Consider the following 93,634-nt stretch of genomic DNA (forward strand, 5'->3'; position numbering starts at 1 on the left):
CAACAAGAAAGATAAAAGAAACGAAAGGGATAATTCTACATTCAGACCAAGGCTGGCAATATCAAAATAAGAGGTATCAGAAGTTATTAAAAGAAAAAGGCATTATCCAAAGCATGAGCCGAAAAGGCAATTGCTTAGATAATGCCGTAATAGAAAATTTCTTTGGTTTACTAAAAAGCGAATTATTCTATTTAAAAAAATTCAAATCTGTTGAAGATTTTATAAAAGAGTTAAAATCTTATATAAAATATTATAATACAAAACGGATAAAGATAAAACTAAAAGGACTTAGTCCCGTAGAATACAGAACTAAGTCTCAATTAGTAGCTTAATTAATATGTCCAATATTTTGGGTGCATATCAGGATATAAAATATTCGTAAACTGCTTTTTTTATTATTTTTTCTATTATTCATAGTATAATTTTAGATAGAAGATAAATTTTAGCGAGGTGAAAAATAATGGATAGTAAAATAGTAAAAGCGATAAAATTAAAAAATCAACCGATTGCAGTATATAGAACGGATATAAAAGAAGATAATGCACTGCAATTTAAAGAAGGTGTTTGGGGCTGTGTGATAGCTATGTTAAATGCAGCTTCTAAAGGCAAAACAGCGATTTTTTCACAAGCTACAACTGCTTGTATGGGTGGTAGAGCAGGTCTTGGATTAAAGGCATATGATTTAGGATATATAGAATATTTTTTATCTACAGGAGCAAATGATGGCAGAGAAGGAGAATGTTATAAGAAAAATCCTGAACTTGCAAGAAATTTTATTGTGAATGTACCAAAAATAAATTCTAAAAAATATGTAGTTTTCAAGCCATTAGAATTGGTAACAGATGAAAATCAACCAGAAATTATTGTGTTTTTAGTAAATGCTGACCAATTATCAGCACTTACAGTCTTAGCAAATTATGACCAAGATACTCAGGATAATGTGGAGTTAAGATTTGGAGCAGGTTGCGCACAATCCATTTTATTTGCTTTAAAACATTTTGAAGAAAATAGTATAAAGTGTACGATTGGATTGACTGACCCGTCAGCTAGAAAATGTATAGATAAAGATATTTTGTCATTTAGTATGCCATATTATCGCTATTTACAATTAGAAGCACAGGTAGAAGAAAGTTTTTTAACTAAAACTACATGGAAAAATTTATCTAAACGTATATAATGAAAAATAAATAAAATTTAATAAAAAAGCAAAGGATAATATAAACAATAGTATCACTTTGCTTTTTTTAGTTTCTTATTTGATGTTATACCAATATAGTATATAATAGAAGATAAAATTTTAACGTGAGGTGGCAATATGCAGGAAAGACCTAGCATTCAACAATTAGAAAATTTTATTATCTATGGAAAAGTGCGCAATTTTGCAACTGCAGCACATAGAGCAAATATAACTCAATCAGCATTTAGTTTTCAAATGAAAAAATTAGAGGAAATGCTCAATATACAGTTGATAACTCGCTCTAATCGTGGCAGTGATTTAACTAGAGAAGGCGAATTTTTTCTGCAAAAAATCATACCGATAATTGATGAATTAGATGAAGCTATTGATGAATTACAAAAATTTGCAGGAAAAGCAGTATATATTAATATAGGTGCTTTGATGTCTATGGGAGATATTTTAATGAATAGACATATCAGCTATTTTAAACAACATAATGATAATAATATCTGCTTTAATGTATATAATCTAGAAGCAAAATCCATGTTAAAAAAATTAGATAGTGGTCAAATTGATATTGCTTCTACTTTTTTATTGCCTCAAATGCATGTAGATGGCTGTGAAAAGAAATTATTCTGCAAAGATGAGTTTGTTTATTATGCACCATGTTTGGATTTAACGCAAGATAAAATAACAGCTGATATTATACAAAGATATCCATTAGTTACACATTCACCAGATTATTTTATGACAAATGCTTTAGAGGATTATTTCGTCAAATTAAAAATACAGCCACATATTGATGCTAGATTATCTACACCATACGCTATCATTCATTATTGTAAGCATAATAAAGTAGCAACATTGATATCAAAGCGTCTTTTACAGGAAATAGGGATTAAAAATGACTATTATGAGTTATTAGAACCACTTAATTTTTCTTCGTATTTATTGTATAAACATGAAAATCCTAAAATTAAAAGTATGGAGATTTTTGTGGATTATATTTTGGATTTATATCAGCAAAATAGATAAATTTTGATTAATTTTAGATAAAAATAATTGATGACTCTCATTAATATCTTAAGCTATACAAATGTAAAATGCATGTATACAATATGAACTATCCTTTAATTAAGATTTTGGAGATGAGAGCATGAGTAGTTCTTCTAAAGAACGTTTGTGGACAAAGGATTTTCTTTTGGACACTGGTATTAATTTTTTAGTTTATTTGATTTATTATTTATTGATGGTAATAATTGCTGTCATTGCTAAAAATGATTTAAATGCTAGTCTAGCTGAAGCTGGTCTTGCTTCTGGTATCTATATTGTCGGTACTTTGATTGCTAGATTATTGGCAGGACAGCAAATTGAATTATTTGGTAGAAAGAAAATGCTATATACTGGTATGGCTTTATATTTGATAACTACTATTTTTTATTTTTACATACCAAATTTAATGATAATGTATATTATTCGTTTAGCAAATGGTTTTGCCTATGGTGTAGTTTCCACAGCGACAAGTACAATTATTGCTAGCTGTATACCTCTTTCACGTAAAGGTGAAGGCATAAATTATTATGGTTTATCTACAAGTGTAGCTGCCGCTGTTGGCCCATTTATTGGTATGTTCATGATGACACGAACTTCTTTTGCAGCTATCATTGAATTATGTGTAGGTTTAATTGTTTTATGTGTAGTAGGTTGTTTCTTCCTCAATATCAAAGAGCTTGAACTTTCTTCAGATGAAAAAGCTAAACTTCGCAAAATCTCTGTAAATAATTTTGTAGAAAGCAAAGTATCTGTAATTTCCTTCATAGGTTTTTGGGTTGCTTTTTGTTATGCAAGTGTATTGAGCTTTTTAGCAGCTTATGCTCAAGAAATTCATTTAGTAGAAGCAGGTACTTTCTTCTTTGTTGTCTATGCTGTAGTAATCACTATATCTCGTCCAATAACTGGTATTATTTTTGATGCCAAAGGTGAAAATTATGTTATGTATCCTTGTTTTGTTTGCTTAGCTATAGGTTTATTCTTATTAAGTGGTACACAAACTGCATGGATGTTATTATTAGCTGGTGTATTCGTAGGCTTAGGTTATGGTACATTCATGTCTAATGGTCAAGCTGTTTGTATAAAATTGACACCTAATCATCGTGTCGGTGTTGCCATTTCTACTTATTTTGTAGCCTTAGATTTAGGTCTTGGTGTTAGTCCATATATCCTTGGAATATTAAGACCAATGCTAGGCTTTGAAGGTTTATATATGGTAACTGGCGTATTGTCTATTATTTGTTTAATTATGTATTTTGCCATGTATGGTTCAAGAAAACAAAATTATGCAGATAAAGAAGAAATAACAGAAGAATTTCATGCAAATGCTAAAATAGCAATTGATGAAAAATAAAGTAGCTACCCTTCATTTTAATAATTTTATCCATAAAAAAGAGTCAATAAGTTTTTTGCTTATTGACTCTTTTATTTTAGATACCACCGTAAATAATTCCGAGGACAAAAATTATAATTGTTAATGGTACATAGATATATTTAGCTGTAATTCCAAAGTAAGCACCGAGAGGTTTTCTAGCAAGTTCTAATTCTTGGCGGATTTCTTTGTAACCTAAAATATAATAAATAGAAAATGCACCTAAAACAGCTCCAAATGGAACAATATAAATAGTTACAATATCCATCCAAGGTCCGAATTTTGGTTCAGCTTCAATGAATACGCCGATAAATAAAGCAATAATAGAACAAAGTGTAACGGCTGTTTTGCGAGAAAGATTAAATCTTGTTTGCCATGATTCACTTACTGCTTCAAACATATTTAATAGACTTGTAATACCTGCGAAAGCTACAGAAACGAAGAATAATATAGCAAATAATTGACCAAATGGCATTTGGGCAAAAATATTTGGAAGTGTGATAAACATAAGTGTTGGACCTGCATTTGGTGCAATATTGAAAGCAAAAACGGCAGGAATGATAGCAAAAGCAGCAAGTAGAGCAGCTATAGTATTAAAGAAAGTTGTGCGAATGGAAGCTTTAGGAATATCTTCAGTTTTTGGTAAGTATGTACCATAGACAATCATACCTGAACCTGTGATTGATAGAGAAAAGAAAGCTTGTCCCATTGCCATAACCCATGTTTCAATATGTCCTAATTGTTCCCAATTTGGTGTAAATAAAAACTCATATCCTGCACCGGAATTAGGTAAAAAGTATACGCGAATAGCTAAAATTAAAAATAAAATAAAGAATAAAGGCATTAAAATTTTATTTACTTTTTCAATTCCTGATGTAGAACCAAACATTAAAATTAAAGCTGTCATTACAATAACGAGAGTATGCCAAAATACACTGCCGAATTCTCCAGTAACTTCTTGTAAGAATACTTCGTGATGACCAGATAGCATTTCACCAGTGATAGACCACCATAAAGCTCTGAGTACCCAACCAATGATGATTGCATAACCGATAGCTATACCAAGTGAGCCTAAAAGAGGTATCCAGCCGAGGCAATAGCCTAATTTTGATTGTTTGATTTTGCTCCAGCAATGTTCATAAGCACCTAATGTACCTGTTTTAGCACGGCGACCAATGGCAAATTCAGCGGATAAACCAACAAGTCCAAATAAGATAGAAAATAAAATATAAGGGATTAAAAAAGCACCGCCACCATATTCGCCTAAGCGATAAGGAAACATCCAAATTGTCCCCATACCTACAGCTGAACCGATACAAGCGAGGATAAAACCTGTACTACTTTTAAATCCTCCATTTTGATGTATATTATCCATAAAAAAACTCCTTTATAGAATTATTAAGAAAAATCATTTATAATTATAACTTGTGTACATATTATTTGTAAAAACGATAATTTCTATAATATAATTCAGTTTTTTCGATGGATAATAAGGAGCAATAAATATAGCATGGAATTAAGAAATTTAAAGACTTTTTTATACGTAGCAGAACAATGCAGCTTTTCGAAAGCAGCAATTTTATTAAATTATTCACAATCAACTGTTACAGCACAAATTCAAAAATTAGAAGAAGAATTAGATATTTTATTATTTGAACGAATTAATAAAACAGTGCGCTTGACCAATGCAGGTCAAGAATTTTTAAAATACGCTCATGAAATCATCAGAACTAGTGAAGATGCCAAAAAAGCATTGAAAAATTTACCGATAGAAACAGGTGAACTCAGAATAGCTATGGCAGAATCTATTGCTAATACTTTTTTCCCTGAGATATTAGAACGATTTCATCAACTATACCCTAAGATAAAGGTAACTTTATATACAGCTGGTACAGATAGTTTATTTCACAAATTAAGGCATAATGAAGCAGACTTGGTCTATACTTTAGATAAAAGAATTTATTCTTCAGAAATAGTTACTGTGATGGAAAAGAAAGAAGAAGTATTTTTTGTAGCTAGTCCTAAACATAGATTAGCAGGAAGAAATTGCTTAATAGAAGATTTATTAGGCGAAGATTTTTTACTAACAGAAAAAGATATGAGTTATCGTAGACATTTAGAAGAATATTTAGCTTCTAAATCTTTGGAGATAAATCCTTTCTTGGAATTGGGGAATGTAGAGATTTTAAAATCTTTGGTAGAGAAAAATGCAGGCATTTCTTTTTTGCCAGAATTTACGATAAAAAGACAGTTAGAAGAACAGCGATTAGTAAAAATCAATATTCCAGAAGTTTTTAAGGTCTGGCGACAATTAATTTATCATAAACATAAATGGGTTACTGCTTCGATGAAAGTAATGATAGATTTAATTAGAGATTATGAATATGATAAAAAGAATTTTAGCCAAAATAAAAGTCTATAGCAAAAGCTATAGACTTTAAATTTTATTCTTTTAGAACTTGTTTAATTAAAAATTCGCTTTTAGGAAGCCAAAACTGCACAAGTGGGCCAGTTAAAAAAGCAGCTATGACTGTACCTATACCAACAGTACCACCTAAGATATAGCCTAAAATAACAAAAAATAAATCACAAGTCATACGTACCCAACGGAATTGAAATTTTTGTAATTTATCAGTTAAGATAATGGCTATTAAATCATTAGGGCCAGTACCAGCGTTGCTTTTGATGACTATGGACATGCCGATAGATAAGATAACGCATCCTAAAATCATACCTAAAATACGCCATGGCAAAGTGGAATCAGCATTGATAAAATCACCTAAAAGCCATGTGAAAAAATCAATGATTGGGCCACCACAAAAAGCACATAAAATAGTACCAGGTTTTACATATCCTTTAGTAGTTAGAAGCATAACGACCAATAAGATACATAAGACAATGACGTGAAAAGTACCTACAGATAGATTAAATGTTCGAGCAAGTCCTTGAATAAATACAGTGAAGGTATCAGTACCAAGCTTGGATAATAAAAATAAAGAAATCCCCAAATGGGCAATGATTAAACCAAGTAATAAAATACTAAGTGCAATAATCCAGTTTTTTAAACTGCGTTTTGATGTATCACTAGCAAATGTAGACATAGAACCTCTTTTATTTTGTAGATTTATTTTGATGAAATATTATATTTCTTCTGGATAAACTAAATTCCATTCACGGCGTAATTTAGTCATGATATCCATAACATCTTGAGTATAAGTAAATTGTAAAAGATCAGTTTCTTCTTCTAAAATGGCTTTTTCCATATCTTCCATTTCATATTGAAGTGCTTTCTTCGTATCACCTACGATGATTTCTTGTTTTTCGCCTGTAACAGCATCTGTAATTACTGCTTTATTAGCACGAGGAAATTCCATGATTTCAATATAAGCTTTTTCACAGCTAATCATAGCTCGTTTTGGTTGTTTAGAATGAAGTGATAAAGCGATTGTTGCCATCTGATTATCTTCATTCATCAATAAAATAGTAGCTTGTTCATCAACGCCTGTAGGTGTAGGAAGCATTTGACTTAAAATTTTTGTTGGTTTACTTTGCATAAAACTACGTGTGAGACTAAGCGCATATACACCGATATCAAGCAAAGCACCACCAGCTAAATTTTTATTGAAAAATCTATTAGTCATATCATAATCTTTGAAACTACCAAAGTTTACAGTAATCATCTGTACTTTACCAAATTCATTATTATGTATCATTTCCCATAATTGTTTATAAATAGGCATATGCCAAATAGTCATAGCTTCAGCTAAAATTAAATTATTTTCTTGAGCGAGTTTAACACATTCATTTAATTCACGACTATTTAAAGTAATGGACTTTTCTACAAATAAATGTTTGTGATTTTCTAAAGCTTTTTTCATGAATGGATAGTGTGTATTATGTGGAGTTGTCAAATAAATAATATCTACATCAGGGTCAGTGAAGATATCTTGAAAATCATCATAAACTTTTTCGATGCCATATTTTTTAGCAAAATCGATGGCTTTACTATGTGTACGATTGCCAACAGCATATAATTTTTTGCCCATGTTTTGTAGCGCTTGAGCCATTTCATTGGCGATTACACCAGTACCTAGAACAGCCCAATTTAATTGTTTGTTAAAAGACATAAGTATATCCTCCTAAAATATATAATTTATTATTATTATAAAAAAAATAAACTTATAAAGGAATACTTAAATGATAAATAAAAATTTTTAATATAAATAAAAGGCTTAGCTAATCAAAAGAAAAGCTAAGCCTTAAAATTTTATTTATTTGTTGTTTTTAATACATAAACTTTAGAGTCGAAATCACAGCTTGTAGGCATATCACTAGATACCTGACCTGCGCTAGGATCATCAATTACAAGACCGATATTCATGAGTTCATCACCATAATAACAATTGCCATCAATATTTTGTTTATAGCAAAAATCAGGATTTAAGCCTTGGAGATAAATTCTGCTATATGGTAAATTGATACCATTTAATACACGATACCAACCAACAATAGCAGTTTCTTTATCTTCGCTTACTACCATCCAAGCAGTTACATTATTTTCAAAAGGACTGCTCAAACGATAGAATGTGCCAAATTGGAAAACTTCACGATATTCTTTCATGAATTTAATTTGTGCTTTTACTTCTTCTTGTTCAGCTGGAGTTAATTTATTTAAATCAAGTTCATAGCCGAATGTGCCAAAGTAAGCAACATTAGCTCTAGTATGAAGAGGTGTTAAGCGATATACTTGATGGTTAGGAGTAACAGAAACATGACTACCGATGGAGCTGATAGGATAAGCAAAAGATGTACCATATTGGATTTTTAAACGTTCAATAGCATCAGAGTCATCACTTGCCCAGCCTTGTGGAGCATAATATAAAAGACCTGGGTCAAATCTAGCGCCACCACTAGCACAAGATTCAAAGAGAATATGAGGAAATTCAGAAGTTAAGCGTTCATATAAATCATATACACCTAAGATATAACGATGGAATACTTCTCCTTGTCTATCAGCAGGAAGTGCGACAGAATAACATTCTGTAATACTGCGGTTCATATCCCATTTTATATAAGAAACTTTTGCTTCACGTAAGATTTTAGCAAGCATATTGTAAATATAATCTACAACTTCTTTACGTGAATAATCTAATACATATTGATGACGACATTCACAAGAATTTCTATTTGGTACATGTAAAATCCAATCAGGATGATTGCGATAGAGGTCAGAATCCATATTAGTCATTTCTGGTTCAATCCAAAGACCAAATTTCATGCCGAGATTTTCAATTCTTTCTGCAAGACCTTTGATGCCATTTGGTAAGCGGTCAGTATTTGGATACCAATCGCCAAGACCTGCATAATCGGAAGTGCGTTTGCCAAACCAGCCATCATCTAATACGAATAATTCTACGCCACATTCTTTAGCTTTGCTAGCGATAGTTACGAGTTTATCTTCATTGAAATCGAAATAAGTAGCTTCCCAGTTATTGATTAAAATAGGTCTAGCTTTATCTCTCCAATAGCCACGAGCAAGGCGTTTTTGGAATAATTTATGGAAAGATTGACTTAAATTATTTAAGCCGTCATCAGTATAAATCATTACAGCTTCTGGAGTTTGGAAAGATGTATTTGGTTCTAATTTCCAATCAAATGTAGTGGGATTAATACCCATTAAAATGCGTGTAACATCATGAGTATCAACTTCTGCTTGAGCTAAGAAGTTACCGCTATAAATTAAGCTAAAACCAATAGCTTCACCTTTATTTTCATCTGTAGTAGGTCGTTTTAAAATAATAAATGGATTGTGTTCATGGGAAGAATGACCACGAGTGGAATTAATAGCAGTGATGCCCTGTTCTAATTTACGCACTTTTAAATGACGTTCTCTAGACCATGTACCAGAGAATTGAAGCCATTCATAATCGCAATCAGGTAAATCAAGACAAAGGCTCATAGCTGTTGTTAAATGAACATCATCTTTACCCTGATTGTAGATTTTAGCACTGCGAGCGATAATGCCATTTTGAGCAAAAATAGTGTAGAGTAAATCTATTTCAACTAAAGTTACAGGGTCTTGTAAATGAATAGTTAAAGTGAGAGCTTCATCATCATTTTCTGTATAAGTAGCAGGTAAATTTTCAAGTTTTGGTTTGCCTTTGCTGATAGAATGACTTTGATAATGGAAGTCAGAAATTTTACTGCCGTTTGGCTGGCAAATTTCAATAGCAGGCTGACGATAATCAGAAGTACCATAAACAGGATATTCTTGACGAATATGGCTCAAAGATATAATATTATGGAATTCTTCAGAAATATAGGAAGTTGTTGGACGAGCACAAGATTGAATTAAATAGGAAAAATCTGCTTTGTCATGTACTTTTTTACCAAAATATACTTGGCTTAGATGACCATTAGGAAGTACAGTCATAATGTAACTAATTTTATCATTAGTTAAATGAAAAGTACGGCTTTGTTCATTAAATAAAATTTGCATCTTAAAAAACGCTCCTTTATAAATATATGAATTTATGGCTTTTCGTAATTAATATCTATAAATTATTATATATGAGAATTTTATGAAAATAAAGATGGCGTTGTTAAGTAAATCAGTTTAAATGTTAAATAAAAACTATAAGAGCAATACTTATAGTTTTTATTTCATTCTATTTACAGGTTTATTAAAAGATATTTTAGGAGAAAAACTTTTACGATACTGTGAAGGCGTAAAACCTTTTTTTGCTTTAAAGGCTTTAGCAAATACTAAAGGGTCTTGATAGCCACAAGAATTAGAAATAGTTTCAATGGATAGCGTAGTTGTATTTAATAATTGTTCAGCACGAGTTATGCGATAATTAGCTAAATATTCTTGGGGAGAAATATTTAAATGTTTGCGAAATAATAAATAGAGGTAATTTCTAGTGATGCAAACATATTTAGCGATATCAGTGATTTTTAAATTATTAGTGTAGTTATTTTCGATAAATTCAATGGCTTTTTTTACATATAGATTATTGTTGTCATTAGTCGGCAATATAGTTTTTATATCTTTACTTAAGATAGAGAAGAAAGAATATAATAGACTTTCTAGCAAAAATTGATTGCTTGTGGCAAAGTTATTATTTTTTAACATATTATGCACAATTTGTTTTAATTCCTCACTATAATTACATTGAAATGTTAGATGATTGGAACTAAGACCGATATCATTTAGATATTGAATAGCTTTAGTGCCATTAAAGCCAATCCAAAGATATTGCCATGGGTCATCTTTATCAGCTTGATAAAATACTTGCAAATGAGGTTCAACTAAAAACCCTTGACCTTGAGATAATTCATAGCAAGCGTTATTTACATAATATTTTCCTTTGCCTTTAGTTATATAGTGAATGATATAATTATCGCGGATACCAGGGCCAAAGCTGTGATTAGGTTCACATTTAGCTAAGCCACAAAAACATAAGTATAAATCAGAAAAATGGCGTTCTGTTATTTGGAGTACATGAGAATTTTCCATAATAATTAACCTCAAATTTAATTTAGTCTTATAATATTATAATATAATAAAACAAATAAGTAATAAAAGGTGATTTTTATGGAAACAAAATGGTGGCAAAAATCTGTTGTTTATCAAATTTATCCGCGTAGTTTTTGTGATAGCAATAATGATGGCATTGGTGATATCAATGGTATTCGCTCTAAATTGGGTTATTTGGAAAAATTAGGTATAGAAGTGATTTGGTTAAGCCCTGTATATTGTTCACCTAATGATGATAATGGCTATGATATCTCCGATTATTATGATATTTCTCCAGAATTTGGGACATTAGACGAGATGAAAGCTTTATTGAAAGAAGCTAAAGCACATAATATAAAAATAATCATGGATTTAGTGGTAAATCATACTTCAGATGAACATAAATGGTTTATAGAAGCAAAAACAAATAAAAATAGCAAATATCGTGATTATTATATTTGGCGAAAAGGTGAAAAAAATAATCCACCAAATGATTTATTATCTTGTTTTGGTGGTTCGGCATGGGAATATGATGAAGCTTCTCAAGAGTATTATTTGCATTTCTTTAGTAAGAAACAGCCAGATTTAAATTGGGAAAATAAAGATATGCGCAAAGATATTTGGCAGATGATGAATTTTTGGATTGATTTAGGTGTTGGCGGTTTTAGAATGGACGTCATCGATATGATTGGCAAAGTTCCAGATTTAAAAATCAAAGAAAATGGACCTAAATTACATGAATATATTCAAGAAATGCATAGAGAAACTTTGCAAGACAAAGATTTATTGACAGTGGGTGAATGTTGGGGAGCAAATCCGCAGATAGCACAGTTATTTTCCAGTCCAGATAGACATGAATTAAGTATGGTATTTCAATTTGAACATATTATGCTTGACCAAGAAGGCTCGGATAAATGGAACTTGAAAAAGCTTGATTTAATTGAGTTGAAAAAAGTATTTACTAAGTGGCAAAAAGAATTAAATGGCAAAGGTTGGAATAGTTTATTTTGGAATAATCATGATTTACCAAGAATTGTATCTCGTTGGGGTAATGACAAAGAATATCGCGTGCAGTCTGCGAAAATGTTAGCGATATTACTTCATGGTATGCAGGGAACACCATATATTTATCAAGGCGAAGAAATCGGCATGACCAATATTGAGTTTAATGATTTAGCCGATTTTGCCGATATTGAATCTGTGAATGCATATAAAGAAAGAATGGCTAATAATATACCTAAAGAAGAAATATTAAAATCTTTGCGTGCCAAAGCTAGAGATAATGCAAGAACTCCTATGCAGTGGAATAGTGATGTAAATGCTGGTTTTAGCAAGGTTAAACCATGGTATAGGGTAAATCGCAATTATATAGACATAAATGTAGAAAAAGCTTTAGCTGATAAAAATTCAATTTTTTATTGTTATCAAAAATTGATTAAGATGCGTAAAGAAAATCCTATTATGATTTATGGTGAATATGATTTATTATTAGCCGAAGATAAAAATATTTTTGCTTATACAAGAAAATATAAAGATAAAACTTGGCTTATAATATGTAATTTTTATGATAAAGAAGTTGATTTTAACTTAGAAGGCACAGGAAAAATCTTAATCAGTAATTATGAAGATACAATAACAGATTTGACAAAAGGTCATTTAAGACCATATGAAGCTGTAATTTATCAGTGGCAGAAATAATAAAAAAGCATAGTTTAATCGTTTTGATTAGACTATGCTTTCTTTTTGTATATTTTTAAGTTGTTGGTAAGTCAGAGGTACAATGAGCGCATTTAGTGGCTTCGTGAGGAATTTCAGATTTACAAAATGGGCAGATTTTTGTTTTTGGCGGTTCTTTAGGAATAGGAATTAATTTGTTTAGCTGTCTAATTAAACAAAAGACTACAAAAGCTAAAATTAAAAATTGGAGAAAATCTGTTAAAAAGGCACCATAAGCAAAAACAGCACCAGCTTTTTTAGCTGTTTCAAGGTCAGCACCTTTTTCAGCAAGTATGAAAGTCGCCTTACTAAGTGGCAGATACATATTGTTGAAATCAATACCACCAGTAAAAATACTGATTATAGGCATGATTAAATTTTTTACAATGGAATTTACAAGCCCTGTAAAAGCAGTACCAATAATCATACCAACTGCTAAATCAAGCATATTACCTTTAAAAGCAAATTTTTTAAACTCAATAAAGAAATTTTTCATAATAATAAAAACCTTTCTAAGCATAATGTATATAATTATAACCTATAAAGGTGAGTATTGAAAAGAAAAAAAGCATTTTTTAACAAATATTGTGCATTATTTTATCTATAAAATATAAATACAAATAAGTATAATAAATACATATTTTTAAGAATGGTGATGACTTTTTGTGAAAAATAAAGTAATGGAAAATTTTATAGATAATAATTATAATTGTTGTCAAGCTATTGTTTGTGATTATTGTGAAGAATTAGGCTTGTCAGAAGATGTAGCATTTAAATTAACAGAAGGATTTGGTTCTGGCATGGGAGGATTAAGAGATACTTGTGGAGCTGTTACAGGCATGTTTTTTGTAATAAGTCTAGCTAATAGTGCAGGTGATAAACATTTACCATTGAAAAGTAAATTTGATACATATAATAAATTTCAAGAAGTAGCAAAATTATTTAAAGAAAAATGTGGTTCAATATATTGTAGAGATTTGAAAAATATGGAGAAGAATAAAATTTTATCTTGTGAAGATTGTGTACAAGTAGCAGATGAAATTTTAAAGAAACACTATTTTAAATAAAATAATATTTTATTCAATAAAAAAGCTAAGTCCTCAAATAAGGACTTAGCTATATTTTTTATCTTATTCCCATTCAATTGTAGCTGGTGGTTTAGAAGTTATATCATAAACTATTCTGTTTACACCAGGTACTTCGTTTACAATTCTACGAGAAACTGTATCTAATACTTCATATGGAATTCTTGCCCATTCAGAAGTCATAGCATCGCTACTTGTAACAGCACGAAGTGCTACAGTGTGGCAATAAGTACGGCTATCACCCATAACACCTACAGAGCGGATGTTTGGAAGACAAGCGAAATACTGCCAAATTTTTTCGGAAAGACCAGCTTTAGCTACTTCTTCACGGAAGATAGCATCTGCTTCACGAACAACAGCGAGTTTTTCTTCAGTTACTTCGCCGAGAACGCGGATAGCAAGACCAGGACCTGGGAATGGTTGACGCCATACGAGGTCATGAGGAATGCCGAGTTCTTCACCTACTGCACGAACTTCATCTTTGAAGAGTTCACGAAGTGGTTCGATAAGATCGAATTGAATATCTTCAGGAAGACCGCCAACGTTGTGGTGGCTCTTAATTGTTGCAGAAGTTTTTGTACCACTTTCAACAATATCTGGATAGATTGTACCTTGAACAAGGAAATCAATTTTGCCGAGTTTATTAGCTTCAGCTTCAAATACACGAATGAATTCTTCACCAATGATTTTGCGTTTTCTTTCAGGATCAGAAACGCCAGCTAATTTACCTAAGAAACGGTCTTTAGCATCAACACGGATAAGGTTCATATCGAATTGTTTACGGAAGATAGTTTCTACTTGATCGCCTTCGTCTTTACGGAGTAAACCGTGGTCAACGAATACGCAAGTTAATTGTTTGCCTACAGCTTTGTGAACTAAAACAGCAGCAACAGAAGAATCAACACCGCCACTTAAAGCGCATAATACTTTTTTGTCGCCAACGATTTGTTTGATTTCTGCAATTTTGCTTTGAGCAAAAGAACTCATAGTCCAATCGCCTTTTAAGCCACAGATTTTGAATAAGAAGTTTTTCATCATCTGCTGACCAAATGGAGTATGTTCAACTTCTGGGTGGAATTGTACACCATATAATTTACGACTGTCATCGCACATAGCAGCAACAGGAGTATGCTTAGTATGAGCAATAGCTTTGAAACCTTCTGGAACTTTTTCTACATAGTCACGATGGCTCATCCAGCAAATTTCATCAGCATTGATACCATCAAATAAAACGCTAGTAGTATCAAGAGTGATGTCCATTTTACCATATTCGCCAGCTTCAGCATGAGCTACGCTACCACCGAGATTATGAGCTGTGAACTGATGACCATAGCAAATACCAAGTACAGGGATACCAAGTTCAAAGATTTTTGGATCAGCCTGTGGTGTATTGTCAGCGTAAACACTGCTAGGACCACCAGTGAAAATAATAGCTTGTGGATTTTTAGCTTTAATTTTTTCTACTGTATAATCATAAGGAACAATTTCACAGTAAACACCGCATTCTCTAACACGACGTGCAATTAATTGGTTATATTGACCGCCAAAGTCAATAACAAGAACCATTTCATGAATTGTGCTCAATTTTTTACCTCCTAATAATAAAAAACGCTCTCTTTACAAAAATAGTTTACTATACAGTAGTTTTTCTGTAAAGAGAGCTTTTATATTTGTTGCTATTTATTAAGCGAAATTTAATTTAAAATTAAGCTTTACCGTCACAACCAAGAACTTCTTTAATTTTGTGAGAAACGATTGCTTTGATGTTAGTTCTACCGTCAGCAACATATTGACGTGGGTCAAAATGATCAGGATGATCGTTGAAGTGTTTACGAATACCTGCAGTCATTGCAAGACGAAGGTCGGAGTCGATGTTGATTTTGCAAACAGCCATGGAAGCAGCTTTGCGGAGTTGGTCTTCAGGAACACCAACAGCATCTGGCATATGACCGCCATTTTCGTTGATAATTTTAACGAAATCTTGAGGAACGGAAGAAGCACCATGTAAAACGATTGGGAAGTTAGGAAGACGTTTAGCAACTTCTTCAAGAATGTCGAAACGAAGTGGAGGTGGTACTAAAATGCCTTGTTCATTTCTTGTGCATTGGTCAGGAGTGAATTTGTAAGCACCGTGGCTAGTTCCGATAGCAATAGCTAAGGAGTCAACACCTGTTTCTTTAACGAATTCTTCAACTTCGTTAGGATCAGTGTAATGAGCTTCATGAGCAGCTACTTTAACATCATCTTCGATACCAGCTAACTGACCAAGTTCTGCTTCTACTACTACGCCATGAGCGTGAGCATATTCAACAACTTCTTTTGTTTTTTCAATATTTTCTTTGAAGCTGTAGTGGGAACCGTCGAACATAACGGAAGTGAAACCGCCATCAATACAAGATTTGCAAGTTTCGAAATCTGCACCATGGTCGAGGTGTAAAGCGATTGGAAGACCAGTGTCTTCAATAGCAGCCTGTACAAGATGTACAAGGTATTGATGTTTAGCATATTTTCTAGCACCAGCGGAGCACTGAAGAATTAAAGGAGCGTTTAATTCTTTAGCAGCTTCAGTGATACCCTGAACGATTTCCATATTATTTACGTTGAATGCACCAATAGCATAATGGCCTTCATACGCTTTTTTAAACATTTCTTTTGTTGTTACTAATGGCATTAAAAAAACCTCCATAGACAAAATTTAAATTTCAAGACTATTATAGCATAAAATTTGTTTATTTGTATATCAAAATCTGAAAATTATTTAATTCAGACAATTCTTGTAATCTATAAATATTTTTTATAATAAATTATAGTTAAATCCGTTATGATATAATTTTAAAATAAATATAATTTTTATTTAAGTAGGTGAGCATATGAATATTGAAAAATTGTCTATAAAACAGATAAAGGATTTAATGGTTAAAGAGTGTAATGAAGAATTATTGACAGCGATAAAAAATGATGCCCGTAAAGGTGTACAAAGTATATATAAAAGTTATCAACGAGAAATGAAAGAACGTCAGCGAGTGGCTAATTTATATACTTTTGAAAATGAATGTAGAGCTAATGGTTATAAATTAATCGCTGGCGTAGATGAAGTGGGTAGAGGACCGCTCGCTGGGCCTGTAGTAGTAGCTAGTGTTATTTTGCTGGAGAATTTTTTTATTGAAAAAATAAATGATTCCAAGAAATTATCGGAGGCAACACGTGAAAAAATTTATGATATCATCATGGAAAATGCGATAGCTGTAAATAGAGCGATTATCGATGAAAAAACTATAGATAGAGTAAATATTTATCAAGCTGCAATGAATGGTATGTATGAAGCTATTTATGGATTAAACCCTAAACCTGATGCAGTATTAATTGATGCTATGCCTTTAGAAAGTTTGGATATATATCATCAATCAATAATTAAAGGTGATTCAAAATCTGCTTCGATTGCAGCAGCTTCCATTGTCGCTAAAGTGGAAAGAGATAGAATGATGAATGAATTTGATAAGATTTATCCACAATATGGCTTTGCTAAAAATAAAGGGTATGGAACAAGTGAACATTTAGAAGCTTTAAGAAAGTATGGACCATGTGAAATTCATCGAAAATCATTTGAACCAATAAAATCAATGGTGATGCAGAAATAAGGTATTTGTATGAAAAATATGGGCTTATGGGGAGAAAATAAGGCTGTAGAGTTTTTAAAGACAAAAAATTATACAATATTGACGAGAAATTATCATAGTAGATTTGGTGAAATAGATATTATAGCAAGGAAACAAAATACAATTATTTTTGTTGAAGTAAAGACTAGAAAAAATACTGCATTTGGATTTCCTGCGGAATTTGTGGATTATCAAAAACAACAAAAAATTATGAAAACGGCTCAATTATATATAAATGATAATTTTAATGCAGAATTTGATTATAGATTTGATATAATAGAGGTATTTCACTATGATGATAATAAGGTGAATTTTAATCATTTGAAAGGAGCATTTGAGCTTTGAAAACAAAGGGTTTTGAGCGAAAAAGACGTATTATAGTTGGTGTATCAGGGGCAAGTGGTGCGATTTATGCCTATAGATTGATACAAGTCCTTGCTGATAGTGGAATTGAAGTACATTTTGTGGCTTCAAAAGCAGGGCTTGAAGTATTAGAGTATGAATGTGGTTTAACTATGGTTCAATTGACACAAATGGTTCATAAGATTTATGATGTAAATCGAATTGATAGTGCAATAGCAAGTGGTTCTTTTCCTTGTGAATCAATGGTTATTGTACCTTGTTCCATGAAGACTTTAGGGTCTTTAGCAAATGGCATTGCTGGAAACTTACTCACTAGAGCAGCTGATGTAACTTTAAAAGAAGGTCGTAAGCTCGTTTTAGTAACAAGAGAAACACCAGTACATGCTATTCATTTAGAAAATATGTTGAAATTATCACATGCAGGTGCAAGGATAGTGCCAGCATGTCCAGGTTTTTATCATCGACCACAAACTATTGAAGAATTAGTTGATATGTTGGTAGGTAAAATATGTGATACTTTAAATGTAGATAATGATTTATTTGAACGTTGGACAGGACCAAGTGAAGTTTAAATTTTATTTGGGATAATTTATTAATAACAAATTGCATATAAAGGATATTGATAAATCACCCCAAAATATTATGGGGTGATTTTATGTTTGCAAAAACTTATGGGGCAACAACACTAGGTATAGATGGTGTACTCATAGAAGTTGAAGCTGATGTAGCAAATGGATTGCCAAAATTTGAAATAGTAGGTTTAGCAGATGTTGCAGTAAAAGAAGCTAAAGAAAGAGTTCGACCTGCTATTAGAAATACAAATGTCAATTTAGTGCCTAAGAAAGTAACGATAAATTTAGCTCCTGCCGATTTGCGCAAAAATGGTTCATCTTTAGATTTACCGATAGCTATAGCACTTTTGGAAGCATATGGATTTTTACCTAAGGATTGTTGTAGTGATAGTTTATTAGCTGCTGAATTATCTTTAGATGGTCAAGTAAAAACAATAACAGGAATTTTATCTATGGCTATTTTATGTAAAGAGCTTAAGTTTAAAAAATTTTTTGTAGCTAAAGGTAATGAACAAGAGGCTTTGTTGGTAGAAGGTATTGACGTATATGCTATAGCTACATTGTCAGAGCTAATAGATTTTTTACAAGGAAAAATAAAATTAAAACCAGCAAAAAGACAAAAGAGGTTATCTCAAGATATGCAATTCAAAGAAGATTTTGCTGATGTGCAAGGGCAATTTTTAGCGAAAAAAGCTTTGGAAATAGCGGCAGCAGGTGGCCATAATGTATTGATGGTGGGAGCACCAGGAACAGGGAAGACAATGCTTGCCAAGCGTTTAGCAACAATTTTACCACAAATGACATATCAAGAGGCTTTGGAAGTAACTAAGATTTATAGTATAGCTGGATTGTTATCAAGAGATAGTGGATTGGTAACGAAAAGACCTTTTCGCAGTCCACATCATACAATTTCTAGTGCTGGTATCATTGGTGGCGGTACTATACCAAAACCTGGAGAAGTAACTTTAAGTCATAATGGTGTTTTGTTCTTAGATGAATTACCAGAATTTAGCAAAGCTAGTTTAGAAGCATTAAGACAACCATTAGAAGATGGAGAAGTCATGATAACAAGGGTAAATGCTTCTTTAAAATTTCCTTCACGAATGATTTTAGTAGCTTCTATGAACCCCTGCCCTTGTGGTTATAAATATGATAATACACGCAATTGTACTTGTAGTGATTATGAAATAAAACGCTATACAAAGAAAATATCAGGGCCATTGCTCGATAGAATTGATATACAAATTCAAGTGCCACGAGTGGAATATAAAGATTTTGTAACAGATAAAAAAGCAGAGTCTTCAGAGCAGATACGCCAACGCGTTGAACAAGCAAGGCAGATACAATTAAAAAGATTTGCTCAAGCCAAAATAGTTTGTAATGCTCAAATGTCGCATGCTATGATAAAATCATATTGTAAATTAACAGCTAAGGCACAAGATATGTTAAAAATTGTTTTTGAACAGATGAGATTGAGTGCTAGAGCTTACGATAGGATTATTAAAGTGGCACAGACTATAGCGGATTTAGATAATAGTGAATATATAGAAGATAAACATATAGCAGAAGCCGTTCAATATCGTAATAATTTTAATTTACAAGAAAAAATTTAAAATTAAAGTAAAGGAAGCGAAATTATGGTATTTACAGGAAAAACAAAAAATTTAGGAGTAATTGGTTATCCTATAAAACATTCATTATCGCCAGTTATTCAAAATACAGCTATACAAAAAGCAGGTATTGATTATGCATATATTGCTATGCCGATAGCTCCTGAGGATTTAGAAAAAGCAGTAATAGGGTTAAAAGCATTAAATTTTACAGGATTTAATGTAACTATTCCGCATAAAGTAAATATCATGCAGTATTTAGATGAAATAGATGAGATGGCAAAATTAATAGGAGCTGTAAATACTGTACATATAAAAGATGGTAAATTATATGGATATAATACAGATGCTATTGGTTTTATCAATCCATTAGTAAAGGAAGATGTGGAAATAAAAGATAAAACAGCTGTGATTTTAGGAGCTGGTGGAGCTTGTAGAGCAGTTGTTTGTGGCTTGATAAAACAAGAAATAAAAAATATCATCTTAGCCGTTAGAAATCCAGCAAAAGCACAATTATTAGCAAATGATTTTAATGATTTAGTTGATATAAAAGTGTGTGATTGGCATAGTGAAGAATTTAAACAATATTTAGCTCAAGCTGATTTATTAGTAAATACTACTCCTTTAGGAATGGAAGGCAATATCGATAGTAAACCACCTGTTGCTTGGGAAAGTGTAAAAAAATCTGCGTTTGTTTATGATATTGTATATATCCCTGCTGAAACTAAATTTTTACAAGAAGCCAAAGAATATGGGCATAAAATATTAAATGGTGAAAGAATGTTAGCTGAACAAGGAGCAGCAGCACTTCATTTATGGACTGATAAAGATATAAATGTGGATATCATGGTGAAAACGTTACATGATTATTTGAATAAAAATAAATAAAGGTTTGTTTAGACCGCTATGAACATAGATGTATGGGTGAGATTGAGATGAGGCCTGTACATCTATTTTTATTTTAGAAACGAAGATGAAGTAAATGGAAATAGAAAAGGATTTGGAGCAATTATCATTAAAAATAATGAGAAATTTGCAATTACAGGGCAAACATAATATATTGCAAGGTTATCGTAATAAATCACCTGTAGCTGATTTTATAGATTGTTTGTTAGAAAATGCCTATAAATTGCAAGCTAGTGATATTCATTTAGAGCCACAGGAAAAATATTTGCAAATTCGCTATAGAATAGATGGAAAATTGATATTGATTTATAAAGCTTCAAATAAGATCAGTAACTTTTTGATATCATATTTAAAATTGATAAGTAATCTAGATATAGCAGAAAAGCGTTTGCCACAAGATGGAAAATTTATTTTTCCTGCTCAAAATATAGATATCAGGATATCTACTATACCTGTACTTTTTGGCGAAAAAGTGGTTTTGCGACTATTGGGGAATAAAGAAAATCTGTTGAATTTAAATCAAATGGGATTTTCTAAAATGAATTTAAAATATTTTAAAGATATGATAAGTGCTTCAAGTGGTCTTATTGTGATAACAGGCCCTGTAAATTCTGGAAAATCTACTTTACTTTATGCTAGTTTAAATTATTTGAATAGGTTAGATACTAACATTATTACGATTGAAGATCCTGTAGAGTTAAATCTAGATGGTATAAATCAGATGCAAATAAATCAAAAAGCAGGCATGGATTATGCTGTAGCTTTGAAAGCCTCACTTAGACAAGACCCAGATATTGTAATGATAGGAGAAATAAGAGATGAAATGGTAGCTAAGCAAGCGATAACTACGGCATTGACGGGTCATTTAGTATTAACTACTTTGCATACTAAAAATGCTTTGGGTGTGCCAGCTAGATTAATTGATTTAGGAGTCAGTCCTGTGATGCTTAGCATTGCTTTATTAGGTATGACCTCACAGCGATTAGTGAGAAAGATTTGCCCTAAATGTAAAGTTAGTTATAAACCAAGTGAAAATTCTTTAGAAGCATTTTTTTTAGGAAAAGATTTTTATTTAGGTATGGATTTATATAAGGGAAAGGGGTGTAAATATTGTAATTATACAGGTTTTTTAGGTCAAATAGCTCTGCAAGAGATTTTAAGACCTACAGAAAAAATGAGATATTTAATCAGTAGAGATGATGTTGATGTGAATTTAAAACGAGAGGCGAGGTTAACAGATTTTAAATCTTTATTAGATGATGGAAAGATGAAAGTTTTACAGGGCATAACTACAGCTCAGGAAGTATGGAAAACTTTAAATGGAGTATATCAAATAAATGAAGTTCCTAGAAATTTTACAAAAAGCGATAGCGTGTAAGTGGTCAGATATTCATTTAACTACTGACAAAAATATATATTATCGCCAAAATAATAAGTTGAATATTTGGGAAGATGAATTTTTTACAAGAGAAGATTTTAAGGAAGTGATAGAAAATACATTAAATGAAACACAGAAAATGCTATTTAGGCAAAATAAAGTGATAGATTATGCTTATGAATTTAATAATAGAAGGTTTAGGATAAATATCTATATGATTTATAAAGGCTATGGTATGGCTATTAGATTGATAAATGATAATGTAAAGCCTATAGAGAATTTTTATCAGCAAAAAGTCTTGCGAGATATTTTGCATAATGATAATGGTTTAATACTGATTTGTGGTGCTACAGGAACAGGAAAATCAACGACGTTAGCTTCTATGATAGAGTATATAAATCAAAATAAATTTAAGCATATCATAACTTTAGAAGAGCCTATAGAATATGTATTTACTAATAAGAAATCATTAATTCATCAAAGAGAATACCATGTAGATTTTGAAAATTTCAGTGAAGCTATAAAGATGGCAATGCGACAAGACCCAGATGTGATAATGGTAGGAGAAATAAGAGATACAGAAACGATGAAAGCTTGTTTAAATGCTGCTGAAACAGGTCATCTAGTTTTAGGAACATTACATGCTTCTTCGGTGATAGAAGCGATAATACGCATGGAAAGTTTTTTTAATCAAGAACAGATAGAAGCTATTAGTATGCAGATTGCAAGTTCGTTAAACAGTATTATCATTCAAAAATTAATCCCGACGATGGATGAAAATTTAGTTTGTTGTATGGATATTTTATTGGCAAGTACAGCAGTCAAAAATTTAATCAGTAAAAATCAATTATCACAGTTGATTTCGCAGATGCAATTAAATAGACAAAATGGTATGCAGTTTATACAAGATGATATAGAAAAATTAGTTAAAGCTAAATTAATAGATGAAAAAATAGCAAAGAAGTATATAGGTTAAGATGATGACTAAATTTTTTTATATAGCAAGAGATTATCAACAAGGCAATTTAATAAAGGGTTCTTTAGTAGCAAATAATAAATTGGAGGTGATTGATTATTTAAGGCGAGAACAATATTTGATAATAGCTATACACAATAATGATATCTATAGTATAAAAGAATATATAAAAAGCATAGGAAAAGATGAGAAGATTACTAATAAACAAGTGATTTTACTTTGCCAGCAATTGTCAATTATCTTAGAGTCAGGAATAGATATTATAGAGGCTTTAAAAATAGTTAAGAATAATTTACGTGATAAAAATATAAAAAATTTTATAGAAAAAACAATTATAGGCTTAAATGAAGGTGAAAATTTATCTGCTATATGGCAAAAAAATTTTAATTTACCTGCGTATTTAATAAGTTCAATAAATATAGCAGAACATACAGGTCTATTAGCAGAAGCATTGAAAGACACAGGAGTTTTTTTAGCCAAAGAATATGAATTAAAACAAAAATTGAGGCAGATATGTATTTATCCAGTTTTTTTGTTGTGCGTTCTGGCAATAGTAATTATGTTGATGATTTTTTTAGTCATTCCAGCATTTGCAGATATTTTTCAACGTATGCATATTGATTTACCTTATTTAACAGTAACTATTTTATCTATAGGTTTAAATATAAAAGCTCATTTTATAAAATTATGCACATTCTTATTGATGATTTTTATAGCTATTATTTTGGTAGGGCAAAAAGATAAATTAAGATTAATTTTTTTGAAATATATATTAAAATTGCCTGTATTTGGTGATTTCTTGCGAAAGTTTTATTTAGTAAATATAGTTAATCAGCTAATTTTTTTATTGGGAAGTGGTATCAGTATAGATGAAGCTTTAAATATTATGTTAAATAGCAATCACAATATATTAGTACAAGACAATTTAAAAACGGTGCAAAATTTAGTAAAGCAAGGTTTTTCATTAGCTGATGCTTTTGCTAAAGTTTCGTTGAGCGTAAATATTTTACAAGAATTCATAGATATTGGCGAAAAAACAGGTATGTTAAAAGATATATTGTCTTATTTAGTTAGTTTTTGGGAAAAAGAATTAGATAATACAATAAAGATATGCTTGCAACTATTAGAGCCGATATTGATGATAAGCGTGGGCTTTATTGTGGGAGTATTTATTATAGCTATTATTATGCCTTTATTTGATTTGGTAAATAATATTGGTTTATAAATTTTTAGTTATTATGAGAAAGAATGATAAAAATGATGAATAAAATTGAACAATTAAAACTAAGTGAAGATGGTTTTACTTTGATTGAGATGATGATTGTTGTAGCAATTATTGCTATTTTGACAGCAATAGCCCTACCGAAATTTAATGAATCTTTAGCTATGGCAAATACATCTAGAGTACAAGCTGATTTGCAATCTTTAGATACAGCAATAGCAATGTATAAAGTCCAAAATAATAGAGCACCACAGGATATAAGTGATTTAGATGAATATATTGATGTAGAAAATATAAAGGCACCTACTGGAGATGTATATGTAAATGGCGTTTTGACTTCTAATGAAACAGGAGAAAATTATAGTCTAAATTCAGATAAAACAAATGCTACTTTTATGGGAAAAACTAGAATGGAATTTGGTAAAAATACTGGTGAATAATATTCATAAATAGAGATAAATATTAAAGAGATAAGTAATAAAATGGAAGCAAGTTTTATTTATGATTTGATTGTTTGTATGTATTTAGGCAAAATTGCTTGGGTAGATTTTAAGACTTTGAAAATAAAAAATAAGAGTTTATTATATCTAGGATTGATTTTAGCTATTCGATTAATGATTTTTAATATAAATTTAGAAAAAGTAATCTATGCATTATTAATCAATTTAATTATCTTTGGTATGATATATTTTTACCCTAAGCAATTAATGGGTGCAGGAGATTTGAAATTAGCTTTAGTTTTAGCTTTATGGTGTAATTATCCTCAATGTATAGTGGCGATATATGTAAGTTTTATTTTTGGCGGAGTTGTAGCCATTTATTTTTGTTTAAGGAATATAAATAAAGTGAGTAAAAAAGAAAAGATATCTTTTGCACCAATGCTTATCTTAGGAAATATCATAGCTTTTTTTGAAGCTGATGATATTTTAAATTTGTGGCTTAGTTTTATAGGTTAATTGCAAATGTGGTATATAGAATTAATTATAATGACAGGGATTATAGCATTGTTTACACAGAGTGTGATATTTGTTGATTTTGCCAGTGAAGAACAGCAGGTCAATAATGAAGCAATAAATTTAGTCAGTATATTGATGAATGTGCAGGAGCGTTCAAGAAATTATCATTATATGAAAGATAGTGATTTTAGACCACATTGTTATATTTATAGAGATAAATATATATTGAAATTAAATGAAAATACAGTAGAAGAAGTATATTACTTGCCTGATGATATAAATATAGATTTTGATGATAATGCTAATTTTTATGTTTTTCGCCAAAATAGTTTATACAACAGTTGGCCAAATAAAACGATAAAAATTTATAGTGGAAATACAGCAAAATATATTGTGATAAATCGTGTGGGTAGAATACGTATAATAAATTCTTATGAGGACTCATCATGAATATGTGGCAAAATTTAAATAAAGATGAAAATGGATTTTTGCATATAGAATTATTGATTTTGATGGCTATATTGTCTAGTGTAGCAATGATATATATTTGTATGGGAATTTTGAGAAATCAACAGTTAAACAATGGTTATAGAATGACGGCGATATATTTAGCACAAGGATATTTAAATCTCATGGAAGAACAAAAAGCAAATATTATTCCCAATCAAATAGAATGTAATGGTATGAAATATATGATAAAACAAAATGAAATTTTTCAAGATGATATAGATGAAATCAGTATTGAAATAAGCTGGCGCTATCATGATCAAGAAGAGATGGAATATCAAGAAAGAGAAATTAAAAGAGAAGCTATTAAATGAACAACAAGGCTTTATTGTAGGTGATGCATTGATAATTTTGCCGTTAATTTTTAGTTTAATAATTGCTATTTTAGTCATAGTGCAAGCCATTAGCAGTAGTATCTTTAACTATATTGACAATTGGATATTGCAAGAACAGACGAAAAATATTTTGGAGAATATGGCAACAGAAATTACTTATGCTGATGAAATCATAGACCAGATAGATTTTGCACATAAAGAAACATTGATTATTGCGACAAAAAGAAGGGCTACAGCTAATTCTGATGATATGGAAAAATATATCGGTTTTCGCAAAGAAGGAGCGATTATTTATCGTTGTGAAATATCCAAATTGAATAATGATATATATACTATTCGAGCAAAACAGCCGTTAAATAGCGAAAATTATTTTGGTAATGATAATATAAGTTATAGTTGTCGTAAAATTGGCGATGACTTATATCAGTTAGATGTAATTGGTAAAACTTATAGAACTAATCAAGAATTTAAACTTACTACAGTAGTTTTACAGCGAAATGCAAAAATAATGGATAATGTAGAGCCTTAATCGAAGAAATAATTGAAGAAAAATGAGGGTTTAATCATGGACAAAGAAGATGGTATGATAAGTATTTCTATGCTGATTGTTTTGAGTTTAATGGCTGTTTTTTCTTTGTATATTTATAGATTAAGTCTTACAGAAAATGATAGTTTAGAAATATTAAAAATGAATATGCAGACTAAAAATTATACAATAAGTGAGAGTTTAAATTTAATTGATATATATAAATATGATAAAGAAAAATGGCAAGATGATTGCATGAAGGCACAAGGTAAAGATGAATTTGATGAGGCTATTGTAGTAGATGAAAAGACAGTAATGGATAAACAGATGAAAAAATCTGTAAAGATAAAAGCATATTTAATGCAGATATATAATCAAGATATATACAAATTAATTGTAGAAAGTAATTTAGAAGATATTACAAATCAAAATTGTATTTATTTACAAAAGAAAGATGATGATTGCATTGTACAGCGTTGGGAACGTTAAAAGAGAGTTAAAGAAAATAGGAAGAAAATTATATATAAGAGATTTTGCTAAGTTTATATTTGCTTATATAGAAGAAGATAAACTTTCTTTGCTGACAGTGCAGAAAATAACTGATGATAGATGGCAAATCATTCATTTTTATGCGGAAAAAATTCAGAAAAATAATGAAGATATTAATTTTTATCAAGAGATTTTATATAGATTTTATAAGGAACAAGAACGAGAAAATATAAAATATTTAGTGATAAACTTTGCTGAGCAAAAACAGCAGATTTTACATTATAGTTTTCCTCGTATGCCTTTGTCGGAAATAAAAAAAGCCCTGTATTGGGAGTTACAGGAAGATATAAAGTTAAAGGAGTATTATTATACATATACATTAGAAGATGAAAAAGAAAATTATAATTTAAAAGTGAATTTAATTAATAAGAATTTAGTGGATTTATGGCAACAATTGGCAAAAGAGCAAAATCTTAATTTGTATAGTGTATTTTGTCAAAATGATGTAAAAATAGATGTGATAGCAGAAGATGAATATATAAAGAGGTATAGAGTAGAAAAACAAAGTGATATTTTTAATTGTGAGCTACAAATAGATAGAGAATTATTGGCGGAAATAGAAGATTTTGATGTGATAAGTAAAATTTTAGTATGTTTTTTACAGCGACAATATCAAGAATTTTTGCCTAAAAAACAACAGTTGAGTTGTTTAAATTGGCAAAATATATATTTATTGTTGATAACTATTTTATTATCTTGTAGTTGTTGTTTAGGTGGTTATGCAATTACAAAATATTATCAAGCAGAAAGACAGGAACAAAATATAAAAGAAGAAATAGCTTTAGTACAAAATGATATAGATGATATAGAGCAGCTAAAACAACAAGAAGCTTTAATTAAAGATAAACAAAAATTAGTACAGAATTTAGAAGAAAAATCAGTGAATATATATGCTATTTTAATTAATTTAGGTGCAAATACAGTAGATGATGTAGCTTTAACTGATTTGAAGATAAAAGATGGAAAAATTTTTTTGAAAGGACGAGCGAAAAATTATCAAAATATAGCTGTATATAAAGAGAAATTATCGGAAATAAGATTTTTCCAAACGAGTGAAATTGGAGAGATAAAGATTAATACGGAAGATAATTTATTGGATTTTACGATGAAGATAGTGATGAGGTAAAATGAAATATAAAGATTATAAACATTTAATTATTTGCATAAGTATCATTAGTCTATGGATAATGATACTATTTTTTTTAGGAAATATAGTGAGTTCGAAAATAGATATATTCAATACTGAAAAAAATCAACAACAAGAAGAATTAATAGGTTATTATGATTTTATGGCAAAAAATAAAAGTATAGATAGTTATAGAGAAAAGATAAATTTTAATTTAAATTTATTGACAGAAAAAATACCGCAAGAGATAGATGAAGAAAAGTTTTTATTACAATTAAATGATATGGCAAAATATTCATCAGTGAATATCATAGAAATGATGCCTAAAAATAAGAGTACACAAGATAATTTAAAGCAGGAAGAAATAGAACTTGTATTGCAAGGTGATTATTTTGCTATAGTTGATTTTTTACATCAATTGAATTTAAATAGTAGATTGGTAAGTATACAAGATAGCAATATTTTTATACAAAATAATACGATAAATGCGAAATTAACTTTACAAATTTATGCGAATAATTAATAATAGATAAAGATAAATAAAATCTGTTATAATTAAATAGAATATTTTTATATTTAAATTTTATACTTAATATAGATGGGAGTAGTAATCTATATGTTGATACAGCTAGAAGGTCTTATAAAAACTATAGGCATATTAGATGTCTTTGATATTTTAATTGTGGCATTTATTTTATATCGAGTGTATAAAATGTTAGAAAATACACGAGCGATAACCTTGACAAGAGGTTTATTGATATTATTACTTTTAGCGATTATTACTAGTTGGCTTGAATTGCATGTTATAAACTGGTTATTACAAAAGATTGTTACTTTATTATTTGTAGCATTGCCAATTGTATTTCAACCAGAATTGCGACGTGCTTTAGAGCATATAGGTGAAGGTGGATTTTTCAAACGTTCAATGTTGTTGAACTATGAAGAAGCTTGTTCGTTAGTATCAGAATTGGATAAGGCTGTTACAAAATTATCATCTACAAAAACAGGAGCATTGATTGTACTTGAGCGCAATATGGGTTTAAATGATATTTGTGCAAGTGGAATAAAAATTGATGGGATTGTTAGTGCTGAATTTTTACTAAATGTATTTATCCCAAACACTCCACTACACGATGGAGCAGCCATTATACGCGGTAATCGTTTGATTGCAGCAGGTTGTTTATTGCCACTTACTGATGATAGGTCATTGAGCACAGAGCTTGGTACTCGCCATCGTGCAGCTATAGGTTTATCAGAACAATGTGATGCTGTAGTTGTTATTGTCAGTGAAGAGACAGGAACAATTTCTGTGGCTGAAGCTGGTAGAATATATCGTCATTTAGATTCTGAACAGTTAAAACAATATTTGATGCCAATATTTTCACCAAGAAAGACAACCTTAAAAGAAGCTGTCTTGAAATGGAGGCAAAAAAAATGATAAGTTTTTTTAGAAAAAATCTTCCAGAAAAATGTTTAGCACTTATAGTTGCCATAGGTTGCTGGATTTTTGTAATGAATGACCAAAATCCGCAGATTGAAAATACTTATACAGTGCCAATTGGAATAGTTAATGCACCAGAAGGATATCAAATATCCAAAGATGTTGAAGAAGTAAAATTGAAAGTGCGTGCACCACGTTCGCTATTTTCAAATGTAGAAACATCTAGCTTCAGAGCTTATGTAGATTTAAATGGTGTGGAAAATGGAATTCATGATTTACAGATACAGACAGTTTTACCTAGTGGTTTTGAATTGATTTCAGCAGGTCCAACAAAAGTATCTATAAATGTTGATAAAATTGAGCAAAAAGAAGTACCTGTTCGCTTGAATTTATCTGGTATTCCAGGTGATGGCAAAGTGGTAGCAAGTGTAGAACAGTCTTTACAGAATATAACAATTGAAGGCCCTGTTAGCATTTTAAATAAAGTAACAGCGGCAGTAGGTTATATTGGTGTAAATGGAAATAATGAAAACTTTAGTGTAACAGTGCCACTTATTGCAGTTAATGACAAAGATAAAGAAGTGGAAGGCGTTAAGCTATTACCTAAAACAGTAGATGTTTCCATTATTTTGGCTAAAGGTTTAAACAAAAAAATTATCGATATAAAACCGACATTGATGTCTGATTTGCCAATGGGTTATATCTTAAAATCAGTGAAGGTAGAGCCTGAAAAAATAGAAGTTAGTGGTAATCCTGATATTATTGGCAATATGACTTATTTATCCACAGAAAATATATCTTTGGCAAATGTTACAAAATCGACGAAACAAACAGTTAATTTAATTGTGCCAGAAGATATAAATGTTCCTAATCAGGAAGTAACTGTATGGATAGAAATAGAAACAAAAGAAAATAAAACTGATAATAAAACAAATAAATAAAGTTAAAATAAGATGAAGTAGGTTTGTTAAATGATAAGAATTAAAAATTTTAATGTACCATTTAATGACCAATCTCCGATAAATGATTTAGTTGCAAAACGATTGAAGTTACCACCTCAACATATTGATGAGGTGGTAATTGTTCGTAAGGGGATTGATGCTAGAAGGTATAAGGGAGCTCCTATTTATTTTGTGTATATATTAGATGTGAAAGTTAATATTGCAGAAAATAAAGTTTTAGCTAGATTAAAAAAAGACAAGAATGTAGAAATCGTAACTACAAAAAAAGCAGATAAAATTAATTGTCAAAAAAGTAAAACATCTAGACCGATAATAATTGGTTTTGGCCCTGCGGGAATGTTTTCGGCTTTAGTTTTAGCTAAAAATGGATATCGGCCACTTATTTTTGAACGTGGAAGTGATGTGGATACTAGACATCAAGATATTGAAAAATTTTGGCAAGGCGAACAATTAAAAGAAAATTCGAATGTACAATTTGGCGAAGGTGGAGCAGGAACTTTTTCTGATGGCAAATTAACAACTCGTATTAATGATAGTAAAATTACAGATGTGTTAGAAGCTTTTGTAGAAGCTGGAGCACCACCAGAAATAAAATATCTGCATAAACCACATATTGGTACTGATATTTTGCGCATTGTTGTAAAAAATATTCGTGAGAAGATAAAAGCTTTGGGCGGAGAAATTTTCTTTAATTCACAAGTTACAGATTTTATAATAAAAGATGATAAAATCTGTGGGGTTGAAATCAATCATAAAGAAAAATTCACAGCAAGTGATGTATTTTTAGGTATTGGTCATAGTGCAAGAGATACGTATGAATTGTTATATTCCAAGGGAATATCCATGGAAGCGAAACCTTTTGCAATTGGTGTCCGCATAGAACATCCGCAAGATTTAATTGATAAAGCTCAATATGGTGAAGATTATAAAAGTGAATTATTGCCAGTAGCAGATTATTCATTGACTTATAATAATCGTCAAAAAGGTAGAAGTGTATATTCTTTTTGTATGTGCCCAGGTGGTCAAGTAGTAGCTGCTGCTTCAGAACTAGGCAGAGTTGTTGTAAATGGTATGAGTAATTATAAACGTAATTCTGGTATTGCAAATAGTGCATTGCTCGTCAATGTAACACCAGATGATTTTGGTCATAATGTCTTAGATGGCATTGCTTTTCAACGTCATTATGAAGAAATGGCATATATTTGTGGTGGTAAAAATTATCATGCACCAGTGCAAACGGTTGGCGATTTCTTAAAAGATAAAGTAAGTGATGATAATTTTTTAGTAGAACCAACATATAAACCGGGAGTAAAGCTTTGCAATTTACGCGAATGTTTACCAGATTTTACAACGCAGATGTTGGCTGAAGCATTACCTAATTTTGATAAGAAAATTCCAGGTTTTGCAGGTGAACATGTGGTGATGACTGGGGTAGAAATGCGTTCTTCTGCACCATGTAGAATTATCCGCAACAGACAAACATATATGTCTGAAAATATAAAAGGGTTATATCCTATAGGCGAAGGTGCTGGATACGCTGGCGGTATAATGAGTGCTGCCGTTGATGGCGTAAATGCAGCTTATGCTTATATAGAAAATATTATAGAATAATTGAGAGGGGTTTATTTTATGGCTAGAATGTTTGGAACTGACGGTGTTAGAGGTAAGGCAAATGTTGAATTAACACCAGAATTAGCTTATAACTTAGGACGTGCTGCTGCCATTTATTTTACAAAGAAAGATGGCGAAGCTTGCACAATCTATATTGGTAGAGATACTCGCTTATCTGGTCCAATGTATGAAGCAGCTTTATCTGCAGGGATTTGTTCTGCTGGTGGTAATGTAGTGTTAACAGGTGTAATGCCAACTCCAGCTGTAGCTTATTTAGCTCGCAAACATAAAGCTGATGCAGGTATTGTAATTTCTGCTTCTCACAATCCATTCCATGATAATGGTATTAAATTCTTTGGTGGCGATGGTTATAAATTACCAGATGCTGTAGAAGATGAAATCGAAGCATTAGTACATGAAATTGAAAATAATGATAATTTATATCGTCCAACAGATGACAAAATTGGTAATGTAGTTTATCGTCATGATTTATTGGATGAATATGTATCTTTTGTAACTAAAACTACTGATATCGAATTAGAAGGTATGAAAATTGTTTTAGACTGCGCAAATGGTGCATCTTATGAAGCTATGCCAAAAATTTTACGTCGTTTAGGTGCAGATGTAATCGTAATTCACGATAAACCAAACGGTATCAATATCAACGACAATTGCGGTTCAACACATTTAGAATCTTTGATGGAAGCTGTAAAAGAACATAAAGCAGATATTGGTATTGCTCATGATGGTGATGCTGATAGATGTTTATGTATCGATGAAAATGGTGAATTCATCGATGGCGACCATATGATTGCAGCTTGTGCTATTTATATGATGGGCAAAGGCAAATTAAAAGATAATACTGTAGTTACTACAGTTATGGCAAATATCGGTTTCCATAAAGCTATTAAAGAAAATGGCGGACGTACAGAAATCACAGCTGTAGGCGATAGATATGTATTAGAAAATATGCTTGCTAATGGCTATAACTTAGGCGGAGAACAATCTGGTCATATTATCTTTACAGATTTTTCTACTACTGGTGATGGCCCTGTTACAGCACTTCAAGTATTATCTTATTTAAAACGTACAAGACATAAAGCTTCTGCAATTACAAAAATCATGACAAGTTATCCACAGCTTTTAGTAAATGTAAAAGTAGCTACTAAAGATGGTTGGGAAGATAATGAAGCTATAAAAGCTTCTATCGAAGAAGGCAAACAACAATTAGGTGAAAATGGTCGTATTTTAGTACGTCCATCTGGTACAGAACCTTTAATTCGTGTAATGGCTGAAGGCCCTGACCAAAAAGAATTGGAAGAAATCTGCTATAAAATTGCTGATGTAGTAAAAGCTCAGCAAGGATAAATAGAAAAATATATTTATTTTATTTCTATTGACAAAATCATAAGTTATAATTAAAATATGAGCATGCACAAAGATGAAATAATTTTGTGCATGCTTTTTTGATATAGTTCTGTATATAAAGATAATAAAAGGGTTTATATAAACTTTAGCGCTGGCTCTGTTTTATATTTATGAAATAGAGTACGAGGAAGAAGTCGTCGAAAATATCAGCGGATGCTTCTCGGCTTAATCTAGTCGATAGTAGCTGGCAAAACTTTTAAGTGATTAAAAGGACAATACAGCAAAAGATTTATACAGAAAATATATCTTCAAAAATTTAATAATTTAATTTTAGGAGGCATATTTTTATGTGCGGTATTGTAGGTTATGTTGGTGAAAAACAGGCAGCTAATTTTTTAATTGATGGATTAACAAAATTAGAATATAGAGGATATGACTCTGCTGGTATTGCTGTTTTTGATGGTGAAAAAATTAATGTGGCAAAATCTGTTGGTCGTTTAGCTGCATTAAAAGAAAAAATCAAAAATAATACTCCTGAAGGTGTAATGGGTATTGGTCATACTAGATGGGCAACTCATGGTCGTCCATCTGATGTGAATTCTCATCCACATACAGATTGTTCTGGCAAATTCGCTATTGTACACAATGGTATTATCGAAAACTTTATGTCTTTAAAAGAAGAATTAATAGCTAAAGGACATAAATTTGTTTCTGAAACAGATACTGAAGTTGTAGCTCATTTAATCGAAGATGTTTATGAAGGCGATTTTGTAGAAGCTGTAAATAAAGTATTGAATAGAATTGAAGGTTCTTATTCTCTTGCTTTCATGTGCCAAGATTATCCAGATACACTTATTTGTACTAAAAAAGATAATCCACTAGTAATCGGTTTAGGTGAAGGTGAAAACTTTATAGCTTCTGATATTCCTGCTATCATTGCGTATACTCGTCGTACTTATATCATGAATGATGGCGAAATTGCAGTAGTTAAAAAAGATAGCATTTGGGTAACAGATAGAAAAGGTAATCCTATTACTAAAAAAGTATTTGAAGTAAATTGGAATGCTGAAGCTGCTGAAAAAGGCGGATATGAACATTTCATGTTAAAAGAAATTCATGAACAGCCAAAAGCAGTAAGAGATACAATTTCTCCACGTATCAATAAAGAAAATACACAAGTTGTTTTAGATGAATTAAAATGGACTAAAGAGTATGTAGAAAACTTTAATAAAATCTATATTGTAGCTTGTGGTACAGCTTATCATGCTGGTCTTGTAGGTAAATATTACATTGAAAAATTAGCTCGTATACCAGTAGAAATTGATATCGCTTCTGAATTTAGATATCGTGATCCAATCATTGATGAACACACACTTACAATTGTTATCAGTCAGTCTGGTGAAACAAGTGATACACTTGCAGCACTTAAAGAATCCAAACGTCTTGGTGCAAAAACTTTAGCTATTACAAACGTAGTAGGTTCTTCTATCGCTCGTGAAGCTGATCAGGTAATGTACACATGGGCTGGCCCAGAAATCGCTGTAGCTTCTACAAAAGCATATACAACTCAGCTTGTAACAATGTTCTTATTTGCTATGTATGTTTCTGGCTTAAAAGGTACTATTACAACTGAAAGAACTCATGAACTTTTAACACAGCTTCGTTTACTTCCAGATGAAATAAATCGTACTTTAGAAGATGTAGAACCAATCAAAACTTTTGCTAAAAATTATGCATTTAACAATGATGTATTCTACATTGGTCGTTCTCTAGACTATAATGTAGCACTTGAAGGTTCTTTAAAATTAAAAGAAATTTCCTATATTCACGCTGAAGCATATGCAGCTGGTGAATTAAAACATGGAACACTTGCATTGATTGAATCTGGTGTGCCTGTTATTGCTCTTGCAACTCAAAAAAGTGTATATGAAAAAACTTTAAGCAATATTAAAGAAGTAAAAGCTCGTGATGCAGTTATGATTGGTATTGCGGCTGAAGATGATAATGAACTTGAAAAATATGTAGACCATGTAATTAAAGTTCCAGCTACAGATGAATTATTAATTCCACTTTTAACTGTAGTACCTTTACAATTACTTGCTTATTATGCAGCAATTACTCGTGGTTGTGATGTAGATAAACCTCGTAATCTTGCTAAATCTGTAACAGTAGAATAAAAAAGTGTAAAACGGCTGTAGAAATTGCAGCCGTTTTTATTAATTTTGTTTAATAGTAGTTGACAAATAAGAAAAATAATACTATTATCTAGAAAATACTTTTATTACATTTTATTTTGCGTTATACTAGTACTATAAAAAATAAGGAAAGAGGTATTGTCGTGGCATATTATTTTAAAGAAGCATCTCATACTTTTGGGGAATATTTATTAGTTCCAGGTTATTCTTCTGAAAAATGCATTCCTGCAAATGTTTCTCTTGAAACTCCACTTGTAAAATTCAGAAAAGGTGAAGAACCAAAAATAAAGCTTAATGTTCCAATGACTTCCGCTATCATGCAGGCTGTATCTAATGATACAATGGCTATTGCACTTGCAAAAGAAGGCGGTATTTCCTTTATTTACGGTTCTCAAAGTATTGAAGACCAAGCCGCAATGGTTAGTCGTGTAAAAAATTATAAATCTGGTTTTGTAAGTAGTGATTCTAATATTATGCCTTCTACTACTTTAGGCGAAGTATTAGCATTAAAAGCTAAAACTGGACATTCTACAATGGCTGTTACTGAAGATGGTACACCAACAGGAAAATTAGTAGGTATTGTTACTAGCCGTGATTATCGTGTTAGTCGTATGAGCATGGATACAAAAGTTGAAACTTTCATGACTCCATTTAACAAATTAATCTATGCTGATGCAGATACTACTACATTGTCTATGGCAAATGACCTCATTTGGCAACATAAATTAAATATGTTACCTCTTGTTGATAAAAATCAACGTTTACGCTACATGGTATTTAGAAAAGACTATACAGATAACAAAGAACATGCATTAGAACTTACAGATAACAATAAACGTTATTTAGTAGGTGCTGGTATCAACACTCGTGATTATGCAGAACGCGTTCCTGCACTTTTAAAAGCTGGTGCTGATGTACTTTGTATTGACTCTTCTGAAGGTTTTTCTGAATGGCAAAGAATGACATTAAAATATATTCATGAAAACTTCGGTGAAGATGTAAAAGTTGGTGCTGGTAACGTAGTAGATAAAGATGGCTTCCGTTTCTTAGCTGAAGCAGGTGCTGACTTCGTAAAAGTTGGTATCGGTGGTGGTTCTATCTGTATCACTCGTGAAACAAAAGGTATTGGTCGTGGACAGGCTACAGCTTTAATTGATGTAGTTGAAGCTCGTGATGAATATTATAAAGAAACAGGTATTTATATTCCTGTATGTTCTGATGGTGGTATTGTACATGACTATCATATGACTCTTGCATTAGCTATGGGTGCAGATTTCCTCATGCTCGGACGTTATTTCTCCCGCTTTGATGAAAGCCCAACAAATAAAGTTCGTATCAATGGTACTTACTTAAAAGAATATTGGGGCGAAGGTTCTAATCGTGCTCGTAACTGGCAACGTTATGACCTCGGTGGAGATAAAAAATTATCCTTCGAAGAAGGTGTTGATTCCTACGTTCCATATGCAGGACCATTACATGATAACGTTATGTTAACTCTTAGCAAAATGCGTTCTACAATGTGCAACTGTGGTGCATTAAACATCAAAGAATTCCAAGACAAAGCAAAACTTACTTTAGTTTCCGCAACAAGCATTGTTGAAGGCGGTTCTCATGATGTTATTCTTAAAGATAAATTCAGAGGTAATGATTGATTTTAATTAAATTTAAATGATATTATTGCAGTAAATAAAAAAGATTGCATTAGAAAATTTTCTAGTGCAATCTTTTTGTTTTATATATTTGTTTTAACTACAAATATTGATTAATTCTTTTGTGTATTCTTCTTGGGGATTTTTTAGAACTTCTGAGGTTAAGCCTCGTTCAATGATTTTTCCTTGATACATAATCAATATTTTATTACATAATTTTTGGACTAAAGCTAAATCATGAGAGATAAAAATAATGCTTAAATCTAATTCTTGGCGAAGTTTTAATAGTAAATTCAAAATTTCCATTTGCGTTATCGTATCTAAGGCAGATGTTATTTCATCACAGATTAAAACTTGAGGTTTAATAGAAATAGCTCTAGCTATAGCACAACGCTGACATTGACCACCACTTATTTGATGAGGATATTTATTTTTTATCTCCAAGGGTAAAGCTACCTTAGTTAATAAATCATCTAAAATTTGTTTTGCTTGAGCTTTGTTTGTACCAATATTGATGAGTGGCTCAATAATACTATCGCCTAGACGTTGACGCGGATTAAATGATTCTTGAGGTAATTGAAAGACCATTTGTACTTGGCGATAAAATTGTTTTAATTCTTGTTTAGAATATTGATGGATATTTTTATCTTTAAATAATACTTCTCCTGTAGTTGGCGTTTCAAGTCTTATTAAAATATTGGCTAATGTAGATTTGCCACAGCCACTTTCGCCGACAATGGCAAGGCTATCGCCTTTTTGTAGGGTGAAATTTATATCATCTAAAGCTTTAAAATCATGGTCATTTTTTAGATAGTTTTTAGTCAAATTAATGACTTTTAAAATTTCTTGCATGAAAGCACCTCTTTAGGTGTTTATTTTTTTAGTATGATGACGGCTTGTAATAATTTTTTAGTGTAATCTTCTTGGGGGTTGGCTAAAAGAATTTCTGTGGGATTTTGTTCAATTATTTTGCCTTGGTGCATGATGATGATTTTATCTGCTATTTTGGCTAAAACTTTTAAATTGTGAGATACGAATAAAATGCTCGTATTTAATTTTTGTTTCATTAGTAATAATTCTTGTAAAACTTTAGCTTGGGACATGACATCTAAAGCAGAAGTAGGCTCATCAGCAATTAATAATTGAGGTTTTAACATCATTGTCAGAGCGATATTAATGCGTTGGTTCATGCCACCAGATAACATAAAGGGGTAGGCATTTAAAATATTTTTGCCGTCATTTAAACCTATTTTGGTAAAAATATCTAATGCTTGAGAGATGATTTCATCAGCTGTGATTTTTTGATGTGCTGATATGGTTTCAATGAATTGACTTTTTATAGTGCGGACAGGGCAAAAAAATGTTTGCGGGTTTTGCGAAATAAAGGCTATTTCTTTACCATAGATATGAGTTAATTGTTTTGCTTTTAAGTTGTATAAATTTTTATCTTGCCAATGGATTTCACCTTGAATATTAAAATCTTGGGGCAATAGATGTAAAATGCTATTTAATAAAGTACTTTTTCCAGAACCAGAACCGCCAGCAATTCCAATTATTTCAGCAGTATTTAATTTTAGATTGATGTTCTTTAAGATATTTTGTTTATTATGGGAAATAGTTAAATCTTGAATAGTTAATAAGGACATGATTGACCTACCTATTTGTTATTTAAAGTCTAAATCGGCAGTGATTTCATAATAATCACTAGGATGAGCTACAAAATTTATGACCTTGGACTTAGAGACAAAAGACATTTTTAAATGAGAAGCGAAGATAAAGCCATAATCATCTAATAAAATCTGTTGCATCTGTACTGCTAAGTCAGCTCGTTTTCGACTATTGAATTCATTATGCAGTTTTTGAGCTAAGATTTCTAATTTATCGTTATAATACTTACCACGATTTTTGGCTGAATTTTGGAGACAATGTGTAGTGAAGAAATATTCTGGATCGCCAGTCGGTGCAGTTACAAAGGCACTGGCATAGATATCCCAGTTTCCACTAGCTAAAAATTCTTGTTGATTGATAGTATTGTTGATTTTTAAGTCAATGCCGATAGTTTTTAGATTGGCTTGAGCGATTTCTGCAAGCAAGGGCAATTCTTGGCGACCAGGATAAGTCAGCCAGCGAAGTATGAGTTTTTGTCCATTTTTATCAACATAGCCATCACCGTCATTATCTATCCAGCCAGCTTGAGCTAATAGTTCTTTAGCTTCTGTTGGATTGTAATTTACAGTTTGTAATTTGTCGCCACCAAAGGTGAAATTATCTGGGAAAGCACCAATGGCTATAGAGCCATTATCTTGGAGTAGGTTATGCGTAAAACCTTGTTTATCTAAACTCATAGCTATAGCTTTGCGAATATTATAATCTTGAAGTATAGGATTATTATAGTTTATTTGGGCAAAAAAACAGCGAGAAGTAGCTATTGAACTCACATGATAATCAGGATTATTTTGGAATAAATCTAAATTAGCATAAGGAAGCCCTTGGACAGCATCAAATTCTCCAGTTTGTAATGCCATAGTGAGCGTATCGCCATCTATTACTTCAGTTATAATTACTTTATCCATGGCTACATTGCCGTTCCAGTAATTAGGATTTTTTACGAGTTCAATTTGTTTATCTGATACTTTAGTAGCGACAAAGGGGCCAGTGCCAGCTACATTATTATCAGCAGTAATACCATATTGCATATCGATAATGGCACCATAAGGATCGCTGAGATAATTTAAAAGAGCAGGTACTTTTTCTTGTGATTTAATGATGATATCTTGACCATCAGCTGTGATTGAAGCAATTTTTAAATCAAAAGGAGCTCTGTCATGATTTTTGATTAAATCTTCTAGACATTCTTTGACAGCTTGACCATCTAAGGCTCTACCACTAGAAAATTTAATATTATCTTTTAAAGTGATTTTTACAGTATAATCATCTAATTGTTCATAGCTTTTAGCAAGCCATGGTTCAAGTTGCATTTTATCATTAAATTTAAATAAAGTTTCGCCAACACCATAGCGAACTGCTGACCAGCCGGAATAATCATGGTGCGGATTTAGACCAGTATTGCCCATTTCAATACCATAGGCAGTAGTGCCGAAATGAAATACTTTTTCTGTGGAAGAAGTAGTGTTATTGGAAGTACAACCTGTTAAATAAAAATTCATTAAAAATAAACATAATGCTAGGACTTTAGAAAAAGACATGAAAACCTCCTATTTTGTTTTAGGATAATTGTTTAGGATCTAGTTTATCATTGAGTACATCAGCGAATAGATTAAATAGTAATACTGTGAGAAAAATAGCAGCAGCAGGAGCTAAAATCATCCATGGAGCAATTTGTAAAAAAATACGGCCACTGCTCATCATGGCACCCCATTCTGCTGATGGAGGCATAGCACCTAAGCCTAAAAAAGATAGACCAGCAATTTCCATAATCATAGTGCCGATATTTAAAGTGGCCGTAGTGAGTAAAATGGGGAATATATTGGGTAAAATATGTTTGTAGATAATTTTGAAATCACTAGAACCATTGATAATGCTTGCTTTAATGAATAGGGAATTTTTTAAAACTAAAGTTTGACTGCGAGCAAGTAGTGCAAATTTGGGCCAGGAAATCAATGAAAGTGCCAGTATGGCATTGAAAATACTACCGCCTAAAATGCCAACTAAAGCGATAGCAAAGATAATTCCTGGAAAAGCAAGAAAAATATCTGTGATTCGCATTAAAAGATTGTCTAAGTTTTTGCCAAAATAGCCACAGATAACACCGATTAAAGAACCGAAAACACTTGATATAATGACGAGAAATAATGAAGAAAAAATAGTCGTTTGAGCACCGATTAAGATGCGAGAAAAGATATCGCGACCATATTTATCTGTGCCGAGTAAGTGTATAGCATTAGGTGCTTGTAGTGTATTGGCTAAATTTTGTTCATAGGGATCAAACGGTACAATATAAGGTGCTAGGATAGTGATGAATAGTAAAATGCAAATAGCACAAGTTAATAAATAAAATTTAAAATTAGTATTCATATTAAGCTTTCCATTGTTGTTTTATTCTAGGATCTAAATAATGATATAAGATATCTGCAATCAGATTGATAAACATATAGATAAGAGAGAGATAAAATACATATGCTAAAACGATGGGATAATCGCGAAGGTTGATAGCATCAATAGCCAATTTTCCGACACCGTCCCAGCGGAAAATAGTTTCAATGATGGCACTACCACCTAAAAGTGAACCAATAGATAGACAGATAAGCGTTAAAAGTGGAAGTGTAATCATTTTTAAAATACTGTGAATTAAAATTGTAGATAATTTTAAACCACGAGCTTTAGCACAGCGTACATAATCTTGATGAAGTTGCTCAATGACTACAATGCGAATTTGGCGGATATACTTTGCACTCATAGGCAGGGCAAGTGCTATGGAAGGTAAAATAAGACCGATAAAATTATTATCAATTAAAACAGGAATTAATTTTAATTGTACGGAGAAAATATAAATTAAAATTAGAGCCACTACAAATCCAGGTAAGGAATTGCCAATAAAACTAAATAAGCGAATAATATAATCAATTATTTTATTTTGTTTAATCGCTGATAAAATACCAAGTGGCAAAGATATCAATAGAGTCAATAAGATAGAGCTAAGTGTCAGATATAAAGTCTGTGGCAATTTATCAAAAAATAGAGAAGAAACATCTTTTCCGGAAAGATAAGAAGTTCCCATATTGCCAGATAATATGGATAATAGCCAATTTACATATTGAATAAATATCGGCTGGTCTAAGCCTAAATCTTGGCGAATTTGTGTTTTAGTGGCTTCTGAATAAACGACTCCACGATTTAGTTCCATGATATCGACAATATCATTAGTTGAATGTAATAAAATAAAAGTGAATAAAGTAATACCTAATAAAATAGGTATTAAATAGAGTAAACGATGAAGTATATATTTTTTCATGATTGTTCCTATATAAAATATAAATAGAGTAATAGTAAATAATTAATTTATTTTTGTGCGTAGATTAAAAATACAGGAGCAGGATTGTAGAATTTATCTTGATGTTTGTAAATGCGTTGACCGATATTTGTATCAGCAAACACATCTTTGAATTGAAGTTGTTTTAAAATGCGTAAATCCCAATCAGGACGTATTTTTGAAGATATTTCTAAGCTATTTTTGATTAAATCACATTCTTGCATAAGTGTTGGTTTCACTTGGCGGTGAGCATGATTTAAAGGTAGATTTTCTATTTTAGTTTGATAAAATTGCTCATTGCCATAATCGGCATCAAAATTCAATAAAATTCCTTGTGGTTTTAATACGCGATACCATTCACTATAAGCTTTTTGTGGATTGGGCAAAGTCCATGTGAGATTTCTAGAGATGATGACATCAAAAGTATTATCTGCAAAATAAAGATTTTCAGCGTCCATCACTTGAAAATTAATTTTATAATCATGCTGTTGAAGTTTTGTTAAAGATTGTTTAGCTTGTTCAATCATGGAAGCTGTTAAATCAATGCCTTCTACTTCGTGATGATATTGGGCAAGTAGATTGGCAAAAAAGCCAGTGCCTGTGCCTACATCAAGAATTTTGCAAGGTCTTTGCGGTAAATATTTAGTGATTTCAGTGAGCCATAATTCAGACATATAACTATGCAATTCTTCTTGTCGCAATTGAGCAAAATTTTCACTGCGTTTTGTCCAATAATTAATAATTCTATCTTTGATTTTTGTTTCCATAAAAATTCCCCATTTTATATTGATTTAGATTATTTGATTGCTTTAATTAAAAACATTGGCGTAGAAGCATAATTTAATTTTTCTTCATTGCTCCATACTTGTTGCCAGATATTTGAAATAATATTTATCGTAGTAAAAGCGATTTTAGTTAAAATTTCTCTATCCCAATCAGGTCGATGTATACTACTCAAAGGAACTTGTTTAGCGATATTTTCCATGGCATCAATATCGGTGCAAGTATAATGGTCGTCCATGTTAGCTTTGGCAACCATTTTTCTATCTTCTTCATAAGCTTGCCTTTTTTGCTCATCAAATAAATGGTTGTACCAATTAGCATCAAAATTTAATAAAACGCCATCTTTTTTTAAGACGCGATGCCATTCACTATAAGCTTGTTGCGGATTTTCTAAATTCCATGTCAGATTGCGTGTAACGATGACATCAAATTTTTTATCAGGAAAGTTTAAATTTTGAGCGTCCATCTGTTGAAAGTCGATTTGTTCGCTGAATTTACCTGCATTTTGTTTAGCTTCTAAAAGCATTTGTTCAGTATAATCAATGGCTGTGATATCAAAACCTAATTGAGCTAAAATAATAGCAAAAAAGCCTGGCCCAGTGCCTATATCTAAGATTTTTATATTTTTATTAGCTTTAAAGGGAATATATTGTAATAAAGTTTGTTGCCATTTATGTTTTTGTTCACTATGTAATTCGCCTTGATTGACTTGAGAATATCCTTCAGCGCGATTTGTCCAATAAGTTTGTATTTCTTGTAATAATTTTGTCATAATTATCCTCACCATTGTATGATTATGTAAATTAGTATAAAACGATAAATATTCAGCCACAAGCTCTACTAGGGGATATAAATAAGCGAAAAATGAAAAAAGCTATAAAGAAGATTATTCCTTGAAAATACAGGGATAGGAAAGATTTTCTTTATAGCTTAGATTTATTTTTTTAGATGTAATATGGGGAAGGGGCGGTTATCACTATCTACAGGTGAACGTTTAAAAATAGTAAAACCTTGTCGTAGATAAAATTTTAGAGCTTTAGGATTTTGTTCATTTACATCAACATATTTAATTTGATAATCTTGTATGGCTGTGGAAATCATTTTATAGCCGATACCTTGTTGAAAATAATCAGGACTTAAAAATAACATCTCTAATTTATCATCAGCAATTCCAGAAAAACCGATAGGCTCATCATCATCTGTAAATGATACGAGCAAAATCGGAATTTGTTTTAATCCTATAACTACTTGAGGCAAAATATCTTTTATATCTTGAGGAGAAAGAAATAAATGTGTAGCTTCAACTGATTTTTGCCAAATAATTGTCAATTTATTTATGAGTGTTTCATTTCGTAAAGAATAATCTATTTCTTTTAGATACATAATGAAACTCCTTTCGCTAAGGTGATAAATATATTTTAATTTATTATAGATTATATTTGAAGGCTTTCATAAGAATTGATATAATAGAGCATAATATTTTATTTGTAGTTTTAAAGAAAAGGACGAAGAAAATGAGAGAATTTACAAAAATAAAAATTACGCCTAAAGGAGAACGTTCTGTAAAACATGGTCATCCATGGGTTTTTGGCGATGAAGTAATCGACATTGATGGCACTTATGAAAATGGCGATTTAGTTGATGTACTTACAAATAAGGGCAAATACCTTGGTACAGGTTTTATCAATGATAATTCTAAAATTCGCATAAGAATTATTTCCACAAATGCTAATGATAAATTTGATGAAGCATTTTGGGAACGTCGCGTGCGTTATGCTATTGATTATCGCCGTCAAGTAATGGGTGAAGACTTCAACTGCTGTCGTTTGATTTTTGGTGAAGCAGATAGTTTCCCTGGACTTACAATTGACCGTTTTGAAGATGTATTAGTAGCACAAGTTTTATCTTTAGGTATCGAAGTTCGCAAAGATGTTATTTTTAGCAAAGTAATTGAAATTATGCGTGAATATGGCGAAGAAATAAATTGCTTCTATGAACGCAATGATGTTAAAATCCGCAAACTTGAAGGCATGGAAGAATATAAAAGATTTTATAAACATCCATTATTAGATGAAAGTAAGGAACATACAACATTAGTTATCACTGAAAATAATATTAAATATAACGTTGATGTAGAAAACGGACAAAAAACAGGCTTTTTCTTAGACCAAAAATACAATCGTAGAGCCGTAGCTCATTTGGCAAAAGGCAGAAAAGTATTAGATTGCTTTACTCATACAGGAGCATTTGCTTTAAATGCTGCTAGTGGCGGTGCATTATCTGTAACAGCTGTAGATATTTCTCAAGAAGCAGTAGATATGACTACTAAAAATATTGAAATGAATGGACTTGATAATGCTAAAGCGATTAAAGCTGATGTATTTAATTTATTGACAAAACTCATTGAAGAAAAAAATAAAGATTATGATTTTATCATCTTAGATCCACCAGCATTTACAAAATCTCATGCGACTGTAACAAATGCTTATCGTGGATATAAAGATATCAATTTGCGTGCAATGAAATTATTGCCACGTGGCGGATATTTAGCAACTTGTTCTTGCTCTCATTTCATGAAAGAAGATTTATTCTTGAAAATGTTAAATGAAGCAGCAAGTGATGCCAAAGTAACACTTCGTCAGATTGAAGCACGTCAGCAATCTCCTGACCACCCAATTGTATTTGGTATTCCAGAAACTTATTATCTTAAATTCTATTTATTCCAGATTGTATAATTAAAGTAAAAAGAAGATAAATATCAAAAATGAATTGCACCCCAGAAGTTGGATATAAAAACAACTTTTGGGGTGCAGTTTAATATGTCTACTTTTTTATTTAATGTGTTAGATTAGTATATTCAGTATTCCATTTTTCAAATAATGATGTTAGTGTAAAAATTATTTCTGCATCTCTAGCATAAATTTCTTCTAATTTCCAGTTAGAAATAGGTATGTTAGATAATTTTTGAGTAACTTTTATAGTAGAGCTTTTATATATTTTCTTTTTTTTGTTAAAATAATTATCACTGGCTTGTATGTTTAATTTCTTTTCAAACGGAGTTTTATTACCAATATGCTCAATTGTAGTTTTTATCATTTTATCTGATACATCAGAGAAATATGTTTTTTGATAGTTTTTAGGTAAGATATGTTCAATTTCCCATTTATCAGGTAATAAATTGTCCTGTTGTGTATATGCAAGTAATTTTAATAACATACGAACGATATTTCTATGAGGCAATTTTAATCCATTTTTTAAATCTTGAGTAGAGATTTCTTTAAATGTAAAATTTGGAAGAGCAGAATTAACAATGGCAATATTAAGTTTTATTATGTCATTTTTAACGGCATTTACAGTAGGTGTTACAACGTATTTTGTACATAATACAACACAAAGTTTTCTTAAAAAAGCTAGAAAATTACATTCAAAATTTTGTTCATTATGATGTGATAAATAATAGATAATAACAGGATATTTCCAGAATTCATTATTGTAAGAAGATAATATATCTAATATAGTAGTTATTTTTTTATTAAAACTCCATAATTCGTCATCAATGCATTCTTTTCGATTAATTACAACCCATAGATTTAAAATATTATCTAATTGTTGCATTATATTAGGAGTGTATAATCTTTCAAAATTATTTTGTGAATAATATTTTCTTAAACCAGGTGTAGTAGTACTATTATCTTTTTCTAGAGCACGAAGGTAATACATGTAATAATAAAATAATTGTTGAATGCTTTCATTAGCACTTTGTGCACGCTCATCAAGGTCTTGCCAATCTGATATGAATTTTTGTTTTTCTTTTTCATTAAGATGATTATAAATTTTGGCTTTGAAAATATCTGCGTCGGATAAGGGTAAACCTCTGTCATTTAAAGTAGAAAAGATTGTTAATGCCGTATCTTGTGTATCAGCTTGTATTGGTAATACAATAGATCTTTCTAAAATATATAAGATAAAATAATAAATTAACATAGGTTTTTCTAAAGATAAATTGTCAAATAAATCTTGAAAGAGAAGGTAATTTTTAGAGTAATTATCTGAGGCTTTTTTATCTGCAATTCCTGTTTCTAAGATTTTTCTAAGAATTTCGTTACCTTCATTATTCATTACTTTAGATTTTATGAGAATTTTAGAGAAATCAAAATCACCTGTAAATTTATCTTTTTTCCAAATTAGAGGACGAATTTCATTCATGAAATTTTCAGCCTGTTTGGTTTTTGTTGGCATAGAAGACAATTTTGTATATATAGCTCGTAGTAATAAAAATAAAGATGTAATACGTTGTTGACCATCAATAATTTCTTGTTCATCGTTTTCATTTTCAAAAAATACGATAGAGCCAAGAAAATATGTATTTTTTCCATTTTCATCATCTATATTTGTTTCAGTAAATTCAAGTAAATCATCAAATAGAGTTTTTGCTTGTTCATCTGTCCAAGCATAAGGACGTTGATATTCTGGTATTAGAAATAAATGGTTAATACCATCTCGTAAAAAATCTTTGACACTTTTTTTATTAACACTTATAGAAGTAGTTGCCATAAGAGTAACCTTCTTTCAAAAATAATATAATAGTAAAATATAATAATTTTAAAGGTTTAATATACGAATTTCATTGCCATGAGGTAGTAATAGATTATATAAGTCTTCAAATTTTAAAAATACAGTGGCGGTATTTTCCATAGGGTGCATACCTATTGTTTGATTTTGTAATTCACTATCAAATATCATTAAGATATTTTTATCTTTGTTATTTAATATGGCAAGTGGTGTAACGCTACCAGGTTTTACTTCTAGCATTTGTTCCATAGCTTCTTGTTTTGCAAAACTAAGACGTTTGCTAGGAATTTTTTCACTTAATTCTTTAAGATTGATATTTTTATGCACAAATAAAGAAACAAGATAGAAGTTTTTCTTTTTGGCATCACATAAAAATAGATTGCGAATGACCTTTTCACGATTAGGAAGATTGGATTTATCGCCTTCTTCTACAGAAAATATAGGTTCATGTTCATATTTAGTGAAAGGTATTTGTTTATCAGTAAGATATTGTAAGATTTCAGCCTTATTCAAAATAAAATCTCCTTTAATTGAATTTAGATATAAAAAAGCTGTAATAATTGAGTATTTTCTCAAATTATTACAGTTTTTTTTGTCATATCGTGCCAAACTTAAAAGTTTTAGTAGGATATATAGCTTAGAACATAGAAAACATCAAATGTTACGGTTAAATAAAAAGTTATAGAATATCTATAATAAAAATAAATATTCAAAAACAATAAATGTTATGGTTAAAAATATAAATGTACTAAATATTATATCGTGTATATATTCTTTTTACAATATTGTTTAAGTAAATAAAAAAATTACTTGACTATCTATATTTAAAACTCTATAATAAAATTAAATTGAGAATAAAAAGAGGAGATAATATATTAACTTTAATTTGTGAAAAAATACTAGATATAATTATTAACATCAATGTGTATATTAATGTTAATTTCTAGTTTTTGACAATGGTAAGAGAAATAATGTTTAAAATATTTCTCTTACTTAAATTAATATATTATTGATATATTATTGAAATATAAATTATGGAAGGAGAAATTCAATGAAGATCTATCAAATTCGTCTAAAATTATTTCTTTTAGAGGATATAGCTGCAAATAAGATTCAAGAAAAGATAACAGCTTTTATTGATTCGGGTTTTAAAGCTAATGAAAAGTGGTTAAATTTTCATGAACAGAATAGTTACAAAAATTATTGTTATGACCAATTATTTCCATTAGAAAAAGATAAACTTTATAAGAAAGAAAAAATTTATACTTTGACTATACGCACTGTTGATTTGGAATTGGCGAAGTATTTTAAATTGGTATGTGTGGACAACCATACAAAAGAAATCAAGGGACTAGTAGCGGAAATCAGAGTGTTGCCTAAAAAAATTCTTGAAACAGTATATAGTATTACGCCTGTGATTGTTAAAACTGAAGAAGGATATTGGAAGGATGCCATAAAATTTTCGGAATTTGAGCAAAGATTAAAAGTTAATTTAATAAAAAAATGGAATGCTTATCATCAAGAAAAAATTGATGAAGATTTTGATTTGTACACTATGATTGAATTAAAAAATAAAAAGCCAATTGCTATGGAATATAAAAATATAAAGTTATTGGGCGATAAAGTTCAAATACAAGTGGCAGATAATAAGCGTGCTCAGGATTTGTGGTATTTTGCTTTGGGTGTTGGTCTAGGTGAGATGAATGCTCGTGGCTGTGGATTTTTGAATTATCGTTGGTTATAACTTTATTTAAAAGAAAGGAGGAATTTTATGTTTAAAGAATGTTTAGATGTTTTTTCAGAGATGTTGAAGCATGAAGATAATCTTATTTTAAAAAGCTATGTACCTGCTGATGGTTCATATGTAATTGTAAAAAAAGATGGAACTGTGAAAAATGCGGATATAAAGATTGATAAAAAAACAAGAGATTTAAATTGTACAGACGATACTTTATTAAGTGATATTTGTTTTTATGATTATCACAGTAAATTGATTTCTATGAATAAGCCAATGGATAGTAAAAAAGTAATTCATTCTAATAATTATTTAGCATTTGCAGTAAAAAAGGATAGTATTACTACTAAACTGACAGAAGCGATTATTGATAATTATTATGATACTTTAAAAAATCCTTTAGAGAAAAAATACAAGAAATCTAAAGAAGCAAGCAAGATTTATCAAAAATTTGAAGAAGAGCATAGTGTTGTAAATATAGAGTTATTAGAAAAATGCAGAAGTTGGATAAAACAGCATATTTTTTCTATTGATAAATTGATAAATATTGATTTAGGAAAAAAAGAATATCTTAAAATCTTCTTTGAAGTTTTTGAAGCAAATGAAGAAGATAATAAGAAGAATAGAGAGTTATTTATTCAAGAAGATAATAGATATATTTTTCCTAACATCTATAATAGTAATGATTATAATGTAGAAGTTGAGGGAAAAATACAAGGTATTCCAGATAATAACCTAGGAATGAATGCTAAGAAACCATTTTTATCCATAAAAACAAGAAAAAATCCAGCTTCGTATTTATTAGATGGAGATACTGCTTTATTGCAGAAACAGTTTTTTGAATATCTAATGAATTTTGCTTCTAATGGTAAAAATAATGTGTATGTCGATACTGTTAATAATAAGATAGAAGCATATGGTGATAAAGAAGAAAGAAAAAAATTTGCAGGCATAGAAGCAGGATATTATTTGCGTATTCAAAAGGGTAAGGAACTAGAAATTCAAGTCCAAGACAATTTAGTAAATTATCAAGATAAATTACTTTTAAATTTTAATTATCAAGATTTTTTCAAGATGAATATAGAAAATTATCCAGAATATACAAAAGATATAGGTATTCACTCGAAAAGAACTAGCGTAGGAAGATTGATAAATGAAATATTCTTCTCAAAGTATTTATTGACTAATTATTTTACTGATGCAAGTGATATTAGTGTAAAAGACAGTGTTTTAAAAAGAATGATTGTTATGTATCGTAATGTCATCTTTGATTGGATATATAAAGGTATTGATAATAATTTTGAAACAGCAGAAAAACGATTTGCTTTAGATTTGATAAAAAATGCATTAATTAACAATTATACTTTGCGTGCAATGACTCAATTAAATTTACATTGGTCATTTAAAGATTATTTTGCTGAATTGAAACAACAAGGAGGAGAAAAAATGGCAGAAGTAGCTACTGAAATTCGAGAAAGTATAAAAGAAAGGGTTATGTCAAAAGAAAAGGTAAAAATGCCTGTCAATGACAAAGAATATTATTATGCTGTAGGTCAGTTAGCGGCTTATTTCATATCATTAAGTAAAGCAAGTAAGAAATCTCAATCTATGATAAATCCTGTCATTAATATTAGCGATGATAGAGTATTGAAAGAACGATTGATACAGTTATATAAAAAATATAATTATGCGATAGAACATTATAATGTTAGATTTAAAAATTTATTTGCTATGATTTTGGCTTACAAACCAGATGCTCGAACAGATAAACAAACAAAAGACGAAATGATTTTATTTGGCTATATGGATAGTAATAGTATATATACAAAAAAAGAAGAAAATAATTGATTTTAGGAGGATATAAAAATGGAAAATAAAACTATGAATAAAAGAATATATGGCATATTAGGTATTTCTTCAGTCATGGGAAATTGGAATGCAGATTTTTCAGGTTATCCAAAATCTACAACTGATGGTAACATTTTTGGTAGTGATAAAGCATTGAAATATCCAATGAAAAAAATGTGGGAGAATGAAGGCAAAAAAGTAATTTATATCAAATCTTTAAATGAAAAATTAATTCCAAGAACATTGAAGGAACGTTATATAAAAGTTTTTGAAGATGAAGATTTAAAGGATGTTAAAAAAGTTTTGACTAATTTAATGAATGCTGTAGATATAAAGAATTTTGGTGCAACTTTTGCAGAAGCTGGTTGTAATATTGCAATTACTGGCGCAGTACAAATCGGTCAAGGTTTTAATAAATATGATAATTCCACAGCGCAAGAACAGCCAATTTTATCTCCATTTGCAGATTCAACAGATGAAAATGCTAAAAATTCCACTATTGGTACAAAAATTACAAGTAATGAAGCACATTATTTTTATCCATTTGTAATTAATCCACTTGCTTATAAAGAATTAATAGAATTAGGCGTTACAGAAGGTTATACAGAAGAAGATTATCAAAACTTTAAACGCACAGCATTGGTATCTGTTACAGCATTTGCAACAAATTCTAAAGTTGGTTGTGAAAATGAATTCGCTGTATTTGTAGAAACGGAAAGTGATGCTTATTTACCTAATTTATCGGAATATATAACTTTTGCCAAAGATGAAGATAAAAATATCATAGATTTGAAGAATTTGACGGATATATTAAATGATATGAACCAGCAGATTAAATCTATAGAAATTTATTACAATCCATATACTACAGAATTAACAAATGACGATATAAAAGATGTTAAGCATTTTAATATCATAACCTCTAAAGAGGTGTAATAAATGGAAATTTTAAAATTTAAACTCAGTGGAAAGAGTGCTTTTTTTAAAAAGCCAGAAGTAAATACGTATTGTTATTTCACTTATGGCAATATTCATAGAGTAGCACTATTAGGTATTTTAGGGGCTATCTTAGGATATAAAGGCTATAGTCAAATGCAAGATATTTTGTCTAATAAAAAGAAAAAAGGCAAATTAGAGCCATCATATCCAGAATTCTATGAGAAACTAAAAGATTTAAAGATTGCTATTTTGCCATTAAATCCTAAAGGTGTTATTACTAAAAAAATACAGATTTTTAATAACTCTGTTGGATATGCTTCCAAAGAACAGGGTGGAAATCTGATTGTAAAAGAACAATGGCTTGAAAATCCCAAATGGGAAATTTGTATTTTGCTAGATTGTGAAGAAGCTATAAAAATCAAAGAAGCTATACAAAATTATAAATGCGAATTTTATCCATATTTAGGAACAAATGACCATTTTGCAGATATTGAGTATTTAGGCGTAGAAGAAGCTCAAACTGTAATACAAGATGATTATAGAATTGATAGTTTTATGGCGAAAGATAATATAGAGTTTATAGAAAAAAATTCTAGACAATTAAGAAAAATTTTGAGTGAAGATGAAATTGAATCATATAGTCGATTTAAATATGAAGAAGCATTGCCAAAAAGTATCGATGCAGAAGTGAATAATTACAAATTAGAAAGATTTGTATATACAAATGGTTTTGTTAAATTTTTAGATAGTAAACAAGTATATTCAATATCAAATCAAGATAATAAAGAAGCAATAGAAGCTAAAAAAAGAAAAAATATAGTATTTTATTGATTGAAATACTATAAACGATTAATAGAAACAAGAGTTGTTTATTAAATTAAATTTAGGAAGGAGATTGTTTATGGAAGCGGATATCTTAAAAAATTTAGTTAAAAATCTAAATCAATACAAGGCTCATAAAAAATCTAAAGATAATGAAATAATATATGAAACCTTATTAGCACATACTGAATTAACAAATAAGTATTTTTTTAAATTTTGGCAGAGTAAAAATTCAGATGAAATTTTTGACAGATTTTGTGATGTTTTTTGGCAGAAAGAAAATATTGATAATAAGTTAAAAAATAAAGCTAAAGATTTATTAAAAGAAATTATTATGACGATACCTATTTTTCATGATATAGGGAAAGTAAATCCAAATTTTCAATTGATGAAATTAAAAGTCAATGATTTTAAAGAAAATGAAGCATATGTAAATACACATCATTCTTTTTTATCATCAATGTTTTATATGGATTATTGTAGAAAACTTGTTTATGATGAAAAAAATGAAGACGAGATTGTAAATTTATTGGCGGAGTTCATTTTATATAATGGATATATTATAGCTAGACATCATAGCGAATTAGGAAGTTTAACGGAATTTACTAAGCTTATAAATTTAGATGATGATACGTATTTTTCTAAATTAAAACGAATTATAAATAATGAAGATATTTATTCAGTTAAGATAGATTTTATAAAATCTGATATAGAAGATATGTTTAGAAATTTAAACAAAGTAGATAAAGATGCTGAAAAAGTAGGTAAAAGAAGTATTAAACAAGGGGTATATTTATCTATTTATATACGCTGGTTATATTCTTTGCTGGTTGCTAGTGATTATTATGCTACATCAGAATTTATGAATGAGGCGGATTTTAGTGAAAATACTGATTTAAATGATATTGATAAATGGGATAGTGTCTATGAGAATACTGATTTATTAAAGAATATTCGCCAATATCAACAAGAAAGATATCCTATAAGTAATGAAGAATTAAATACAGTAACAGATATTAATATTTTACGTAGTGAGATTTTTTGTGAAGTAGAAGAAAAAATAAAAACTAATGCTGATGAAAATATTTTTTATTTAGAAGCTCCAACAGGTAGTGGTAAAAGTAATACAGCTATTAATGCTAGTTTTAAATTAATGCAACATGATAAGAGATTACAAAAGATATTTTATATTTATCCTTTTAATACTTTAGTTGAACAAAACTTAGAAACTTTAGAGAAGGTTTTTGCTGATAATGAAGACATTAAACAAAATATTGCAGTAATAAATTCAATAACGCCGATAAAAGTATCAGAAAAAGATTTAAATGATAATGAAGAAAAAGATGTTTATCAAAAAGCGTTACTTGATAGACAATTTTTAAATTATCCTATGATTTTATCAACACATGTTAGTTTATTTAATATTATCTTTGGTAATAGACAAAGTGATGTATTGGCTTTTTATCAATTGGCAAATAGTGTAATTGTTCTAGATGAAATTCAAAGTTATAAAAATAAAATTTGGGCTGAAATAATATGTTATTTAAAAGAATTAGCGAAAATGTTTAATATTAAAATCATTATAATGTCTGCTACTTTGCCTGATTTGGATATTTTATCGAGATTTCAAGCACAAGCAGTAGATTTGCTAGAAAACTCGAGTAGATTTTTTGCAGTGGATTGTTTTAAAAATCGTGTAAAGTTAAATTATGATTTATTAAAAATTGATAAAGATGATATATTAGGTGAATTAAAAACGCATTTAAAACAATATCTGAAATCAGATAAGAAAATTTTAATTGAATTTATAAAGAAGAAAACAGCGCATGATTTCTGGGTAGATTTACAAGAGAATGAAGATTTTAAAGATGTGCAAATAGAATATTTATCTGGTGATGATAGCATAGCAGAGAGAAAGAGGATTTTAGATAAAGTTAAAAAAGCTACAGATACTATAATTTTAGTATCTACACAAGTTATCGAAGCTGGTGTAGATATAGATATGGATATCGGTTATAAAAATATATCAAAGTTGGATAGCGAAGAACAATTTTTGGGTAGAATAAATCGTTCCTGCAAAAAAGAAGGTATAGCATATTTTTTTGAAGTTGATGAAGCAAGCGATATATACAAAGATGATGTACGATTGAGTGAAAGTATTGTATTAAAAGATGTAAATATGCAAAAGATTTTAGAATTAAAATTGTTTGATGAGTATTATAAGAAAGTATTAGAAACTACCATGGGAAAATATAGCTATCATTTTGATGAATTTATAAAAGATATTTCTGATTTAAATTATGAAAGTATATCTACTCATATGAAATTGATTGATGATACACAGGATATGGTACAAATTTATTTGGTTAGGACTTTATGTGTTGATGGTGAAGTTTTGGATGGAAAACAAATTTGGGATAGTTATGTAGATTTATGGGAAAATGGCAGAAAAACTATGTCTTATGCCGAGTGGAAAATTGAATTATCTAGAATTATAAGCAAAATGAATAATTTTATCTATCAAGTTAGTAAACATAATCTGCATATAGGAAAATTTTATGAACAAATGGGTAATATTATTTGCTTAGAAGATGGCGATAAATATTTTACAAAAGACAAATTTAATAGAGAGATATTATATATTAAGAATTGAAGCATAAATCTATTTTATTAATAATATAGATTTATTATGTTGGTTAAAATTTTTCTAGAATGTTGTTTAAATTAGAGTATAAAATATAAAATCTTAAAAATAAGGAATTAATAGTAATAAATGTTGTTTTTAAATTTGCTGTTGTAGATACTAGGGTAAATATAACGATTAGATTAACAGTAACAAACGTTGTTTTAAATAAACTTAGCAATGGAAATATATAGATATTTTAAAATAAAAAATGATAATAAATTATTATGAATAAATATATAATCTATTAATAATTTTTATAGACTAAAAGAATTATTTTTGTTATAATATACAAACTATGACTTTGGAGGTATATATTTGACAAAAATAAAAATATTATTGATTACTATTTGTATTATGGTGATGTCTACTATGACTGTCAGTGCAAATGCGTTTGATGATTTGAAAGATGACTTAAAAGATGATCAAGCATTGAAATTAGCAGCGGGATATCTAGTTGCTAATGAGGTGCAACGATTAACGAAAATAAGTGTATTAGAATTATTCTTAGCTTCAACAGCAGTTAATTATATGGACAATAAAGATCTAACAAATGCAGTAGTAAAATCTTTAGTATATCAGATAAAATTTTAAATGATGGCATAAACATAAGGATGTTGTTTTGTATAGAATGATATTCTTATGTTTTTTTATTAGATGAAACCTTAGTAATATGTCTTTATAGTATAATTGAAAAAAACTATAGGATATGATGATATGAAGGATAATTTTAAATTGGAAATGACAACAGTATGGTCTTTTCCTAAAAGAGGCAATTGGGCTACACATTCAGGAATGTATCGTGGAAATTGGTCACCATATGTTCCTCGTAATTTAATATTAAAATTTACAGCAGAACATGATTGGATATTAGATCAATTTATGGGAAGTGGAACAACATTAATTGAAGCTAAATTATTGAATAGAAATATTATTGGTATAGATGTTAATGAGAAGGCATATAAAATAACAGAAAAAAACTTAAATTTTGAGTGTAAAACATCATCACATATTCATATAAGATTATGTAGTGCAGAAAATATATATTTTATAAAAAATAATAGTATAGATTGTATTTGTACACATCCTCCATATGCTAATATCATTAAGTATAGTAAAGATAATCAATATGATATATCATTATTAAGTGTTGAAAAATATTTGTTAGCTATGAAAAATGTAGCAAAAGAATCGTATCGTGTGTTAAAATCTAATCATATTTGTGCTATTATGGTAGGCGATATTAGAAAAGAAGGAATTTTAATTCCTTTAGGTTTTTATGTAATGAATATTTTTAAACAGCAAGGTTTTATTTTAAAAGATATAATAATAAAAGAACAACATAATTGTAAATCTACTTCAAAATGGGTAAATATAAAGCATTCTTTTTATTTATTAGCACATGAATATATTTTTATATTTGAGAAAAAGTAAATTTTTATGGAGATGATGAGTTGATAGATAATAATATATCACCATTTATAAAATGGGCAGGAGGAAAACGCCAATTATTACCTTATATTAAGGAAAAAATGCCTTTGAAATATAAAAATTATATAGAACCATTTATAGGTGGTGGCGCTGTATTGTTTGGTATAACACCAGATAAGGCAATAATTAATGATATAAATAAAGCACTTATAAATGTATATAATCAAATAAAATATAATCCTATTGAGTTAATGGATTTTTTATCAAAAATAGATATTCAAAGTGATGTTGAACCTAAAGAATATTATTATAAAAAAAGAGAAATATTTAATGATAAGATAATGAAATCTGAATATGATATAGAATTAGCTAGCTTATTTATTTATCTAAATAAACATTGTTTTAATGGATTATACCGTGTAAATAGCAAAGGTTTATTTAATGTACCATTTAATAATAGTTTGGCAAAATCTTTTAATGAAGACAATATAAAAGCTGTATCAAGATATTTACAAAAAGTAACTATTTTAGAGGGCGATTTTGAAGTGGCTTGCCAAAATGCACAAGAAGGAGATTTTATTTTTTTAGATAGTCCATATGCCCCATTAAATGATAATTCTTTTGAAGCGTATACTAAAGAAGGTTTTGATATTGAAAGTCATAAAAGATTAGCTAGTTTATTTGATAGGTTAACTAAAAAAGGTTGCTTTTGTATGTTGACTAATCATAATACTGTATTTATTGAGGATTTGTATAAAAATTATTCAAGAGAAGTTATAAAGGTTAGAAGATATATTAATTCTGATGCTAATAATAGAAAAGGCGAAGAAGTAATTATAACAAACTATTAATAAAAGATAATATGGAGTTATTTATGAAAAATAGAGATTTTGATAAATGGTTATCAACCATGAATGATTCAATTGCAACATGGAAATATTATACTGATTTTGAAAAAGTATACAAAAATGCAGAAAAAATAAAAACAGAAATATATATATTAAACAGTTTAATAAATAGTAAAAATATAAGAGAAGATTTTAAAAAATTATTATTAGAATATCCACAAATATTGAAAGTAATACCATTATTAATAGCTAAAAGAACAACAGATGTAATAATCATTAATGATACAGTACAAAAATATTATTACAATTTTAAAAAGATGAATTATAGCATAGATGATTATGCTTTGTTCATGGAAAATACGGGAATATTTGATTTATTGAGTAATCATCTTATAGCCAATTTATATGATTATATCTTGGGTGTAGAAGTAGGTTTAGATACTAATACTAGAAAAAATAGAACAGGGAAAGCAATGGAAACATTGGTGGAAAGTTATATTTTACAAAGTGGTTTTGTTAAAGAAAAGAATTATTTTACGCAGGTAAGTAAAAATCGCTTGAAAGAAGATTTTAATATAGATTTGTCTAATTTAAAGATTGATGAAATATTTAAAAGTAGTAAAAAAGAAAAATCAGAGAAAAAATTTGATTTTGTTGTTAAAACAGAGCAAAAATATTATTTAATTGAGACAAATTTTTATACAACACAAGGTTCTAAATTAAATGAGACGGCAAGAAGTTATAAAGAATTAGCATTAGAATTTAAAGACTTAGATAATATAGATTTTGTTTGGATTACTGATGGTAAAGGTTGGCAAACAACGAAAAAGAATTTACAAGAAACTTTCAATATATTGGATAATATATATAATATAAATGATATGGAAAATGGAATTTTAACAAAACTTTTTAAATAAAAAATGCATTAGAATTTTTTCTAGTGCATTTTTTTATATAATTATATTGTGAGGTGAATTTTATGGAATTTAGAGTATTAAAATATTTTTTAACTGTTGTAAGGGAAGAAAATATAACAAAAGCAGCGAATGTATTACATATTACCCAGCCAACATTGAGTCGACAATTAGCTCAATTAGAAGAAGATATTGGAGTAAAATTATTTAATCGTGGAACTAGAAAGATAAGTTTAACAAATGAAGGAATGTTATTAAGACGTAGGGCAGAAGAAATAATTTCTTTAGTGGACAAAACAGAACAAGAATTAAATGAACAAGATGAAATGTTAGATGGTGTGATTTCTTTGGGATGTGGAGAATTAAGTTCTGTATCTACGCTAGCAGATATATTAGCTGGCTTTAAGAAGAAGCATCCTCTTATTATTTATGATTTATATACAGCAAATGCAGATGATATTAAAGAAAAAATAGATGAAGGATTAATTGATATTGGTTTATTGTTAGAGCCCGTGAATATAGAAAAGTATGAATATATTCGATTGCAGACAAAAGAAGTGTGGGGTGCTGTAATGAGAGCTGATGATGAATTAGCTAAGCAAAAATTTGTTACTGCAGAACAGTTGAGCAAAAGACAAATAATATTAGCACGTAGACCAAAAGCTAAAAATGAATTAGCACATTGGTTTGGTAAGTATTATGATAAACTGAATATTTCATTTACAAGTAATATGAGTACAAATGCAAGTATTATGGTAGAAAAAGGATTGGGAAATGCTTTAATTATTAAAGGCTCATTGCCATTTTTAGATGAAAATAGAATAAAATGCATACCACTATATCCAGCTTTGATAGCTAATAGTGTTTTAGTTTGGAAAAGACATCAGCCATTTAATTTGGCTACAACAAAATTTATAGAGTATATGCAATGCTTTTTAAGCATGAGATGATATTAAAAATAGGTATTAGACATATATTGAATTTTTATTTTATAATGTGAATGTAAGTTGATATAAAAAATATTTGATTTACGTTTACATTATTTTTTTAGGTGATATATATAGTGATAGTAAAATATGAATTTATTATTTATTAAAAAAGGATAAGTGCAAATAAAAGAGATAAGGAGGAAATAAAAATGACAATTGGAGAAATATCACAAGAAATAGGTCTATCAGCAGATACTTTAAGATATTATGAAAAAATAGGATTATTACCTAATGTACCAAGAGATAATAGTGGCAAACGTAATTATGATGAGAATTTTATTAATTGGATAAAATTTATTCAAACATTAAAAAATAGTGGAATGTCTTTAAACGATATTATAGAGTATATAAATTTGGCAAAATGTGGCAATAATACATATCAAGAACGCAAAAATTTATTAATAAAATCTAAGCAAATATTATTAGAAAAAATGTCGAATTTACAATCTATGATAGAGAAAGCAAATTATCAAATTAATAATTATGATAATATTTTAGTACCTAAGACAAATGCTTTAATATTTTAAATAAAAATATTTGAATATTCTTGATTTTTATAGGAATAGAAGAAAGGAAAATAATTATGAAAAAAACAATGATATTAACTTCAATGGCATTGATGTCTTTAGTAGCTGTGGGTTGTGCAAATGAAGAAGTTAAAGATACACAAGATAATCAGCCTGTTGTTTCAACAAATATGGAAGAAGTACAAACAGAAGGCAATGTAAATACGAAAAAACCATTAATAGTTTATTTTTCTTATGGTGAAAATAGTGAATTGCCACAAGATGTAGATGCTTCAGCTAGTGCTAGTATACAAAAATGTAATGATGAAAATACTGGCAATACAGGTATAGTAGCACATATTATTCAAGAGAAAACAAAAGGAGATATGTTTTCTGTTCAGACAGTAAATAAGTATCCATCAACATATAATGAGACTGTTAATCAAGGAAAACGAGAGCATGAAAATAATATTCGTCCTGAACTTGCAAATCATATAGCAAATTTAGATGATTATGATACTATTTTCGTGGGTTATCCAAATTGGTGGTATGATATGCCAATGGCAATGTATAGTTTTTTTGATGAATATGATTTGAGTAATAAGACAATTATTCCGTTTAATACTTCTGGCGGTAACGCTTTTTCTGACACTATAAATACAATTAAAAAATTAGAGCCAAATGCAAATGTAATTGAAGGTATAACAATTAGAGCTGAAGATGTAGAGTCTAGCCAAAATGAAATTGATGAATGGTTAAATGATTTAGGTTATAATATTTGATTTAAATATACATTTATAAGAAAGGACAGATAATAATGAAGAAAAAATTATATATTTTCATAGTGATTATATTGTCCTTTCTTATTTTTGGTACATATAAAATATTCATAGAAAATAAAACAATAGTGGAAAAAGATACTGTTTTAACAATGGATACGCAAATTTCATGGGTAATATATGAAAAACCTTCACTATATCCATTAGATTTAAATGCGAAAATAAAAACGAGAATAAATGAATTAGTAAAATTATTATCAGTTACTGATGAAAATAGTGAAATTTATAAAGTAAATCATCATCAAGAACAAGATATAAAATTAAGTGAAGATACTAAAAATGTAGTTTTATTTGCACTACAGATGGCAGAAAAAACAAACGGAGCTTTAGAGCCGACTATATATCCAGTGCTTAGAGAATGGGGCTTTACTACAGGAAAATACCAAATACCTGATGAAACAAAAATAAGAGATTTATTGAATTATGTAGATTATAGGAAAGTTAGTTTAAAAGAAAATCAAATATATTTGCCAGATGGTATGCAGATTGATTTAGGAGCAGTAGCCAAGGGATATATAGGTGATGAAATCATAAAAATTTTGAAGGCAAATAATATATCGTCTGCTTTAATAAATTTAGGTGGTAATGTTCAATTATTAGGAACAAAACCAAATGGTGATTTATGGAATATTGGACTTAAATCACCTAATAGTCAAGATTATATAGGTATCTTAAGATTAGCGGATTGTGCGGTCGTAACTTCAGGAAATTATGAACGATATTTTATCGGCGAAGATAATAAACGATATTGGCATATTTTAGATGGAAAAACAGCTAAACCAGCAGATAAGCATATTAATTCAGTGATGATTGTGACAAAACAAGGAAAATTAGGTGATGCTTTATCTACAGCATTATTTGTAATGGGAGTAGATGAAGCTATTAATTATTGGAAGCAAAATAAAGATGAAAATGATGCATTTGAGATGATATTGATTACAGATGATAAAAAAATATATATAACTGAGAATTTAGTTGATAGTTTTACTTTGCAAGATAAATATAAAGATTATCATATGGTGGTGGTAACTTTATGAACAATATTAATAAATCAGTAATATGTATTGTTTTGGTGATTATATTTATTGCCGTTTTTATTGGTTTAAGAAATAGTTTTGCCGAAAAAACAAATACAGTGGAGATAATTCAAGATGGAAAGATAATTTATACTTTGGATTTAAATAAGAGTAAAGATGAATTAATACAGGTAGAATTCAAAGGTCATAAAAATATAATTCAAATAAAAGATAAACAGATAAGTATAATTGAAGCTGATTGTCCTGATAAAACATGTGTAAATATGGGAATTTTAAAATCAGCATTTACTCCTATAGTGTGTTTGCCCAACCATTTAGTAATTCAGTATGTAAATGATGATAAAGAAATTGATGCTACGGTAAATTAGGTGATAGTGATGAAGACAAAAAAATTAGTGCAATTATCTTTATTGACTGCGATAGCACTGAGTATATTTATTGTAGAATTACAAATACCAAATCCTTTGCCACTTCCAGGAATTAAACTAGGTTTAGCAAATATAGTAACTTTATATGTAATTTATAGATATAGAGCAAAAGAGGCACTATTGGTGCTGATGGCTAGAATTATTTTAGGTAGTGTATTTAGTGGTAATCTTATGGCTATAATGTATAGTTTAGCTGGCGGAATTTGTTGTTTTATTGTGATGAGTGTACTGCATGGTAAAATAGAAGAAAAATATATTTTTATAGTTAGTATATTAGGAGCTTGTGCACATAATATAGGGCAAATAATTATAGCAATATTTATAACAAAGACTTTAGCAATTATGATGTATTTACCATGGTTATTATTATCAGCAATGATTACAGGTTTATTTATTGGTTTATGTACACAATACTTACTCAAAAGTAGAGCTATATTAATACAAAAATAAAAAATCCTATTGCTTAAAAATTTTAGGCAATAGGATTTTTTGTTTATAATTCTTCTTCGACACGCATGAGGAGGAAGCAAAGGTCAGATAAACGATTTAAATAAATTTTTACATTTTCATTAATAGCTTCTTTTTCAGCTAAAGTTAAAACTTCACGTTCAGCTCTACGCGTAGTAGTACGTGCTAAATCTAAAAATGCTCCAGATTGAGTATTACCAGGCATGATAAAAGCAGTTAATGCTGGTAATTTAGCTTCAAACTCAACGATTTTTTGATCTATATTAGAAATGATTTCATTATTTATATAATATTTATCTGTGATACTAGCTAAATCAGCCATTAATTTTAGATTAGTTTGCTCAAGTTCTAATAAAAGTTGTTTAACTTCTTCTTTTTTAGCAAAAGCTCTAGCAAGACCGAGAGCAGAACTGACTTCATCAACAGTACCATAAGCTTGTACACGTAAAGAATTTTTAGCAACGCGTTCTCCAGTAAATAAAGATGTAGTGCCTTTATCCCCTGTTTTTGTACAAATAGACATATTTTCTCCTTTTATCAATCACCATTATATACGCTAAAGTCGATATCATGGTTAGGTATATAGATTTCTGTTTCACTGAAAAATACATGAACTTCACGTTCTGCATTAGCAGGGCTATCGGAAGCATGAACAGTATTTACAGTTTTGGAAAGTGCAAAATCACTGCGGATTGTGCCAGGTTGTGCTAAATTAGGGTCTGTTTTACCATGGAGTTCACGAACTCTTTCAATAGCATTTTCACCTTCAACTACTAAAGCGACAATTCTATCAGAAGCCATAAAATCCACTAAACGTTGGTAATAAGGTTTACCCACATGTTCAGCATAATGTTTAGAGGCTATACAGTCGTCCATTTCTAGCATTCGCATAGCTACAATATCAAATTTTTCTTTTTCATAACGACTAATAATATCGCCAATATGATAATTTACTACAGCATCAGGTTTGATTAATACCAACGTTCTTTCTCTCATAAAAGACAACTCCTATTTTTATTCTTTGTATCCATCAGCTAAAAGTTTATAATGTAAAGCTGATTCATGAAGTGCTTCGATTTCATCTTCTCTTAAAGCACGAACTACTTTTACTGGTGAGCCAAATAACATAGAATTATTTGGTAATTTTTTATGCTCAGTAACAAGAGAACCTGCACCAATTACACTATTATGACCAATTTCAGCATATCCAAGTAATATAGCGCCCATACCGATTAGAGTATTATCGCCGACTTTACTACAATGGATAACAGCATTATGACCGATAGTAACATAACTGCCAATATGAGTAGGTGCATTGCTCATTACATGAACAGTTACATTATCTTGAATATTTGTATAATCACCAACAACTATAGGTTGCAAATCACCACGAAGTACAGCACCTGGCCAAATATTAGTGTATTCGCCAATAGTAACATCACCGATGATTACTGCACTAGGATGAACATATGCAGTCTTAGCTATTTTAGGTGTATGTGATTTATAAGCTTGAATCATTAAAAAAATCCCCTAACTAAAAATAATTTATAATTATTTTACGACCATTACAGGAACAGGAGAATCTTCAATAACTTTTTGACTTACGCTACCAATGAGAGCTCCTTTGAAGATACCAAGACCACGGCTACCCATGATGATGATATCAGAATTAGTTTCTTGAGCTACACGAATAATAGCTTTTGGACGAGAACCTGTTTCTACATGTTTTGTTGCAGTAATATCTTTTGGAAGTTTTTCCCAGATTCGATCAAAGATGATATCACTAGGAATATGTTCATTGATATGACTAGAAACGTAAACGAATTCAAGAGATGCACCAGCTTTTTCTGCTAAGGAAATTGCCTGGTCAACTGCTTTACAAGCATTATCAGAACCATCTACAGGAACTAGGATTTTATTAATTTTACTCATAAAAAAAACCTCCTTATGATAGGACATAAAGTTTTATTTCATATTTCTTATATTATTAATTTTCGTGATAATTTTTAAAAATCCTTTTTTTGTTTAGAAATAAATTAAATTGAAAAAAGAAAATCTCTTAATATATTAACAAAATATACTAAGAGATTTTTATAATTAGTCTATATCTATTAAGGCTTTTCCTTGATGATACAATCCTGTGCGACAAACTAGGGCATTTTCTACGGAAATATTTAATTTATATTCATTTTTTAATACATCTAAAATTTCATTTGGTTTAGTGGTACCAGTAGATGTGATTTTTATATTTAAAGAAATATTTAAAGTATTATCTTCTAAATTATATTGCATAGCTTTAGGAAGATATTGTTTGATTTCTATTTCTTTGCGTTTTTTTGGTGTTTCACGAACAACGACAATTTCTTTAGTTTGATTAAATTTATTGATAGCTTCTGTTACAGTGTTTAAGTTATCTTGACAAGGTAAAACGATAGAATAGGAAGCTTCATCAACAATGGACATCAAAGCTTTAGCACGCATATCAATTTGTCTAGCTTTTAAAAGTCTCACTCCTGGTGGCAATGCTTTAGATAATTTATCAAATAATTCAGGTTGACAAATATCTTTTTTTAATTCTAAATCCATATATTCAGCATCGCTTGTTACACCTACAGATAAAGCAGAAGCAAAAGAAATTTTCATATGAGGATTGAAACCTTCGGAGTAAGCTGCTGGAAGGTGAGCACGACAAATTGCACGTTGCATTAAAGATGCAAAATCAAGATGGGAAATATATCTTATAGGTTCGCCTTTTGTGATTTCTAAGCGATATTTTATCATTTAATAAAAACCTCCATAAACATAATAGATAATTATTTAATAGTATCCATATCAGTATCAAGTGTAGGGCAAATTCCGCAAGCGTTGCAATTACCATGACGGCAATCTCTTGTTAATTCGCCTTTTGTAGCTTTTTCGTATTCACGCAATAAGAATTTTTTGCTAACACCTGGAGTAGTATGTTCCCAAGGGAGTTTTTCATCAAATTTATATTCACGCATATTATAAAAATATGGGTCAATATTGCATTTAGCAAAAGCGTTCATCCAAACATCATATTTAAATTCTTCGCTCCAACCATCAAATTTTGCTCCATCTAACCATGCTTGATAGATTACTTTGCTAAGGCGTCTATCGCCACGAGAGATAGTACCTTCTAGGATGCTAGTTGTAGCAGTATGATAGTTAAACTGGATAGAGCGGTCAGTGATATGAGATTTTAATAATTGTTGTTTACGTTGGAATTCTTCTAAAGTATTTTGTGGGAACCATTGGAATGGTGTAAATGGTTTTGGTACAAAACAAGATACGCTAACAGTAACGCGGATATCACGGCGTTTAGTGATATAACGATATAATTTAGCAACTTTTGCACCAAGTTCAGCAATGCCGATGATATCTTCATCAGTTTCAGTTGGTAGACCCATCATGAAGTAAAGTTTTACTGTTTTCCAGCCATGACGGAAAGCAGCGCCTGTTGCTTCCATGAGATTTTCTTCAGTTACACCTTTATTGATTACATCGCGCAATCTTTGTGTACCAGCTTCAGGGGCAAAAGTCAAACCACTTTTGCGGACTTGTTGCATTTTATGAGCAAGGTCAATAGAGAAACTATCAATGCGTAGAGATGGTAAAGAGAAAGATACACGTTCGTTTTTATAATCTTCCATGAGGTCATCTACGATTTCACCAAGACAAGTATAATCAGCAGAGCTTAAAGAAGTGAGGCTCATTTCATTATAACCAGTGTTATCGAGCATTTCTTTAGCGATAGTGCGTAAGCGGTCAGTAGTGCGTTCACGTACAGGACGATAAGATATACCAGCTTGACAGAAACGACAACCACGAGTACAACCGCGGAATAATTCGAGCATTACACGGTCATGAACGATATCAATATAAGGTAATACAGGTTTTTTGATAGCGAAAGAGTCGCGGAAATTTTTGATTACACGTTTATTGATTACAGGTTTAGCTTCAGGGCAAAGCGGTAAAATTTCTTTGAAAGTATTATCTTCATTGTAATGAACTTCATATAATGAAGGAACATAGATGCCGTCTAATTTAGCAAGTTCTTTTAAAAATCCTTGTCTGCCACCTACTTTACCTTGTTTTTTCCAAGTGATGAAAGTATCTACGATTTCATTTAAAACTTCTTCGCCTTCACCGATGACAAAGAAATCAAAGAAATCAGCTACAGGTTCAACATTATATACGCAAGGGCCACCACCAACGATAAATGGGTCATTTTCTGTGCGGTCTTTTTGCCAAAGAGGAATGTTGGCTAAGTCTAACATATTTAAAACATTAGTGTAAATCATTTCATATTGAAGTGAGAAGCCAACAAAATCAAATTCTTTGATTGGTGTAAAAGATTCTAAAGCATAAAGTGGTATATTATGTTCACGCATTTTGTCTTCCATATCAAGCCAAGGAGCATAAACACGTTCAGCTACAGTATCTTGTCTTTCATTTAATACTTCATAGAGAATTTTTAAACCAAGATTGGACATACCTACTTCATAAACATCAGGCATGGATAAAGCAAAGTGACAATCAACATCTTCATGATTTTTGTGTACAGCGTTTAATTCGCCACCAGTATAGCGAGCAGGTTTGGTAACAGTTTGTAAAATAGAAGGGTCTAGTTTAATCAATTTAATATCCTTTCTTCATGAAAAAAGCTGCTGTATAGGAAATTTTTATTTTTCATACAGTAGCTTTTAAATATAATATATACCAAATAATAATTAATCTTTTTGTTCAGTAGACTTTTGTTTTTCTTCAGTTTCATCTTTTTCAGGAAGACCAACATGTTGAAGACCATTTTTAGCTACTTGAACTGTATTTAAAATGTTTTGGATATAAACACTCATATGGTCAAATACTTGTTCAGCATATTGAACAGAATCATTGCGCATAGCTTCAGAATGTTTATATGTTTTTTCTAAAATTTCTTTTGCCTTAGCTTCAGCAGCTAAAGTGATTTCATTTTCAGAAGCTTTCTTTTGAGCATATACTTTTGCTTGTTCTATGATATTTTTGGCTTCTATGCGAGCATCTTCGATTATTTTATCTCGATTTGCATTGATTTCTTCAGCTTCTTTTAAAGCAGAAGGCCATTCTTTGCGAATATTACTTATGAGGCGAATGAGTTCTTCTTCGTTTACTAAGCATTTGTTAGTTAAAAGGAAACGAGAAGAACTAGCCACAAGATCTTCTAATTCGTGAAGGGAGTCTAATAAATCCATAGTGATATTACCTCTATAATTTATAATTATTTTGATGTAGGTACTCGTTTAATTTTTTCATGTATAGCAAGTTCTACACAATGAGGAACTAAATGAGTGATATCTCCACCGAACTGAGCTAATTCTCGAATTGCAGATGAAGATACATGATAATATTTATTATCAGTAGTTAAAAAGATATTTTCAATATCTGGAGCCATGTTTTTGATGAGCATAGCGCGTGGAAATTCATAGAGAAAATCGTTGGCATCACGTAAACCGCGAACGATTACATGAGCATTTTTTTGATGAGCATAGTCAGCAAGTAGACCAGCAAAACAATCAACTTTTACATTAGGAATATGAGCAGTAGCTTGTTTTAATAAAGCTACGCGTTCTTCAACAGTAAATAAAGGTTTTTTATTTATATTATTGAAAACACCAACAATTACTTCATCAAACATTTTAGAAGCTCGTTCAAAAATATCAATATGCCCATTAGTTACAGGGTCAAAACTTCCAGGACAGATAGCAATAGTCATACATTAATCCTCACTTTTATTTGATTTTAATTCATAAATACTTATTTGTGTAGTAGAACCATATTTTTGATTACGCAATAAAGTATATTGATGAAAATCTGAAGGCAGTTTATCTTCAATAGCATGTTCCATAATAATTATACCATCTTCAGTTAATAATGGATATTCATGGAGCATTTGCAAAACTTTTAAGCATAAATCTTGATGATATGGCGGGTCACAAAATATTATATCAAATTTTGTTTGTTTTAGATGTAATTTTTTTATGGTAGCAAAGACATCAGCTTTTAAGATAGTAGATTTATCAATAAGTTTTGTATGCGTAGCATTAAATTTAATAGTTGAAATACTATCTAAAGAGCAATCTACCATGATGGCATGATTGGCACCTCGACTGAGTGCTTCTAAGGATAAATTACCGGTTCCTGAAAATAAATCTAAGACATTTTTATCATAGATAAAAGAACCTAATATATTAAATAAAGATTCTTTTATTCTGTCAGCAGTAGGTCGAGTATTTTGCCCTTTAGGGGCTTTTAATTTTGCCCCGCGAGCTGAACCTGTGATTATTCTCATAAATTATCACCTAATAATTTAGCTTTTAATTGTTTATAAGCTTTTGTATAGTATGGGCCATTTTGAGATTCACGATGGTCAAAACCATAAGCACGTCTACTTATAGCTAAGATAGGTGGTGCTTGAATGCGTTTAGCTACTGCCATACCTGTGAATAAATTCCACCAACGTTCTAAGTCGCAGATAAAGTCTTTAGCTGTAGCAAAGTATTTATCTACAAGACCAGCCTTGCAACCAATATGTTCTTCTAAAGTTTTTTCACTGTACCAAAGAAGAATATCTTCTGGAGTAACTTTTTGCCAGCTTTCGACAAAAGCGCGGAATAAATAATCATGATATGGATATTTAATAGGGTCGCCCTTACCAGCATCAACATCTTGTTCACTAGAAAGTTCGGCACTAGGTACAATATCAATAATGCCTTGAGGAATTACTTCACGTTTATATACATGTTCATTTAAATAATGAGCTAATTCATATACTTGATATTTCCATAAATCAGCAAGACCAGCTAAAAATCCAGATTGGTCACCGTATAATGTGGAATAACCGACTGTAGTTTCTGCTTTATTGGCATTACAAGTAAAGCCACCACCAATACTAGCTGCCATACCAGCTAAAATACGAGCTGAACGGTCACGAGCTTGGATATTTTCTTTGACAAAAGAAGATACTTGTACTTTATGAACATCATTAGTAGTTAAATGAGTGATATCAGTATTTTCAAATTGATTTACAGTGAAATCAACAACTTCTTGAATTGGCACGATGGCATAATTACAGCCTAAGTTATGAGCCAATTGACTAGAAAGACCTTTTGTTGTAGCAGAATTGAATTTACTAGGCATATTAATTAAGGTAATATTTTTAGCACCTAAAATATCTGCATAAAGAGCAGAAGCAACAGCAGAGTCAATACCACCAGAAATACCGATGATTACTTTTTGCATACGAATATTTTTGAGGAATTTTTTGATACCATAATGAAGTGCTTGGTAAATATTAGAAATATCATCATTTTGAGGAATTGGAAGTGGAGTATATTCATCATTGCCAAGTAAGTTTATATAATTATTTTGAGCTTTATAAGCAGGGCAAGTTGCAATGATATTTCCATTTTCATCATAAACTGTGCTAGAACCATCAAAAGTATAGATAGTTTTACCATTGTTTTGAATACCAATATTATTTACATATATTAAAGGAATGTTATTATCTTTTGCTTGTTTTGCAAATACGCGATGGCGTTTATTATTTTTGCCAAAAGTATAAGGAGAAGCAGATATATTGATTAACATATCTAATTTATAATTTTGACAAAGAATATCAATTGGAGCAAAAGCATAATCATCACTCCAACCATCTTCACATAAAATACAACCTAAATTTAATTCTTGACCTTTGATATTGACTTTTACAGGAGAAAGAATATCATTTAAATTGAGTTTTAGTTCAGTTGCTAAGCTTTGTAAACTGAAGAAATAACGACTATCATCAAATTCACGATAATTTGGAAATAGAGTTTTGATGACAAATGGATATGGAGATTTTTCAGGTTTGATTAATTTGCCATTATAAGCTGTATATAAAGCATTGTATTTACGAACGCGACCATCAGTATTTTTCTTATCCCAGTCAACAGCAATATTACCAAAAATGATACAAATATCTTGAGAAGCTGCGATAATATCTTCGCCATAGCTTAAACAATCTTTTAAAAATGCTGTTTGTTCCCAAGTATCACCTAAGAGATAACCTGGAATACACATTTCAGGGAAAATTATAATATCTGTATTATTTTGTTTAGCTTCATCAATAGCTTGAAGCATACGCTCTACATTTAGGTCAGGATGACCTGGTTCAACATCAATTTGGCTGAAACAGATTTTTACCATAAAACAACCGCCTTTATTATTAATTAATTATGTTACTACAATAGCACGAATTGTATTGATTTACAAGTAAATGAGCAGATAAATAGAGATATATATAAATAAAAAGCTTGCAATTTAAATTCTTTCTGTGATATAATGTTAGCACTGTGTTTTTTAAAAGTACGACATGATTTTTATTAGATATAATAAATATGTAGTCGTCAAGACAATAGGGCAAGAACAACCCGAATTTAAGCTTGTGGAGATAGTAGGTAACGAATTTGATGAAGCAAGAAGTCAACTATTATAATATGTAAATTATTTCTATTATTATAGAAGGCAGTTCATGACTTAGTAATTATTTTCTATCTTCCATTCCTTAAGGAGGTGTGCTAAATGGCAAATGTTTGCGAAATCTGCGCTAAAGGTGAAAGAGCAGGAATGAATGTAAGCCATTCTCATTTAAAAACTAAACGCACTTGGAAACCAAACATTCAGCGTGTACGTGCTGTAGTTGACGGTGAAGTTAAACGTGTTAATGTTTGCACTAGCTGCATGCGTTCTGGTAAAATCCAGCGTGCTTAATGGTCTTAACGGACATTATAAAAAATAAGCTGCTTAGTATTAAGCAGCTTATTTTTTATTGCTAGGATAAATCAAATATCATGATTAAATTTTAAGGAAAAATAATAGGAGAAAAAAATGGCATTTTCTGAAAAAATTATTGAAACTAGACAAAAAGCTTTAGCTTTATGTAAAGAATATTTTGCTCGTCCTGATGAAATAGCAGAATTTAATACTTTAAAAATTCTTGATGCTATGAGAAAAGTAAAAGTGTCTGAAGCACATTTTAATACAACATCTGGATATGCTTATGATGATATTGGTAGAAATAAAATTGAAGAATTATATGCAGAAGTCTTCAAAGCAGAAGCAGCTTTAGTGCGTACTCAATTTGTATCTGGTACACATGCTTTAGCTACTGTTTTATTTGGTATATTACGCCCTGGTGATCAGTTGATATATATTACAGGAACACCATATGATACTATGCAAACAGTAATTGGTTATGCAACAGATAGCCCAGGTTCATTAAAAGAATTTGGTATTTTATATGATGAAGTGCCATTAAAAGATGGTCGTGTTGATTTTAATGTAGCTAAAGAAAAAATTACTACAAAAACTAAAATGGTAGTTATTCAGCGTTCTTGTGGTTATATGATGCGTCCAAGTTTAAGTGTTGATGAAATTGGTGAAATTTGCAAATTCGTCAAAGAAATCAATCCTAATTGTATTTGTTATGTAGATAATTGCTATGGTGAATTTACAGATACAAAAGAACCTATTGAAGTAGGCGCTGATATCATAGCAGGTTCTTTAATTAAAAATCCAGGTGGCGGTATTGCTCCAACAGGTGGATATATTGTAGGTAGAAAAGATTTAGTAGAACTTGCTTCTTATCGCATGACTTCTCCTGGTATGGGAGCAGAACTTGGTGCTTCTCTTGCAAATAATCGCTTATTGTTCCAAGGATTATTCTTAGCACCACATGTTGTCGCTCAAGCTGTAAAATCTGCGATTTTTGCTGCTGCATTTTTTGATTTATTAGGATTTAAAACATTACCTGCACCAGATACAAAGAGAAATGATATTATTCAGGCTATTGAAATGGGTAGCAAAGAAAAATTAGTTGCTTTTTGTCAGGGAATACAAAAATATTCTCCAGTTGATTCTTATGCAGCTCCAGAACCTTGGGATATGCCAGGATATGAAGATCAAGTTATCATGGCAGCAGGTACTTTTGTACAAGGTGCTTCTATTGAACTCAGTGCAGATGGCCCTATTCGTGAACCATATAATGTATATCTTCAAGGTGCCTTGACTTTTGAACATTCTTTAGTTGCTATTATGGGTGCAGGTCAAGCAGTAGAAGATTTAAATAAATAATTTTAATGGTAAAGTAAAATAAATACAAAAAAAGACACGTTATTTCGTGTCTTTTTTTGTGTGTATATATTATATTGGAGAGCTAAGGAAAAGCTTGTATTTAATATAACATAAATGATAATGATTTTCAATACTAAAATTAAATAAAATATGAAATTTTTTGTTGGATGTTTATAGACAACAAAAAAAGACACGTTGTTTCGTGCCTTTTTTGCTTGTATATATATCATAATTGGAGAGTCAAGGAAAAGCTCATATATAATATAACATAAATGATAATCAATTTCAATATAGAAATAAAAATAAATTTTTTTTAGAATAGCTTTATATAATTAGATAAGTTAAAATAAATAATAGAGAGATTGATAAACGGAATAATAAAAAAGTAAATTTTAATAAAAGAAACATTTTTTAGTAGAAAAATAATCTTATTTATAGTATTATTTTTGAATTGTTAAGAATATGTGAAAATGGTACAAATAATAATTTAAATATGTTAAAATACATCTTGCTGAGATTTACATAACTTTGAAATTTTATAGGAGGAGAAAGATGAGACATATTTCAGAATTAGCAAACACACATATTTGGCGTTACTTGAAAATCTTAATTGGATCGTTGATTGCAGGTTTAGGTTATAGTACGTTTATTATTCCTGCTAAGTTGCTTGCTAGTGGACTCAGTGGTATTGCTGTTATTGTTTACTATATGATTGATTTACCGATTGGTTTACAATTAATAGTATATAATATCCCAATTGTATATTTAGCATATAGAGTTTTTGGTAAATTATATGCGATTGATACGATTATTGGAACAGTAATGTTATCCGTAGCTATTGATGCTACAAGTTTTATTGGAAACTATCATCTGGTAGAAGACCCTATACTTAATTCTGTTTTTGGTGGTGTACTTGTAGGTATAGGTTGTGGTATTGTATTTAGAGCCAACTCTAATGGTGGTGGCTTTGATGTATTGGGTGCTGTTATCAAAAAATATTACTCTCTTGATTTAGGAACAGTAGTATTTGGTTTTAACTTGATTATTATTTTAGTAGGTATAGTATTGTTCAATGTTTCTATTGGTTTATATACTTTAATTAATATGTATATTGTTGGTGAAATCACTAATAAAGTAGTAGCTGGTTTCAATCGCAAAAAATTAGTAATAATCATATCACCATTTTCAGAAATTATTGGTTGGACTATTATTCAACATATTGGACGTGGCGTTACATTTTTAAATGGGGAAGGCGCATATAGTCATAAAAATCAAAAGGTAATTTTTGCAGTGGTGAATTTGACACAGGTAAGCAAGGTAAAACTCATAGTGAATGCTATAGACCCGACAGCTTTTATGATTATTACAGATACGTCAGAAGTTGCTGGACGAGGTTTTACTATAAAGATGCCGGAAAAACATTCGAGCAAGGATTTAACTGAATAAAAAGGTTTATAGGTTTGCCTTTATTAACCTAAATATATATTAGAAGAGGGATAGATATTAGGTGTCCGAAAAATTAAAACTATATGGATTTAATAATTTGACAAAGTCTTTAAGCTTTAATATTTACGATGTTTGCTATGCCAAAACACCAAGGGAACAGCGTGATTATATAAAATATATAGATGAACAATATAATTCAGAGCGTTTGACAAAGATTTTAACAAATGTAGCAGAAATGATAGGAGCTAGAGTGCTTAATGTTTCTAGTCAAGATTATGATCCGCAAGGAGCCAGTGTAACTATTCTCTTGGCAGATGAAAATATGCGTTTGGCAAAAAATGATGAAGTGGAAGATTGCGTGAGTAGTAAGACTGTTTTAGGTCATTTGGATAAAAGTCATATCACTGTGCATACGTATCCAGAATATCATCCAGAAACAAGTATTGCTACATTTAGAGTGGATATAGATGTTTCTACTTGTGGAGAGATTACTCCGCTTAGTACACTTGATTATTTAATTGGAAATTTTGATTCTGATATCATAACGATGGATTATCGTGTACGAGGTTTTACTCGTGATGTCAGTGGTAGAAAGTTATTTATGGACCATAAAATAACATCTATTCAAGATTATATTATGCCAGATACTTTATTGAATTATGATGCAATGGATATAAATGTGTATCAGGCTAATTTATTTCATACAAGAATGTTGATTAAAGAACCAGAATTAAGTAATTACTTATTTAATACTGATATTTATGAAATACCACCAAAAACTAGATTGGAAATAAGCAATCGTTTGCGTCGTGAGATGTTAGAGATTTTTAGTGGTACAAATGTTTTTTGATAAATCTTAAATGATTGATTAAAGAAGGTTGGTGAAATTATTGGATAGACAAGCACAAAAGAAAATGCCTGTTTTGGAAGCTTTAGAAAGATTTAAAAAAATGCGTGTAGTACCTTTTGATGTGCCAGGGCATAAAAGAGGTAGAGGAAATAAAGCTTTATTAAATTTTTTAGGCGAAAAATGTTTATCTGTAGATGTAAATTCAATGAAACCATTAGACAATTTATGTCACCCAGTTTCTGTAATCAAGGAAGCTGAGGAATTAGCAGCAGATGCTTTTGGAGCAGAGCATGCCTTTTTTATGGTAGGTGGAACTACGTCAGCTGTACAAACGATGATTTTAACAGCTTGTAAGCGTGGCGATAAGATTATTTTACCGCGAAATGTCCACCGCAGTGCTATAAATGCGATGATTTTGTGTGGAGCTATTCCAATATATATTAATCCGCAGATGGATAAACAACTTGGTATATCGCTCGGTATGTCAGTTGAGGAAGTAAAAAAAGCTATAAGAGAAAATCCAGATGCTAAAGCAGTTTTAGTAAATAATCCAACATATTATGGTATTTGTTCTAATTTAAAAGAAATTATAAAAGTAGCCCATGAACATAATATGTTAGTTTTGGCTGATGAAGCACATGGAACACATTTTTATTTTAATAAACGATTACCTATAGCAGCTATTCATGCGGGAGCTGATATGGCAGCTGTAAGTATGCATAAATCAGGTGGATCACTTACACAAAGTTCATTTTTGCTCACTGGTAAAAATGTAAAAGCAGGTTATGTTCATCAGATTATAAATTTGACACAAACTACAAGTGGTTCATATTTATTGATGTCTAGCCTTGATATTTCTCGTTCTAATTTAGCCGTACATGGCAGTGAAATCTTTGATTTTGTTATAGATTTAGTAGATTATGCACGACAAGAAATCAATAATATCGGCGATTATTATGCTTATGCAGATGAAAAGATAAATGGCGATAGTGTTTTTGATTTTGATACCACTAAATTAGCCATTTATACATTACCTGTAGGTCTTGCTGGTATTGAAGTATATGATTTATTGCGTGATGAATACGATATTCAAGCAGAATTTGGCGATATCGGCAATCTACTTGCTTATGTATCTGTTGGCGATAGAGCAAAAGATATTGAACGCTTAGTAAGTGCGTTAGCAGAAATTCGCAGAAATTATAAAAAAGACCATAAGGGCATGTTAGAAGCTGAATATATCAGCCCTAAAGTAATGTGTGGACCACAAGATGCCTTTTATAGTGAAAAAGTATCTTTACCATTAGATGAAAGCTGTGGTAAAGTATGCAGTGAATTTGTAATGTGTTATCCACCAGGAATACCGATTTTGGCACCAGGGGAATTAATTACACCAGAGATTTTGGAATATATTCACTATGCTAAAGATAAAGGCTGTTCCATGACAGGCCCTGAAGATATGGAAATAAAACGTTTAAATGTAATTAAGGAGTGATAGATAAATGGATTTATGGTTCAGTGAATTACATACACCGTATGTAAAGTTTTCTATTCAGATTGATAAACAACTTCATTCTGAACAGACTGAGTTTCAGCGTATAGATATTTTTGAGTCTAAAGAATTTGGTCGCATGATGGTATTAGATGGCTATGTAATGCTAACTGAAAAAGATGAATTCATTTATCATGAAATGATAGTGCATGTACCTATGGCAGTACATCCTAATCCGAAGAGAGTACTTATCATTGGCGGTGGCGATGGTGGTACTGCTCGTGAATTATTGCGTTATAAAAATGTAGAGTCAGTGGATTTAGTAGAAATTGATGAGCGTGTTGTGGATATTTCACGTAAATATTTACCACAGACAGCTTGCAGTTTTGATGATGAACGTTTGCATTGTTATTTTGAAGATGGTTTGAAATTCATTCGCCATTGTAATAATGAATATGATTTAATCATCGTTGATTCTACAGACCCATTTGGCCCTGGGGAAGGTTTATTCACTAAGGAATTTTATGGAAATTGCTATAAAGCATTAAAAGAAGATGGCATTATGGTAAATCAGCATGAAAGTCCATTTTATGATGAAGATGCTTTTGCTATGCAACGCGCACATCAACGTATTGTAAAATCTTTCCCTATAAGTAGAGTATATCAAGCGCATATCCCTACTTATCCATCAGGTCATTGGTTATTTGGCTTTGCGTCCAAAAAGTATCACCCAGTTTTAGATTTTGATGCTAAAAGATGGAATGCTTTAGGCTTAAAAACTCGCTATTATAATGCGAACTTACACAATGCATCATTTGCATTACCAAATTATGTGGAGGAATTAATGGAAGATGTTGAAGAAAAACATTGAGACATTTTTAGGTTGTGATAGAGAATATGATGAAGCGAAAATAGTTTTATTTGGCGCACCGTTTGACTCTACAACTTCATATAGACCAGGGACTCGTTTTGCTAGTCGTACTATGAGAGCAGAATCATATGGTCTTGAAACTTTTAGCCCATATCTTGATTTAGATTTAGAAGATGCCTATGTTTTTGATGGCGGAGATTTAGAACTTCCTTTTGGCAGTGTGGAAAATGCACTAAAAGATATTGAAGATTTTACACGTCAGATTGTAAATGATGGTAAAATTCCACTTATGATCGGTGGCGAACATCTAGTTACTTTAGGCAGTGTACGTGCTGTAGCCGAAAAATATGATGATTTGCATATCATTCATTTTGATGCACATGCTGACCTTCGTGATGATTATTTAGGAGCTAAATTATCTCATGCTACAGTGCTTCATCGTGTATGGGATATCGTTGGCGATAATAAAATTTATCAATTCGGTATCAGAAGTGGTGAACGTGCTGAATTCGCTTGGGGCAAAGAGCATGTACAGACTAGACGTTTTGATTTTGTAGGTTTGGAAGATGTTGTAGAAAAATTAAAAGGAAAACCTGTTTATTTTACAGTGGATTTAGATGTATTAGATGCAGCTGTATTCCCTGGAACTGGTACACCAGAAGCAGGTGGAGTATCTTTTGATGAACTTCGTCGTGCAATGAATTTAGTAGCTAATAAATGCAATGTAGTAGGCTGTGATATGGTAGAATTATCTCCACCATATGATCAAAGTGGTATCTCTACAGCTACTGCTTTAAAATTACTACGTGAATATTTATTGGCTTTAGATTATAATATAAATAATAAATAAATTTTTATAAAAGGGGGAATTTGCCAAATGGGTAAAGCTCTAATTATTGGTTGTGGTGGTGTAGCAAGTGTTACTATCCATAAATGTTGTCAAAATAGTGATGTATTCGAAGAAATCTGTATTGCTAGCCGTACAAAAAGCAAATGCGATGCTTTAAAAGAAAAATTAAGCGGTGGCAAAACAAAAATTACTACAGCTCAAGTAGACGCTGATGATGTAAATCAACTTATTAACTTAATCAATGAATTCAAACCAGATGTAGTAATCAACTTAGCTCTTCCATATCAAGATTTAACAATTATGGACGCTTGTCTTGCTACTAAAGTTCATTATGTGGATACTGCAAATTATGAACCATTAGATACTGCTAAATTTGAATATAAATGGCAGTGGGCTTATCGTGAACGCTTTGAAAAAGCTGGAATTACTGCACTTTTAGGCAGTGGTTTTGACCCAGGTGTAACAGGCGTATTCTCTGCTTATGCAATGAAACATCATTTTGATGAAATTAACTATATTGATATCTTGGATTGTAATGCAGGTGATCATGGTTATCCATTTGCTACAAACTTCAATCCTGAAATCAATATCCGTGAAGTTTCTGCTAATGGTAGCTACTGGGAAGATGGTAAATGGGTAGAAACTAAACCTATGGAAATAAAACGCGTGTACAATTTCCCAGAAATTGGCGAAAAAGACATGTATTTACTTCACCATGAAGAACTTGAATCTTTAGGCTTAAATATCAAAGGTATTAAACGTATTCGTTTCTTCATGACTTTTGGTCAGTCTTATTTAACTCATTTAAAATGTTTAGAAAATGTAGGCATGACTTCTATCGAACCTATCGAATTTGAAGGTCATAAAATCGTGCCACTTCAATTCTTAAAAGCTGTACTTCCAGATCCAGCTAGCCTTGGCCCTCGTACAGTAGGTAAAACAAATATCGGCTGTATCTTCCAAGGTAAAAAAGATGGTAAAGATAAAACATATTATTTATACAATGTTTGCGACCATCAAGAATGCTACAAAGAAGTTGGCTCTCAAGCAATCTCTTATACAACTGGCGTTCCAGCAATGATTGGTGCAATGCTCATCATGAACGGCACATGGAAAAAACCAGGTGTATATAATATTGAAGAATTTGATCCAGATCCATTTATGGACGCTCTTAATAAATGGGGTCTTCCATGGAAAGAAAGCTTCAATCCTGATTTAGTAGAATAAAATATATTTTTAATAAAAATAAGACAGTATGCCGTTGGTGTACTGTCTTATTTAAATAAATTGAGATTTTGATTTAGAATATTATAGTATTTAATTAAAAATAATTTTAAGGAAGTGATTTAGTGAAATTAGAAGAAAAGTTACAAAATGTGGCAACTCCTAGTTATGTTATGGACGAGAAAAAACTTCGTGAAAATCTTGAAGTTTTAAAAATGGTACAAGATAGAACAGGTTGTCATATTTTACTTGCACAAAAAGCTTTTTCCATGTTTTATTTTTATCCTATGATTGGCAAATATCTAAAAGGTGCTACAGCAAGTGGTATTTTTGAAGCTAAATTAGCTCATGAATTTATGAAGGATAAGGAAAATCATATATTTTCTCCAGCATATAAAGAAAAAGATTTTGCTGAAATCGTGGAGATTTGCGACCATATAATTTTTAATTCTTTTAATCAATGGGAAAAATATAAAGATATAGCTTTAGCCAAAGGCAAAGAATGTGGTATTCGCATTAATCCAGAATGTTCTACACAAGAAGGACATGCTATTTATGACCCATGTGCTAAAGGTTCTCGCTTAGGTGTTACACTTGATAATTTTGAACCAGAAAAGTTAGAAGGATTGAAAGGGCTTCATTTCCATACACTTTGCGAACAAAATTCTGATGATTTAAAAACTACATTAGATGCTATTGAAGCAAAATTTGGCAAATATCTATATGATTTAAAATGGCTCAATTTTGGTGGTGGTCATCATATTACTCGTGAAGATTATGATATTGAACTTTTAATAAATTGCATTAATCATATGAAAGAAAAATATGATTTAGAAATTTATTTAGAACCTGGTGAAGCTGTGGCATTAAATGCAGGTTATTTAGTCAGTGAAGTCTTAGAGCTTATTCACAATGACATAGATATTGCAATTTTAGATACTTCTGCTGCTTGTCATATGCCTGATGTATTGGAAATGCCATATAGACCAAATGTAATTAATTCAGGAAAACCAAATGAAAAAGCATATACTTACCGTTTTGGTGGCCCTACTTGTCTTGCAGGTGATATCATAGGGGAATATTCTTTTGATAAACCTTTAAAAGTTGGCGATAAAATTATCTTCTGCGATATGGCTATTTATTCCATGGTAAAAAATAATACCTTCAATGGTATGCCACTTCCAGATATTGCTGTTTTACATGAAGATGATACTATTGAAGTAGTAAAATCTTTTGGTTATGAAGATTTTAAAATGAGATTGTCTTAAATTATTAATCATAAATTTAGTTATATCTTATAATATTTAATGAAATAAAGATTATTTAGGTTGATTTATTTAGCTTAAATAATCTTTATTTTGTTTGATTTATAGTTTGATATGGCAGTTAATTTAGCAACAATATTTTATAAACATGGCTTTTGCGGTATAATATCTTTATATTATTTGAATAAGGGAGGGTTATTATGTCGAAAAAAACACAGGCTACATTGGTTTTAGTCATCATGTTTTTGGGATTTATTGCTACATATAAATTAGATTCTTTTTGGGGCTTGTTGCTAAATCATGGATTTTTGGCTGCTTTAATCGGTGGTCTAGCCGATTGGTTTGCAGTTACAGCTCTATTTAGAAAACCACTGGGCTTTATCTCTTATCGTACGGAGATATTACCTCGTAATCGTGAACGCATCATGGATGAGTTAGTAAAATTTATCGGTAGAGATTTATTAAATCCAGAATACATCATTAATAATATTAAAAATTATAATATGGCAATGATGGTAGTAGAGTATGCTCAAAGAGGTGGCAAGGAAAAAGCCAAAGTAGCATTAAAAGAATTAGTTATGCAGGTGATTAATTCACTTGATACGAAAAAAGTAGGTTATTCATTGGCAAGTGCCTTGAAGAGTCGTCGTAAGAATTTTAATATAGCAAGGATTATCATTCAATTTTTACTAGATTTTATCAAGACACCAGCAGGGGATAAATGTATAGACCATATCATAAAAATGGTTAGAGCTACAGTGCCTGAATTGTTGGCAAAGGATTTCATGCATAAACTAATTGACGATAATGTAAGCATTATCAAAGAAAAATATGTAAAAGATAGTCAAAAACGTAGTTTTATGTTTGAAATGATGGATTTATCTAGTGAAAATTTGACGCAAAAGTTAAATAAAAAATTAGATGAATATACGAATTTATTACTGGATTATGACAGTAAAGAACGTGAGCATTTAAAAACTTTACTTGCAGAAAAAATAGAAATTCTAGGCAGTAGAAATGGCTATAAGCAAAAAGTTGCTCAATTAGAACATTACTTTTTCGTGAAGAAATTTGATTTTAGCGATAATTTAGTGTCTTTAATTGATAATTTCTGTCAAAATAGCGAAAATAGAGAACAATTATGGAAGCAGATTGAAGATTATCTAGATAATCTTATTGCTAAATTAGCTGTAGATGATGAAATGCAGGCTAAATTAAATAAGTTTTTCATTAATACAATAACGAAGATAATTCAAAATAATTCACAATGGGGCTTAGATTATATTAAAGATGAATTGATGAAGTATTCACAGCAAGAATTTGTCGATTTAGTAGAAAAACGTGTTGGTGATGACCTTCAAATGATACGTATAAACGGTTCTGTAGTTGGTGCTATTGCTGGTATGGGATTATATGTAATATCCTTTGTTGTGGAAAGGATGTGCGGATAATGGATAGATTTAATAGAGCAGATAAAACATTATGTGTATTATTTGTTTGTTTTTTAGTAATTTTAGCTTTAAGAACTTTATATCCACAATATATTATTTTCGAATTGTTATTATTTTGCAGTGAAGCGAGTTTAGTTGGTGGGATTGCGGACTGGTTTGCAGTTACAGCTTTATTTAAAAAGCCACTAGGATTTCCTTTTCATACAGCTATATTGCCAAGACGTAGAGATGCCTTTATAAATTCTTGCGTGAGAATGTTGCAGACAGAATTTTTATCTAAGCGCAAAATTTATAGACGTATATGCAATGCTGATTTATTATCATGGGGCTTAAATTGGGCTAAAAATCCTGATAATAAAAAATATATATTAAATGAAGTTATGCAGTTTTTAGTGAAAAAAATCGCTGAAATAGATACTGCTAAAGTAGCACAAAAAAACAGTGAAAAAATAGCTCAGCTTATTTTAAAAGAGTCTATGGGTGATTTATCACATAATTTAATGGGCATATTGCTCAAAAGTGAAAATAGTCAGCTCGCTGTAGATAAAGGTATAAATTTCTTGAAAGGATATTTTTCAGGAAGAGAAGGAAAAGCTAGAATAGATGCTTTTCTTGAAAATTATCAAAAGCAGTATGAAAGCGGTCTAGGCGGTCTGATGTTATCTTTGGCTTTAGCGACAAATACTTTAGACCCAGATGAATTGTCTTTAATAATTCATGAACGTATTTTAGATTTATTAGATGATGTCAGCGATAAAGATGGCGAATTATATGCAAATCTCATAAATTTATATGAAGAAGCTTTGATGAATATTCGCGATGATGAAAATTGGGTTGATAGCTTGAATACTTTGCGTGATAGTTTTGTGGAAATGGGTATTGTGGAAAAAATTCTACAAAATTCTTTGCGCAATTTTTGTGAATATCTATTAGCTAATAATAATAGAGAGAATAAGCTTTATCAGACAATAGAACAGATTTTAAGTGAAGAAATAGATAGATGTATTGAAAAATTAAATACAAATAATGAATTTAAATCAAAAATAAATCGTTTTGTATTAGATGTTGTTCATCGTAGTGCTTTAAAAGGTGAAGATGTAATCTTAGAATTAGCACGTAAATTTTTAGAAGGATTAACAGATAAGCAATTAAATGAGTTAGTGTACGATAAAGTCGAAACAGATATGATATGGATACGTTTAAACGGCTCTATCGTTGGCGGTATCATAGGCTTTTTTGCTTTTTGGTTATTGCAATTAGTGAACAATTAGGAGGAATTAATTTTGCAACAGGCAGAAATTCCCAAGAGTATTAATAATTGGCTATTGATGTTAAGTCCTTATCAAGTTTTAGTTGTTTCGTTTTTGGGCTTAATATTAGTAGGTGCATTTTTATTGATGTTACCTATAGCATCTAATGATGGTAGCAGTCTATCATTTATAGATGCTTTATTTACTGCAACATCAGCTGTATGTGTTACGGGTTTAATTGTGGTAGATACTGGTCAATATTTTTCTATATTTGGGCAATTAGTAATTATTATGTTGATTCAAATTGGCGGTTTTGGTGTAATGACAATGACGACAGTATTTGCCTTGATTTTGGGAAAGCGTATTCAGCTTAGAAGTAGGTTAATAGCTCAAGAATCATTGAATAGGTTGACTGTTGGGGGCGTTGTAAAATTAATTAAATTATTGGTAAAGACCACTTTATGTATTGAATTTTTAGGTGGCGTACTACTATCTTTTCGTCTATATCCTGATTATGGATTGCATGGGGTATATATGGCGTTTTGGCATTCTATATCGGCGTTTTGTAATGCTGGTTTTGATATTTTTGGTGGTACTAATATTTTTAAATATAATACAGATCCACTATTTTGTATTGTCATCGCTTTGTTAATTATTTTAGGCGGTATTGGCTATGGTGTAACAGTAGAACTTTACCAAAAACATAATTGGAAGATGTTTTCTTTGCATACTAAAGTTGTTTTATTGACAACTTTGATTTTATTAGTAATTGGTACGATAGTATTGTTCTTTTTAGAATATAATAATGAAAATACGATTGGTAATTGGGATTGGTGGCATAAGTTAATAGGGACGTTTTTTTTATCTACAACTTCACGTACAGCAGGATATACTTTGATGGATACAGGAGCATTACATGAAGCCTCATTGTTTTTTATCATCATTTTGATGTTCTTAGGGGCATCTCCTGGTTCTACTGGTGGTGGGATAAAAACTACAACTTTTGCGATAATTTTTGCGACAGTTACTTCTATTATTCGTGGTAATGAAGAAGTTACATTGTTTAAAAGACGTATCGAACATGATTTAATTGTAAAGTCTTTAGCTATTTTTTATATAGCAGCAGCTTTAGTAGTTTTAGGAACAATGTTTTTATGTTTAACAGAAGATTTTCCATTTATAAAAATACTATTTGAAGTTACATCAGCATTGGCTACTGTAGGTTTATCCACAGGGATTACTTCTAGTTTGACTATTTATGGTAAGTCCATATTAATTTTAATAATGTTTATTGGTCGTTTAGGAGTACTTACATTTTTGATGGCTATTGCTATGCGTAATCGAAAAAAAGTTAAAATAGGATATCCTTCAGAGCGTATTGGGGTAGGTTGATTAATAAGTTTTAGGTTTAAATAAAATGATGAAATATATTAGAAAATTAAATCCATACCAGATTGTTTTATGTAGTTATGGGATAATAATATTGACTGGTACTATGTTGTTGATGTTGCCGATTACAGTGGTAGATATCGAGCCTTTGAGCTTTGTTGATGCATTATTTATGTCAGCATCAGCAGTATGTGTATCAGGTGTTTCCATATTTAGTTTAGGTGATAATTTTTCTGTATTTGGGCAAATAATAATTATTATTTTGGTGCAAATTGGAGCTTTAGGAATTATGACTATCACTACTATTTTAGCAGTGGTGATGGGTAAACGCATTCAACTTCGAGATAGATTATTAATTCAAGAGTCATTGCAAAGATGGTCAGTGGCAGGAGTGGTGCGACTTGTAATCAGTATTGTGAAAATGACTGTTGCTTTTGAATTTATCGGTGGAGTTGTTTTAACAATTATTTTTTGTCAAGATTATAGTGTAGGCACAGCTATTTATTTTGGTTTTTGGCATTCGATATCAGCTTTTTGTAATGCAGGTTTTGATATTTTAGGTGGAAGCAATTTTGCAAATTATATTTTTCACCCATTTTTTAATCTGATATTATTGATAGAAGTTGTTTGTGGCGGATTGGGTTTTGCTGTTTTATTAGATATCTATCAAAAGCGCAAATGGCAAAAATTGAGTATTAATAGTAAGCTTGTACTTGTTACTACTGGTTTTTTAATTCTTATCGGCAGTGTATTTATTTTTATTTTGGAATATGGAAATCAAAATACTTTAGGCGATTTAGGTTTATTTGATAAAGTGATGGTAAGTACATTCATGGCTTCGATGGCTAGAACATCAGGATTTTCAATGCTTGATATTGGTTCATTGACAGAACCTAGTTTATTGTTGATTATGTTTTTGATGTTTATTGGCGGTTCTCCAGCTTCAACAGGTGGCGGTATTAAAACTACTACTATAGCTGTTATCTTTGCAGCTATTTGGTCGCTCATTCGCGGTCGTGAAGATGTTGTTATCTTTGAGCGTACTGTACCACCGATTGTCATTTTCCGTGCGATGAGTATTTTCTTTGTCAGTGCGATTGTCGTATTTTTGATGTCAATGTTTTTATGTTTGACAGAAGATATTGCTTTGTCTAAAATCTTATTTGAGTCTGTATCTATGTTCGCTACTGTAGGTCTTCCTACAGGTACGATAAATGAAATGGACGCTTCTAGTAGAATTGTAATTATTTTTGTAATGTTGATGGGACGAATTGGTATTATTTCTTTTGCGATGGCACTTGTTATTCGCAAGAAGAAAAATAAAATTCGCTATCCTGAAGATAAATTTATTATTGGTTAAGGAGAATTTTTGCATGGGTCTTAGTGTTAAAATACCAGGTTCTTGTGGCGAGTTAGTACAAGGCATGATTGATGATATACCTTTTTTAGTTACTTGTCCTATTTCAATGTATACCAAGGCGAGTATAACAAAATATTTTTCTTATTTACCATATAAAGCTCGTTTGGCACGCAATAAAACGCTTGATTATCTGGGCACTAAATCTTATGCAAAATTTTGTTTGACTACAGAATTGTTGACAGGAAAGGGCATGGCTTCAAGTAGTGCAGATATTGCAAGTATTTGTCAACTGACAGCTCTTTCTTGTAAACGGATATTATCTCAAGATGAAATATCAAAGATAGCAACAAGCATTGAGCCAACTGATGGTATTTTTTGTAAAGGCATTGTCAGATATAATCATTTAAATGGTCAAGTTTTAGAGCATTTAGGTTTAGCGCCAAAGATTAAGATATTGATGTTTGATTGCGGTGGCAAGGTCGATACTTTATCTTTTAATCGTCGCAAGGATTTAAAACGATTGTATCAAGAAAATGAAAATACAATTAAAGAAGCTTTAGATTATTTGCGTTTAGGCTTTAAAGAGAAAAATAATAAATATATTGGCAAAGCTTGCGTTATGAGTGCATATGCAAATCAGAAAATATTATATAAAAAGCAATTAGAAGATATCATGATAATATCCGAAGATTATCAGGCAATAGGTGTAAATGTTGCTCACAGTGGCACTGTTATTGGTGTATTATTTGATGATAATTGTGAGGAAAGTTTAATTGAAGAATGTAAACAAAAAATATTAAGTGAATGTTTTGATTTACATTATTTAAATTTAGTAAAAATGATTTCTGGTGGAATTATCATAGAAAGAGAGTAAATTATGCAAAAGTTTGAGCATGGCGGAGATTTAAAAAAAATAATGGCACAAGAAAATTTAGATAAAATTATAGATTTCAGTGCCAATATAAATCCATATGGATTATCTAAAAATATAAAAAAAGCGATTGTTGACCATATTGATGATATAATTCATTATCCAGAGCCAGATGCAAGAGAGCTTTGTGGTAAAATCGCCGAAAATTATGGTATCAGTGCAGATAAAATTATCGTAGGTAATGGCGCAGTAGAATTATTATATATACTTTGCCATATATTAAAGCCCAAAAATGCGTTGATTGTATCTCCAGGTTTTAGTGAATATGAAAGAGCAGCCAAAGCTTCTGGAGCGAATATAAATTATGTAATGTTATCTGAAAAACAGGAATTTAATTCTCCTATGCGAGACTTAATTGTGAATATAAAAGGCAACGATATTTTATTTATCGGCAATCCTAATAATCCTACAGGTACATTATTTACTGTAGAAGATATGGAACTTTTGATTGAACATGCTGAAAATAATGGCTGTTTTGTAGTTGTTGATGAGTCTTTTATGGATTTTATCAAAACAAGTGAAGCTTTTTCCGTACTTCCTTTAGTGGAAAAATATCATAATTTATTTGTATTGCATTCTTTGACTAAATTTTATGCATTACCAGGACTTCGCTTAGGTTTTGCAGCTACAGACCATGAAGTTTTAGACCCACTTTATCAGGCGAAAGACCCATGGAATGTGAATGCTTTAGCACAGATTGCAGGTATGGTAGCTTTAGAGGATAAAGTATATCAGCGTCGCAGTAGAACATATACAAGAACAGAGATAAATTATCTTTATGAAGAACTAGAAACTTTTGATAAGTTGAAAGTATATGAGCCAACTGTTAATTTTATTTTAGTGAATATAGAAAAAACAAATATGACAGCTAATGAGTTAAAAGCAAAATTATTAGAATATGGTATAGCTATTCGCAATTGTGAAAATTATCCAGGATTAAATGAGTATTTCGTGCGTTTTGCGGTGCGAACTCGTGAAGAAAATGATGAATTAATTGATGCTTTAACAGAGATTTTAGCTTAAAAAAAGTGTCTACTAAATTATATTTTGCTGTGAAGATAAAATATAATAAGTAGACACTTTCTTTATTTTGTAGCATAAAGCGAATTTGCCTGGCGTGTTTTGATATTTAAATGTTGATAGAGATATTGATAAGCACTATGGATTTCTTGTGGTATATCTACATGAGCGATAAAGTCTTTACCTTGAGGGCCATAACCGTTGATATTATCTGTAAGACGAGGAATTTCTCCCATGAGTAGCTCAATATATTTATCAATATTCCACATTTGCCAGATATTATTTTGTTCTAAACATAATTTATCATTTTGAACAGTGAAATGAACTTTATATGTGGCATAATTGATTAAAGTAGTATCACAAGGACAATATTTTCGAAAACCTGCATCCATGCGATTTTGCATAGTAGCATCTTGCATAAAAATAATAGATTTTGGTTTTAAATCTAGATTTTTTAAAAGCTCTAAAGTATTAGTGATATTATTACCGCAGTTGGTAGATTTAGTTTCTAGTAAACAATCTGTGATATTGTATTTATTTTTTAAATAAAGAGCAAAAATTTCTGCTTCAGATTTAGTGGAAATATCTATATCGGCTAAAGCTGATTGCATTTTTTGGCGGAGTACTTCTGTAGTATGACCAGCACCGCCGACTAAAAGATAATTTTTAGCTATATTTTGTTGATGAGCTTTAGCAAATACATCAGCACCTTCAGGAATAGAGCCACCGAATAAAATCAACAAATCGGCTTGATTTATTTTGTATTTTGCTTGCAATTTATTGGGAGATAGTGCAGTTAAATCTCTTTTAGCTAAAAAATCAATGAGAATATTTAAATTTTTGGCGATAAGTGTATTCATAAAATAACATTCCTTTAATAAGTAATATCTTCGTCAGGTTGTTGACCGTCGTGAGCTTGCCAAACACATTCTGTCATTTTGAAATCAGTAAATGTAGCTTTAAATGAAGAATTTTCTGGGCTACAAGCATAAATGCCAAATTGGATATCACCAGAAGCTTCCCAAAGATGACATATGCGCATTTGATTATAATTTATGCCATCAAGAGAATATTCTATGCGAAAATCGTCTTTTCGGCGACTCAATCTATACCAAATGGATTTTATAGAACTATCGATAACAGTTGTTGCCCAATCAGAATATCCTTTATTAGTAACAACACTACCCAAATGTTGAATATCTTCATTTTCATATTCAACGGAAGCTTTGAGCCAGTTTTCGCTATCTAAATATAAGACGATGCCACATTGGTCAAATCGAACTTTGCTATCAAAATCTGTCTTAACAGTAAATGAAAAGAATTCTTCATTTGTACTCATTTGTAGCACAGGAGCATTATCATTTCTGAAGTGATAATATGTTCTTTGCCATAAATCAGTATGAGGTGAAGTTATGATTTCGATTTTATCTTTAGTTATACTAAATGATAAAGGTTTACGAGTCCAATGTAGCTTATCTACATCAAAAAACATAGTAACATCTCCTTTATTTTGGTGTATATATATTATTTTAATTTTATATATGTATCTTGTGAAGGCAAAAAAAACCGATAGGGAGAGAAACCTATCGGAGAGCAAAAACTTATATAACTTTATTGAGTTATGTATATAGTATAATCTGATTAGATTAAAATATGATTAAAGTACAGATTAAAAATAGATTAAATTTAAATTAAAATAAATATTATAATAAATAGATAATATCTTATAAGTATATTATTTTGATAGGAATTTTAGAAATGAGAAAAAAGAATAACTCTTGACATTGAGATACTGCTTTATTATAATGAAGACATCATAAAGATATATGTAAAAGTAATGCGAAAGACATGATTGAAGAATTATATGTTTACAGAGAGAGAAGTCGAGGCTGGAAACTTCTTAAGCATACTCTTTGATTACCACTTTCAAACTGCAAAGCTGAACTATAAATTTAGATTTATTTATTAAGTTTTGCCGGAGAAATTCCGTTATCATTTTTGAGTTGGTCATATTTTATGGCAAACAGGGTGGAACCGCGAACTACAAGCCTCGTCCCTAGTTTTGGGATGGAGGCTTTTTATTTTTTTAGGAGGTTAATAAAATGGCAAATATCACATTAAAAGATGGTGCTGTTCGTGAAGTAGCTGAAGGCACTACTGTTCTTGATTTTGTAAAATCCTTTAGTAATTCTTTAGCAAAAAAAGCTTTAGCTTGTAAAATTGATGGAGAAACTAAAGATTTAATGACTGTTATAGATGGAGATCATCAAGTAGAAATTTTAACTTTTGAAGATGAAGATGGTCGTTGGGCACTTCGTCATAGTGCTTCTCATATTTTAGCTCAAGCTGTAAAACGTCTTTATGGCGATAAAAATGTAAAACTTGCAATTGGTCCTGCAATTGACAATGGTTTTTACTATGATTTTGATATGGATCATCAGCTTAGCACTGAAGATTTAGCAAAAATCGAAAAAGAAATGAAAAAAATTGTTAAAGAAAATTTAGCAATTGTACGTAAAGAAGTTACTCGTCAGGAAGCACTTGATTTCTTCAATGCTGAAGGCGAAAGCTATAAAGTAGAATTAATCAATGATTTACCAGAAGATGCAATGATCACTATGTATAGCCAAGGTGAATTCACTGATCTTTGTGCAGGTCCACACGTAGTATCTACAGGTAAAGTAAAAGCTATTAAATTACAATCTGTTGCTGGTGCTTATTGGCGTGGTAGCGAAAAAAATAAAATGCTTCAACGTGTATATGGTACAGCATTTGAAAAACAAGCTGATTTAGATGCTTACTTAAAAATGCTTGAAGAAGCTGCTAAACGTGATCACCGCAAACTCGGTAAAGAACTCGATTTATTCAGCTTACATGAAGAAGGTCCAGGCTTCCCATTCTTCCATCCAAATGGTATGGTAATCAGAAATGAACTCATCAATTATTGGCGTGAAGTTCATCGTCAATTTGGTTATCAGGAAATCAAAACTCCAATGATTATGAACCGTAAACTTTGGGAAACTTCTGGTCACTGGGATCATTATAAAGAAAATATGTACTTCACAAAAATTGATGATGAAGATTATGCAATTAAACCAATGAACTGCCCAGGTGGTATGCTTGTTTATTTAACACAGCAACACAGCTATCGTGATTTACCACTTCGCCTTGGTGAACTTGGTCTTGTACATCGTCATGAATTATCTGGTGCATTACATGGTTTAATGCGTGTACGTAACTTCACTCAAGATGATGCTCATATCTTTATGTTACCTAGCCAAATTGAAGATGAAATCCAAAGAGTTATTGACTTATTTGATAAAGTTTATAGCACATTTGGTTTAACTTATCATGCAGAACTCAGCACACGTCCTGAAGACTCTATGGGTTCTGATGAAGTTTGGGAAACTGCAACTAATGCACTTAGAAATGCACTTGAATATCGTGGTCTTAAATACGTTATCAACGAAGGCGATGGCGCTTTCTATGGTCCAAAAATCGACTTCCATTTAACTGACTCTATCGGTCGTACTTGGCAGTGTGGTACAATTCAGCTTGATATGTTAATGCCTGAAAAATTCGATCTCACTTATATCGGTGAAGATGGTCAGAAACATCGTCCAGTAATGATTCACCGTGTAGTATACGGAAGTATCGAACGTTTCATTGGTATCTTGATTGAAAACTATGCTGGTGCATTTCCAGTATGGCTCGCTCCTGTACAGGTTAAAATCTTACCTATCAGCGATAAATATGTTGATTATGCTTATGAAATCAAACGCAAAATGTTTGACCTCGGCATTCGTGTAGAAGTTGATGACCGCAATGAAAAAATCGGTTACAAAATCCGTGAAGCTCAAGTTAAAAAAGTTCCATACAGCATTATCGTAGGTGAATCCGAATTAGAAAATAAAAATATTTCTGTTCGTAAACGTCGTGAAAAAGATACTGTTACTATGGATACTGATACATTCATCAATAATCTTCTTGAAGAAATCAAAACAAAAGCTCAGTAATCAATAAAAATAAAAGCTCTTAATAGTTTTTGATATGCACCCAAAATATTGGACATATTAATTAAGCTACTAATTGAGACTTAGTTCTGTATTCTATGGGACTAAGTCCTTTTAGTTTTATCTTTATCCGTTTTGTATTATAATATTTTATATAAGATTTTAACTCTTTTATAAAATCTTCAACAGATTTGAATTTTTTTAAATAGAATAATTCGCTTTTTAGTAAACCAAAGAAATTTTCTATTACGGCATTATCTAAGCAATTGCCTTTTCGGCTCATGCTTTGGATAATGCCTTTTTCTTTTAATAACTTCTGATACCTCTTATTTTGATATTGCCAGCCTTGGTCTGAATGTAGAATTATCCCTTTCGTTTCTTTTATCTTTCTTGTTG

At 30.4% G+C, this 93,634-nt stretch carries 90 protein-coding genes, 1 pseudogene and 1 other annotated feature; of the genes and pseudogenes, 61 read left to right on the forward strand and 30 right to left on the reverse strand.

All coding sequences use genetic code 11. The features are described from left to right. The 4 genes from F553_RS0104160 to F553_RS0104175 form a co-directional block, all read left to right on the forward strand. A partial coding sequence (locus F553_RS0104160) for an IS3 family transposase (protein WP_018999116.1) occupies positions 1 to 332 on the forward strand: 332 nt, incomplete at its 5' end. Between the two features lie 128 nt (positions 333 to 460). Beyond that, entirely contained in the window at positions 461 to 1,177 is a 717-nt protein-coding gene (locus F553_RS0104165) for a DUF169 domain-containing protein (RefSeq protein WP_018999117.1), read from the forward strand. Positions 1,178 to 1,315: 138 nt separating this feature from the next. Continuing rightward, positions 1,316 to 2,212: a LysR family transcriptional regulator gene (locus F553_RS0104170; protein ID WP_018999118.1), complete on the forward strand. Its 897-nt coding sequence runs from the start codon at positions 1,316 to 1,318 to the stop codon at positions 2,210 to 2,212. Between the two features lie 121 nt (positions 2,213 to 2,333). Next, positions 2,334 to 3,581, forward strand: a complete 1,248-nt coding sequence (locus F553_RS0104175; protein ID WP_018999119.1) for an MFS transporter — start codon at positions 2,334 to 2,336, stop codon at positions 3,579 to 3,581. A gap of 76 nt (positions 3,582 to 3,657) precedes the next feature. Here the strand turns inward: F553_RS0104175 and F553_RS0104180 are convergent, their stop codons facing one another. Beyond that, on the reverse strand, positions 3,658 to 4,974 hold the full coding sequence (locus F553_RS0104180; RefSeq protein WP_018999120.1) for a sodium-dependent transporter: 1,317 nt from the start codon (positions 4,972 to 4,974) through the stop codon (positions 3,658 to 3,660). A gap of 135 nt (positions 4,975 to 5,109) precedes the next feature. On the opposite strand from F553_RS0104180, the gene F553_RS0104185 reads away from it, so the two are divergent. Beyond that, complete coding sequence (locus F553_RS0104185) at positions 5,110 to 6,021, forward strand: LysR family transcriptional regulator (RefSeq protein WP_018999121.1); 912 nt, start codon at positions 5,110 to 5,112, stop codon at positions 6,019 to 6,021. A gap of 22 nt (positions 6,022 to 6,043) precedes the next feature. Here the strand turns inward: F553_RS0104185 and F553_RS0104190 are convergent, their stop codons facing one another. The 4 genes from F553_RS0104190 to F553_RS0104205 all read right to left on the reverse strand — a co-directional run bounded on the left by F553_RS0104190 (position 6,044) and on the right by F553_RS0104205 (position 11,118). After that, entirely contained in the window at positions 6,044 to 6,700 is a 657-nt protein-coding gene (locus tag F553_RS0104190; RefSeq protein ID WP_018999122.1) for a YczE/YyaS/YitT family protein, read from the reverse strand. Between the two features lie 39 nt (positions 6,701 to 6,739). Further along, a complete protein-coding gene (locus tag F553_RS0104195; protein ID WP_018999123.1) occupies positions 6,740 to 7,726 on the reverse strand; it encodes a Gfo/Idh/MocA family protein in 987 nt (328 codons plus the stop codon). Positions 7,727 to 7,866: 140 nt separating this feature from the next. Continuing rightward, complete coding sequence (locus F553_RS0104200) at positions 7,867 to 10,098, reverse strand: alpha-galactosidase (protein WP_018999124.1); 2,232 nt, start codon at positions 10,096 to 10,098, stop codon at positions 7,867 to 7,869. 159 nt (positions 10,099 to 10,257) lie between these two features. Beyond that, positions 10,258 to 11,118, reverse strand: a complete 861-nt coding sequence (locus F553_RS0104205) for an AraC family transcriptional regulator (protein WP_008538563.1) — start codon at positions 11,116 to 11,118, stop codon at positions 10,258 to 10,260. Positions 11,119 to 11,196: 78 nt separating this feature from the next. Here F553_RS0104205 and F553_RS0104210 point away from each other — a divergent pair, with 78 nt between their 5' ends. Continuing rightward, on the forward strand, positions 11,197 to 12,816 hold the full coding sequence (locus tag F553_RS0104210) for a glycoside hydrolase family 13 protein (protein ID WP_018999125.1): 1,620 nt from the start codon (positions 11,197 to 11,199) through the stop codon (positions 12,814 to 12,816). A 55-nt stretch (positions 12,817 to 12,871) separates the two neighbouring features. Here the strand turns inward: F553_RS0104210 and mscL are convergent, their stop codons facing one another. Then, positions 12,872 to 13,330: a large conductance mechanosensitive channel protein MscL gene (gene mscL, locus F553_RS0104215; RefSeq protein WP_008538560.1), complete on the reverse strand. Its 459-nt coding sequence runs from the start codon at positions 13,328 to 13,330 to the stop codon at positions 12,872 to 12,874. A 169-nt stretch (positions 13,331 to 13,499) separates the two neighbouring features. Between mscL and F553_RS0104220 the strand changes: the two genes are divergently transcribed. Then, positions 13,500 to 13,901 (forward strand): C-GCAxxG-C-C family protein, encoded by a 402-nt coding sequence (locus tag F553_RS0104220; protein WP_018999126.1) that lies wholly within the window; start codon positions 13,500 to 13,502, stop codon positions 13,899 to 13,901. A gap of 63 nt (positions 13,902 to 13,964) precedes the next feature. Here the strand turns inward: F553_RS0104220 and guaA are convergent, their stop codons facing one another. Next, complete coding sequence (guaA, locus tag F553_RS0104225) at positions 13,965 to 15,485, reverse strand: glutamine-hydrolyzing GMP synthase (RefSeq protein ID WP_033405513.1); 1,521 nt, start codon at positions 15,483 to 15,485, stop codon at positions 13,965 to 13,967. Between the two features lie 139 nt (positions 15,486 to 15,624). After that, complete coding sequence (gene fba, locus F553_RS0104230; protein WP_008538557.1) at positions 15,625 to 16,590, reverse strand: class II fructose-1,6-bisphosphate aldolase; 966 nt, start codon at positions 16,588 to 16,590, stop codon at positions 15,625 to 15,627. A gap of 199 nt (positions 16,591 to 16,789) precedes the next feature. On the opposite strand from fba, the gene F553_RS0104235 reads away from it, so the two are divergent. From F553_RS0104235 to F553_RS0104340, 22 genes are all read left to right on the forward strand, one after another. Continuing rightward, positions 16,790 to 17,557 (forward strand): ribonuclease HII, encoded by a 768-nt coding sequence (locus F553_RS0104235; protein ID WP_018999127.1) that lies wholly within the window; start codon positions 16,790 to 16,792, stop codon positions 17,555 to 17,557. A gap of 9 nt (positions 17,558 to 17,566) precedes the next feature. Next, positions 17,567 to 17,920, forward strand: a complete 354-nt coding sequence (locus F553_RS0104240; RefSeq protein ID WP_018999128.1) for a YraN family protein — start codon at positions 17,567 to 17,569, stop codon at positions 17,918 to 17,920. Continuing rightward, the gene (locus F553_RS0104245; RefSeq protein ID WP_018999129.1) at positions 17,917 to 18,510 is read left to right on the forward strand and encodes a UbiX family flavin prenyltransferase; all 594 of its coding nucleotides are present in this window, start codon (positions 17,917 to 17,919) and stop codon (positions 18,508 to 18,510) included. The genes F553_RS0104240 and F553_RS0104245 overlap by 4 nt, the downstream gene beginning before the upstream one ends. A gap of 83 nt (positions 18,511 to 18,593) precedes the next feature. After that, positions 18,594 to 20,123 carry a YifB family Mg chelatase-like AAA ATPase gene (locus tag F553_RS0104250; protein ID WP_018999130.1) on the forward strand — a complete coding sequence of 510 codons (1,530 nt, stop codon included), beginning with the start codon at positions 18,594 to 18,596 and terminating at the stop codon, positions 20,121 to 20,123. A gap of 24 nt (positions 20,124 to 20,147) precedes the next feature. After that, the gene (locus F553_RS0104255; RefSeq protein WP_018999131.1) at positions 20,148 to 21,008 is read left to right on the forward strand and encodes a shikimate dehydrogenase; all 861 of its coding nucleotides are present in this window, start codon (positions 20,148 to 20,150) and stop codon (positions 21,006 to 21,008) included. A gap of 94 nt (positions 21,009 to 21,102) precedes the next feature. Next, complete coding sequence (locus F553_RS0104260) at positions 21,103 to 22,404, forward strand: GspE/PulE family protein (protein ID WP_018999132.1); 1,302 nt, start codon at positions 21,103 to 21,105, stop codon at positions 22,402 to 22,404. Continuing rightward, complete coding sequence (locus F553_RS0104265; RefSeq protein ID WP_018999133.1) at positions 22,364 to 23,380, forward strand: type IV pilus twitching motility protein PilT; 1,017 nt, start codon at positions 22,364 to 22,366, stop codon at positions 23,378 to 23,380. Before F553_RS0104260 ends, F553_RS0104265 begins: the two co-directional genes overlap by 41 nt. 1 nt (position 23,381) lies before the next feature. Beyond that, positions 23,382 to 24,605 (forward strand): type II secretion system F family protein, encoded by a 1,224-nt coding sequence (locus F553_RS0104270; protein ID WP_018999134.1) that lies wholly within the window; start codon positions 23,382 to 23,384, stop codon positions 24,603 to 24,605. A 32-nt stretch (positions 24,606 to 24,637) separates the two neighbouring features. After that, the gene (locus F553_RS0104275; protein ID WP_033405515.1) at positions 24,638 to 25,042 is read left to right on the forward strand and encodes a prepilin-type N-terminal cleavage/methylation domain-containing protein; all 405 of its coding nucleotides are present in this window, start codon (positions 24,638 to 24,640) and stop codon (positions 25,040 to 25,042) included. A gap of 42 nt (positions 25,043 to 25,084) precedes the next feature. After that, complete coding sequence (locus F553_RS0104280) at positions 25,085 to 25,558, forward strand: prepilin peptidase (RefSeq protein ID WP_018999136.1); 474 nt, start codon at positions 25,085 to 25,087, stop codon at positions 25,556 to 25,558. A 48-nt stretch (positions 25,559 to 25,606) separates the two neighbouring features. Further along, entirely contained in the window at positions 25,607 to 26,008 is a 402-nt protein-coding gene (locus F553_RS0104285) for a hypothetical protein (protein ID WP_224169659.1), read from the forward strand. Then, positions 26,005 to 26,379: a hypothetical protein gene (locus tag F553_RS0104290; protein ID WP_018999138.1), complete on the forward strand. Its 375-nt coding sequence runs from the start codon at positions 26,005 to 26,007 to the stop codon at positions 26,377 to 26,379. Before F553_RS0104285 ends, F553_RS0104290 begins: the two co-directional genes overlap by 4 nt. After that, positions 26,321 to 26,929, forward strand: coding sequence for a hypothetical protein (locus F553_RS0104295; protein WP_018999139.1), 609 nt, complete (start codon positions 26,321 to 26,323; stop codon positions 26,927 to 26,929). Before F553_RS0104290 ends, F553_RS0104295 begins: the two co-directional genes overlap by 59 nt. A gap of 36 nt (positions 26,930 to 26,965) precedes the next feature. Further along, positions 26,966 to 27,415: a hypothetical protein gene (locus tag F553_RS0104300; RefSeq protein ID WP_018999140.1), complete on the forward strand. Its 450-nt coding sequence runs from the start codon at positions 26,966 to 26,968 to the stop codon at positions 27,413 to 27,415. Next, positions 27,384 to 28,601 (forward strand): PilN domain-containing protein, encoded by a 1,218-nt coding sequence (locus tag F553_RS0104305; RefSeq protein ID WP_018999141.1) that lies wholly within the window; start codon positions 27,384 to 27,386, stop codon positions 28,599 to 28,601. Before F553_RS0104300 ends, F553_RS0104305 begins: the two co-directional genes overlap by 32 nt. Positions 28,602 to 28,689: 88 nt before the next feature. Then, positions 28,690 to 29,124, forward strand: a complete 435-nt coding sequence (gene pilO / locus F553_RS0104310; RefSeq protein ID WP_244263932.1) for a type 4a pilus biogenesis protein PilO — start codon at positions 28,690 to 28,692, stop codon at positions 29,122 to 29,124. A gap of 93 nt (positions 29,125 to 29,217) precedes the next feature. Further along, positions 29,218 to 30,039 carry a diadenylate cyclase CdaA gene (gene cdaA / locus F553_RS0104315; protein ID WP_008538539.1) on the forward strand — a complete coding sequence of 274 codons (822 nt, stop codon included), beginning with the start codon at positions 29,218 to 29,220 and terminating at the stop codon, positions 30,037 to 30,039. After that, entirely contained in the window at positions 30,036 to 30,983 is a 948-nt protein-coding gene (locus F553_RS0104320; protein ID WP_018999143.1) for a CdaR family protein, read from the forward strand. The genes cdaA and F553_RS0104320 overlap by 4 nt, the downstream gene beginning before the upstream one ends. A 30-nt stretch (positions 30,984 to 31,013) precedes the next feature. Beyond that, on the forward strand, positions 31,014 to 32,615 hold the full coding sequence (locus tag F553_RS0104325) for an NAD(P)/FAD-dependent oxidoreductase (protein WP_018999144.1): 1,602 nt from the start codon (positions 31,014 to 31,016) through the stop codon (positions 32,613 to 32,615). Positions 32,616 to 32,633: 18 nt separating this feature from the next. Further along, positions 32,634 to 33,983 (forward strand): phosphoglucosamine mutase, encoded by a 1,350-nt coding sequence (gene glmM, locus F553_RS0104330; RefSeq protein ID WP_018999145.1) that lies wholly within the window; start codon positions 32,634 to 32,636, stop codon positions 33,981 to 33,983. Between the two features lie 347 nt (positions 33,984 to 34,330). Next, positions 34,331 to 36,160 carry a glutamine--fructose-6-phosphate transaminase (isomerizing) gene (gene glmS, locus F553_RS0104335; RefSeq protein WP_008538534.1) on the forward strand — a complete coding sequence of 610 codons (1,830 nt, stop codon included), beginning with the start codon at positions 34,331 to 34,333 and terminating at the stop codon, positions 36,158 to 36,160. A 161-nt stretch (positions 36,161 to 36,321) separates the two neighbouring features. Beyond that, the gene (locus F553_RS0104340) at positions 36,322 to 37,830 is read left to right on the forward strand and encodes an IMP dehydrogenase (protein WP_018999146.1); all 1,509 of its coding nucleotides are present in this window, start codon (positions 36,322 to 36,324) and stop codon (positions 37,828 to 37,830) included. 93 nt (positions 37,831 to 37,923) lie between these two features. On the opposite strand, the gene F553_RS0104345 is transcribed toward F553_RS0104340, so the two are convergent. From F553_RS0104345 to F553_RS0104380, 8 genes are all read right to left on the reverse strand, one after another. Further along, positions 37,924 to 38,679, reverse strand: a complete 756-nt coding sequence (locus tag F553_RS0104345) for an ABC transporter ATP-binding protein (protein ID WP_018999147.1) — start codon at positions 38,677 to 38,679, stop codon at positions 37,924 to 37,926. A gap of 20 nt (positions 38,680 to 38,699) precedes the next feature. Continuing rightward, the gene (locus tag F553_RS0104350; RefSeq protein WP_018999148.1) at positions 38,700 to 39,473 is read right to left on the reverse strand and encodes an ATP-binding cassette domain-containing protein; all 774 of its coding nucleotides are present in this window, start codon (positions 39,471 to 39,473) and stop codon (positions 38,700 to 38,702) included. Between the two features lie 18 nt (positions 39,474 to 39,491). After that, positions 39,492 to 41,033 carry an ABC transporter substrate-binding protein gene (locus tag F553_RS0104355; RefSeq protein WP_018999149.1) on the reverse strand — a complete coding sequence of 514 codons (1,542 nt, stop codon included), beginning with the start codon at positions 41,031 to 41,033 and terminating at the stop codon, positions 39,492 to 39,494. Between the two features lie 19 nt (positions 41,034 to 41,052). After that, on the reverse strand, positions 41,053 to 41,862 hold the full coding sequence (gene nikC, locus F553_RS0104360) for a nickel transporter permease (RefSeq protein ID WP_018999150.1): 810 nt from the start codon (positions 41,860 to 41,862) through the stop codon (positions 41,053 to 41,055). A 1-nt stretch (position 41,863) separates the two neighbouring features. Continuing rightward, on the reverse strand, positions 41,864 to 42,799 hold the full coding sequence (locus F553_RS0104365; protein ID WP_018999151.1) for an ABC transporter permease: 936 nt from the start codon (positions 42,797 to 42,799) through the stop codon (positions 41,864 to 41,866). 47 nt (positions 42,800 to 42,846) lie between these two features. Then, positions 42,847 to 43,584, reverse strand: a complete 738-nt coding sequence (locus F553_RS0104370; RefSeq protein ID WP_018999152.1) for a class I SAM-dependent methyltransferase — start codon at positions 43,582 to 43,584, stop codon at positions 42,847 to 42,849. 29 nt (positions 43,585 to 43,613) lie between these two features. Next, a complete protein-coding gene (locus F553_RS0104375) occupies positions 43,614 to 44,372 on the reverse strand; it encodes a class I SAM-dependent methyltransferase (RefSeq protein ID WP_018999153.1) in 759 nt (252 codons plus the stop codon). A 164-nt stretch (positions 44,373 to 44,536) separates the two neighbouring features. Next, the gene (locus F553_RS0104380; RefSeq protein ID WP_018999154.1) at positions 44,537 to 44,983 is read right to left on the reverse strand and encodes a GNAT family N-acetyltransferase; all 447 of its coding nucleotides are present in this window, start codon (positions 44,981 to 44,983) and stop codon (positions 44,537 to 44,539) included. Positions 44,984 to 45,114: 131 nt separating this feature from the next. Between F553_RS0104380 and F553_RS0104385 the strand changes: the two genes are divergently transcribed. After that, positions 45,115 to 46,335 (forward strand): class I SAM-dependent rRNA methyltransferase, encoded by a 1,221-nt coding sequence (locus F553_RS0104385; protein WP_018999155.1) that lies wholly within the window; start codon positions 45,115 to 45,117, stop codon positions 46,333 to 46,335. Between the two features lie 100 nt (positions 46,336 to 46,435). On the opposite strand, the gene F553_RS0104390 is transcribed toward F553_RS0104385, so the two are convergent. Further along, positions 46,436 to 48,154 carry a DUF262 domain-containing protein gene (locus tag F553_RS0104390; protein WP_018999156.1) on the reverse strand — a complete coding sequence of 573 codons (1,719 nt, stop codon included), beginning with the start codon at positions 48,152 to 48,154 and terminating at the stop codon, positions 46,436 to 46,438. A 48-nt stretch (positions 48,155 to 48,202) separates the two neighbouring features. Further along, positions 48,203 to 48,685, reverse strand: coding sequence for a prolyl-tRNA synthetase associated domain-containing protein (locus F553_RS0104395; RefSeq protein ID WP_018999157.1), 483 nt, complete (start codon positions 48,683 to 48,685; stop codon positions 48,203 to 48,205). A 538-nt stretch (positions 48,686 to 49,223) separates the two neighbouring features. On the opposite strand from F553_RS0104395, the gene cas6 reads away from it, so the two are divergent. The 15 genes from cas6 to F553_RS0104470 all read left to right on the forward strand — a co-directional run bounded on the left by cas6 (position 49,224) and on the right by F553_RS0104470 (position 63,641). Then, a complete protein-coding gene (gene cas6, locus F553_RS0104400; protein ID WP_018999158.1) occupies positions 49,224 to 49,916 on the forward strand; it encodes a CRISPR-associated endoribonuclease Cas6 in 693 nt (230 codons plus the stop codon). Positions 49,917 to 49,943: 27 nt separating this feature from the next. Then, positions 49,944 to 51,755, forward strand: a complete 1,812-nt coding sequence (locus F553_RS0104405) for a hypothetical protein (protein WP_018999159.1) — start codon at positions 49,944 to 49,946, stop codon at positions 51,753 to 51,755. 18 nt (positions 51,756 to 51,773) lie between these two features. Further along, positions 51,774 to 52,691: a type I CRISPR-associated protein Cas7 gene (locus F553_RS0104410; protein WP_018999160.1), complete on the forward strand. Its 918-nt coding sequence runs from the start codon at positions 51,774 to 51,776 to the stop codon at positions 52,689 to 52,691. A gap of 3 nt (positions 52,692 to 52,694) precedes the next feature. Further along, complete coding sequence (cas5b, locus tag F553_RS0104415) at positions 52,695 to 53,525, forward strand: type I-B CRISPR-associated protein Cas5b (protein WP_008538511.1); 831 nt, start codon at positions 52,695 to 52,697, stop codon at positions 53,523 to 53,525. Between the two features lie 70 nt (positions 53,526 to 53,595). Then, a complete protein-coding gene (locus F553_RS0104420) occupies positions 53,596 to 56,169 on the forward strand; it encodes a CRISPR-associated helicase/endonuclease Cas3 (RefSeq protein ID WP_018999161.1) in 2,574 nt (857 codons plus the stop codon). Between the two features lie 348 nt (positions 56,170 to 56,517). Beyond that, positions 56,518 to 56,793, forward strand: a complete 276-nt coding sequence (locus tag F553_RS0104425; RefSeq protein WP_018999162.1) for a hypothetical protein — start codon at positions 56,518 to 56,520, stop codon at positions 56,791 to 56,793. Between the two features lie 123 nt (positions 56,794 to 56,916). Further along, positions 56,917 to 57,633 (forward strand): TRM11 family SAM-dependent methyltransferase, encoded by a 717-nt coding sequence (locus F553_RS0104430; RefSeq protein ID WP_026296926.1) that lies wholly within the window; start codon positions 56,917 to 56,919, stop codon positions 57,631 to 57,633. 20 nt (positions 57,634 to 57,653) lie between these two features. Beyond that, the gene (locus tag F553_RS0104435; RefSeq protein ID WP_018999164.1) at positions 57,654 to 58,481 is read left to right on the forward strand and encodes a DNA adenine methylase; all 828 of its coding nucleotides are present in this window, start codon (positions 57,654 to 57,656) and stop codon (positions 58,479 to 58,481) included. 23 nt (positions 58,482 to 58,504) lie between these two features. Beyond that, positions 58,505 to 59,395, forward strand: coding sequence for a type II restriction endonuclease (locus tag F553_RS0104440; protein WP_018999165.1), 891 nt, complete (start codon positions 58,505 to 58,507; stop codon positions 59,393 to 59,395). Positions 59,396 to 59,457: 62 nt separating this feature from the next. Next, the gene (locus F553_RS0104445; RefSeq protein WP_018999166.1) at positions 59,458 to 60,342 is read left to right on the forward strand and encodes a LysR family transcriptional regulator; all 885 of its coding nucleotides are present in this window, start codon (positions 59,458 to 59,460) and stop codon (positions 60,340 to 60,342) included. A 188-nt stretch (positions 60,343 to 60,530) separates the two neighbouring features. Then, the gene (locus F553_RS0104450; RefSeq protein ID WP_008538503.1) at positions 60,531 to 60,908 is read left to right on the forward strand and encodes a MerR family transcriptional regulator; all 378 of its coding nucleotides are present in this window, start codon (positions 60,531 to 60,533) and stop codon (positions 60,906 to 60,908) included. A 56-nt stretch (positions 60,909 to 60,964) separates the two neighbouring features. After that, complete coding sequence (locus tag F553_RS0104455; RefSeq protein ID WP_018999167.1) at positions 60,965 to 61,669, forward strand: flavodoxin; 705 nt, start codon at positions 60,965 to 60,967, stop codon at positions 61,667 to 61,669. A gap of 35 nt (positions 61,670 to 61,704) precedes the next feature. Next, positions 61,705 to 62,763, forward strand: coding sequence for an FAD:protein FMN transferase (locus F553_RS0104460; RefSeq protein WP_018999168.1), 1,059 nt, complete (start codon positions 61,705 to 61,707; stop codon positions 62,761 to 62,763). After that, complete coding sequence (locus F553_RS0104465; RefSeq protein WP_018999169.1) at positions 62,760 to 63,131, forward strand: NusG domain II-containing protein; 372 nt, start codon at positions 62,760 to 62,762, stop codon at positions 63,129 to 63,131. Before F553_RS0104460 ends, F553_RS0104465 begins: the two co-directional genes overlap by 4 nt. Positions 63,132 to 63,140: 9 nt before the next feature. Continuing rightward, complete coding sequence (locus tag F553_RS0104470) at positions 63,141 to 63,641, forward strand: Gx transporter family protein (RefSeq protein WP_018999170.1); 501 nt, start codon at positions 63,141 to 63,143, stop codon at positions 63,639 to 63,641. A gap of 43 nt (positions 63,642 to 63,684) precedes the next feature. On the opposite strand, the gene F553_RS0104475 is transcribed toward F553_RS0104470, so the two are convergent. From F553_RS0104475 to nadE, 9 genes and pseudogenes are all read right to left on the reverse strand, one after another. Continuing rightward, positions 63,685 to 64,182: a cob(I)yrinic acid a,c-diamide adenosyltransferase gene (locus tag F553_RS0104475; protein ID WP_018999171.1), complete on the reverse strand. Its 498-nt coding sequence runs from the start codon at positions 64,180 to 64,182 to the stop codon at positions 63,685 to 63,687. 14 nt (positions 64,183 to 64,196) lie between these two features. Then, positions 64,197 to 64,655, reverse strand: a complete 459-nt coding sequence (gene ndk, locus F553_RS0104480) for a nucleoside-diphosphate kinase (protein WP_008538496.1) — start codon at positions 64,653 to 64,655, stop codon at positions 64,197 to 64,199. Between the two features lie 18 nt (positions 64,656 to 64,673). Next, positions 64,674 to 65,177 carry a gamma carbonic anhydrase family protein gene (locus F553_RS0104485; RefSeq protein WP_008538495.1) on the reverse strand — a complete coding sequence of 168 codons (504 nt, stop codon included), beginning with the start codon at positions 65,175 to 65,177 and terminating at the stop codon, positions 64,674 to 64,676. A 33-nt stretch (positions 65,178 to 65,210) separates the two neighbouring features. Next, positions 65,211 to 65,591: a universal stress protein gene (locus F553_RS0104490; protein ID WP_008538494.1), complete on the reverse strand. Its 381-nt coding sequence runs from the start codon at positions 65,589 to 65,591 to the stop codon at positions 65,211 to 65,213. A 165-nt stretch (positions 65,592 to 65,756) separates the two neighbouring features. After that, positions 65,757 to 68,317: pseudogene (locus F553_RS0104500) on the reverse strand (TIGR03960 family B12-binding radical SAM protein). A 93-nt stretch (positions 68,318 to 68,410) separates the two neighbouring features. Further along, positions 68,411 to 68,911 carry an ATP synthase subunit B family protein gene (locus F553_RS0104505; protein ID WP_008538491.1) on the reverse strand — a complete coding sequence of 167 codons (501 nt, stop codon included), beginning with the start codon at positions 68,909 to 68,911 and terminating at the stop codon, positions 68,411 to 68,413. A gap of 26 nt (positions 68,912 to 68,937) precedes the next feature. Next, entirely contained in the window at positions 68,938 to 69,432 is a 495-nt protein-coding gene (coaD, locus tag F553_RS0104510) for a pantetheine-phosphate adenylyltransferase (protein WP_018999172.1), read from the reverse strand. Positions 69,433 to 69,435: 3 nt separating this feature from the next. Then, a complete protein-coding gene (rsmD, locus tag F553_RS0104515; protein WP_015562663.1) occupies positions 69,436 to 70,008 on the reverse strand; it encodes a 16S rRNA (guanine(966)-N(2))-methyltransferase RsmD in 573 nt (190 codons plus the stop codon). Next, positions 70,005 to 71,903 (reverse strand): NAD(+) synthase, encoded by a 1,899-nt coding sequence (nadE, locus tag F553_RS0104520; RefSeq protein WP_018999173.1) that lies wholly within the window; start codon positions 71,901 to 71,903, stop codon positions 70,005 to 70,007. Before nadE ends, rsmD begins: the two co-directional genes overlap by 4 nt. A 375-nt stretch (positions 71,904 to 72,278) precedes the next feature. On the opposite strand from nadE, the gene rpmB reads away from it, so the two are divergent. From rpmB to cobD, 15 genes are all read left to right on the forward strand, one after another. Beyond that, on the forward strand, positions 72,279 to 72,467 hold the full coding sequence (rpmB, locus tag F553_RS0104525) for a 50S ribosomal protein L28 (RefSeq protein ID WP_008538486.1): 189 nt from the start codon (positions 72,279 to 72,281) through the stop codon (positions 72,465 to 72,467). A 117-nt stretch (positions 72,468 to 72,584) separates the two neighbouring features. Next, complete coding sequence (locus tag F553_RS0104530; protein ID WP_018999174.1) at positions 72,585 to 73,829, forward strand: methionine gamma-lyase family protein; 1,245 nt, start codon at positions 72,585 to 72,587, stop codon at positions 73,827 to 73,829. Between the two features lie 552 nt (positions 73,830 to 74,381). Then, a complete protein-coding gene (locus F553_RS0104535; RefSeq protein WP_018999175.1) occupies positions 74,382 to 75,275 on the forward strand; it encodes a YitT family protein in 894 nt (297 codons plus the stop codon). A 61-nt stretch (positions 75,276 to 75,336) separates the two neighbouring features. Further along, positions 75,337 to 76,125, forward strand: a complete 789-nt coding sequence (gene speD / locus F553_RS0104540) for an adenosylmethionine decarboxylase (RefSeq protein WP_008538483.1) — start codon at positions 75,337 to 75,339, stop codon at positions 76,123 to 76,125. Positions 76,126 to 76,189: 64 nt separating this feature from the next. After that, entirely contained in the window at positions 76,190 to 77,617 is a 1,428-nt protein-coding gene (locus tag F553_RS0104545) for an aminotransferase class I/II-fold pyridoxal phosphate-dependent enzyme (protein WP_177159339.1), read from the forward strand. Positions 77,618 to 77,624: 7 nt separating this feature from the next. Then, a complete protein-coding gene (gene speE, locus F553_RS0104550; RefSeq protein WP_018999176.1) occupies positions 77,625 to 78,485 on the forward strand; it encodes a polyamine aminopropyltransferase in 861 nt (286 codons plus the stop codon). Continuing rightward, positions 78,466 to 79,335 carry an agmatinase gene (gene speB / locus F553_RS0104555; RefSeq protein ID WP_018999177.1) on the forward strand — a complete coding sequence of 290 codons (870 nt, stop codon included), beginning with the start codon at positions 78,466 to 78,468 and terminating at the stop codon, positions 79,333 to 79,335. The genes speE and speB overlap by 20 nt, the downstream gene beginning before the upstream one ends. A gap of 27 nt (positions 79,336 to 79,362) precedes the next feature. Further along, positions 79,363 to 80,562: a saccharopine dehydrogenase family protein gene (locus F553_RS0104560; RefSeq protein WP_008538479.1), complete on the forward strand. Its 1,200-nt coding sequence runs from the start codon at positions 79,363 to 79,365 to the stop codon at positions 80,560 to 80,562. Positions 80,563 to 80,684: 122 nt separating this feature from the next. Further along, positions 80,685 to 81,827, forward strand: coding sequence for a carboxynorspermidine decarboxylase (gene nspC / locus F553_RS0104565; protein ID WP_018999178.1), 1,143 nt, complete (start codon positions 80,685 to 80,687; stop codon positions 81,825 to 81,827). Between the two features lie 197 nt (positions 81,828 to 82,024). Further along, complete coding sequence (locus F553_RS0104570; protein ID WP_018999179.1) at positions 82,025 to 83,275, forward strand: DUF445 domain-containing protein; 1,251 nt, start codon at positions 82,025 to 82,027, stop codon at positions 83,273 to 83,275. Then, on the forward strand, positions 83,275 to 84,546 hold the full coding sequence (locus F553_RS0104575; protein ID WP_018999180.1) for a DUF445 domain-containing protein: 1,272 nt from the start codon (positions 83,275 to 83,277) through the stop codon (positions 84,544 to 84,546). The genes F553_RS0104570 and F553_RS0104575 overlap by 1 nt, the downstream gene beginning before the upstream one ends. 12 nt (positions 84,547 to 84,558) lie before the next feature. Beyond that, positions 84,559 to 85,917: a TrkH family potassium uptake protein gene (locus F553_RS0104580; RefSeq protein WP_018999181.1), complete on the forward strand. Its 1,359-nt coding sequence runs from the start codon at positions 84,559 to 84,561 to the stop codon at positions 85,915 to 85,917. A gap of 25 nt (positions 85,918 to 85,942) precedes the next feature. Then, positions 85,943 to 87,274 (forward strand): TrkH family potassium uptake protein, encoded by a 1,332-nt coding sequence (locus F553_RS0104585; protein WP_026296930.1) that lies wholly within the window; start codon positions 85,943 to 85,945, stop codon positions 87,272 to 87,274. 13 nt (positions 87,275 to 87,287) lie between these two features. Further along, complete coding sequence (locus F553_RS0104590) at positions 87,288 to 88,148, forward strand: hypothetical protein (protein WP_018999183.1); 861 nt, start codon at positions 87,288 to 87,290, stop codon at positions 88,146 to 88,148. A gap of 3 nt (positions 88,149 to 88,151) precedes the next feature. Beyond that, positions 88,152 to 89,228 carry a threonine-phosphate decarboxylase CobD gene (gene cobD / locus F553_RS0104595; protein ID WP_018999184.1) on the forward strand — a complete coding sequence of 359 codons (1,077 nt, stop codon included), beginning with the start codon at positions 88,152 to 88,154 and terminating at the stop codon, positions 89,226 to 89,228. Between the two features lie 62 nt (positions 89,229 to 89,290). Here cobD and F553_RS0104600 read toward each other — a convergent pair whose 3' ends face one another. After that, positions 89,291 to 90,085, reverse strand: coding sequence for a YdcF family protein (locus F553_RS0104600; protein ID WP_018999185.1), 795 nt, complete (start codon positions 90,083 to 90,085; stop codon positions 89,291 to 89,293). Positions 90,086 to 90,099: 14 nt separating this feature from the next. Continuing rightward, positions 90,100 to 90,717 carry a DUF1349 domain-containing protein gene (locus tag F553_RS0104605; RefSeq protein ID WP_018999186.1) on the reverse strand — a complete coding sequence of 206 codons (618 nt, stop codon included), beginning with the start codon at positions 90,715 to 90,717 and terminating at the stop codon, positions 90,100 to 90,102. A gap of 336 nt (positions 90,718 to 91,053) precedes the next feature. After that, positions 91,054 to 91,286 (forward strand) — a binding site (T-box leader). Positions 91,287 to 91,327: 41 nt separating this feature from the next. Here F553_RS0104605 and thrS point away from each other — a divergent pair. After that, positions 91,328 to 93,241: a threonine--tRNA ligase gene (gene thrS / locus F553_RS0104610; protein WP_018999187.1), complete on the forward strand. Its 1,914-nt coding sequence runs from the start codon at positions 91,328 to 91,330 to the stop codon at positions 93,239 to 93,241. Between the two features lie 61 nt (positions 93,242 to 93,302). On the opposite strand, the gene F553_RS0104615 is transcribed toward thrS, so the two are convergent. After that, positions 93,303 to 93,634 (reverse strand): IS3 family transposase (locus F553_RS0104615; protein ID WP_018999188.1); only part of this gene is annotated, 332 nt, incomplete at its 5' end.

Source organism: Megamonas rupellensis DSM 19944 (assembly GCF_000378365.1).
Taxonomy (GTDB): Bacteria; Bacillota; Negativicutes; order Selenomonadales; family Selenomonadaceae; genus Megamonas; species Megamonas funiformis.

Excerpts from the sequence above, each read along its gene's own strand:
- F553_RS0104460 (WP_018999168.1), top strand. The coding sequence starts at position 61,705 with ATGAAGAAAAAATTATATATTTTCATAGTGATTATATTGTCCTTTCTT.
- F553_RS0104270 (WP_018999134.1), top strand. The coding sequence starts at position 23,382 with ATGATGACTAAATTTTTTTATATAGCAAGAGATTATCAACAAGGCAAT.
- mscL (WP_008538560.1), bottom strand. The coding sequence starts at position 13,330 with ATGAAAAATTTCTTTATTGAGTTTAAAAAATTTGCTTTTAAAGGTAAT.
- F553_RS0104420 (WP_018999161.1), top strand. The coding sequence starts at position 53,596 with ATGGAAGCGGATATCTTAAAAAATTTAGTTAAAAATCTAAATCAATAC.
- F553_RS0104190 (WP_018999122.1), bottom strand. The coding sequence starts at position 6,700 with ATGTCTACATTTGCTAGTGATACATCAAAACGCAGTTTAAAAAACTGG.
- F553_RS0104280 (WP_018999136.1), top strand. The coding sequence starts at position 25,085 with ATGGAAGCAAGTTTTATTTATGATTTGATTGTTTGTATGTATTTAGGC.
- F553_RS0104375 (WP_018999153.1), bottom strand. The coding sequence starts at position 44,372 with ATGACAAAATTATTACAAGAAATACAAACTTATTGGACAAATCGCGCT.
- F553_RS0104195 (WP_018999123.1), bottom strand. The coding sequence starts at position 7,726 with ATGTCTTTTAACAAACAATTAAATTGGGCTGTTCTAGGTACTGGTGTA.
- F553_RS0104345 (WP_018999147.1), bottom strand. The coding sequence starts at position 38,679 with ATGCAAGAAATTTTAAAAGTCATTAATTTGACTAAAAACTATCTAAAA.
- F553_RS0104170 (WP_018999118.1), top strand. The coding sequence starts at position 1,316 with ATGCAGGAAAGACCTAGCATTCAACAATTAGAAAATTTTATTATCTAT.
- F553_RS0104305 (WP_018999141.1), top strand. The coding sequence starts at position 27,384 with ATGATTGCATTGTACAGCGTTGGGAACGTTAAAAGAGAGTTAAAGAAA.
- F553_RS0104290 (WP_018999138.1), top strand. The coding sequence starts at position 26,005 with ATGAATATGTGGCAAAATTTAAATAAAGATGAAAATGGATTTTTGCAT.
- F553_RS0104450 (WP_008538503.1), top strand. The coding sequence starts at position 60,531 with ATGACAATTGGAGAAATATCACAAGAAATAGGTCTATCAGCAGATACT.
- F553_RS0104350 (WP_018999148.1), bottom strand. The coding sequence starts at position 39,473 with ATGTCCTTATTAACTATTCAAGATTTAACTATTTCCCATAATAAACAA.
- nikC (WP_018999150.1), bottom strand. The coding sequence starts at position 41,862 with ATGAATACTAATTTTAAATTTTATTTATTAACTTGTGCTATTTGCATT.
- F553_RS0104295 (WP_018999139.1), top strand. The coding sequence starts at position 26,321 with ATGATCAAGAAGAGATGGAATATCAAGAAAGAGAAATTAAAAGAGAAG.
- F553_RS0104250 (WP_018999130.1), top strand. The coding sequence starts at position 18,594 with ATGTTTGCAAAAACTTATGGGGCAACAACACTAGGTATAGATGGTGTA.
- F553_RS0104440 (WP_018999165.1), top strand. The coding sequence starts at position 58,505 with ATGAAAAATAGAGATTTTGATAAATGGTTATCAACCATGAATGATTCA.
- nadE (WP_018999173.1), bottom strand. The coding sequence starts at position 71,903 with ATGGTAAAAATCTGTTTCAGCCAAATTGATGTTGAACCAGGTCATCCT.
- F553_RS0104600 (WP_018999185.1), bottom strand. The coding sequence starts at position 90,085 with ATGAATACACTTATCGCCAAAAATTTAAATATTCTCATTGATTTTTTA.
- guaA (WP_033405513.1), bottom strand. The coding sequence starts at position 15,485 with ATGGTTCTTGTTATTGACTTTGGCGGTCAATATAACCAATTAATTGCA.
- F553_RS0104445 (WP_018999166.1), top strand. The coding sequence starts at position 59,458 with ATGGAATTTAGAGTATTAAAATATTTTTTAACTGTTGTAAGGGAAGAA.
- F553_RS0104605 (WP_018999186.1), bottom strand. The coding sequence starts at position 90,717 with ATGTTTTTTGATGTAGATAAGCTACATTGGACTCGTAAACCTTTATCA.
- fba (WP_008538557.1), bottom strand. The coding sequence starts at position 16,590 with ATGCCATTAGTAACAACAAAAGAAATGTTTAAAAAAGCGTATGAAGGC.
- F553_RS0104385 (WP_018999155.1), top strand. The coding sequence starts at position 45,115 with ATGAGAGAATTTACAAAAATAAAAATTACGCCTAAAGGAGAACGTTCT.
- cas5b (WP_008538511.1), top strand. The coding sequence starts at position 52,695 with ATGGAAATTTTAAAATTTAAACTCAGTGGAAAGAGTGCTTTTTTTAAA.
- F553_RS0104200 (WP_018999124.1), bottom strand. The coding sequence starts at position 10,098 with ATGCAAATTTTATTTAATGAACAAAGCCGTACTTTTCATTTAACTAAT.
- F553_RS0104405 (WP_018999159.1), top strand. The coding sequence starts at position 49,944 with ATGTTTAAAGAATGTTTAGATGTTTTTTCAGAGATGTTGAAGCATGAA.
- F553_RS0104590 (WP_018999183.1), top strand. The coding sequence starts at position 87,288 with ATGGGTCTTAGTGTTAAAATACCAGGTTCTTGTGGCGAGTTAGTACAA.
- F553_RS0104380 (WP_018999154.1), bottom strand. The coding sequence starts at position 44,983 with ATGTATCTAAAAGAAATAGATTATTCTTTACGAAATGAAACACTCATA.
- cas6 (WP_018999158.1), top strand. The coding sequence starts at position 49,224 with ATGAAGATCTATCAAATTCGTCTAAAATTATTTCTTTTAGAGGATATA.
- F553_RS0104470 (WP_018999170.1), top strand. The coding sequence starts at position 63,141 with ATGAAGACAAAAAAATTAGTGCAATTATCTTTATTGACTGCGATAGCA.
- glmM (WP_018999145.1), top strand. The coding sequence starts at position 32,634 with ATGGCTAGAATGTTTGGAACTGACGGTGTTAGAGGTAAGGCAAATGTT.
- F553_RS0104300 (WP_018999140.1), top strand. The coding sequence starts at position 26,966 with ATGGACAAAGAAGATGGTATGATAAGTATTTCTATGCTGATTGTTTTG.
- F553_RS0104235 (WP_018999127.1), top strand. The coding sequence starts at position 16,790 with ATGAATATTGAAAAATTGTCTATAAAACAGATAAAGGATTTAATGGTT.
- F553_RS0104275 (WP_033405515.1), top strand. The coding sequence starts at position 24,638 with ATGATGAATAAAATTGAACAATTAAAACTAAGTGAAGATGGTTTTACT.
- cdaA (WP_008538539.1), top strand. The coding sequence starts at position 29,218 with ATGTTGATACAGCTAGAAGGTCTTATAAAAACTATAGGCATATTAGAT.
- F553_RS0104205 (WP_008538563.1), bottom strand. The coding sequence starts at position 11,118 with ATGGAAAATTCTCATGTACTCCAAATAACAGAACGCCATTTTTCTGAT.
- F553_RS0104575 (WP_018999180.1), top strand. The coding sequence starts at position 83,275 with ATGGATAGATTTAATAGAGCAGATAAAACATTATGTGTATTATTTGTT.
- F553_RS0104390 (WP_018999156.1), bottom strand. The coding sequence starts at position 48,154 with ATGGCAACTACTTCTATAAGTGTTAATAAAAAAAGTGTCAAAGATTTT.
- F553_RS0104490 (WP_008538494.1), bottom strand. The coding sequence starts at position 65,591 with ATGAGTAAAATTAATAAAATCCTAGTTCCTGTAGATGGTTCTGATAAT.
- F553_RS0104505 (WP_008538491.1), bottom strand. The coding sequence starts at position 68,911 with ATGGATTTATTAGACTCCCTTCACGAATTAGAAGATCTTGTGGCTAGT.
- F553_RS0104240 (WP_018999128.1), top strand. The coding sequence starts at position 17,567 with ATGAAAAATATGGGCTTATGGGGAGAAAATAAGGCTGTAGAGTTTTTA.
- rpmB (WP_008538486.1), top strand. The coding sequence starts at position 72,279 with ATGGCAAATGTTTGCGAAATCTGCGCTAAAGGTGAAAGAGCAGGAATG.
- cobD (WP_018999184.1), top strand. The coding sequence starts at position 88,152 with ATGCAAAAGTTTGAGCATGGCGGAGATTTAAAAAAAATAATGGCACAA.
- F553_RS0104260 (WP_018999132.1), top strand. The coding sequence starts at position 21,103 with ATGGAAATAGAAAAGGATTTGGAGCAATTATCATTAAAAATAATGAGA.
- ndk (WP_008538496.1), bottom strand. The coding sequence starts at position 64,655 with ATGAGAGAAAGAACGTTGGTATTAATCAAACCTGATGCTGTAGTAAAT.
- glmS (WP_008538534.1), top strand. The coding sequence starts at position 34,331 with ATGTGCGGTATTGTAGGTTATGTTGGTGAAAAACAGGCAGCTAATTTT.
- F553_RS0104475 (WP_018999171.1), bottom strand. The coding sequence starts at position 64,182 with ATGTCTATTTGTACAAAAACAGGGGATAAAGGCACTACATCTTTATTT.
- F553_RS0104165 (WP_018999117.1), top strand. The coding sequence starts at position 461 with ATGGATAGTAAAATAGTAAAAGCGATAAAATTAAAAAATCAACCGATT.
- F553_RS0104545 (WP_177159339.1), top strand. The coding sequence starts at position 76,190 with ATGCCTGTTTTGGAAGCTTTAGAAAGATTTAAAAAAATGCGTGTAGTA.
- F553_RS0104210 (WP_018999125.1), top strand. The coding sequence starts at position 11,197 with ATGGAAACAAAATGGTGGCAAAAATCTGTTGTTTATCAAATTTATCCG.
- F553_RS0104410 (WP_018999160.1), top strand. The coding sequence starts at position 51,774 with ATGGAAAATAAAACTATGAATAAAAGAATATATGGCATATTAGGTATT.
- F553_RS0104180 (WP_018999120.1), bottom strand. The coding sequence starts at position 4,974 with ATGGATAATATACATCAAAATGGAGGATTTAAAAGTAGTACAGGTTTT.
- rsmD (WP_015562663.1), bottom strand. The coding sequence starts at position 70,008 with ATGAGAATAATCACAGGTTCAGCTCGCGGGGCAAAATTAAAAGCCCCT.
- F553_RS0104325 (WP_018999144.1), top strand. The coding sequence starts at position 31,014 with ATGATAAGAATTAAAAATTTTAATGTACCATTTAATGACCAATCTCCG.
- F553_RS0104485 (WP_008538495.1), bottom strand. The coding sequence starts at position 65,177 with ATGATTCAAGCTTATAAATCACATACACCTAAAATAGCTAAGACTGCA.
- F553_RS0104430 (WP_026296926.1), top strand. The coding sequence starts at position 56,917 with ATGAAGGATAATTTTAAATTGGAAATGACAACAGTATGGTCTTTTCCT.
- F553_RS0104570 (WP_018999179.1), top strand. The coding sequence starts at position 82,025 with ATGTCGAAAAAAACACAGGCTACATTGGTTTTAGTCATCATGTTTTTG.
- thrS (WP_018999187.1), top strand. The coding sequence starts at position 91,328 with ATGGCAAATATCACATTAAAAGATGGTGCTGTTCGTGAAGTAGCTGAA.
- F553_RS0104320 (WP_018999143.1), top strand. The coding sequence starts at position 30,036 with ATGATAAGTTTTTTTAGAAAAAATCTTCCAGAAAAATGTTTAGCACTT.
- F553_RS0104265 (WP_018999133.1), top strand. The coding sequence starts at position 22,364 with ATGAAGTTCCTAGAAATTTTACAAAAAGCGATAGCGTGTAAGTGGTCA.
- F553_RS0104455 (WP_018999167.1), top strand. The coding sequence starts at position 60,965 with ATGAAAAAAACAATGATATTAACTTCAATGGCATTGATGTCTTTAGTA.
- F553_RS0104585 (WP_026296930.1), top strand. The coding sequence starts at position 85,943 with ATGATGAAATATATTAGAAAATTAAATCCATACCAGATTGTTTTATGT.
- F553_RS0104535 (WP_018999175.1), top strand. The coding sequence starts at position 74,382 with ATGAGACATATTTCAGAATTAGCAAACACACATATTTGGCGTTACTTG.
- F553_RS0104530 (WP_018999174.1), top strand. The coding sequence starts at position 72,585 with ATGGCATTTTCTGAAAAAATTATTGAAACTAGACAAAAAGCTTTAGCT.
- speB (WP_018999177.1), top strand. The coding sequence starts at position 78,466 with ATGTTGAAGAAAAACATTGAGACATTTTTAGGTTGTGATAGAGAATAT.
- coaD (WP_018999172.1), bottom strand. The coding sequence starts at position 69,432 with ATGACTATTGCTATCTGTCCTGGAAGTTTTGACCCTGTAACTAATGGG.
- F553_RS0104355 (WP_018999149.1), bottom strand. The coding sequence starts at position 41,033 with ATGTCTTTTTCTAAAGTCCTAGCATTATGTTTATTTTTAATGAATTTT.
- F553_RS0104560 (WP_008538479.1), top strand. The coding sequence starts at position 79,363 with ATGGGTAAAGCTCTAATTATTGGTTGTGGTGGTGTAGCAAGTGTTACT.
- F553_RS0104465 (WP_018999169.1), top strand. The coding sequence starts at position 62,760 with ATGAACAATATTAATAAATCAGTAATATGTATTGTTTTGGTGATTATA.
- F553_RS0104175 (WP_018999119.1), top strand. The coding sequence starts at position 2,334 with ATGAGTAGTTCTTCTAAAGAACGTTTGTGGACAAAGGATTTTCTTTTG.
- F553_RS0104370 (WP_018999152.1), bottom strand. The coding sequence starts at position 43,584 with ATGGAAACAAAAATCAAAGATAGAATTATTAATTATTGGACAAAACGC.
- F553_RS0104365 (WP_018999151.1), bottom strand. The coding sequence starts at position 42,799 with ATGAAAAAATATATACTTCATCGTTTACTCTATTTAATACCTATTTTA.
- F553_RS0104255 (WP_018999131.1), top strand. The coding sequence starts at position 20,148 with ATGGTATTTACAGGAAAAACAAAAAATTTAGGAGTAATTGGTTATCCT.
- speE (WP_018999176.1), top strand. The coding sequence starts at position 77,625 with ATGGATTTATGGTTCAGTGAATTACATACACCGTATGTAAAGTTTTCT.
- F553_RS0104185 (WP_018999121.1), top strand. The coding sequence starts at position 5,110 with ATGGAATTAAGAAATTTAAAGACTTTTTTATACGTAGCAGAACAATGC.